Origin of the sequence: Clostridium sp. (genome assembly GCF_050717515.1) — a bacterium.
Lineage (GTDB): Bacteria > Bacillota > Clostridia > Clostridiales > Clostridiaceae > Clostridium_AD.
The window spans coordinates 1-115,343 of the sequence record NZ_JBOITL010000030.1; the positions used below are offsets into that span (position 1 = coordinate 1).

Consider the following 115,343-nt stretch of genomic DNA (forward strand, 5'->3'; position numbering starts at 1 on the left):
AACCCTTTAAATAGTCTTCTACAGCTGCAATTTTTTGAGCTAGAGTGAAAGGTGATCTGGACATAAAAATCCCTCCAAAGTATTTTGGTTATTTACCATGTCTACTTTAAAGGGATCATATCATTTTTTTGGCTTCCTTTAATTCGAATATTAAGACTTTTGGCTACGAAATAAATTAGAACCAATAGCGATACTTATACCCATAAATATAGCAAATACAATATCCCCTATATAATAATGTTTTTCAAAAAATAAGGTATTTGTAACTATTCCCGCTAATAAACACCAAGATGCTAATATAAATATAGCAATTAATTTAAAATATTTATAATTCCTTATAGTACTATTAAGTAGTTTACTGGGGAAATTAATCTTTTCAAATAACCACCCACATCCAAAAATAAATATAAAAAAACTTAAAAATCTAAAAATAAGCCTCATAATCCAGTCCCCCTCTTATTTATAATTGATAATACACACTTATGTAACAAAAATAAATTTCGCTTTGAAGTATTTATAATATTCACTTTTAAAATCTAATATAGTCCCATAATGTCCTTATTTCAGTATATATCATATCGATATAATTATTCAAATATTTTACATAATTATATATAAATTGCTTCCCTTATTTTAAAATCCTTTAATTTCGTATCCGAATGAGATGTATGTGACTGAACTAATAAATATTTGCTTTTTTCAGTATCCTTCTGTGTATTAAATAATTGCAACCATTTAAACCAGTACATGTAATTGGCGAGGTATTTTGTGGAGACACTATGAAATCCATACATCCATTCTTTTAGTTTGCTATGGAAAGCATTTATGTGCTGTATATGGTATATACCTTCCTTATGCTTACCACGTTTAATCTGCTGTAGTTCGACATCTAAATTTTTGGCAAACTTAATATAACTCTTGTGTGAGTCAGTACAGAGGGTTGAATTTTCCTCTATCCTACCTGTAAAGAGTCTTTCTAAATCTGTATGCTTCATTCTACCTTTACAGATTAGTTCGGTTACAATGTTTCCTACCCTATCAATTGCACACAAAACACAAACCTGTTCCTTTGATATACCTCTTTTTCTCTTTTCAATCGTACTACTCCTACTGCCCTTAACTCCACGTCTATGAGGTTCTCGTGGCATTATAAACGTGGTGCTTTTCTTATGATTTCCTTTAAAGGACTCCCTAAAAAACGCCTCGTCAACTTCTATAACGCCACCAACATGACCAATACCCATATACACTCTGATTGCGTCTAAAAACTTATGCCTCCAATAAAAAGATGTAGGCACACTAATCTCGACTATCTCGGCACATTTTCTTATGGAATAACCATTTATCATACATTTAGAATAGAGTATCCATTTTTTAATATCTTTCTTACTGTTATAACGTGGTGAACGTGCAAAATCAGTGAAGGTCTTTCGGCATGACTTACAGATATATCTCTGCTTACCATTGAACTTGCCATTTCTTGATACTTCATTATGTCCGCAACAAGGGCATACCTTTCCCTTGGAAAACCTATTCTCTTTAACTTCATTTGTAACCTCGGTAGCAAATGAACCTAATATAATAACTTCTTCAAGATAGGCTAATATTTCTTCCTGTCCTGTTGTTCCTAACGCCTCTAAATCTTTTTTCACTGACTCTATACTTGGCATAATAAGACCTCCGTAATCCTTTATATAGTCTTATTATACCATATTATTCAATATATATCCATTTTCAACATCTTTCTTAAACATAGCCAAAAGTTTAGTCATTTATTTTGCACTTAATGAGACAAAACTTTTTAAAACGAAACTTATGAAACTATTATGGTATACAGATAATGTGTTTTTTAAAGAAAAGACAATTTCAATAACTGGTATGCAATATGCATGCTTATCTGACTTAAAAGTGTTAGCAGGAATACCAGAATATGTGCAAGCGATTGAAAAATTAAAAGTTGCTATTTCAATAATGTGAAACAATTTCAATATACATTGCAAGGTTATGAGAATAATATTTGTTAAACTATGTTAAGTAATGGTATAATATGGTACTGAAACAAGAAGTCGTTGATTAGTAGTGTTTCGTAAGAAGTTGTAATGTTCAGATTGCAAAAGAAGGAGTATTTAATAGTTGGAGGTTAATAATGAATATTAAAATATGTAATTCACAAGAAGACCAATATGGTAATAGCAAAGAAAATATTTTTTTAGCTTTTGGTGATAATGGAAATTATTTGGGAAGTGCTTTTGTATATCCAACAATAAATTATCATCAAGCACATGAAACACCTTATCTTATTTTTATAGGTTTAATTATTGCTGACAATATAGACAAGTCATTGAGTGCTGAAGTTAGCCAAAATTTATTTGATAAAGTGGTTTTAAGAGCTAAAGAGATTCGGATGTTAAGATTGGATTTAAAAGCTAGAATATATGCAGGCTTTGAATATAATAAAGAGAAACTAGATTTTTATATTAAAAATGGATTTGAGGAAGACTATAGTATTATTATGGAGGCAGATATTTCTGAAAATTTTAAATACATATTTCCACAAAATATTAAAGTAGAGGCTTATAAAGTTGATTCTGAAGATAAATTATCAAAATACAAAGAAATGTATGATGAGATTTTTGTAACACCTTTAAATATAGATGCTCTTATTGAGCAAGGAAGTCAAAAACACTTTTTAAATTTATCTTTTTTAATTGATGGTAGAGTACAGGGGGGATGCACTGTTTTTGAAAAAGATGGATTTGGTTATGTTGAAACAATATATGTTTTACCTGAAAGTCGTGGAACTGGGTTATCCAAGGATATAATGATGTATATATTTGATTATTTCCTATCAAAGGGATTGAAGAAAACAAAGCTTGAGGTGTGGGAATTAAATAAGCCTGCGGTGAAACTCTATGAATTTTTCGGTTATAAGGAAGTGAAAAAGAATTTAATGTTTCCAGGGATAACCCTTTAATAATAGAAAGACTTGATGCCTTAGCTGGTACCACTATACAAAATGTACAGTCGGGTAGTCAGCAGCAATCAAGTCTTATAAAGATTAGGATATCTCTAATCTTTATATTTATGATAAATTATGGTATTATTTATTTGAAATAGTAAAAAAATGTGTAGGTTCATTTTGATTGCAAAGGAGAAAATCAAATGGAAAATAGAATAAGTGATAACAGTTTTATAGATATACCATCATATTCTGAATGGATTAGCATTGAGCAGATTAATAAAGGTTGGTCGAAAGATAAAAAATATTATATAAAGAATAATATTGACGAAAAATTTTTACTTCGCATTTCAGATTTCAATGTTTATGATATCAAGAAAAAAGAATTTGAAAGCATGCAGGAAGTATACAAATTAGGAATAAATATGTCAAAACCAATTGATTTTGGGATATGTAATGAAGGGAAATATACATATTCTCTTCTATCTTGGATAGATGGACAGTCAGCAGATGAAGTAATATTAAATTTTTCTTATAAAGAGCAGTATAAATTAGGAGCTGAAGCAGGAAAGATACTTAGAAAAATGCACAGTATAGTAGCACCTATTGGTCAAGAGGATTGGGAAAAAAGGATGATTAATAAAATAAGTAATCATCAAATAAGATACGAAAAAAGTGGAATTAAAGTTAGAAATGATGAATTTGCTATAAAGTATATCAGTAATAATTTACATTTATTAAAAAATCGCTCTCAAGGATATCAGCATGGCGATTTCCATATAGGTAACCTTATAATTACACCCAATAATACTATAGGTGTAATTGACTTTAATCGTTGGGATTATGGTGACCCAGTTGAAGAATTTTATAAAATGATAATATTTAGTAGAGAACTTAGTATACCATTTGCAAATGGTCAAATTAATGGATATTTTGAAAATAAAATTCCTGAAGATTTCTTTGAAACATTAGCATTATATGTTGCAGATATAATATTATTTTCAATAGTTTGGGTAATTCCATTTGGTAGTGATGATGTAGATGGGATGATAAAGCGTGCTGAAATGGTATTAGATGATTATGATAATTTTAACTCAATTATTCCTAAGTGGTTCGATAATAAAGAGAAATACGATTAAAAAACTTACTATAAAAATACTAGACTGTATGTATATACTTAGGACGTCTTAGTATAATATTGTGCATTAATTAAGATGAGGTGATTTTATGAAAAAATTTTTAAATTATATGTTGAAACCTATGGTTATAGTTTCATGTATACCATGGATAGGGGTTCTAAGTTATTGGTCAAATAATAGAAAAGATTTATTAGCAACAAGTGTGATTTTATATTTTGGGGTAATAATTGGTTCGGCAATAAAATATTTTTGTAAAGATAAATATAATACTTCACAGTAAGATAAATCGATACTAAAACATATAAATAAGGGGCATTTATTATGAAAAACAAACAATTAATATTATTGATATTGTCATTTATTCTATCCGTAGTTTGTATTAGTACATTAATTTTTGGAGTATATACAAAAAATGGTCTACTTATATGGATTTTTAGTTTTTCATCTATTTCATCAATAATCCAGTCTAGATGGATTGGAAAAAGATATAAAATGCTAAATTCATAATATTCACATATTATGTCTTAACATTATCCAATTAGCATTGTTAAAAAGGCTATTCTTCCTCATGCTTAAAATTAATAACTTTAGCACCCATTGGACTTGTTAGTATAGTTATAGTTTCTATACCCCTTGGTGGATTATGTGGTCCAGTAAAGGTTTCCACTTGTACTGTTATTTTATACTCAAATAATTCTGGTGTTTTGCTGATACTTAATATTTTTTGTTGCCAAAATTGTTTAGGGTGACCATAATATTTATCTATTGAATTTGCTATATATGGATATAAAAGAGATAATACACTTCCTGTGTATAGGTCTTGTTGATTAGGAGCATTTATTTGCTTGGAATAAGAAATAGAACCATTATATGAATAAGCATTTTTTGAACTAAAACTTATTATTATTATGAAGAATACTGGAATAAATATTTTTTTCATAAAATCAACTCCTTATATTATAGTTTGTGTAAAAATTATTGATTTATTAATAATTCATACTTTTCATAAAATAAAAATAAAACTATTTATATTTATTTGGGAGGAATAAGAATGCAATGTCCATATTGTAATAAAGAACTGAAAAAAGGGTATATTCAAAGTGCAAGACCGATATTCTGGGGAGAAGAAAAACATAAAGTGTCTTTTAAACCTGAAGGGGATACAGAATTTAGTTTGTCAAAAGGAACAGGATTCTTTACTGGTTGTGTTGGTGAAGCGTATTGCTGTCAGAAATGCAAAAGGATTGTAATAGAATTTAAGTAAAATAAAAGGATAATATGATGCATTACATTTATTAATAAATGATACTATTAAAAATCTAGGGAAGGGGGGCGCATTATGCCAAAAAATGATAATATGCTAGCAATTTTATGGATGCTGAATTCAGGTACAAAAATAACTGCAAAGCAAATATCCGAAAGGTTAGAAATAAACATACGATCAGTTTATCGTTATATGGATGCACTGTGTGTTAGTGGAGTGCCAATAATATCGGAGCCTGGTCATAACGGAGGATATAGCTTGCTTAACAATTTTATCCGAGCACCCCTGTTTTTGATCTTGAAGAGAAAAAATCACTTTTGCATGCTGCTGTTTTTGCAATGGAATCAGGATATCCTTTTATGGAATCACTAAATAGTGCAACATCAAAGTTAAAGATGTTTTCGAATCAAGAACAAGAAAAAGTTCTCAATCGTCATTTAGTTGGATTTGAAGTAGTGAGCCGTATTTGCGATCCAGCTGTCAAACCTATATTAATGGAACTCGAGCAAGCTGTTGCAAATGAATGCTCTATGGAAATTGAATACTGTACAGGTTATGAAGGGCATCCCAAGCATAGGGTTGTTGACCCCTATGGGATGCTTTACTGGAACAATAAATGGTACGCTATTGCATTTTGCCATCTTAGGAATGAAATTCGTAACTTTAGGGTAGATAGAATAATAAATATTATAAGTACTAAAAATACGTTTAAGCGTCCTGAAGCTTTTTCGGCACGTGAGTTTTTTACAGAAAGCTTATTATCGAATATAGAAAGTAAAGTAGGACTTTGCACTTAAGTAATTGAGGGCAAGCCAGAAGCATTGAATGACCTAAGTGCACATTGGTTTTTAGGATATCATCTGATAAAACGAACTGAATGCAGAACGATTTTTTTAATGGATGAATACTCAATCCATACCTATGTTCCTCATATTCTACTTCCATATGGTAAAGCAATAAAGGTGCTTGAACCAAATAGTTTTAAAGCTGCTATGGCATCAATTCTTAAAGATTTGCTGGACTATTATCTCCACTGACTGAATTTGTCAGTAAAGATAATATATAATTGATTAAGATGGAGCTTGAAACCATCCTGTGATAAATAGTACTAATAAAATGAAAGTGGAGGAATAGAAAATGAAAAACAAAGTATATCTTTATGTATTTGATACAATGGCAGACTGGGAAATAGGTTATTTAAGTACTGAAATCAATTCGGGAAGGTACTACAAAAAGGGATTAATGCCTCTAAAAATAGTAACTGTAGGAATTAACAAGAACCCTATTACTACAATGGGAGGTCTAGAAATATTGCCAGAAATTGAACTTAAGGAGTGTAGTATTGAAGAGACAGTTGCTTTGATTTTACCTGGTGGGAATACATGGACAGAAGCAATTCATGCTCCCATTATAAGAATGGCTGAAGAATGTTTAGAGAAAGGTATTGTTGTAGGGGCAATTTGTGGTGCTACACTAGGACTTGCTATGGAAGGAGTATTAAATAAGCGAGCTCATACAAGCAATGACCTGGGATATCTTAAAATGGTCTGTCCAAGCTATGCAGGAGAAAAATATTATAAGCAAGAATGCGCAGTAACTGATAGAAGTTTGATTACTGCCTCTGGAATAGCTCCTCTTGAATTTACTTTGCACATATTGAAAATTCTAGAGGTGTTTTCACCACAAACCTTAGATTCTTGGTACAATCTTTATAAAACTCAAGATGCAAAATATTTCTTTGAGTTGATGAGCTCGATTCAATAAAAGGTGGCTTAAAGTGGGTAAGCTAGCTACTTTAAGCCACCTTTTACCTTAGCGTGTTTTTTGTAGGTGACCCCCCTCCAAGGAATCAAGAGTATCTCATTGTTTATGATTATAATACTCCGATAATCAGCTATGGTGCCGAAGGAAGAATCCATTGATTTTGGAACTGTTTGGAGGAGAAGATGCAATGACCAAAGTTAATAAGCATAATTATTAGTACATATTCTTCTTATTAGACGTCGCAAACAATAAAGCTTTGTGACGTTTTTACTTGTTATAAACTAGGGAAATATGGTGAATTTAAAATAGTAATTAACTACTATATTTTCAGGTGAAACTGGACTAAGAATAGCACGTTATTTTTCAAATTTAGGTGCAAATGTAAATCTGTGAATATTTCGTCCAAACACTTTCCATGCCCCTGCATATAGTGAAATAGTGTATGCAAACTCCTATCAAAATTTTAAACATATAATAATTAATCCACTAAATTAACCTTGTATTTCATGAAATATATTTTCTATAATAGTACTCCTATTCTCGTTTGTCATTGAATAAATTTTAATTCCAGAAATTTTTTTTATTTCATCTACATCGTCATGTTTATTATAAAAAATTGTTCCTATAACACAAGTGGAACTAGTTAGAATATTTTTTATAGCTTGTTTAAATTTCGTTGATAAAAGTTGGATAGGGCCAATTTCATCAATAATAATTATTTTATTTGAACTAGAAGAATTGTTAATAGCCTGTAATGCAAAATCCTCAAAGGCCTCTATATCTATTCCATATCTACCCATTCTAATTTCACTATGTAAATTTACATCCGCTATTCTTTTCCTTCTACCATCTAAACTAACACAATCAAAACCAACCCTATCAAAGTCATCTCTAATTTCCTCTGTATAGAAGCCAGTACAATTGCATTCTCCTATCATTTGAATAATCTTTTTTAATGCTGTTGTTTTTCCAACTCTAGGTTCACCAGAAAGTAATATTATCTTTCCCATTACATTCTCCTTAATTGTTTTATTTAAATTACATTTAGCCTAACTAATAAAAAAAGTCATCATAAAATACTGATTAGTCAACATAAGAATGATGCGACATAAGTAATTATTCTTTATTTTTTAGTTCTAAAAATATAGGTGCTATATTTAGTAAAATAGATATAATTGTAAGAAACCATAATGCCTTTTCCATTGTAGGTATAACATCTAATAAAGCCGACCAATCCTCGCCTTTCACCCACTTGGATACAGCACTGTATTCTGCACAAAGTGTCAATGCTGTAAATGATAATCCAATTGCCATAGCAAGTTTATAGTCTTTTCCTGTTTTATACATATAAAGATTTATAAAAGTTGATACTATAGCAATAACTCCTAATATTATTCACATAATTCTACCTCCATTATTATTTTTTAGTTACACATAATTTTACAATTCCGACCTAACTCTATAGAAATTATAGCATATTATACATATCTTTACATCACCATATTTCTATAATAGGTAAATAATCCCATTTTTTAATACCGTATTATTCAATTTTCAAAGACCATTGTTCGTACCTTCAATTTCAATAGTTACGTCGTCTAATATTCATATGTCATCACAAGAAAACCCATATTAAGTAGATATAGGTTTTCAGAAAAATTGAAAGTAAGTTATGTGTCCCTTGTTAAGTAGAGTAAAGTATAAAATTAATTCCTTCATTAATATTAGCAATAAGGTAACTTCAGTAACTTCTTAACACCTCGGAACAACTTATGTTTGCTAATAGGTCTCGCCTAGTGGCTTACTCGCTGTATATTTCTAGGTCTCCTTTTATAGAACGCTCATAATAATTAGTTAAATAGCTAATTGCCTCTTGTATTTCACCGTTTGCAATCAGATTAAGTAGCTGAGTCATAAAGTCAATTGTTAGTTTTACCCCATATAGTCTTATGTGACGTTCAAATAAGTTTCGGTTAGATGTGCGAAAAGAATTATATATCAAAGGTAAAATTGTATTTCCGCTTAATATGCTCATGTATCTAAAAAACTCGTAAGATATTTCAGAGGCCTCTGTAACTTTAGTTGTTTTTTCAATTGCAAGTATATATCCCCGCAGTTTATCTAAATTTTCCTGGGTTAAATGTGATGACATTTGCCTGATTGCAAAGCTGTCAAATAAAATTTTAAGCTCAATGGAAGAACGCACTTCGGGCCTACGAAGCATACCTTTGTTATAATTCATCATGGAGACTAGAATTCCAACCGAGCCCTTCTGGTTATAATCTGCCACAAATGTACCTATTCTTGGTCGAATTTCTAAAAAACCCTTGGCTACCATTGTTGAAATACCACTATGAACAATGTTGCGGCTGATACCCATAACATCAGCAAGCTCACGTTCAGTTAAAAGTTGTTCTCCTATTTCAAGCTCACCTGATAATATTTTAGATTCTATTTCCTGAATGAATAGATCTTTTAAAGTAGGTGCTTGTAATTTTTTGTATTCCATATATTACACTCCTTTGGTCTCTGGTTAACCACATAAAAATTATTATAAATTCAAATATTTTTAAAATAAAAAATATTCAAAAAATTGTGAAAATGGCATTGCATAAGCCGTTGTAAAATGTTACTATAATTATATAATATTGTTAAAAAGATGTCAATGTTTGGGAGGAAGCAAGGAACATTTCTTTTGAATTTGATCTCATCACCTGGTTCAGGAAAAACAATCACGTTGAAAGTAACCATGGAAAAACCAATAGATTTTATTAGGTTAATAAAAAATAGTACAAGTAAAGGAGTGTATTTAATGGCACAGTTAAGACAAAAAATCGTAAAGCTTGCAAAGGTAGTTGGTGGCATTTCTGGTATTATAAACAAAATTGATGAAAATGCACCAGAGTATTACAGTCTAGCAGCCGTATTAACCGATGAAGAGGCAGATGTAGCCATCGCCGCAGGGCTGCGAAAAGAGCGTACAGCAGAATATCTTGCACAAAAGGTAGGCAAACCGCTGGAAGAAGTGAAGGAAATTGCTGAAACACTTGGCTTCAAAGGTATATTTAGAGTAACCACAAGCCCTGTTGACGGTAAAGACCGTTACTATATGCAAATTTTCGCACCGGGCATTATGGAGATGATGGTAAACAGTAAACAAATTCTTAATGAACATCCAGAAGTTGGAAAGGCATTTGAAGAATATACACGTATACGTATGGCAACAATGTCACCATTAATGCCAGATGCTTATGGGTTAATGCGTGTTGTTCCAGTTGAAAGTTCAATTAAAGATCTTCCAGGCGTAAATGATTACGAAAAACTTAGCTACTACTTAGATAAGTATGATTTATTTTCTGTATCACCTTGTTCATGTCGTTCTTCACGTCGCATAATTGGAGAGGGGTGTGGCCACTTGGAAGAGGATATGTGCGTGCAAATGGGTAAAGGTGCTGAATACTATATACGAACTGGACGTGCTAGAAAAATCACTAGGGAAGAAGCACTAATAATTATAAAACGAGCTGAAGAAAATGGATTAATGCACAATATGCCAAATGTTGAGGAAGCTGGTGAAAGTGCTGCTATATGCAATTGTTGTGCTTGTGCTTGCTTTGGACTGCGCGTTGGTTTACTTTATGGTGCTAGAGATGTTATTCGTTCCAACTTTGTGGCTAAAATTGATGAAACAAAATGTGTTGCTTGTGGTCAATGTGTTGAAATTTGCCCTGGCAATGCTTTGAAATTGGGTCAAAAAATTTCTACTAAGGTGCCAATACCACTACCGGAAAAATATCGCAAATTGAGTAATTCTCTGTGGCACAAATCCGATTGGAATGTGGACTACCGTGAAAACCAGCAGGACGTTATAGCAACAGGTACTGCACCCTGCAAAACAGCGTGTCCTGCACATATAGCAGTTCAGGGTTATCTTCGTTTAGCATCACAAGGCGACTATCAGGGAGCTTTAGCTTTAATAAAAAAAGAAAATCCTTTTCCAGCTGTTTGCGGACGTATCTGCAATCATCGCTGTGAAACGGAATGTACCCGTGGATTAATTGATGAGGCTGTTGCTATTGATGAAGTAAAACGCTTTATTGCAGACCATGATTTGAACAAAGAAACAAGATATATTCCTCCTATGATAAACCAAATTGGCAGGCCATACCAGCAAAAAATTGCTATTATAGGTGCTGGTCCTGCAGGTATGTCATGTGCATTCTACCTTGCAGAAAAAGGTTACAAGCCTACTATATTTGAAAAAGAGCATCGCCTGGGCGGTATGCTTATGAATGGTATTCCATCATTCCGACTTGAAAAAGATGTTGTACAGGCTGAAATAGATATCTTGATGGAAATGGGTGTAGAGTTTAAATGTGGAGTTGAAGTTGGAAAAGATGTTACTATTGCACAGCTGCGAGAACAAGGCTATAGTGGATTTTATGTTGCCATAGGAGCACAAGGTGGACGTAGTATTGGTATTGCTGGTGAAGATGCAAAGGGTGTAGAGTCTGGAATTTCATTTATTTGTGATGTAACCCTTGGCATTGAAAAGAAACTTAAGGGTCGTACTGTTGTAATAGGTGGTGGCAATGTAGCAGTTGACGTTGCACGTACCGCTAGTCGTGTTGGAGCATCAGAAACCTTAATGTTCTGCCTTGAAGATCGTGATCATATGCCGGCTGATGCAGACGAAGTAGCAGAAGCTGTGCATGAGGGTATAAAAGTAAATAACTCATGGGGTCCAAAAGAAATACTTGTAGAAAATGGTGAAATTAAGGGGATCGTTTTTAAAAAGTGCATCTCTGTTTTTGATGATGAGCAGCGTTTTGCGCCAAAATATGAGGAAGATTGTTTAATGACCGTTGAATGTGACCATCTATTATTGTCTGTTGGTCAGAGCATTGTTTTAGGTGATCTCCTTTCTGGTACAAAGGTGGAGTTTAATCGCAATGGAACTGTAAAGGCAGATGCTGTTACATACCAAACAGCTGAGCCGGATATTTTTGTTGGTGGTGATGTTTACACTGGTCCAAAATTTGCTATAGATGCAATCGCAGCAGGTAAAGAAGCAGCTATATCTCTTCATCGCTGGGTGCAGCCTGGACAAACGCTGACCCTTGGTCGTGATCGTAGAAATTATATTTCACTTGATAAATCAAATGTTTCCCTTGAGCAAAATTATGATAATACAAAACGTCAACAGCCAGGCTACAACTCAGCAAAGAAAAAAACGTTTAGTGATACACGAGTAACATTTACTGAGGATCAGGTTAAGAGTGAAACAGCACGTTGTCTTGCTTGCGGTGCAACAAAAGTAGATGAGTATATGTGCGTTGGTTGTGGATTGTGTACAACTAAATGTAAATTTGAGGCTATACGCTTAGAAAAAGTCCGTGATTTGCATGCGGGTGCCTTTGAAACAATGCCAATAAAAGTAGCTGCACACGTGGTAAAGAAAACTGGCAAAATAATTGCAAAACCATTTACAAAAGGTTAATGGTGTAAATATGCATGAACTTGGACTTATGGATGCACTTATTAAAACAGTTGGGAGAATTGTTAAAGAGGAAAATTTAACAAATGTAAGAAAAATTGTATTGGAAGTAGGCGAACTATCGGGTACAGTACCACATTTTATTACTGATTGCTATAAAGCAGTTGTTGCAGATACACAGTATCAGCATACAGAACTTGTGCTTGAAATTGTGCCGGGCATTGCCTTCTGTAACCATTGCCATATAGAATTTAGAATTGATATGGAAGACCTGTGCTGCATTGTATGCCATGGGAAAAATCTTACTCCTATAGAGGGGAAGGATTTAACAATAAAAGAAATTGAAGCCTATTAAAATATTTAATATGCTAGAGAGGAAGGTAAAATATCATGGAACAAAATGCAAAAATTATTGCAGTTACAGGTAAAGGAGGTGTTGGTAAAACATCACTGTCGGCCGTTATTGTAAAACACCTGACAGAGTCTTTCCCAGATAAACGTATTCTGGCCATTGATGCTGACCCAGCAGTGGGCCTGGCAACTGCACTAGGCATTGAAGTTAAGTCAACCGTTGATGACATACGCAAAGAATTTATTAATAATGTTGAAACGGGTAATACAAATGAAGCAGTAGAAATGCTGGGTAATGCACGTTATAAGATTTTTGACACATTAATAGAACAGCCTGGTTTTTCATTTTTAGCAATAGGCAGACCAGAGTCCGCAGGCTGTTATTGCAAGGTAAACAGCTATTTAAAGGAAGTTATCAAAATATTGGCAGAAAATTACGACTATATCGTAATTGACGGAGAGGCTGGTATAGAACAAGTAAACCGTCGTGTAATGGAAAAAGTTACTCATTTATTGCTTGTCTCAGATGCAAGCAAAAAAGGTATCCAAGTAATAGAAACCATAAACCGTGTTGCAAAAGAGCTAGTGATGTATGATGCTGTTGGCGCTATTATAAATCGTATACCTGGCTGGGACATAAAACAGCATATAGATATTGGTGATATCCCCGTGCTTGCCTATATAGCATCAGATGAAAAACTGGCTACATGTGACATTAAAGGTGAAAATATTATGCTGTTACCTGATAATTCCTTGATTGTACAAGGTACACGTGAGGCACTTATAAAGCTTAATATATTGAAAGGATAGGTATTGCATTATGAAAGATTTGAAGAATCTGCTATATCTTGAAAACCTACTTCAAGACTCTAACAATGACTTGGTCCGCATAGCAAAAGAAAAGGGTGAAATTGCAATCGGCAATGTCTGTTACCAAATTCCAGAGGTTCTTTTAAATTTACCTGGTTGTTTTAGTGTTAGAATGCGTGCACCAAACACAACTTCCATGGAAATGGGCACATATTATATGACAAGTTTGACTTGCGAATACTGTAGGGCTATGTTAGAACGAGCACTCGAGGGTAGTTATCAGTTTCTTGACTGTATATTTGACCCTGCTTCTTGCTCACAGCTTGCTGACTGTATGGAAAATATAGAAGAATTAGGTCTTGGTAATGGCGAAAAGTTCTTTGTTCAACATGTAGATACTCCAATGAAAGATGATGAAAACGGTATTTCTCATATGACACATATGAGTCGTGTTCGTGTGTTAGATAAGTTACGGGAGGTCTTTGGTATAGACACTTCCGATGATGCTTTGCGAAAATCCGTTAAATTGCATAACGAAGTCTGTGGTCTTATTACAGAAATGGGCCAGTATCGAAAACTTGAAAAACCAACTATCACAGGGTATGAATTTGCAGTGTTTACACTTGCAAGCTACTGTTGTCCAAAGGATCTTATATTGCCGTGCCTTAGAGAAACCGTAGAAGAACTTAAAACACGTGCTTCCGATGAAAAAAATCCCTATCGTGTTCGTGTTGTTGTTGCAGGTTCTGAAATTGACGATCCAACTTTCATCAAACTCATTGAGGATTCAGGTGCATATGTAGCGGCAGACCGTTTTTGTTTTGGCTCATTCCCTGGTCGTCAGCAAATTATTTTAAATGATGAAGAAGATGTTCTGACGCAAATTTGCCGTAAAAACGTGACAGAATGCCAGTGTCCCCGTTATATGAATACATCAAAAATTAATGGCAGAAAAGAATATCTGGATAAATTGGCAGGTGAATATAAGGCAGACGGTATCATTTTCCAGCAGATGAATTTTTGCAATTTCTGGGGCTACGAGCGTGCAGGTGCAACCCATATTATGACTCAGGAATATCATTGGCCAGTACTTAGTGTTGACCGCCCCTATGTGGTTGGTAATTCAGGACAGCTCCGTACCCGTATACAGGCTTTTGTTGAGCGTATAGAACTAAAAAAGCTGCAGGGAGGTAATGATTGATGGGAAAGGAAATTAACAGTGAGGCACTGGGCAAATTCTATAAAGGTGGCAAAACCCGTACTCGCCGTGAGTGGCGTGGACTGAGCGATACTTGGTATGATTATACACGTTGGCTTTTGAATTGGGGGCAAATGATAAAACTTTTGTTAAATCGGCAGTGTTTTAAAGCTTTTTTCCGGTACCGCTATATGCAGAACTATCTTGCAGTTCCTGATTTCTTGGATAGGCATACCGAGGGTTTACGTGGACCACAGTTAAGAGTTGCACATAAAGAATTTGACTTTATAGTGGCGCATATGTGTGAAACAATGAAACTTATTTTTGAAGCTGACCTGCGTATTGGTGGTGATCCAAAAAAAAGTAAAAAGATTGTGATTATTGATGAAAATATGATGAGTCAAGTTATGAATGGATTTCCTAACCTTCATGCTGTTTGTATGCAGGTTCCACCAATTTACACAGCTTCTACAATGCAGCAAAATGGTGTGGTGCATTACATTGATAAAGCTCAAGAATTTGGAATTCCCGGTGATGTTTGCCCAATGCCGGCAGCTGAACTTGGTGTTGCCCTTGAGGACGACTATCCAATCTGTGGTATTTGTGCATTGCAGTGTAATACTACCTGCGATGGTTCGCTTATGGGTAATGGAATAGAAGAACGAAGATATAATTTACCTACATTCCAAATAGCTGTCCCAATACGATATACTGACCCTGCAACAAAAGATTACGGGGCAAATGAAATTAAAAATGCTATAAAGTTTATAGAGAAGCAGACAGGTGAAAAGTTTGACTGGGATTATTATTTTAAAGTAATGAAAACTTTCAATAAAGAAACTGAATATTTTTGTGATTGGTTGGATATCAGCCGTACAAAATATCCACAGGTTATCGGCAACAACGTTGCACTTTATAGAGATGCCTATTATCAGGTAGCAGGCGGTCGAGACGAAGCATTTTTGCAAAATGAAAAAGCGATCTGTGAAATTATGATGAAAGCATACCATGAAAAAACCCCTGTTGTTTCACAAGTTCGTCATAGAGCAATTCTTTGGGGTGTTCAGGCACAGTATTATTCAGCATTCCCACTTTGGCTACAAAACTGCTGGGGCATTGTACCACTAATAGATATGCTAAGTCTTACATCTACTGAGCAATACAGTACTACAGATAAGCAGCAGGCATATTATGACTTGGCAGATCTTTATGCAAAAGAAAATATGCGTAACCGTTCAGAGGGAGGTTATCAGGTTGGAGTTGAAGATTTGTGGCATTTTTGCAGTGAGTTTGATGCCAATGTTGTTATTATGTATGAACATATTGGTTGTAAATCCATGGCAGGCTATCATGGACTATTTGAGCAAGAAGCACAAAAACGAAATCTGCATTTAATTTGGGTTACACATGGTTTGATGGATCCTCGCAAGGCTTCAAGGCAAAATATGCGTACAGAAGTAAATCGCTATATGCGTATAATTTTAAAGGAAGAGCCGCTGGATGCATCTCTTGAAGAATTTGATGATGGTAATGCGTGGTAAAAAGGAGAGGGGAAAATGAAGTATTTTGGTGGTTGCGATGTAGGTTCTACCTACACAAAAGCAGTAATTTTAGATGAATTTGGGAAGATTGTAGCAGATACTACAATCCGCAGTAAAATTAATTCTCAGCAGTCTGCAAAGGTTGCTATGGATGAAGTTTTGACGAATATTGGACTTAAGACTTCTGAGGAGCTTTGTTATTTAATAGGCACAGGATATGGTAGAAATAAAGTTCAGTTTGCAGATGAAAATATCTCGGAAATTTCATGTCATGCAATGGGAGTCCATATTACAGATCCTAATATAAAAGCTATCATTGATATAGGCGGACAGGATGTAAAGGGCATTTCTATTGATAATGATGGTACTGTTATAAACTTTGCAATGAATGACAAATGCGCTGCTGGTACGGGCCGCTTTTATGAGGCTATGGCACGTAGTTTTGAAATGACTTTGCCTGAGTTTTCAAAACTATCACTAACAGCAAAAAATGTAATTCCAATTACGGCACAGTGCACAGTGTTTGCCGAGTCTGAAGTTATTACACTTGTTGGAGAAAATAAACCGATGAACGAAATCGCTGCTGGTATTCAGATGGCTGTGGCAAAACGCTGCTTTGTAATGGCAAAAAAAGCAGGTGCTACTCATAGTATTACACTAACAGGAGGATGTGCAAAAAATGATGGTTTGAAAAAAGCCATTGAGCAAGTACTTCGCTTAAAAGTAATAGAGCTTACTACAGACCCACAGCTTATGGGTGCACTTGGTGCAGCAGAATATGCACGTCAAAAAGGCTTATCTAAATAATAAGGAGGTTGTTTTATGGCTATTTTTTTAAAGACTATAAGCATTATGTCAATCGTATTTTTGGGGCTATTTTTTATGAGTCTGATTGTTTATTTTTTTAATTTAGATATGAAGGCATCATCAAAAATGCAACCGCTTATTAACAAATGGTACGATGGACATAAGCGTAGACCATTGCCATAACACACAGATAATAAAATGAATATATATAATGAACAGATATCAAATGTTTTAAAACTATTGAATTCAGAAACAGGGCAAAGGCTTGAAACAAACGGCAACCTTTGGCAAGATGTAGGCAAGCAAAATCTCGTATTGCGCGCAGAGATGTCTTATGAGCTTGGAGCAGGTACACTGCCAGCTGTTAGTTTTTTAGGAGTAACCTCATCTAAGGCGCTTGTGCCAACTGATAGCGCAATCCTTTGTGGGCAAGATTTGCCCGAAATCAGCACAGATACACCCTATGCCAGAATAACCTTATTACGTATTGATGATGAGCTTCTAGGCACAGGTGAGGCAATATATGATGCAATGCGTCACTTTGCAAATACACGCTATAAAGTAAACCCAAAAGGTTTTATGAGTCGTATTTCTACAAGTAATAATCATGAACCTGCTCGGGTAAGTAAGAGCGCTTTGGAAGAGGGATTGAGCTTTTCTAAGGTGGCTAGGTTGTTTTTAGATGCCTATAAAGCTCACCTAGAGGTAATTGCGGTACAGACCATTTTTGTAACGCTGCCAAATTTTAATTACGGTGAATTGGTGAAGCTGGCACAAAAAAATGATCAAATCACAACTGCGCTTGACCACATTTTGCGTGATGTAAAAATGGATTGTGCAAGCTGCAAGCTACAATCAATATGCAACGAAGTCGAAGGTATGAAGGAACTTCACTTTTTAGCCTAAGGGTAACTGTTACTTGGGATAAACTGGAATTTAGAGTGAGCATCAGTGGCTTCAGTAGAAGCTATTGGTGCTTATTTTGCTGTAGCAAGCTCAGGTATTTTGCATCTTTCTTATATGACGTCGTAACTACTAAAGAGATAATAACTACCAAGTTTATTACATACGTCAGTGTTTCGAATATTGATATATCCCAATATCTCTATCAAAACAACAAAAGCCACATGATGGATATCAATTTCATCTTGTGGCTCATTTTTATTAGATATGTCTGCTGTACCGTATAATCTGATTCATTGAAATGTTCTTATAGAAGCTTAGGATAAAAAATAAAATCTTTGAAAGACAAGGAGTATATGATAAAAAAGCATATATAGTTAGTCGGCTAAAGACGATAAATATTGATAAGTTAGAAATTGATGTTTCTTTATTTTTTAAAAAATAAAATTGGAATATAGTGTAACATAAATGGTAGTGGTTCGTTTATTAAGTGAAAGGGGTGAGACTTTTGTGAAAAATGATGAGTTTGAGATTTTATACAACAGATATAGTACCGAATTATATATTTACGCCATTTCCCTATGTAAAGACCATAATTTATCCCAAGACTTAGTAAGTGAAACATTCTGTAAAGCCTTATTATCTATTGACAGCAGTACGAAATATATTAAATTTTGGATGTTTAGGGTGTGTAAAAATCTATATTTAGACTATTTAAGGAAAAATAAATACTTACAGGATATTGATATAAATTTTAATAAACTATTAGTTGAAGAAAATGCATTAGAAAAAATCATATTAAGTGAAGAACGCAGAAGGATTTATTATGAGGTTTTAAAACTACAGCCTTCTTATAAGGAAATAATCACTTTGTATTACTATTGCGATTTAAGTTTACAGGAAATCTCGTCGATAGTTGGAATTTCCCAAGGTTCTGCGAGAACTTTGCTATTTAGAGCAAGAAAAAAATTGAAAGTATTTTTAGAGGAGGAAATAAAATGAATTTTAAAAGTCAATTGGAAAAATATAAAAACGGAAATGCTTCTGCTGAAGAAATTAAATTAATTAAAGAAGAATTGAACAAATATGAGGCAATTGAGGATTATTTATCTGAAAGCTATGATTTGAGTTTTCAAAATGAAATTTCAAACGAAACTATCAAAAATGAAAATAATTTTGTTAAAAATAGCGTAAATAAGAAATTACGCAAGATGATATTAGCTTCTGTAGCTATTGTGTTTTCAATTTTATTCGCTTTTTCTTATATAGTTCTCCCTATTATAGGCAGTTTTTACTACAACCCATCTAAAAAGGAAGTAGGTAAATTTCATGAAGATTCATATTTTGACTTAAAAGCTTTTACTGAACTGAATTCACCAGGCTATGCAATTGCTTCTGCAAGTTCAGAGAATTTAGGATTTGGAAAATATAATATATACTTTGAACGACTAAATTTATTTAATCGTGAAATAAAGAATGTTAATGTTAATATTGAAAGGAATATTAGAATAGGTAACCTTGAGAATTACTTTGCCAATAGTTTTTTGGAGTTTAAAGACCATACACAACCAAATTCTAATAACAAATTAATTGAAATACAAAATGAAAAAGTTATTAATTATATCAAGGAATTAAACCATGTTTCTTATATTTCTTCCTATATAAAATTGAAGGAGAATTTAAGTTTAAAGGAATTTGATGAATTAAAAAAAAGGTATAATGATAAAGTTAGTTTCAAGTGGGTAGCAGTACGCACTGAAAATGAAGCTAAGTCTCAAAGTTACCTATCAGGCTTCAACCCAGATTATAATAATATACCAATTAGTGAAGATACTGCAAATAAAAATAAGTATCCCTATCTACAATTAGGAGATTACTGGACGGATGGATGGGATAAGGTAAAACCTAATGATTCAATGGTAGTATTATATACTAAACATTTCACTTCACTGCTAAGATATATGATTGATAGAGAAAATGCAGTTAAGGCATTAGACAATAATGAGATTAAAATAGAATATTATAAAAATGCTTTAAATTATGTTGAGAAGAATGGAATAAATATTTATGGACTTTTAATTTGTGGTGAATCAAGAGATTTATTAAAATTTATAGATGAACAAAATATAAAAACTATAGAAATCAAGGGTGTTTTACCTTCAAAATATATAAATTAATAGTTCCTCATTCTTGATTTAAAGTAAGTCGTTTTGTTCCTAAACTGCGCCACAATTGTAGATTAGATTGTATAAATCCAAGAAAAACGATGCATACAACTTTGTGTTTTATATTGAACTAAAAAAGGGGGTATCACTATATTTTAACATGAAAGAGATGGTACAAAAGATATGAAAGTATTTGTAACAAGTAAATGCCCTGGGGTGCTTATTTTTGCATTAATGTAAAAATAAGATATTTATAAATGAAGAAGCTTAGTCCTGCGCTACTAGCTCTGAAAATTGTCATTTTATCAATACTATTAAAATATAGCCTTATTTTTCTAAAATATAGCCTTATTTTTCTAAGGGTAACTGTGACTTGGGATAAACTGGAATTCGGAGTGAGCACCAGTGGCTGTAGTAGAAGCTATTGGTGCTTATTTTGCTGTAAATTCTAGCACTGAAAAATAAATTGAAAATTATCAAATAGCAAGCTCAGGCAAGCCTTCGTAAGCACCCCAGGGGTGTAAATCTTGGAAATTTGGAAATAATCAATAACAAGAAAATAGAGTGAAGATTATGATTATGCCAATCATAAAAAGAAAATGGTATCCTGGTACAAGTGTTTTGTTATGAATAAAAGGGAATGAAATGGGTTATTTTATAGAAAATTAGGAAAAAATGGGTTATAATATAATTGAAGTATAGTGATTTATATGCAATTCTAAAAGTAGATTTATCACGATAAATCATTATGACATTATCAAAGGATGGAATAAATTTGATATCAAAGTATATTTCTCAGTAAAAGAGTTATGTCAAACTTGTAAAGAATCATGAAGTAAAGATTATTTACAATAGAATAAAAGAGGTAGAATAATTATGAGGATTAATACTATAAATTTATTATTTAAAGATGCTTCAAAAAATATTAGCAGAAATGCTACTATTAGCGTGGCCTCCATTGCTACAATAATGTCAACGTTATTTATTTTAGGACTATTTGTGCTGTTCATGTTGAATCTTAAAATAGTAATGATTGGTGTTTATTCTCAATTTAATGGGTTACAAGGTATAGATAAAATTAATAGTGGTCAAAACATTCCGAAGGAATTTTTGGTGAGAATTAAAATAATTCAATGGTTAGAAGTGATTATTTTCCCTATACTTATAGCCGTAATATTTTTTTTAATTAAATTTGCAATGAAACTTGCTATATATCCAAGACTTAAGGAAATTAGTATAATGCAATATCTTGGTGCAACAGATTGGTTTATTAGATTGCCATTTATTTTTGAGGGAATGATAATCGGATTTTTAGGAGCAGTATCCGGAGTAATAGCACTCTATTTATTATATGTTTTTGTATTTAGACAAATAACTTCTTATCCTGCAACAATGTTAATTAATTTTATAAATCCTTATTTTATATTCACAACTTTATCATGGAGTTTTATACTTATTGGCATAATTCTAACTACTATAGCAAGTTTTTTGGTTATAAAAAAGTTCTTAATAGTTTAAAAAAAGACATCTGGTTGGTAAGTTTCATGCTGTAATTATAATAAAGATATGCAGAGTCCTAACTATCTTTTTACTTTGAATTATTCTTTTCATTTTCTTTTTTCAGCTTTATCTGAATGGGTTACTTGTAATGACATATTCTTATTTTGCGTTACACTGGTAAAAAATGACGAAATACATTAAGGAGGATTATGATGGGCATTTCCGTTGATGAACTTTTTACATTGAGAGAATTAGACGCACAAGCAATATTTGGAGGGGTTAAGCATCCTTGGGAAGTTCTTACAAGAATTAATACTTTCATTTTTGAGTACGCAAAAACTCTGCCAAATGATTTTGAAAGAATAGAGGAATTTATATGGGTTGGCAAAGGCACTACTATTGAAAAAAGTGTTCTGATAAAAGGTCCAGCGATTATCGGTTATAATTGCGAAATCAGGCATTCCGCTTACATTAGAGAAAATGTTATCATTGGTAATGATGTTGTCGTTGGAAACTCAACTGAAATTAAAAATTCAATTCTCTTTAATAAAGTGCAGGTTCCGCATTATAATTATGTTAGTGATTCAATATTAGGGTATAAATCCCATTTGGGGGCAGGTGTAATAACCTCTAATTTAAAGTCCAATGGAACGTTAGTAAAAGTAAAATATGGTACAGAAATTATTGAAACTGGTTTAAGGAAATTTGGTGCAATTTTAGGTGATTCATCGGAAGTAGGATGTAATACAGTTTTAAACCCAGGGACAATATTAGGAAAAGGTAGTATTGTTTATCCATTATGTTCTGTGAGGGGTTATATTCCAGAGAATAGTATTTTGAAAAATAGTGGTGAAATTGTAGAGAGAAAATAAAGTCAAGGAACCAGAATATTGTATTATTTCAGAAGTGAATTTTACTGTACTGGAAAAAGGGTTGATTATTTAGAGTGCCAGAATGCTTAGTCTATTTCGCAATATTCTTATCTTGCAACACAACAGTAAGAAAATGTGACATATGAATGATGTAGGCAACTCAATAAATAGTAATTTGAAGGGATGTTATTATGGGAGAATTATCAAAACTACCTAATATCGGAAAAGAAGTTGAAAGGCAATTGAATATAATAGGCATATTTGCTTATGATGAATTAAAAGATATTGGCACAGAACAGGCGTGGCTGAAAATACAAGAAATTGATGCTTCTGCGTGTATTCATAGATTATTAGCACTGGAAGGTGCAATTCAAGGTGTTAAGAAAATGGACTTACCGCAGGAACGAAAATCAGACCTAAAAGATTTTTATAATTGGCATAAATGTAAATAGTAATTTCTGATGGTGGAATGAGAGAGATTTTATTGAAATTATTGAAGAAAAGATTTTAACTAAAGAATTAAGTATAGATAAAACTGTAGATATAATAATGAATGATATAGTGGAGAGATAAATTCCAATTTAGGGAGATGTTGGGGAATGGAATTATGGGATGCATATAGAGAAGATGGAACACTTGCTGGTTGTACTTTAGTTAGGGGTGAGGTAATCCCTGATGGTTTATTTCATTTGGTAAGTGAAATAATAGTTAGGCATGGAGATGGTATGTTTCTACTTATGCAAAGAGATTTAAAAAAGCCCAATTTTCCAGGTTTGTATGTAGCAAGTGCAGGTGGTAGTGCAGTGGTAGGTGAGAAACCTTATGCTACTGCAATCAGGGAACTCAGAGAAGAAACAGGTGTTGAAGCACCAAAATTAGAGGAGATATACAGATGTATGAGCAAGGATACTATATATTATGGCTATCTATGTAAAACTAATTGTGATAAAGATTCAATTACGCTTCAAGAAGGTGAGACAATATACTATTTGTGGCTGACAAAAGAAGAATTCTTTAAGTTTATTGAATCAGATAAGTATATGCAGAGTCATAAAGAAAGAATGAGTGAATACTTAGATACAATTAGATGAATTAGAAATTCAATTTAAGGTTGAGTAATATAAATGGTAATATTTACAGAGGAGATATTATGATTGAACTATTATTATCATATGCTATTTTGTTATATGTGGGATTGGTGTCTGATGAAGAATATAAAGAATATCTTGATGCACTTTTCTTAAAACATTCGGATAATGATTTGCTATTAGAATTGGAGTTGAGAACTTCCGATATAGAAGGAACAATTAAAATTATTTTCAACTACTGTTTAGAGAATGATGTTGATTATGATACTTTTGGCTGTTTTTTGATTAGTAAATTAGAAGAAATTTATTATCAAGATGATATGGATATACGCTTCTTTGGATCAAAAATGTACTCAATATGGAGAGTGTTGCCATCTGATATTGAGCATAAAGAACCATTTTGGACTTTGTGTTATGCTGATGATCCTTTGTCATGGGGAGATGAACTGCAAACAGAGGAACTTTATCAAAAGATGTTTCAGTATTATAAGGAACGGTAAATTCCAATTTGTAGAGTTGAAGTAATATAATTTTAGATTCAGTTCTGTCGTATCTTTCTTATTTTGCGTCACAACGGTAGTTCAAGGCCAAGTAAGGATTATTTTCTTCAACTAATATGCGAGTTAATTAGCATGCTACGTTATGGGTTTAACTGAATTGTTATCCCCCCCTGAAGTTTTTTATTTGTTAGGGCATGTAACCCCCACTTATAGAAGTGGGGACTTTCCTTCTGAAATGTCGTTAAATAATATAAAAGAATTGAAAACATGTATTGAAAAATAAGGAGCTGTAAGTTCTATTTTGAGGGGGATTTATGATGGAGAATAAGACTGGAAATTATGAATTTAGAAAAGTTTCAAACAATAATGTGGAGGATATGCTTACATGGAAATATGAAGGGATTTATTCATTTTTTGATAATGACTTCTCACAAGGTAAGATAGATTATGTCAAAAGTTTTCCTACAGATAATAATGTGTATGCAATTTATAATGGGAAAAATGTACTTGTGGGCAACTGTGCTCTTTATCTTAATGATAAGGTTACTTTTTCAATTCAAATAAGACCAAATTTAACTAGCCAAGGTATGGGCAAAGAATTTTTAGAAGCATTCTTGTCATTTGCTAAGGTAAAATATAACTTGAAAAGCATAGGGCTTTCTGTTGTTAAATTTAATGAAAGAGCCATAAGACTTTATAAAAGTCTAAATTTTATAGCTGTTAATGAATTTATTGGAAAAACAGTTAATGGTGAAATGGAATTCATAACTATGGAAAAAGAATTGTAGTTATTATCTTAATATGTTTTTGAAAATAAGAAAAAGGGTATGTTGGATTTAAATCAATATAGTAGATTCTAAGAAGATGAACAGCTGCGTAGGTTATTCTTTATAAGAGTAAGCTTTGCCAGGTACCTTTACCTAGAAATAATACTTCTGGTCCACATATGCCATACATCGAAATGCCTAGTATGTCCTGAAGCTTTTTAATTGCGCTTATGGTTAGTGTATCACTACATACACCAAACCCTTCCCTTCATTCATATATATAAGTCAAAGCATCATCTTCGATGATGCAATATTAACGACTTCAGAAGGAAGTTTATACTCCAATTAAGGTTTTTTTCTTTGTTGCAGTATTATTTAGATAAGAGTGTTTTATTTTTTAGGAAGTATACTTATTGTGACGGTTATAGATTTGTAAAAACAGTATTTAATGGTATAATATCCTTAAAAGTTCCATCTCATTGGTAAATTATTGTGCAATTAAAGATTATTTATAAACAACCTAAAAAGGGGAAGATTGTATGAAATGTTTAGCAAATATTGAAGCAAATCAAATTATATTAAGCATAGAGAACATTGAGACAAAAGAATTAAAAAATACAGTATGTGCAGCCTTTTTTAAGGAAATAAACGGTAAATATGTTAAGACATTTTCAAAAGACTATCCAGAGGTAGAATTGATTCAAAAGAATTTTCCAAGAATGGCAGAGACGATGTTTACAGGAAGAAATTCAAATTGGAGGAAATCACTAATATCATTTGCAGATGTATGTAAACAGAAGAATATAGAATGGTATTTATCAGGGAGTTGTTGTGAAGCGGTCAGAGGTATGCCGATAAATCCTCATGATATTGATGTACATATTTTTACTGAACAATTTTATGATGTGCGTGATGTATTCCCTGAGTATATAATGGAACCATTTCAAGATTTGGGAAACTCATGGACAGTGAGATATTTCGGTAGATTATGTGTTGAAGGAATTCAAATGGATGTGGCTGCAGATGAAAAAGCAAATTTAAATAATCATGAATATAGTAGCGTAGACTGGAATGGAATCCAGATATTATTGGAACCTGTTGAATTAAGACTTGAAATTGAAAAAGTACGAAATAGAAAAGATCGAATTGATATGATTTTGGATTACATTAATAGACAAGAAATTGTTAATAAGCAACACACAAAATGAGCATGTACATACATAATAATACGGATGATTCATAGATTGTTCAGTTACCGCAAACCTATGATTAATGAACAATTGATTAGGGTAAATTAAGGATGATTAATTAATGAAATATATAATAACATTTATACTTTTGTTAATAGGTCTTATATTTGGAAAGTTAGTGCTGAAACAGTCAAATAAGAATTATGATTTAAATTTACTCATACTTGCTGTTGTTTTCTTTGTTCTTGGTTCAAAAACAGAAGTGTTTAGAAGCAATGATTTTAATTATAATATTATGCTTTCAAATATAGTACCCCCTTTTATTTTAGGGGTTTTAATAAGAAGGTATATAAACAACCATTTATATAAAAAATATAAAGTTTAGGTTGCTTCGGAATATTCTTATATGTCGTCGTAACTACTAAATGAAATAGCTACCAAGTATTTTTACATGTATGTAAAATAAGCTACTGATTCATATAACTTTAAATATAGATTATATAAAAGATGTAAACTTTAATAATTGGGAAGGTTTGTTTAAACTAATTCCTGATTGTACTAGTAAAGAAAAACTTGTTATTGTGATAGATGAATTTCAATATTTATGTACAATAAACAAAGCATTCCCTAGTATCTTCCAAAGAATATGGGATGAAAATTTAAAGAGTAAAAATGTAATGATAATAATATGTGGATCATACATGAGCATGATGGAGACACTAACCCTTTCATACAACAGTCCTCTATATGGTAGACGAACTGCCCAAATAAAATTAGCTCCACTAACGTTCAAAGAAACCAAAGACTTTTATAATAACATTACTTTAGAGGAACAAGTATTAAGATATAGTATAACTGGTGGAGTGCCTAAATATATAGAGATATTTAAAAATTATGGCCACCTGTTTAAATCAATAGAAAAGAACATTTTAAACGTGGCGAAGTTATTTTATTCAGTTTAAGCTAAAAACTTAAAAAATAATGATATAGTAAAGGACAAATACGATAAAATATTGCTTACCTTAGGTTCATGGCCAATAACTCCTGATTTTGAAAGGAAGCTATGTTAAAGCTTGTATATGATAAAAACACAAGAAGAATACTTGGAGGACAAATAATATCTGAAGAGGACTTGACTCAGCATATGAATACTTTATCTGTGGTAATATAAAACAATATGACCATAGAAGGTTTTGGTTAATTCGTTGTTTTTTTGTATATTTAACCATAAATTATAGCTAACATAAGAGTAAAATGTGTTGAATAAAATTTATCTATATAATAGGGGGTTTGAATAGACATGGATATAAGATACAACGCTCCAGCAGCTATAGAATATATTTCTTTGAGGGTGAAAACTGGAATGGGAACGAAAGATTTATTAAAAACAGAGATTGCATTGAAACACTCATTGTTTATTGTTTGTTTGTGGGATGGTGGTAAGTTAATTGGTTTTGGAAGAATTGTAGGTGATCAAGGTATAACATATGTTGTTTCTGATGTTATGGTAGATCCTGATTATCAACGAAATGGTCTAGGAAAAGTGATTATGAAAGAAGTAGATGCATTTTTAAACAAAAATACAGATGAAAATTCTTATGTGACTTTAATTGCAAACAGACCTGCAGATAGACTATACTCTCAATTTGATTTTGATTATGTAGATCCGAAGTCCTGTGGCATGAAAAGAAAGCAGATTAAAGGGGACACATATTTAGAGGTATATCATTAGTGAAAGTTATATAAAAAACTTTCACTAATGATATAATAATTAAGCCTTTATATATAAAAGGAACTTATATGCAAAATATATTTGAAGGGTATCAAAAATTCTCGGCAAAATCAGGACATTGATACCAAAGTCCTCAGTTGCGGGCATGATGTTGGAGCGGGGAGAGAAATACAAGGTAGTGAGCAGCTGTGATATTATACAATCAATGAGGATTTTAGTTTATTACTTTCTAAAAACAGACTAAAAAAACTATTGAGAAAAAAATTGATATTTAAAATCAAAAAGTAATTGACAATACTCTATGCTTATGTTAAATTAAGTTTATAAACAAGTTCATACGCGAACGAATGAGGTGAGGAAATGCAAGATAAATGTATTATTAGAAAGATTAATGATATTTGTAATATTTCTGATAAATATATTATAAAAAGAATAAATGAAGAAAGATTACCAATTTTGAGGAATCATGTTCCATTATTCTATATTCTTTCAGGAGATGGAACCCCCTTGCTTTTTAACGAAATAGCAAAAATTTGGAAAATTTCTAAATCCTCTTTATCAGATATTATCTTAAAGTATGAGAATCAAGGATTAATTAAAAAGTGTAGTTGTTCTGAAGATAAAAGGAGTGTATACATAAGTTTAACTCCTGAAGCTAATATTATTAAGAAAAAACTATACGAAATTGAAGATGAATTTTTAAGTTTATTACAAAAGAATTTTGATAAAGACCAATGGAATACTTTTGAAAATGACATAGGAAAAGCTTTAAGCAATATTGAAAGAATACTGTAAAAGTTTTTTTCAATACATTATAGTTCGTACACGTACGTAAGAATTTATAATCTATAGCATAAAAGATTTAGTATTAAAATTTTCATAAAAATCAGGAATAAAAAAATATAAAGAGGAGTGAAATTGTATGATAAAAGTTATAGCGAAAAATTTTGCTAAGGGCGATAAAATTGATGAAATTTTAGAACTTGCAAAAGAATTAATAGAAACAACAATAAAAGAAGAGGGTTGTATAAAATATGAAATGTACCAAGATCTAAAAAGTCCAGATCAACTAATCATGGTAGAGGAATGGGAGACAATAGAGAACTTAAACAAGCATATGGCTTCAGAGCATTTTAAAAGGATAGTTCCACAAATGAGTGTTTATATGGATAAGAAACCAGAAATGAATGTTTGTAAAAAAGTAGTTTAAAAAAATAACTTATATATATAAGTTATGTATAAATAAATCTAATATATAATAAGGAGAGTAAAAATATGGATGGTAGGCCTTGTTAGATTTTTCTTTTCACTTAGTGATGAAGTTAAAAAATTAGAACTGCCTAATGGATATAAACCATTTTATGCTGTAGCCATAGGAAATAAAGCCAATGATACTATTTTAGGACCATCAAAGAGAAATAAAGATGTTATAAATTATATCAGATAAAAAAACTGATTTTGACTGCTTTCTAAAAAATACTAAATTATTTATAAGAGGAGGAAAAGAATATGAACTTAATTGAAATTTTAAACACACGTTATTCTGCAAAGGAGTTTGATTCTACAAAGAAAATTTCTGATGAGGATTTCAACAAAATCAAGGCACTTTTAAGACTTAGTGCATCTAGTGTTAATAGTCAACCATGGCACTTTGTAATTGCAAATACAGATGAAGGTAAAAAACAAATTAGTAAAAGCACTCAAGGGTTTTTTAATTTTAATGAAGCTAAAGTATTAGGTGCAGATCAGGTTGTTGTATTTTGTTCAAGAACTGATATGGATGAAGAATATTTACTTCATGTATTAGAAAAAGAGGATGCTGATGGTCGTTTTACTGATAAAGAATTTAAAGATAACCAACATATGGGACGTTCAAAATTTGTAAATATACATCGTGATGATATGAAAGACTTACAACAATGGATGGAAAAACAGGTATATTTAAACATTGGTAATTTTTTATTAGGGGTTGCGGCTCTTGGCATTGATGCTGTACCAATGGAAGGCTTTGATGCGAAAGTTTTAGATGAAGAGTTAGGTTTACGTAAAAAAGGATATACAGCAATTACTATAGTTGGATTAGGTTATCGAAGTGATAATGATTTTAACGCTGAATTACCTAAATCTAGATTAAAAGAGGATGATATTATTACTATGATCTAATAGATAAAAAAGAAGCTTTTTTAAGTCTAATTAATAACCTCCAAAGTTATATAAGTAGTAAATGAGTCAAGTGTCCTCACAAGAAACCCTGGGTAGAAAAAATTTCCACCCAGGGTTTCTTTAATAGTAACTATTTTGAATTTTAATAATAATAGTGTAGAATATAATAAGGTATAAAGAATCTTTTAATGAGGTGATACAGTGAGAGAGGTTGGGGGGATAATTGCTGCTGCCAACAGATATGTAGCTTATCCAATGAAAAAGGTGGGTTCAATTTCTTTAATTCAAAGAATAGTACTTACATATAAAAAAGCTGGTATATGGCCTATTGTGGTAATTACTGGCTTTGAAGATCCAGAAATAAAGTCAGCGCTTGCAAGGGAAGATGCTATTTTTATTATAAACAAGGATTATGAGAATCCTCCACTTATTGATTCCTACAAGATTGGACTTAAATATCTTCTAGGTAAGTGTAAGAGAGTTATATTAACACCTGTAAATGTGCCTATGTTTAATTATGAGACAGTGCTAAAAATGATTGAAATGAAAGATGAAATCGTTATTCCATCATATAATATGCATGGTGGACATCCACTGCTTATTGATAGTGTATATATTCCTGATATTATTAACTATGCTGGTGGGGATGGACTTCGCGGAGCCATTGATTCCTTGGGTGTTTCTATAACTTGGCTCAACGTTAATGATAGAGGAGTTACATGCTCAATTAATGATGAGGAGGAAGTAGAAGCACTTCTGCCGGCTCACAATGATAGTTTGTTTCAGCCTTCTTTAACTATAAATATAAGGAAAGAGAAGATTTTCCTCGATTCTAGATTAAGACTTCTTCTTGAGCTTATAGACGACAATAATTCTGTTAATGGAGCTTGTAAAAGGATGTCTCTATCCTTAAGCAAAGCTTGGGATATGATTAATGAACTTGAAAAAAATCTTGGGTATGAAATAGTTTTAAGAAGGCGAGGGGGCGCAAGAGAAGGGAGAACACGACTTAGTAATGAAGGTAGAGAGTTTATGGAGAATTATGATAAGTTCTATAGTGCGGTAACCAAGTATACTTGGGAGCAATTTAAAAAGTATTTTGAAGACAAAACATCCAATGATATATAATACAATGTATAAAATGTGAATTTTGTACATTGTATTTTTTTCGTTAATATTATACTTACTCTTTCAAATACTTTTTAAGAAGTATTTGAAAATTAGAAAATGATACCATATAATCGAACTAAGTAATGTATGGTAACGATAACATATAATCGGATTAAAAAGCACAGGATAAGGGGGGTATTATGAATAATATAGGAAATTCAGTTGTTAAGAAAGATCATTCAAAAAAAATATTGGGTGTGGCACAATATGTGGCAGATGTTCCTACAGATGGCGTTCTTCACGGTAAGTTTTTGAGATCAACAGTAGCTCATGCTAAAATAAAGAACATTACCTTGCCAGAATTACCAGATGGATACATGATAGTTGACAAGGACGATGTTCTTGGTGAAAATAAGGTTCATATAGTACTGGAGGATATGCCAGTATTTGCTATAGATACTGTGGAATATATTGGAGATCCAATTCTCATGGTGGTGGGGCCGGATGAAAAAATTACAGAGGAAATTGTATCAAAAATAGTAGTTGATTACGAGGAACTTCCCGCTATACTGGATATGACTAAATCAGAAATTGCTTTTTTTGATTACCATCATGGAAAAGGTGATGTGGATGGGTGCTTTGAAAATGCTGACAAGGTGTATGATGAAATTTTGAATACAGGGTATGGTGAACAATTGTATCTAGAAACTAATGGAATGATTGCAGACTATCATGAGGGTAAAATCACCGTTAGAGGGTCAATGCAATGCCCATATTATGTTCAAACAGCTGTGAAACTTGCAACAGGGCTTGAAAAGGACAAGGTTCAGATTCAGGCAGATATTACAGGTGGAGCCTTCGGTGGAAAGGAAGATTATCCATCAATACTTGCATGTCAAGTAGCAGTAGCAAGTATAAAAGCGAAAAAACCAGTAAGGGTTATTTTTGATAGAAGAGAAGATATTACCTCAACTAGTAAGAGACATCCTTCAACTGCAAGATATAGGGCAGCTGTTAAAGATGGAAAGATTACAGCAATGGATATTGATATAATATATGATGCAGGTGCATATTCAACACTTTCAGCAGTAGTACTGCAACGTGGAACAATATGTGCTACTGGAGTTTACAATATTGAAAACCTTAGGGTTCACGGCAAGGCTAACAAAACAAATACGGTTCCTAAGGGAGCTTTCAGAGGATTTGGAGCACCACAGGTATTCTTTGATATGGATCTTTTTATGAGCCACGTAGCAAAAGGTGAAGGAAGAAATAGCTTAGAATTTAAACAAGAACATATTGTAGCGCAAGGAGATGATACATCAACTAATGGAAAATTTCATTTCCACGTTCCGCTCAGCGATATGATTAAAGAAGTGGATATACTTTGTGATTACAAGAATAAAAAAGAACTTTATGACAAGCCACAACCAGGAAGATTTAGACGGGGAATAGGAATACAATTGGCGTTCCATGGTGCAGGCTTCACAGGTTCCGGAGAAAGAGACTTAATAAAAGCAGTATTAAAAGTTAAAAAGCATAAAGATGGCACTGTGGAAATACTTACTTCAAATACGGATATGGGACAAGGGCTACAAACAACTTTTGCAAAAATAGCAGGTAAAGAGTTAGGAATTCCATTTGAGCAAATAATAGTACATAACCCTGATACTGACAAAGTGCCAGACTCTGGCCCAACTGTTGCATCAAGATCACTTATGATAGTTGGAGAGCTTATACGCCGTGCTACAGCTCGGCTGAAAGATGAGTGGAAGGATGGACAGGAGCAGATTATGGAGGAGCACTACAAGCATCCAGAATTTCTTATACCCTTCTCACTTGCTGAATTCCGTGGAGATGCTTATCCCACCTATTCTTGGTCAGTTCAGTCTGTAGAGCTTGAGATTGATATGTTAACAGGTCAGCACAATGTTATAGGGGCATATGGGTCTTTTGATGTAGGAACTCCTATTGACATGAATATAGTAGTAGGACAAATGGAGGGTGGAATGCTTCAGGGCATTGGTTATTCATCAATGGAATTTATGGATCATGATAGCACAGGCCGCATTAGAAATAACAGCCTTAGCGATTATATCATACCAACAGCTATGGATGTGCCAGTTATTAAAGCTCAGATGCATGTTAACAAATATCCCTATGGGCCTTATGGAGCTAAGTGTGCAGGAGAACTTCCAAATGTAGGAACCGCAGCAGCATATATAGAGGCTGTGGAACAGATTTTAGGTAAGAAGGTTCATCACATTCCATTTACAGTAGAAGATACACTAAGAGCAATATCTGCAAAAGAGGATTAGATATAAGTAATGATATATGGAAAACCATGTTAAAATAGAGAGGAAGGTATACTCATGAAATATATTGAGTTCAAACTTAATGGAGAAAATGTTCAATATGAGGGTAGTGCATCAAATAGACTCTTAGATGTACTTAGAGAAACCTATAGACTTACTGGAGTAAAGTGTGGTTGCAAGGAGGGTGAATGTGGAGCTTGCTCTGTTATCATCGATGGGAGACTTGCTAATTCATGTATGATAGCAATGGGAAGTATTCATGGAAGTGATGTTATGACTATAGAAGGCTTTAGTAATACTGAAAGGTTTAAGGTTATTGATAAAGCCTATGGAGATGTTTCAGCAGTGCAATGTGGATTTTGTATACCAGGGATGGTACTTGCAACAGAGTGTATACTTGCAGTGACTCCACATCCAACGGAAGAAGAGATAAGACGTGGAATATCCGGAAATTTATGCCGTTGCACAGGATACAATTCTATAGTTAAAGCTATAGGAATCGCAGCAAAAGAAGGTGAAGGATTATGGTAAAATTAGATAAGGGATACATTCCAGAAACGCTTGAAGAGGCGCTTACAATAATGAGAGATGAAAAGGTTAAGCCTTACAGTGGAGGAACTGACCTTATGCTTGAAGCTGGCGAAGGTGTAAGTTATCTATTTTTGAATAAGGTAGCTGAGCTTAAGATAATAAAATCAGATTCTGATTATATAAGAATAGGTTCACAGTGTACTTTCACTGAAATAGAGGAATCAGAGGTTACACCTAGAATTTTAAAAGATGCAATGTCACAGCTTGCAGGCCCAGCTGTAAGAAATTTCGGAACTATAGGTGGAAATATAGGAAATGGATCTGCAAAGGCTGATTCAGCTTTGGTATTATTTGTTACAGATTCACTAATTAGACTAAAAAGCGCTAGTTCTGAGAGAACAATTTATATTAAAGACTTTTATAAGCAAAGAAAACAGCTTGACCTAAGAGAAGGGGAACTCATAGTTGAAGTTTTAATACCTAAAAAATATCTTGAAAATTACTATTATAAGAAGATAGGTGCTAGAAAGGCACTAGCAATTACTAGAGTAGGATTTGCAGCACTTTTTCAGGAAGAAAATGGAGTGATTACTCACGTAGCAACTGCATTTGGAGCAATAGAACCTATTATAGTTCGACATCCTGAAATTGATGAGATGTTTATAGGAAAGACTATAAGTGAAGCTAAGGGATTAAAGGATAATTACTTGAATTTATACGAAAATGCAATAAACCCAAGTGCTGGGAGAGTTTCAAAAGAATATAGGAAAACTGTATGTATTAATTTATTAAAAGATTTTTTAAATGAAAATGGTATCTAATTAATGTGTAATGTTGTAAAATAAAGAGGACAATTAAATATTATCTTGTATATATTAGAAATATGCTCTAATAGTATCTACCAGGTTGCTGTAAATATCTGACTACAAGAATAATTTGAAGCTACGCTGAATTTAGCTTTAATTATTCTATAGTCATTTAATTTAGCAACCTGTTTTTTTTATAAATTTCACAAAGTGAGCATTTTCTTAAAGTGACCACATTTACGAAATTATATAACCATACAAAAGAAGGGGGACAATAATGAAAGCACTTAAAGGCAACATAATTTTTACTGCGTCTAGTGAAAAGTTCGAAGTCTATGAAAACAGCTATCTTGTAGAGTCTGATGGAACAATTGTAGGAATATTCAAAGAGCTTCCAAGCCACTTAAAGGGGATTGAAGTTGATAATTTTGGTGATTCACTAATAATTCCTGGATTCGTAGATATGCACCTGCATGCTCCACAATTTCAGAATATGGGTCTTGGCCTAGATGAGGAACTGCTGCAATGGCTTGAAAAGTATACGTTTCCTGAAGAAGCGAAATATAGCAATGAGCAGTACGCAAGGAGGCTTTACACAAATCTTGCAAAGGAGTTGTGGAGAAATGGAACCACTCGCGTTTCACTTTTTTCTAGCATTCATAGAAATGGAACTGAAATTCTAATGGATGTCGTAAGTAAGGCGGGTATTGGGGCCTTCGTTGGAAAAGTTAATATGGATAGAAATTCACCGGATTTTTATGTGGAGTCAACTGAGGAGTCACTAGCATCTACTGAAGAATGGATATTGGCTACAAAGGACAAGTACAATCTTGTAAAGCCTATAATAACACCAAGGTTCGTTCCATCATGTTCTGTAAAACTAATGAAGGGTCTTGCAAAGCTTTCTGAAAAATACAATATTAAAGTGCAAAGTCATCTTTCTGAGAATGAAAGTGAGATCCAATGGGTGAGTGAACTCCATCCAGAGTTTGGTTCATATGCAGATGTATATGATGGAATGAAACTTCTGACTGAAAATACGATTATGGCTCATGCAGTACACAATACACCAGAAGAAATAGAGCTACTTGCAAAAAGAAACGTCTTCATAGCACATTGCCCAAATGCTAATTACAACTTGTCATCAGGTATAATGTCAGCAAGGAAATTCCTTGATGCTGGAATTAAGGTTGGACTTGGAACAGATATTGGTGCAGGTAATCAGATAGGTATATATAAGGTAATGAACCTTGCCGTTCAATCTTCCAAGATAAATTGGCTTAATAGCGGAAAGGTTGAAAGGTGTCTTACAATGTCTGAGGCCTTCTATATGGGAACAAAAGGTGGCGGAGAATTCTTTGGCAAGGTGGGGTCTTTTGAGAATGGATACTCACTAGATGCTCTGGTAATAGATGATAAAAACCTTGGTGACCGTGATTTCAGAAGCATTGAGGAGCGCCTCCAAAGGTTCATATACTGCGGAGATGACAGAAACATAACAAAACGTTATGTTGCTGGAAAACTACTTTCTGAACCGGTGGATGTAGGGTAACTGTGACTTGGGATAAATAGTAAATTGATTAGTTTGAATTTAGAGTGAGTGTCAGTGGCTGGAGTAGTGGAAAAAAAGAAACATAGAAAACAGTAAAAGGGATTTCTGAATAAGAGATCCCTTAAAACATATCTAGATTAAAATAGTTAAGTACATATATTGGTACAAAAGACCAATATTATTTATCAATTCACTCATATTGCTAGTTATATATTTGTATAATTTACAGTAATAGTATTTATATAAGAAAGACTACATTGTCTTTATGTATATATAAATTAAGTAGGTGTGCAGGTAGGTAAAGAAGAAGGGTGAGGAGGAATAGTGTTATGTCAGAAGGGAAATGTCCAGTGACAGGAAGAACAAGTAGTGCTGTAGCAGGTGGGGGAACAACTAATGAGTATTGGTGGCCAAAGCAGCTTAAGCTTAATGTTCTTAGTCAAAACTCAGAACTAAGCAATCCTATGTCTAAAGGCTTTAACTATGCGCAGGAATTTAAAAAATTAGATTATTATGAACTAAAGAATGATTTATATAAGTTGATGACAGATTCTAAGAAGTGGTGGCCTGCTGATTATGGTCACTATGGGCCATTCTTTATTCGTATGGCTTGGCATAGTGCTGGAACTTATAGAATCTATGATGGTAGAGGAGGTGGAGGGCAAGGATTGCAACGTTTTCCACCACTTAATAGCTGGCCAGATAATATAAATTTAGATAAAGCACGTCGTTTACTTTGGCCAATTAAAAAGAAATATGGAAATAAAATATCTTGGGCTGACCTTATGATACTTACAGGTAACTGCGCATTAGAATCTATGGGACTCAAGACAATTGGTTTTGGTGGTGGCAGAGTGGATGTTTGGGAACCACAGGAGGATATTTACTGGGGTAGTGAAAAAAAATGGCTTGGAGATGAGCGTAATAAAGATGATAAAGAACTTGAAAATCCTCTTGCTGCTGTACAAATGGGCTTAATTTATGTAAACCCAGAGGGACCTAGTGGAAACCCTGACCCTAAGGCATCAGCTAATGATGTACGGGAAACATTCGCTCGTATGGCAATGAATGATGAGGAAACTGTTGCTCTTGTAGCAGGTGGACATACTTTTGGTAAATGTCATGGTGCTGCATCACCGACCTATGTTGGACCAGAGCCAGAAGCTGCACCTATTGAGCAGCAGGGGCTAGGGTGGCAGAATAGCTATAAAACTGGTAAGGGCCCAGATACCATAAGTAGTGGGCTTGAAGGTGCATGGAAAGCAGAACCTATAAAGTGGACAATGGGTTACTTAAAAACATTATTTAAATATGAGTGGGAATTAGTTAAGAGTCCTGCAGGAGCTTACCAATGGTTAGCTAAAGATGTAGATGAAGAGGATATGGTAGTTGATGCCTATGATCCATTAAAAAAGCATAGACCTATGATGACCACAGCAGATTTATCACTTATTTATGATCCTATTTACAAATCAATAGCAATGAATTATTTAGGAAATCCAGAAAAATTTGCTGAGGATTTTGCCAAAGCTTGGTTTAAATTAACCCATAGAGATATGGGACCAATTTCAAGATACCTGGGACCAGAAGTTCCAACAGAAAGCTTTATTTGGCAAGACCCAGTGCCAAAAGTTAAGTATAAATTGATTAGTAACAAGAATATTTTAGAGCTTAAGATAAAGATTTTAGCTTCAGGCTTGTCAATATCAGAACTTGTTACAATAGCTTGGGAATCTGCATCAACATTTCGTGGTTCAGATAAGCGTGGAGGGGCAAATGGGGCAAGAATACGCCTAAAGCCACAAAGACAATGGCAAATTAATGAGCCGGAAAGGCTTGCCAAGGTTTTAAATACCCTAGAAAGTATTCAAATGAGTTTTAATAGGTCACATTCAAAGGAGAAAAAGGTTTCTTTAGCTGATATTATTGTATTAGGTGGATGTGTTGGTATTGAACAAGCTGCAAAAAATGCAGGGTACAACATTACTGCTTCTTTTACTCCAGGACGAACTGATGCAACCCAAGAGGGAACAGATATAAATTCATTTAGTGTTCTTGAACCAAAGGCAGATGGATTTAGAAACTATATAAAAGATAAATATGCAGTAACATCAGAAGAAATGTTAATTGATAGAGCACAATTATTAACACTAACTATTCCAGAAATGACAGTATTAATTGGTGGTATGCGTGTGTTAAACACTAATTATAAAGGATCAAAGGAGGGGGTGTTTACAAAGAGGGAAGAATGTCTTACAAATGATTTCTTTGTGAATCTTCTTGATATTAATACCCTGTGGAAGGTGTTACCTGAGTGCACAGAAAAATTTATGGGTTTTGATAGAGAAACAGAGATGAGGAAGTGGACAGCAACAAGAGTTGATCTTGTATTTGGATCAAATTCGCAACTTCGCGCAGTTGCTGAGGTATATGCATCTAATGGCAATGAGGAAAAGTTCATAGAAGATTTTGTAGCTGCATGGAATAAGGTAATGAACGCAGACCGTTTTGATGTTGAAAAGGTACCATCAAAAGCCACAACACCTATAAATCACAAAGAATTTCATAAGTAACATTTTAGACTCTAGTGAAATATATTCTAATAGTGTCATTAGGGTACACTTCATTGCGACAGTTTTCATATAATGTTATAATATTCCTAAATAGTTAGGTCGTAACCGTATTTTATTGCGAAATACATTAAGGAGGATTATGATGGGCATTTCCGTTGATGAACTTTTTACATTGAGAGAATTAGACGCACAAGCAATATTTGAAGGGGTTAAGCATCCTTGGGAAGTTCTTACAAGAATTAATGCTTTCATTTTTGAGTACGCAAAAACTTTACCAAATGATTTTGAAAGAATAGAAGAATTTATATGGGTTGGCAAAGGCACTACTATTGAAAAAAGTGTTCTGATAAAAGGTCCAGCGATTATCGGTTATAATTGCGAAATCAGGCATTCTGCTTACATTAGAGAAAATGTTATCATTGGTAATGATGTTGTCGTTGGAAACTCAACTGAAATTAAAAATTCAATCCTCTTTAATAAAGTACAGGTTCCGCATTATAATTATGTTAGTGATTCAATATTAGGGTATAAATCTCATTTGGGGGCAGGTGTAATAACCTCTAATTTAAAATCCAATGGAACGTTAGTAAAAGTAAAATATGGTACTAATATTATTGACACTGGTTTAAGGAAATTTGGTGCAATTTTAGGTGATTCATCGGAAGTAGGATGTAATACAGTTTTAAACCCAGGGACAATATTAGGAAAAGGTAGTATTGTTTATCCATTATGTTCTGTGAGGGGTTATATTCCAGAGAATAGTATTTTGAAAAATAGTGGTGAAATTGTAGAGAGAAAACAAAGTTAAGTAACCAGAATATTTGTCCAGAATTTTGTATTCAAAGTAAGTTTTACAGTATTTTACTTCGACACATTCTTATATTGTTTAACAACTAAGGCCACATGTTGGAATTAATATCTAGCATGTGGCCTATTTTTACATGTTAACTATACTATAAAATATGTAGTATTCATAGTAAACTAAGAATCTTAACTCTTTAATTTTTATACTTTGTTTATTCTAGAACTATACTTAAGAATTATAGTAAACAAGGTACTTGTAGCTAAGACCGGATGAAAATCAAATTGTGCAGAATTATCTTGCCAGAGAGGGTGGCGAATTGCAACATTTCAGAGCGGATACCAGTGCTGAGTATGGAGATTGGTTAGTGGATACCTGCGGGAAATTAGGGATTAAAGTGATTGAATCAAGGCCATGGGATACTGTTGTAGATAGGATTATAGAAAGCATACTGTAGCGTATAATACCAACACATTATGAATATACTCTTTAGTTGGTATTAGTCATAACTTGCGACACAACTGTAGAATATGAAGGTGTAAAGATTTGTACTTAAACATAGATTTAATTAAGTCTGTGTTTTTTTATGAAATTATATAGCATAAACTACTTTACAGCATATAGTAGTTTATGCTATTATGTAATTGGGGGTGAGAAAAATTGGAAATAAATAAAGAGATGATAAAAGGATATATTGAAGGTATAATATTGAGCCTTTTAGTAGGTGAAGATTTATACGGATATGACATTGCCAACAGGATAAGAAATATAAGTAAGGAAACATTTGAGATTAAAGAGGGAACAATGTATGTTGTCTTAAAAAGACTTGAAAATAACGAGCTAATTTCCCCCTATTGGGATGATACTGAAAGTGGTGGAGGAAGGCGCAGATATTACAAAATTACAGCCGAAGGAACAAATTATTTAAACAATAAAAAATCTGAATGGATATTTTTTAAAAATATTATTGATACATTTTACAAGGGGGAATAATTTATGAAACAGATTGATAAGTATGTTAATTCAGTTTACAAACATGTCGGTGGCAATAAAGAAGAAATTGAAGCATTAAAATATGAGATGAAAAATCATTTGGTGCAATTGATAGAAGAGTTAAAATCTGAAGGGAATTCTGAAGATGAAAGTATTTCCATTGCAATTAGTAGATTTGGTGAAGAAAATCAAATTGAAAATGAATTAATTGGTATATTTAAATTTGTAAACAAGAATGCAAAAAAAGCATTAATAATAGCAGGAGTCTTTCTCTTAATAACCATAATATCCCGTTCTGTTTCTATAATCGGCACCGACATTTATTGGAAACAAATTTTGACAAGAAATGATGAAATTTATAAGATAATGAGTTCATATAGAAAAGATAACATAGATTCTATAAATAAAAATATTAGTACAGTATTTAATAAATCTAAAAAAAAGCTTATATATGTAGCACTGGCTAATCCATTAAATGATAATTTTAAGTTGGAAAATATAGAATATATATATCCAAGTGATTTTCAAGGTGAAGTTGTTGAGGATGGTATTGAAGCTACGAGCAAGCAGATTACTACAGAGAAGGGTAGCAAAAATTTAATTATAGGTAGCAATAATGAAAACGTTCCACTTAGGTATCTAAGGAAAATAGGTATGTCATCATTTGTCTGGCTTGGTTGTTGCCTTATATCAATCATTGCTTGGTTTTTAATAAAGTTTGACTTCCGTATTAATTTTAGGCACTGATTAAAGATGTTGCTTCGGAACATTCTTATTAGACGTCACAAACGATAAAAGTTTGTGGCATTTTTACTTATGATGACTTAGGAAAATATATTGATATAAAAATGCTAATATCCTAATCTTTATCTTTATGTTATATTATGGTATTATTAAGCCGGTATCGTAGAATATTGTTCACCCGAAGATTTTATCATAATGGTCATATTATGGAATTTGATTTGCTTACTTGGATTGAGTGCGCTGAGGTGGAGGTGGCATTATCTGCTGAAGAACAATATTGCCTAGGTTATAATGCTGGTAAGTCTAATGGCTTTGTATAATAACATTCTTAAATGGAGGAATGATTTATGGAGTATAACTTAGAATTTTGTAATATATTAGATAGACTTGTGCAGAAATCAAAATACTATAAAATAAATCTACCAAATTGAGAATATGATTGGAGAAAGGATAAAAATTAATGTCATGTTTTTTATTATGTCGTCTGTAATTAAATGCGGTTCTTAAGATTAGGGGGAGAGTATGAAAAGAAAATATATCGATCACAGTAAGTGGGAAAGAATAGAAAAAAACAAGAACATATTATTTAATACGTATCAAGAACGATTTAACGGATATGCTTCAGCTATTTTTATAGAAAAAGTACACGAGAAACTTGTATGTAGTTTTGATAAGCGGCAGGTTTGCGTTTTAGATGATGGATATATATTGATACAACGGTTGCCTATTGAAAAGAACTGGTCTGTAACTACTATATTTGATGAAAACAATAATATTATCGATTGGTATTTTGACATAACAAAGCAAAATGATATTGATATACACAGTCAACCCTTTTATGATGACTTATATCTTGATGTTGTTGTATTTCCTTCAGGTGAAATAATTTTATTAGATGAAGATGAAATTAATAAAGCATTAGAAAATGGAGATATTACACAAATGGACTTTGACCTTGCCTATAATGTAGCAAACCAAATTATAAATGGCATGGCAAAAGATGTTTTATCCTTATCAAATATGAGCTATGATGATTTGGAATTTTTTAATAAACAATTAGGTACAAACTATGACTAATTAGGATATTATGAAATTCTGCTAATTCATAATATCCTTAAAGGGTTCACTATTCATGTCTTTAAGGGCATTAGGACCTTGTAAGAAAGAATGAATTAGTTATAACTATACGAAGGTTGTTTATATAACTGGAAGTTGAGGGTGTTATGATGAAAAAGAAGGAAATAACAAACATTTTTTACAAGTTACGTCACAATTGTATAATTATGCGAACGAAACATTAATTATATTTTATGTATGAAAGGACAGTTATATGGAAAGTAAAACTATACTTAAAGTTAACAAAAAATATTGGAATGCAAATGCTGATAAATGGTTTGGTACTACTGCCATGCCTAAATATGGAGTTCAATTTGTTACAGAAAATGAGTTACATTTATTTGGTGATGTAACAGGAAAAACAATGCTTGAAATTTGTTGTGGAAGTGGACATTCATTAAAATATCATGCAGATAGAAACGCAGGAGAATTATGGGGGCTTGATATTTCACAAAAGCAACTTGATAATGCTGAAAAATTTCTTGCTGAAAGCAATTATTATCCTAAGTTAATATGTTCTCCTATGGAAGAGGAATGTGGTATACCTAAAAATTATTTTGATATTATTTATTCAATATATGGAATAGGTTGGGCTACAGATTTGGGAAAAGTTTTTCATAGGATCGCTTCGTATTTAAAAAAGGATGGTATTTTTATATTTAGTTGGCAACATCCTTTAAATGGTTGTGTAATGGTAAATGATGGACAACTTATTTTTAACAAAAGTTATTTTGATGAAGAATGTCATACACAAATAGTTCATGGTATGGAAATGATGTTTCCTATCAGGAAAATCTCTACATATATAAATGCTATGATAGACGCTGGATTTATTATTGAAAGTATGATAGAACAAACCGATGAAGATACCTTGCAAATGATAGGAGAAATTGATGATAAGTCGAGGAAAGCACAAAAACTTCCGTTATCTTTTGTTTTTAAAGCAAGAAAGGCATAGTGTATTAATTTGTATATCATTTAGTACGTAACATTTTTTTAATGGGATATGTTGTAGAACTTTTAATTAGGCTAATAATGGCTAGTTAGAGGTACTGAAGGTTTAGTTTAATATAATTGAGGAAGTGCCACAATAGTAAACCATTGAGTGGCAAATTAAAGATGTAAAACAGCCCAATAAATAGTTATTTGTAGGGATGATTGGAATGACTTATCGTAGAGTTCCTATTATTTATTTCCCACAAGAGACGAATGGAATCAATATGACAAGAGCATCTGTGTTTGGGGATAGAATAGATTACACCTTGTTTGATTTAAAAAAATATTTTGAGTCTAAAAAGTCTAAAACAAATGTTGATAGTCACAAATGCAGATTAATTAGTACATATAATGGGAACAAAATTAGAAATACATATCCTCTTGATTTATTGAAAGAAACTTTTCCTTATCTAATATTATTTTTTCATTATCAACAGTAACAATCTTGCAAAATGGGTCGCCATTAAGCATAGCTAAACTTGCTTTTGCCTTCCATTCTTCGACAGTTACAGTTTCTCTTTTTACTAAAAATTTAACCAAATCATAACAATCCTTTTGCATGATATAGAGCTTAAAATCAGGACATTCTTTATTGATAAGGTATAAATCTATATCCTTCCATATAGTCTCAATGGCAGCTTGCCTTTCAATTAGGCTTTGCATTGACAAATCACCTGTACTCATTGCCTTAGCAAGTTTTTGTTCCCAATGTTCTGGCTTCCAATTAAGGCTTCTACTCATGTGTATTAGCCATTTTTCATGGGGTATATACTCATTATTGGCTATAAACAAAACTTCAATTAGTGGAACAATTGCCTTGCTAAGGATAAAATGGCCTTGTAATGCATCCCCTCTATGAATCCATATATCTCCTGCAAGTTTATAGTACCACCAAGGGCTAAACATTAATCCTTGTGCTATAAAGGGGCTGGTCTTATTACTCAATTTATCTTCCATAAGCTCTGCTATTTTACCTTTTGGGTCAAATAATATTTTAGAATAGGATAGATCCCATAGTGCTACACTATCCCATAAGCGCTCTTTCTCACTTTCTAAAGCAACAACTTTTATATCATAAAGATATCCACTCAGCTTTACAATTCCAAGGGGTATAGGTGACTTTCCCTTTTGCCACTCGTCATATTGATTTTTATTCAAAAAAATTACTATGTCTATTTCTGAGAGATGATCGGCATATCAATAGTAGTCTTCAATTATTAAAGAAGTATGAAACTTTAAGTAATGTCTTTTTTATTGGGTCCAGTTTTTGTCTTCATAGAATAAATTTTATTAAATAAATCTTGACTAGTAAATATTTGAATTATATACTTAATTTATATAATATGTTTTTATCTTCAATAGAGCATATACTAATCACAATATAACATATGCTAATCATAATATAACATATGCTAATCATAAGATAACATATAAAAGTATGAAATGTTTTGCATTTGATTTAAAAGGGAATCTGGGGATTGGAACACTAAAATTTAAAATTAGGGGGAATTAAGATGTCAGGGACAATTACCGAAAAGATTTTGAAGGAGCATATTGTAGAAGGTATACCTAAAGCTGGTGAAGAAGTAGCTATAAGAATTGATCATACACTAACCCAGGATGCAACTGGGACAATGGCTTACTTACAATTTGAGGCCATTGGGTTAAACCGTGTGAGAAGTGAGCTAAGTGTGAGCTTTGTGGATCATAATACGCTGCAGTCAGACTTTAAAAATGCTGATGATCACCGTTATTTGCAATCGGTGGCAGCTAAATATGGAATTTATTTCTCAAGACCTGGAAATGGTATTTGCCATCAGCTTTTTTTAGAGAGATTTGCACGTCCAGGAAAGACATTAATTGGTTCTGATAGTCATACACCAACTGCAGGTGGAATTGGCTGCTTTGCACTTGGTGCAGGCGGTCTTGACGTTGCTGTTTCAATGGCTGGTGAAACTTTCAAACTAAAATATCCGAGGGTGGTTGGGGTAAAGCTTACTGGAAAGCTTCAAGAATGGGTTTCTGCAAAGGATGTAATTCTTGAGGTGTTACGCCGCATAAATGTTAATGGAGGAGTAGGCAAGGTACTTGAATATTGTGGTGCCGGTGTTAAAAATTTAAGTGTTCCGGATCGTGCTACTATAACAAATATGGGAACAGAAACAGGATGCACTACAAGTATTTTCCCAAGTGATGAAGTTACAAGAAAATTCTTAAAGGCTCAAGGAAGGGAAGAGCAGTGGGTAGAGCTTATACCTGATGAGAACGCTGAGTATGATGAAATTATGGAAATTAACTTAGATGAAGTGGTACCAATGGTAGCTCTTCCTCACAGCCCAGGCAAGGTTACTACAGTGGCTGAAATAGCTGGATTAGAAGTTGATCAAGTAGCTATAGGTTCCTGCACTAATTCATCTTTAAGAGACCTTTTAATTGTAGCAAAAGCTATAGAAGGTAAGAGGATTTCAGAGAAATTGCATATGACCATCAGTGCTGGTTCCAGGCAGGTTGTAGAACACCTTATTGACAGTGGAGACATGAAGCACCTTGTTAAATCTGGTGCTAGAATGCTTGAAAATACTTGTGGACCATGTATTGGAATGGGAAGTGCACCTTGTTCTAAGGGCGTTTCTGTAAGAACTTTTAATAGAAACTTTGAAGGAAGAAGCGGTACAAAAGATGCTTCAGTATACTTGGTAAGTCCTGAAACTGCTGTTGCAACAGCAATTGCAGGAGTACTTACTGATCCAAGAACTCTTGGAAAGTGTCCAAATTTTAAAATGCCAGAGGGATTTTTAATTAATGATAATATGCTTATTAGGCCGTTATCTCTGGAAGATGCTAAGGAGGTTCAGGTTCAGTTTGGTCCCAATATTGCACCACTGCCAGATTTCTTCCCACTTGAAGATGTACTTACTGGAGAAGCACTTATTAAGCTTGAGGACAATATAACTACGGACCATATAATGCCTGCAGGCGCTAAAATACTTCCTCTAAGAAGTAATGTACCTGAAATATCAAAATATGTTTTTGAAGCAGTGGATAGTAATTTCTATAACCGTGCAAAGGAAAAGAAGGGCGGATTTATTATAGCTGGTGACAATTATGGTCAGGGTTCAAGCCGTGAGCATGCTGCACTTGCACCAAAGTATCTAGGGGTTAAAGCAGTTATAGTAAAATCCTTTGCAAGAATTCACCTTGCTAATCTTATTAACTTTGGAATTGTGCCACTTACATTTAAAAACCCAGCAGATTATGAAAAGATTGAAGTGGGTGATGAACTTGCGGTTATTATTGGGGATTTAAAAGGCGCAGTTATTTTAAAGAATATAACTAAGAATATAGACATTGAAGTTACTCATACACTTTCAGAATCTGATGCAGAAATCTTGAAGATTGGCGGAAAATTATCTTGGATTAAGAGCAAAATCAATTATTAAAATTAATAATTTTAGGGGGATAAATTATTATGATAAATAAGATTGAGATGACAGTTCCACTGGTAGAGATGGACGGAGATGAAATGACTCGTATTCTATGGAAAATGATTAAAGATATACTTCTTCTGCCCTATATAAATTTGAAAACTGAGTACTATGACCTTGGAATTAAGGAAAGAGATAATACAGATGACAAGATTACAGAGGATTGTGCAGAGGCAATTAAAAAGTATGGTGTTGGTGTAAAATGTGCAACAATTACTCCTAATGCAGACAGAGTAGTGGAATACGATTTAAAGAAGATGTGGAAAAGTCCTAATGGAACAATAAGATCTATCCTTGATGGTACAGTTTTCCGTGAACCAATTATAGTAAATACAATTAAATCCTATGTGAAGACATGGAAAAAGCCAATAATAATTGCAAGACATGCTTATGGAGATGTTTATAAGAATCTTGAATATAAAGCAGAGGAACCAGGAAAAGCAGAACTTGTATTTACAAATAATGAGGGCACAGAAATTTTTAGACAATGCATTCATGAGTTTAAAGGCAAGGGTGTATTAATGTCAATGCATAACCTTGATAAATCAATTGAAAGCTTTGCTAAATCCTGTTTTAATTATGCATTAGACAAGAAGATTGACCTTTGGTTCTCTTCAAAGGATACAATTTCTAAAATTTACGATGCTAATTTTAGAGAGATATTCAATGATGTATATCATAAAGAATATAATGGAGAGTCATTTGCTCACAAATTTGAGGGAGCTGGACTGACATATTTCTATACTTTAATTGATGATGTAGTTGCTCGTATTATAAAGTCAGAAGGTGGAATGCTTTGGGCATGCAAAAACTATGATGGGGATGTTATGTCTGATTTAGTGGCTTCTGCCTTTGGAAGTCTTGCTATGATGACCTCAGTACTTGTTTCTCCAGAAGGATATTTTGAATATGAGGCTTCCCATGGTACAGTACAGAAGCATTACTATAAGCATCTAAAGGGGGAGAAAACTTCAACAAATCCTATGGCTACAATCTTTGCATGGACCGGCGCACTTAGAAAGCGTGGAGAACTTGATGGCAATTTAGAACTGGTAAATTTCGCAGATAAGCTAGAGTCTGCATGTATTGAGACTATCGACCAAGGAATTATTACAAAGGATTTAGCGGAATTATCAGAAGCTGCTAACAAGAATATCGTTACTTCTGAGGAATGGTTACATTTAACAGCTAAATATCTTGAAGAGCTTCTAACAGTAAAAGATCTTGAGGAGCTCCTTGCGTAGTAGTAAAATTAGGTGAATACGCAGGTAAAAGGAGAAATATATGAGAGTTGCAATCATTGGTTATGGTGGAGTTGGAAGAGCATTTGTACAGCTTATTAATGACAAAAAGGATTATTTGCAAAAGGAAGGTTTCCAAATCCAAGTGAATTATATAATTTGCCGTCATGGCGGCGTATATAATTCAGAAGGAATTGACCTTAAAGATTTTATGGACTTTGGAGAAAATGAGAGAGATATCACAAAATATCCTAAGGGAGGGGGTGCGGGGGTTTCCTTTGGAAAAATGCTTCAAAATAGAGATGTGGATGTTGTTATAGAATTAACACCAACGAATAAAGAAACTGGTGAGCCTGGAATGACCCATATTAGAAGATCCCTTCAATGTGGTATAAATGTAGTTACTGCTAATAAAGGTCCAATTGTCTTGGCATATAAAGAGCTGAAGACCATAGCAGATAAAAATAATGTACAGCTGGGAATTGGTTGTACTACTGGCGGTGCGCTACCCACCATAAATGGAGGGCTCATAGATCTTGCAGGTAGCGATATTCTTTCTATTGAAGGTGTACTAAATGGAACTACAAATTTTATTATTGATGAGATGGAAAGCAGCGGAGTCACTTATATGGAAGCTTTAAAGAAGGCTCAAAGCCTGGGAATTGCGGAAACAAATCCTAGCTTGGACGTAGAAGGATGGGATACTGCAACAAAATTATTAATTCTTACAAATGTATTGATGAATGAGGAAAAATCCTTTGAGGATATATCTGTGGAGGGGGTAACACAAATTACTCCTGAGGAAATTAAAAGCTCTTTGGAAGAGGGGTATAAATACAAGCTAATTGGTAAAGCAGTAAAAGAAAATGGAGAGATACAAATGACTGTTAAGCTTGAAAAATTAGATAGCGCTCATCCCCTTTATGGAGTGAATGGAAAAAACAAAGCTATACGCTATACAACTGATGTTTTGGGAGACTTAACAATTATTGGAGGTGCCTCTGGAGTTATAGCGGCGGGTGCATCACTTTTAAGGGATTTGATTAATATTAACAGGGGATATAGGTTTTAAAGATAGTGCTCTATAGCTAAATAAATGCTATAGAGCACTTGAAATTGTTAATTGGAGGGATAACAATTGATAATTGTTATCTGCTACTAAGCAAAACGGGAGGGGTAGGAAATGAATTTTGTGAATAATGCAATAGCTGGAACCTTGGAATCAAATGACATTAGGATAATGGTTATGGCAAATGAAAATGCTGGGATAGAAATTGAACTGGAAAGTGTTGTTGAAAAGCAATTTGGAAAGCAGATTAGGAAGGTTATTAGTGAAACCTTAGAAAAGATTCAAATAGATAATGTTAAAATAATTGCTACAGATAAAGGAGCCTTAGACTATACAATTAAGGCAAGAGTTGCCTGTGCTGTTTATAGGGCCTGTGACATTTATGAAGACTTTAATTGGGAGGTATTTAGCTAATGGAACCTTTAAGAAGAACTATGATGTTTGTTCCTGGAAATAACCCTGCCATGATAAAGGATGCAGGTATTTATGGAGCGGATTCTTTAATGTTTGACCTTGAGGATGCAGTGGCAGTTTCCGAAAAGGACTCTGCAAGATTTTTAGTTCACAATGCTATAAAGACACTGAATTATGGTAATACAGAAATAGTTGTTAGAATTAATGGACTTGATACTCCCTTTGGAAAAAATGATATTGAAGCTACTGTAAGGGCAGGGGTAGATGTAATAAGGTTACCAAAAACAGAGACAAAAGAAGATATACTAGCTGTGGAAGCTGTTATTGAAGAGGTAGAAAGAAAAATTGGAAGACAAGTAGGAAGCACAAAAATGATGGCAGCTATTGAAGGGGCTATGGGAGTAATAAATGCCTACTCTATTGCTACTGCAAGCAAAAGGCTTATTGCTATTGCGCTGGGTGCAGAAGATTATGTAACAAGCCTTAAAACAAAAAGATATGATGGTGGTATGGAACTCATGGCAGCCAGAAGTCAGATTATTATTGCAGCAAGAGCAGCTGGAATTTATGCACTGGACACTGTTTATTCAGATGTTGATAATGAGGAAGGATTTAAGAGAGAAGTTGAACTTATAAAACAGCTTGGATTTGATGGAAAGTCTGTTATTAATCCAAAACAAATTAAGCCAGTTCATGAAATTTATGCACCAACAGTTCAGGAAATAAGAAAAGCATCAGATATTGTTAGAGCTGCAAGGGCTGCGCAAAAGAAAGGCATTGGAGTTATATCCTTAAATGGAAAGATGATAGATAAACCTATTATAGAGAGAGCAGAGAGGGTGCTACAACTAGCCAAGGCAGTAGGTTTGTACAAGGAGGGCATGGAGAATGAAGAATAGTATAGGAAGAGAGATTCCAGAAAATATTATTAAGCATAGGAAGCTTTATGAAGGAGAGTTTTCCGTGGATTCTACTATAGCAAAGGTGGCGCCTGTGATTAAACCAGTTAATCCAGGTGAAAGCAAGCTTCTTTGCAGTATTGAAGAGGCTATTGTTAAAAGTGGATTAAAGGATGGAATGACTATTTCCTTTCATCATCATTTTAGAGAAGGGGACTATATTTTAAATATGGTAGTTGATACTATTGCAAGGCTTGGAATAAAAAATTTAACATTAGCATCTAGTTCCCTTGGTAGCGTTCATAAGCCTTTAATTAAACATATTAAAGATGGGGTAATAACAAGGATTACTAGCAGTGGGCTCAGAGGAGAACTCGCAGAAGAAATTTCAAAGGGACTTATGGAGGAGCCAGTAATTATCAGATCCCATGGTGGACGTGCAAGAGCAATTGAAGCTGGTGACATTAAGATAGATGTAGCATTTCTCGGAGCACCTTCCGCGGATGAATATGGTAATGCAAGTGGAACAGGAGGAGCTGAGAATTGCGGTTCCTTGGGTTACGCAAAGATAGATGCACAATATGCAGATAAGGTTGTTATCATTACAGATTATTTAGTTGATTTCCCTAATATGCCTGCAAGTATAATGCAATCAAATGTTGATTATGTAGTAAAAATAGATAAAATAGGAGACTCTGCTGGCATAGCTTGCGGTGCTACAAGGTATACCAAAAATCCAAAGGAACTATTAATGGCAGAGTATGCAAGCAGAGTTATAGTAGAATCAGAGTATTTTAGAGAGGGATTTTCTTTTCAAACAGGTACAGGAGGAGCTACACTTGCTGTAAGTAGATTTATAAGGAAAGAAATGATAAATGCAGGCATTAAAGCGGGCTTTGCATTAGGTGGAATAACCAAGCAAATGGTTGAAATGCATGAAGAAGGTTTAATAAAACATATTTTTGATGTACAGGGCTTTGATTTGATTGCAGCTGAGTCAATAGGCAAAAATCCAATGCATCATGAGATAGATGCATCCTTTTATGCAAATCCTCACAATAAGGGATGTGTAGCCAATAAACTAGATGTGGTAGTTTTATCAGCATTAGAAATAGATACAGATTTTAATGTAAATGTAATGACTGGCTCAGATGGCGTATTAAGAGGAGCATCCGGCGGTCACTGTGATACAGCAGCTTGTGCAAAACTCACTATTATAGTTTCACCGCTAATTCGTGGTAGAATACCTTGTATAGTTGATCGTGTTAATACAGTAATTACCCCTGGTGATAGTATTGATGTTCTGGTAACTGAAATAGGTATAGCAATAAATCCTAAAAGAGGGGATTTGATTGAAAGATTTAAGGATGTAAATATTCCAGTATTCACTATTGAGGAGTTAAAGGACAAAATCGAAAGTATTGTAGGAATTCCCGAAAAAATAGAATACGACGAAAAAGTAATTGCAATCGTTGAATACAGGGATGGAAGTATTATTGATGTAGTGAGAAAAGTTAAATAGGGTAACTGTGACTTGGGAAAAACAGTAAATGAAACAGAAGAGAAAAATATCAGTATTAAAGATTTATTGAAAGGCCAGAAATAGTGGGTGACAGTAGAAGGGAAGGAAAGCTTTCCTTTCTTCCTGTCAAAATCCACAGTGAGTTTTTGGCAGGCAATCAGGAAAAGAAATTGAAAATTAAATAATGATTTACCTTTTATAAGCTTACAAATTTTAAGTCTTCTTAATTCAATGAAATTTTATCTCCGACTTTATATTTTAAAACTGACGGAGTTTGTTTGGAACTAGAAACCACGAAAATATTTAGTATTTCTTTAACCTAAAAAACAAGGCAATTAATAGAGCGTAAATTCCAAGAGACGTCAAACCTAAAGCGATAATTCCTATAAGCCAACGGCCATAAGACTGATGTATAAGGGACATAAGAGCGCTGTCAAAACCCTTCGCTTCATTAGAATTAGAGGTATAAGCAGCTATAGCTAAGAAGATGCCAACTGAGACTATGACAAAGCCGCGTGAAATGGTACCAAATCTGCCAAAGCCTTTAACCCATTTTAATTGAAATGTATTCAGTTTGATGAGGTCAAGATGACATCCGAAAAGTGGCATAAATCCCTTGCAAACCTGAAAAATACCTACTGAGATTACGATTATTGCTATCACAACAATTATCCACTGTCCAAAAGGCATATCTAGAATTTTTGCCACATAGTTCTGAGTTTGAGCAGCTTGTTTACCAACATGAGCAGGTTTGGAGCCACCGGTGAGAAGAGAAAAAGTGGGTATCGCCAAAAAAGAGTAAGAAATTGCACCAAATAAATATCCCAACCTGGCTGAAATACCCTTTGTGTCGTTCTCTTTATTAAAAGGGTTTACGACAACTTGTATTAATCCCCATGATGAATAGCATATGAGTCCTATCAAAAAAAGCCATAATAATATCTTACCTTCGGGTTGTTTTCCTATATTCGCGATGGTGCCTTGCTGATCTGTTGTCTTTCCTCCAATTCCAAATGCAAGAAGAAGTGCCAAGATTCCCATGATAAAAAATATCAATCCACGTGTAGCAAAACCAACACGGGCCATAAATTCTGCGGTTGAATTAAAAGTATCATTCTGGGCTATAATATCGCTGGTTTTTTTCATTTTACTAATTTTATTTTTTTTATTTGCCATTAAAGCACACCCTCACTTATTATTTTGGTAGTACATAGGATATATAGCTAGCTATAAAATTTTATATTTAAATTAATAAATTGATGATATAACAATAAAACTTAATGTATTTAATCTGTACAATTAACATAAGAGAGCTTAAACATTCCAGATAATTATACTCCTAATATATATGATATAATGTAATATTTCTATTAGCAAGAGAGAACTTTACATTTCTCCGGTTGGATACAAACGCTTAAAAATTTTTTGATTATTATTAAAAAATTTATAGAATTAAAATTTAATGAAAAAAAACTTCATTAAATTGAATATAGAAATGCCAATTATAAAATTAAACGATATCATTATAACTTATTAGTTTAATGAAATAAAGAAAATGTCGAAAAATGTTGAAAAACCGAGAGTTATATGGTATAATATAGCTATACATTCAGAATCATTGAAAAGTTTAATGAATTTTAATGTATAAATATTTTTAATATCGATATTAGATAAAATAAAATGGAGGTGTAAGATGCCTAATTTAAATAATAAAGTTGAAAATGTAAAAGATAAGGTTGTAGGAAAGATTAAGGAGACTGCAGGTAAAGTCTCAGATAACCAAACGATGGAGATTAAAGGGAAACTTCAATATCAAAAAGGTAATTTAAAGGAAAAAATTGATAAAACCAAAGATAAGATTGTAGACAAATTTAATGATACATTAAATAAAAAATAATAAATATATAGAATTGATTATCAAATAACGAGGAGTGTGATTGTATGCTAGCATTAATTGGTGGAGTTGTTGTAGTAATAATAATACTTAAATTTGTCGGTATTTTTTAGTTAAGAGATTTTTTGGAGAATTAAAAGGAATGATTTCCTATTATAATAATAAATTAATATAAGAAAGGATGTGTTTTAGATAGGTATTCTAAGTTTAATAGGTGCAATTGTAGTAATCTTTTGGGTTTTAGGATTAGCATTTAGTATTGGCGGAGGTTTGATACATATTCTACTAGTAATAGGTGTAATAGTGTTTATAGTAGATATGATTTCAAAAAAAAGAATTTGACCCAATAGGGTAACCGTGACTTGGGAAAAATAGTAAACTGATGAAGCGTAATTTAGAGTGAGCATCAGTAGGTGGACTAGTGTTAAAAGAAACATAGAGAACAGTAAAAAAGATTTCTGAATAAGAGATACCTTAAAACATATCTAGATTAAAATAGAAAAAAATAGGTAGAAGCATAAAAGCTTCTACCTATTTTTTTATTTATCGTTTTTAAATCCTTGAGTCTTAATTGAACCATACACTTTTGGAAAGTAAACAGATTTATATATATTTGAAGTTAGTATGCTCCAATTTCCTTCTTGAGCTTCTCTACCAATTTCTTTTAAATAAGCTGCCATTTCTATGTCATATTTATCAATGGCAGGCTTTAATATTTCAGTATTATATTTTTCATTATGTTTGAAAGTTTCAAAAGGCATTCTTGGTTTTTGCTTTGAAGTATCAGAAGGATAGCCTAATGCAAGACCTACAACAGGGAAAGTGTATTTTGGTAATTCTAATAATTCAATTACTTCATCAGGACTCTGTCTAATTCCTCCAATAGGAACAATTCCTATGCCCAAAGATTCAGCAGCTATAATAGTACCTCCCATAGCGATTCCAGCATCAAAGCTACCAGCAAGAGTTCCTTCCATGCTTTCATGAATTACTTGTGGATTACCTGTTTTTTCACCAGCTAGATTTGTTTTGTAGAAATCCATAACGAAAATTAAAAATACCGAAGAGTCCTCAATCCATTTTTGGTCACCAGCTAAATGAGCCAATTTCTTTTTCTTCTCTTTATCTCTAACTACAATTATAGAAGTTTGTTGACTATTTATAGAAGTTGGCATGGCTTGAGCAGATTTAAGAATTTGGTCTAAAACCTCTTCCGATATATCTTTATCTAAATAAGATCTTATAGACCTATGATCTTGAATTAATTTTATTGTTTCGTTCATTTTATCCATCCCCTTAGTTTAATTTGCTAGTTGTTAGTTACTAGTTTTAATTTTCAATTAATAAAAGTTATCCCTTAATAGGATTATATTCCTAATGATTTTAAAAAGCAATCTTTTCTTAATAGGGTAACTGTGACTTGGTAAAAACAGTAAACTGATTTGAGTATATAGTAAGGTGGTTCAGCTAAAAACGATAGGACGGTGAAGAATAATATGACAGTCATCTATCTTCTTATCTTATATAAGAAGATTTTTTAATTTTAAAATGTTATGAAGTTATAACTAGTTTGAAGTATATTAATGAGCTTAGTAAATAACTAAGTATCCAAGGCAAAAACAGACAATATATTAGAGGGGGTAAAAGATAATGAAGAATAGACATGTATATATTATAAATCAAGTAACCAGTACAAAATACCAGCTTTGTAGGGTATTGAATGAATATGATAGTGATCCTGCGGTACAAGATGATTTAATAAAATTGTTGGTTTCTGAAATCACTGAGAAAGATTTGTTGAAAACACTTGATAAAAAATAAACTAGAGTAACAGTAAATATATAATTGAATGATTGATATAGGGAGACCCATAGGATTAGCAGAGTTTGCATTTCCTACGGGGTTTTTTTTATGCGGGTGATATGGCAGGAACTATGTATAGCACAGAAAATAGTGATGCAATTATATTGAAAGGTACAAGAGCTTTAGCAAAATGTTTTTGCTATGAAATAGACCATTTAGAAGGTATTCTTTTTACTTGATTTAGTTACTGAATATATAAAGTAAGGTTATTGAACTTATGAAATTATGAACTTAATGTAAGTAATTTGTAGTTGAAATTGAGGAACAATATTATTGAAAGACGACATAAAAATACCGTATTATTCAATAATACGGTATTTTTAAGGGATATTCGGTTTTACTAGTTGTGGCGTTTTATAAGAAAAGAAGATAGCATTCAAAAGGGCACCGCCCAGTCTGGACTCGCTACGGCTGGGTGCCCTACAAAATAAAAATTTATTTTACAAACATCCCACCAATGTAAAAATGCTTAGGGATTAAGGATGATTTTCTCTCTTTATTTATGTTTATTGATTTAAGTAATTCTAGAGTATTTAAATTATAAACATATAAGTTATGCATATCTTGACTATATAAATAATTTTTGTATTTTATAGTTTGAACTAAAGGATTTTTCATTTCAAATAATTGCTGATTACCAGTTTTAGGATCAAAAACAGTAATTTTATTTTTATTAGCAGTTAGAGGATTACAATGGGTAATATATAGTTTATTATTGTGCTCAATTATTTGAAAAGGATTTGTCTCCCTAAGCTCTATATTTTGTATTTCATTAGTGATTATATTAAATTTGCTCAATGTTTTTGAGCTATCACTTCCCTTAGTATCTAAATTGTTTGTAAAATAAATGTAATCCCCAATTTTATAAGAATCAAGTTGTTGAGTTCCACATTCTTTTAAAGGAATTTGCTTAATCATTTTTAATTCTTTAGTTTCAAATACGAATAAATATGGGTTATCAATATTATTCTCATTAAGAGTCCCCCATGCATATAAAATATCGTCATAACATTTTAATCCAGAAATTATTACTCCATGTTTTTTCCATTCTTGTAAACTGCCAGTTATAGTATCACACTTGCTTATATAACCATCAAAATTAATAGTGTTAGTTGTATAAACATCATTCTTATTTACAGTAAACATTAAAACGGCTGGCTGATTTATCTTAAAGGTTTTATATTTCCCGGTTTTTAAATCAAATTTAACAATTGTTTTTAAGTCTTTACGATTTCCAATACCAAGTGGAACAGTATAAAAATTATCATCACTTAAGTATGGAACTCTTGTTGAATCACCCATATCTCCAAATTCCAATTTTTTTTCGTATTTAAAATTAAAAGATTTATCGTAGAAAGAAATATAACCTATATTATCATTTTGAGTACTCTGAACAACTCCTATATGAATATCATCTAGGTTTTTATTTGGTATAAAATAGTCGGAGCTATTAATAAAACCTAAATTAATTAACCCCAAAACTGATAATAATAAAATTATTAATATACCAAAAAATATTTTTAAATATTTAACCATCGAGTCACTCCACTTCTCAAGTACACAATAAAATGCACAATAAAAACTAATAATAATTTTTATGTGTACATTTTATTATATATTAATAGATTTTTATAAATTTGAATAATTTAGCTAATAATTCCAGTTATTTTTGTATGTAACAACTGTTTTGTCATTAATTAATAATTCAGTAGGATGAACTGCTTGTTTAACACTTTTATTAAATACAAGCACATCGTACATATCTGTATTTAAATTAATACCATAATTAGTGTTAAACCCAGCCCAAACAACTTGTGAACAATAGTATGAAGTTGTTGTATAAAGGTCAAAGAAATTTTTGTTGTAAGGTTTGCCTAGGTTACATTTATACCAATTAGCAACTACTTCGTCTTGATATACAGTTGAATTTGAAACAGAACCAACAGCACATGTACCCTTCGAGATATTCCAATCATTTTTACCCATGACAACACCAGATTCCACAACTTGGGAAGATGAATATACTATTGCAGCATGCCCAAGAGGGACTACACCATTCCATTTATCACCATATTTCGTTGAAGTCGATTTAGGATCAGTTACAACCTTTTTGTCTGTTAACAATTTATTTATTGTATCGTAGGAAATAGGAGTTGCCTCTGCTTTTTGAATAGCTTCGTTAATTTGTTCCTGTTTAACAGACTAGATCACTAACAGTAGTCGCAAATGCTTGTCCAGTAGCCGTTTAAAAGTAAATAATTGCTTAAAATACAATTTTTAAAAATTATACCTAATTATAACATATACAATCACTTTATGAAATAATTTCCCAAAAGAATATTACAAATTTAGATATAAGTCTTTCTTTTGTGTTATTAAATTAATTCATATTCTTTAACTCTTCTAGGGGTGGCGGCAAGAGGGTCCATGGTAAATGTTATGAAATTAAGGATGTTTATATAGGTAAGTGAAAGATGCTCAAAACAACGCTTATAGTTTATAATTTAAATTACTAAAAGAACCCTTCATATTGATATATTCTGACAATAATAATTACTTTCATTTTCTAAGGTATAAGCCGGTTGGATTTATAAAGATGATAGCTGGTGTAAATCTAATAGATTGCTATTAGTACTTTGAAGACTTTGTTATTGAATTAAGCCTGTGATATAATGGTAAAATAGTACATTTTACCATTGTATGGTGGAATGGGGTTAATGATTAGGTGAAGTAATAGAAATATTTTTTGAAAGAATGAGTGAATAAATTTGATAACTCTCATATTATTTTATATGCATTAATCCTCAGCAATGTCTAAAATAGGGAACAGCTGTTGCAGGGTATAGAAGAGAAAAATTTCTATAAATGAGAGCATGATGCAAGTTTATAAAATTATACTAGGGGGAAAGTATTTATGTATAAAATTCTCGTAATTGAAGATGATTCATAACGGGTGTTGTAAAATTTACAGGATTATTTTTGGGATTGGTATTTATGCTGTCTACTGGAAGTATCATGTATATGAAAATAATGAGTGATGCTATTGGGGATAAGAAAAAATACGAAATTTTAATGAAAATCGGAATGAATGAAAGTGAGCTTTACCACGCAGTTTCAAAACAGGTAGGTTTAAGCTATACGCTTCCTCTTCTTGTGGGCGGTGTGTACGCATTTATGGGTATTGGTGTATTACAAAACTTCCTAAATAAGTATTTTGAAATAAGTTTACTACAACCATTTTTAATTAGCCTGGGGATTTATGTGATCGTATATATAGTTTTTTACATTTTAACAACTAGAAAATTTATTAAATTGGTAACCTCTTAAAAAAAATTTGGCGGGTATTTTTAGCTAGCAAGCTTCAAATTAATAACTGGAAAATATAGTATGAAATATAGGCGGATTATTTTTCTACGCTATTTTTTATAAAATCCTATTAAATCAAGCCACCTTTGCTTCTTACAAATTAGAAGCAAAGGTGGCTTTTTTTAATCTAGGTCTTATACTTAATTCAGCTTAGCCATTAATTTCTTATGTATACATATTTGCATCACTTCCAGCAAATAATGTTCAATATATGTTTTAAATCAGAATTCACTTGTGGGATGATTGTGTTATAGAATTTACTGGAATTAAGCAGAGTTAATACTGCACGAATATGATCACCTAGAGGCTGTATTAGCTGTGCAGAGAGCAATTTATTAATTATAGAGAGGAAGGTATATGATGCAGTATGATTTTCAAACTGTTATTAATAGAACCAATACTGGTTCAGCAAAATGGGAGCAGATGAAGGGATGGAATCCTAATTTATCAGAGAATATAGTTCCTTTTTCAGTTGCAGATATGGAACTTAAAAATGCTCCTGAGATAGTAGAAGGGCTAAAAAAATATATTGATTCTACTACCTTAGGTTACACTATGCCAACGGAAGGTTATTTAGATGCTGTATGTAGCTGGATGAAGAAAAGGCATAACTGGGAAATAAATCCTGAATGGATTGTTGGTTCAGCGGGTGTAGTAAGTGCTTTTTACTTGACAATTAAAGCGTTTTCAAATCCTGGAGATGGGATTATAATTATGACTCCAGTTTATTATCCGTTCTATCATTCAATAGAAAAAAATAATAGGAAGCTAGTTAAAAATCCACTAATAAATGATGGTTCAACTTATGTAATAGATTATGAAGAGTTGGAAAAGAAAACACAGAATCCAAACAATAAGATATTGCTATTTTGTAGCCCTCATAATCCGACTGGAAGGGTATGGAGTAGAGAGGAATTAGAGAAAATAGGAGAAATTTGTTTGAGAAATAATGTTTTAATTATTTCTGACGAAATATATTTTGATCTTATCATGCCAGGTTATAAACATACTGTATTTGCTTCGATTTCAGAGAAACTATCAAATAATATGGTAGTATGCACCGCGCCAAGCAAAACATTTAACTTAGCAGGTATGCAGGCTTCAAATATCATAATTCCCAATAAAGAACTTAGGGATGGGTATCTTAAAGAAGTTGAATCCAACGGATTCTTTTACCTTAGCATTTTAGGCTACAAGGCATGCGAGATAGCATATACGGAGTGTGAAGCTTGGTTAGATGAGCTAATAAAACTAATTTATCATAACCACTTGCAACTTAAAAAATACATTGAAGAAAACATTCCGGTAATAAAGGTATATGACCTTGAAGGAACATACTTACAGTGGATGGACTTCAACGGGCTGGGTTTGAATAAGGAGGAGCTAGAGAAACTAATGCATGAAGAAGCTATGTTATTCTTTGACGAAGGATATTTATTTGGTGAAGAAGGCAATGGTTACGAACGAATGAATATAGCATGTCCAACAAAGGTAATGATGGACGGATTGGTAAGATTAAGAGAAACTTTATCCTTAAATGTATTAAATTTAGACTTATATGAGCCATGAGACGGTGGATACCAGGCACGCAAAGACTTTTTAGAATTAACTGATATAATGAGAAGCTTTAATATGAAATGATTGAACTTAGTCGTAAAAAATGTTATGCTATCAAGGGTAAACTCAAAAGAATGTCTTTACTACATAAAAATCAAGTGTAAAATTGCATTTGAAAAGATAATATATTGAAGAGCTTATTTTTATAGGCTCTTTTTTAGTGATAAAGAGAGGTAATAATATGATAAAAGTTGATAACTTGTCCTACTCATTTCCGCAAAAGAATCTATATAATAACATTTCATTTACAATAGAAGATGGTCAACATTGTGCGTTTATAGGGACAAATGGCAGCGGAAAAAGTACACTGATAGATATAATTATGGATCCAGAAAAATATATGTTCGATGGTAAGCTCGCCATGGACCCAAATTGTAGCATCGGGTATGTAAGTCAATTTTCACAACAGGGCGAAACAAAAGAAACCACAGTTTTCGAATATATAGGGGAAAAATTTATTAAACTACAAAATGAAATAACATCAATCTGCAGCGAAATGGAGACATCCACCGATATTGATTCACTACTAGAAAAGTATCAACAAACTCTAGACGCATTTGATGCAATTAATGGGGATGATTTCGAAAACAACATTAATAAAAACCTAAATCTTGCAAACTTAATCAAGTATAAAGATTTAAAGATATCTGAACTTAGTGGTGGGGAATTCAAGCTTATTCAAGTAATTAAGGAAATGCTAAATAGCCCAGACTTAATGATTATGGATGAACCTGATGTGTTTTTAGACTTTGGAAACCTTAATTCTCTTAAAGATCTAATTAATTCACACAAAGGAACAATGTTAATTATTACTCACAACAGATATATATTAAATCATTGTTTTAACAAAATTCTGCACCTTGAAAACATGGAGCTACAAGAGTTTGATGGAAGATATATTGATTATAACTTCTCATTACTTCAAACTAAAATTGAACTGCAAGAACTAGCTATTACTGATAATGAAGAACTTGAGAGAAACGAGAAGTTAATAAAAAAACTAAGATATCTGGCAACTGAGTATGATCAATCTTCTAAAGGGAAATCTCTAAATGCTAGAGTTAAAATCCAAGAAAGATTAGAAGAGCGTAGAATTAAAACGCCATTTGTAGATATTAAAGAGCCGAATATCAGTTTAGTTGCAGATAATGAAATGGTGGAAACCATTGCTTTAAAAGTTAATGATTACAGTGTTAGCTTTGATGATATGCTTCTAGAAAATGTTAACTTTGAGATTAAAGCTACTGATAAAGTAGCTCTTATCGGTCCAAATGGTACCGGTAAAACCACAATACTTGGAGAAATCTTTAAAAATAATCATGATGCTATTGAGATAAATCAGCAGGTTGAGGTGGCTTATTTATCTCAACTTCAAGGCAAAACACTAAATGAGTCTAATACCATACTTGAAGAGTTCTTCGAAGTTGGTTTTAAAACTTATGAAGAGATTAAATCATATATTTCAAACTATGGGTTTGAAGAAGAAATCATTAATCAAAAGATAGGGTCTTTATCTGGTGGAGAAAAAAATATGCTTCAATTGGCTAAAGTTTCTGCTAGTAAAGCAAACATGTTGCTTCTTGATGAACCAACAAGTCATTTAGACACCTATTCACAAATAGCACTGGAAAAAGCCATAGAAAACTATAAAGGTGCGATTCTAATGATTTCCCATGATTTCTATTCTATAGTAAACTGTATGGATTATGTTTTAATCATTGAAGATAAGACAATTAGAAAAATGAGTATGCGAAAGTTTAGAAAGATGATTTATGCTAGTCATTTTGATAAAGACTATTTAGAAATTGAACAAAAGAAAAAATTAGTTGAAACAAAAATAGCAGTGGCTTTAAAAAATACTGATTTTACGCTTGCAAAAATTTTATCAGAAGAGTTAGAAGAACTGATTAAGTTATTCTAAATCCTGTAAGGTACCTGTGACCTTGAAAAAAATGGAAATACAAGTTGAATACAAATTGTTCAGAAGCTGGGCAAAGATGGAACTGCTGAAGCAATTCGGTAGTTTTTTCGTCGTTAAAACACAATTTTAAACAAATAGAGATGGGGGAGCTTTCACCTAAAAGCTATAAGGACTCTACTGTAGAGCAATAAAGAGCCAAGTTGAAATGCCTTTAAATTTTTATTTTAAAATGAAATTGTGTATGGTAAAATAAATATATAATTTATAAAGTGTTCTTATAGCAATACAATTTAAATGTAAATTAGATCAAGTTTATAAAATTAAAAAAGTTAGGGTATAATTCATAATAGCTATTAAATTTAAGAAAAAGAATTGGAGAAGATAAGAATGAAAGGTAAATGTTATTATTGCAATGAGGAATTAACAGAAAGAACCATTAAAAGGCATGTTAAAGGCTGTAAAAATAGAAAAGAAAAGATAAAAGAAGTAATGGAGAGTTCTAAAAAAAATAAGAGTCAATATGTTTTGTCTATAGTTCCACAGTATGGATCAAAAGAGTATTGTTTGTATATAGCTATAGATATAAATTCAACTTTAGAGAATTTGGATAGTTTTTTAAGAAATATTTGGTTAGAATGTTGTGGACACTTAAGTAGTTTCATTATAGGTGATGTAAATTATGATTCTTCAGTGGAGGTGGATTCTGAATTTTCCTTTAATGACGAAACAATGGATTTCAAATTGAAACAGGTAATTTCTGTAGGTGATAAATTTAGATATGACTATGATTTCGGTTCTACTACTACATTAAAACTTGAAGTTATTGAGGAGTATTTAACAGGGGAAAAACATAGTGAAATAGAAATAATAGCTAGAAATGAAGAAATACAAAATTTTTGTACAAATTGTAATAAAAAGGCAGAGTATTTTGATTATGCAGAAGAAAAGTTTTTTTGCGGAGATTGCATAGATGAAGATACTGATATGGTAGACGTACCTAAATATACCAATTCACCTAGAGATGGAGTTTGTGGATATGAAGGATACAGAGATACGGAAAAACAGTACTTGCCAGGAAATAAATTTAAGTTTGTGAAAGCTAAAACAAAAGGGCAGAAGAATATAGTTCCATTTATACAGGATGATGACTTTGATACATATAATGATGAAGAGGAATTTGATTCCATTTTACATAGCGTAATGAATAATATAGATTTAGAAATTGAAAATAAAGCAAATCAAATGTTTAATAAAATAAAGAGAGGTAAGTTTACACAGGATTTAAGAGAATTATTAGAATGTAATACCAAAACGGAATTATTAAAAACAGCATCTATGCTAAATACTATGAAGGTATCTAAGTTTAATAAAGGGCAATTAGTAGAAAGACTTTTAGATGTATATGAAGAGAAAATAACGCAGGCGCTATATTTAATTGATAGTGAAAGGTTTGAATTTTTAAAAAACATAGCTGATAACCAGGGATATATATCCTTTGAAGATCCTAATTTTACATCAAACCCAGATTATTTTTTAGAATGCGGATTTCTATTTGTAGCTATGAGAGAAGATGGTGTATATTTAATCATGCCAAATGAAACAATAAATGCTATAAAATCCTTAGATAGTGATGAGTATAGAAAAAAACTCGCTAAAAATACAGAAATAGTAAAGCTATTCTGCGGAATGACCTATAACTATGGCGTAGTGCTTATAAATGATTTTATAAGAATGATTAATAATTATGTTGACTATTCTTTAGATGAAACTGATTTTCACGGAATAATTGTAAGTGGTTCATACTATTATGGTGGGTATATATTACAAGGGATTATAGGAAGTAGTATACTGGTGCCACTAGAAGATGTTGTCCATATTATTAATAGAAGAGATAAGATTTCAAGTGATAGTGATTTTTGTATTATAAAAAAGGATGAACTACTTGAATCTGCCAATGAAGAATATCTAATTGAAAATAAAATAAGCATGAGATTAAAAAGGTATTTAAAGAATGATTGGGAAATAGAAGATTCACAGATTGAAATGATTATAGTTAATTTATATTCTGATATTCAAGAAAATGAAAAAGAAGAGGTAATAGAAAATATCATAGATGCACTTAGAGAAGCAAGTGGAAATGACCTTCAAAAATTATTAGTAGAAATAAATAGTTTTATAAATAACACTAGACTTTGGAAATTAAAAGGATATACTTTAAACGAATTAAATTCAGAATATAATAATACGTCTACTCCAAAGATAGGAAGAAATGACGCCTGTACATGTGGAAGTGGTAAAAAATATAAAAAGTGTTGTGGATCTAAGGTTATTCAGTTATTTTAGCAAACTGAAATTCCCCATTACTAATATTGCCTCCCCGTGATTCTAATAAATTAGATGCAGGGGAGGCTTTTCTCAATCTAGGTCTTATATTTTACCCGAATTCATGTCCTGGTATCCCATTATTAACATAAGTCTTGCCTTCTAATGGTTTGAATCCGGATATCTCCATGTCTGTTACAGCAGGATGTGCACCATGATAATTGGGAAATGTAAAGTTAAGAGTATAACTATTTCCATAAAAACTAGCTTTCATTCCATCTCCTGTAAAAACTGCTGTATTTGTAAGGAAAATAGCCTTTTTATTTTCTTTTTTTCCATTCACCACATTTACTTCATAAACAGTGAAATCAAAAGAAGTATTAGTTACATTAGAAATTACAACTTCACAATAATTTGTTAACATATGCTCTCCGAAACGTTTATTGTCAAAATAAGTGCCATCATACAATTTAACTTTACTAGTTACTTTAGTTATTTTTTGAGAGACATTATTTTTATCTTTTGCTACTTGTTCATTTGGACTTATTTTAGTAGACTGTATAGAATTTGCATTATTTAAATCTGTTTGTTTTTTTTCATCAACACTATTTTGCTCATTAGTAGCTTTTATAAATTTATTTGATTTTTTATCACTATTACAACCAACTAAAGTGAAAATCAAACTTAAACATAATATCAAAATTAAATTCTTTTTCATAATTTAAATCCCTTTCCCTTTAATTTAAAAATTAATAATTGTAGTAATATTATAACATAATTATACTTTTTATATATAGATTACCTGTAAAAATTTAAATTATTACTAATATTGAAACCCCCTTGCTTCTCATAAATTAGAGACAAGGGGGCTTCCTACAATCTATATCTTATTTTTAATTTAGCTTAACACATTAATTTGTTGTGTTTTAAAGTCTTTAGGGGATTTTGATAAGTATATAATGAGTTATCAGCAAGCGGGGGGGTATTTAGTCATTTATTATACGGATTTTTACAGTTCTTCGGCCCCAATTACGTGCTTCAGCTTCTGTATTAAAGAATACATCGATAATATTACCTTTAATAGCGGAACCAGTATCTGCTGCAATAGCATATCCATAGCCTTCTACATAAAGTTTAGAGCCCATTGGTATAACCCTAGGGTCCACAGCTATAGTGCTGTATCCATTTGGATCTCTGTTTGTTTTAGAACCTGATGATGTAAAACCATCCGATGAATATGCGGTTGATTGTATACTGAAGTAGTTAGTTGAGTTTGATACATCAGTAGGGATAGCATCAGATTTAGACGTTGAACTTTTACTAGAATCTGAGCCTCTAGACAAAGTAATGGTCCTGCTTGCTGCTAGTTTTTTTAGCTTTTCTGCAGCGGCTAATTCTTTTGCCTTTTTGGCGGCAATTAAATTAGTTTCTTTTTTAGTTGCGTTATTAAAAAGCACCTTGTGTTCTTTTATGTCTTTACTTAATTTTGTTAGAATAATTTCATTATTTGATTTTAGCGCTGATAATTTATTATTCTCATTATTTAAAGTGTCTTTATGTTTTATTATAGAATTTCTTTGTTTTTCTATTTTAGCAATGAGATTTTTATCATACTCTGTTATCTTTTTAAATGTATTTACTCTCGATATAAGATCACTAAAACTAGTTGAATCTAGAAGTACCTCAAGATAACTATCTACACCATTCATATACATAGCTCTTGCTCTTTTTTCAAACAAGTCTTCTTGATCGATAGCATTCTTTTCTACAATTTCTAAATTAGTTTGTGTTTTTCTTATATCTTGAGTGATGTCATTCATTTTAGCTTTGTTAATGTCAATTTTATTTAATACCGCATCAATTTCATTGTTTAAATTCTTTACTTTTATCTGTAAAGCTTTTTTGCTGCTTTGAGCTTGTTCTAATTCAGATGTTTCATTAGTGATTGGTGCAGCAAAAATATTGACATTGATAGTTAGTGTTAGAATCATAACAGCAGATATTATTTTTTTATTCATTTATGAACCTCCTTAAAAGGGCTATCAATAATAATTGATTTTTCTATTTTTAATTTTAGGCTATGCTAGACAATAATGAGGATGATATATATAATTGGCTTGTCCATTTAAGACAAATCAATAAACTTCCCACTAATTTTTATAAAATACAATATCTATTAATTGTTAAAATATCGTAAATTTATGATTGTCTTTAAATGACTAGGCTACGAAGGCTTATTATAACACAATCTATGGAAAATGTGTACTATATCACTATTTATCTCCTAAGGGGTCGCCGTCAGCCACCTAAAAAGGGGGGATGCTTAGCGTTCTTGAGAGATGGGTTTGTAATGGATTTGACACTTAAAGAAAAATTTTTCTGTCTTTTTTTAATGACTAATTCAAAAACTAGCCAGTGTGGGATAAATATCATTAATTAAGTTTTGAATTTAATGGTATAATTAGGTAAAGACAATGAGGTATTAAAGTATTGCATCACATTTATAATTTATTGTGCAATTAAGAAAGGTTATTGTATAAAGACAGGAATTTTACTCTAATAAGTGACGAGGTGAATTATTTGAATAAAACTTTAATAATAATTGCTGGTATGCCTGCAACAGGGAAAACCACATTTGCAAACTATTTATCAGATAAAATGCAAGTACCTTTAGTTTGCAAAGATAAGCTTAAAGAAATAATATGGGATAAAGTTCATTATGATACAAATATCCGAACAGAATGTCAAAAATACGGTGGATTAGCCTACGATCTATCTTTCCACTTTTGTGAAATGCTTATGAAAACCAATCAGACATTTATTCTTGAAAGTAATTTTACAAATCCATGTCCTGATATATTAAATTCAAAAGTCAGCAAATATAAATACAGAGTAATTACGGTGTTATTTGACGGAGATGTTGCGGTTATACACAGGCGATTTTTGGCAAGAGATACCACTGAGGAAAGACATCAGGGGCTTGTTTCAATTAATTACTTTAGTGATTTTGAGTTTTTTAAGAAAGTCACTAAATCCTGCAGAGATTTTGACTATGGGGATATACGAATTATTGTAGATTCAACGGATTTTTCAAAGGTTTCATATGATGATATTATAGCAAAAATATTATAGGTACAAGTTATAAAGGTAATAAATACGTTATAATCATCATATCATGAGTCACCACTGTAGAATATTAGGTATTTATTAATCATTTGTTATCTTTATTTTTTAAGTTAAAATCTAAAATATTTGATAACTTGCTTATATCGCCATTAAACACCAAACTTAATAATTTGTTTTCATTTTCAAAAATTAGATAACAAGGTGGTTCATTTTCAGGAATTAAGATATATACTTCACTTACAAGTGCATTAAATGACTTACAGTTCACTTTAACAATTGGGTCTAAAGGAATCTTTACCACATATCCATCGTCAGTAGCGGGGTCATTTTTATATAATCCTTCTAAATTGGTGATCCAACTTGTAATCATATCTTGAATTTGCGGATTTGATTGGACTACTTTCACAACTTTATCTTGTTTCGGGTCAAAAATTTCAACGTATTTAAAACCCTCAGCATTTACACAGGTTGAATGTAAGAGCATAACGAAAAGAGATAAGAAAATTAATAACTTTTTAATCATATTAATCACCTCTTTGTTAAGATTCCCATTATCGGCTGAATTATTATGGATTAATGTTTAATACGTAGAGTTTAGCCTAACCGTCTCATACATAAACAACAATTTTGATACAATAGAAAACCCTTGAGTTCAGGGGTTTTTGTTGTTTTTGGATTGAAATGTAGTGTGGAAATTGAGCTTAAAGTAAATGACAAGGTGTAACTTATTATTTGATGTGAGAATATAATGTGTTAACGGAAGATAAAAAATCAGTTAAAGGAGGAAATTATGAAACACTTAGATGGTAAACTTATTAAATTTATAGAAGAAAATGCTAATAGAGGTAACTATGTTCAAAAAAATATTCAAATTTCAGAAGAGACAGATATTAAATATTTTGCATTTAAACCGAGTGACGATAAGGAAAGTAGTTATATAATATTTGCCGCAAAAGATATAGAAATGCCTAAAGATATAATGATACCTAGTCACAATGCTAATAAACCAGTAATTTCCATAGGTAGAAATGCATTTTGTAATAGTTATGATAGGGTGATAAAGAATACCAATATAGAAAATGTAACTATACCGGAAAATGTAACAAATATCTCAGATGAAGCTTTTAGCAATTGCATAAAGCTTAGAAAGGTTACTATTTATGGAAATAGGGTGCCTACAATAGGTAAAAAGGTATTTATGAATACCTCTGAAGATTTGATTATATATGTTCCTAGAAAAATGGTTGATGAGTATAAAAATAATCCAAACTGGAGTGTGTATAAAGAAAAAATTTCACCAACAGATATTCCTTCGCCAGAAGAAATACCCAGCCAAGATGGTATTGTTAATACTGTAGTTACAGTTATAGCAGAGAGTAAAGAAGTCTCAGTAGCTTACAATTTTTATTTTTTAAATATTAATGATTCTAATGTTAATGATTCTGATGATATAAAAGTGTAATTGTATTTTAAAAATGAGATTATTTAATAAGCACTTTCATTTTTTTTATATGTTTAATTAATATAGTGCAAATGCAATATATTAGAATGAATAAAATAGACAAAGGAGTAGTATATAATGGCTAAAAAAGAAATTCAAACAAATGTTATTATTGCAGAAAAGGAAGAACTTTTTTTTAAAGAAGTAGTATTTGATTTTGATTCTTTACCACCACAAACAGGACTTATGGGACAAAGTCCTAATTTAGCTTCAAGATTATTTATAATACAAAATATAGATGAAAGTATTGAGGTAAAGGCTTATCCTACAAGAGATAGGGCTATTATGTTCAATGCATGGATAATAAAAAATATATCTTATAAAATAGCAGCACAAGGGACTAAAGATCCTAATCCATTTCCATTTCCAATCCCAACTCCTTCTGTTGAGACGGTAGGAATGGGAATGAAAGATACAGCTGGATATCCAACAGTCTACGGACCTATATATCATATGACAAAAGTAATTGATTTTGGTGGATTTATAAAATTGGATTTACCATCAGAAGAAAAATTAAATGATACAGATATTGTAGAGGTGTTAAGTGCTGAAATTGTTGGCACTCATGATGAATTATTAAATCCTGAACCAATATACGAGCCATATTCATCAAAGATAATGGTGCCATTACCACCAGATCCAAATGACCCCCCAGGTACACCTCCAAAATTTATAGAAAGTGTGTTAACTAAATATAAACAATTTGATCCACAACTAACTCAATATGCAAGATTAAGAGAAAAGATGTGTATAAAAATTAGGGTTAGGGTTGTAAGGGGAGAAAATGTTAATATAGATTGTCAAAATTAGGTTGATAAAACAAGAGGCTTAAACTATTAGAGAACTTTTTTAAAAATCATTAGGAGGTTATTAGAAATGGTTCTCTTTTAGTTTTGAGATACTTGAATTCTACTAACTTTTGTCATAAACATAAGGCAAATTGGAGAAGATGAGTAAGGCTGTAAATTGTTTGCTATTTAAGAATAAGATATAGGTATATGAAACCTAAATATTTTTAACATATCTTCTCATTTATATGTTATTTTAATAATATAGACTTAAATTACTATGAGTATTCTTTATAATAATGCACAAAATAATAGCACAAATGAAAATCATTATTATATAAAGAGGAGGTAATTTATATGTCATACAGAACATTAGTACCACAAGCTAGAGAAGGACTAAACAAGTTTAAAATGGAAGCAGCTAGTCAAGTTGGAGTTACTTTAAAAGATGGATACAATGGAGAATTAACTTCTAGGCAAGCAGGTTCAATTGGCGGACAAATGGTTAAAAAAATGGTAGAAACTTACGAAAACAATTTATAATAAAAAGGGAGCAATTAGCTCCCTTTTTATTATAAATTGGTTTACACATATATCTGATACTGATGTTCCATGTCCATTTTTCTAAATAATAAAGTTCGTTTTTTTATTCCACTATGGTTTTGTGTCATTAAAAAAATATCCTCATTACTAATTATCCTCCCCCTAAATTTATATAGCAAGTTCCCTAGTTTTACAAATACGCCCCAGGCCTTTGTGCTGCCAGATTGCAGTAAATTACTAACAGTCCTTTTAATTTTTCAATAAACTTTCAATTTTATTATCATCAATATAATTATCTTTTATTAGATAAGCTCTCTCAATTGTCTGAGACTTCTCAGTATCATCTGTTCCTACTATCCTTATTGTAAATACAAATTTATTAGGATAATTTAAGTATATAAATCGGTTTTTATAGTAAAAAATAATTGAAGAAACTTTTTTGGAAGTATCATGATCTAAAAATTTAATAGGATGTATTTCTTTTATACTAAATTCGTTTAAATAATCTAGTATTTTTTTGCCTTTTTCTTTTGATTCTTGAGTATCATCATACCATTGCTGTGAAACTGAATTAGACCAAAAAACAGAAAGCTGTTCTAGATTTATATCTTTATAATAGTTGCTATCTTTAGTAGAATAAAGGTTTGTTGTTAAAGATTTTGGTATATAAATAGTGTATTTATTTTTAAAAATATAACTATAACTTGCATACCATACAATGATAATCATTACTATAAATAAAATAATTGAAGAAAAAATAATCTTTTTCTTTCTAGTCACTATAATCCCTCCCAGGTATATTTTAATTAGAATATATTATAAATATATTTTAGGTTAAGTTTATTCATATTGTAACATTTGTGTAAAATTAATACAACAAGTCAAGTGATTTGATTATCTTATAACATGAAATATACTTTCATTAGTGGAATATTAATATTTATCTATGTCCTAAAAAAAATTTTAACTGTCCCATTTACACTGACATACTGTTGTCAGCTAATATGCTTTATAATTATCATATCAAATTAAAATAACAGGAAATTTGGGGGAATAATTATGAAATTTAATAACTTTGCTGAATTTGACAGGTATGGTGACAGTCTTGCTGCTGAAGGAAAGAATGATGAGGTTCTTGATTTGTTTTTAAGAGCATCCGAAGTGCTTCCCAGGGAGGAATATGAAAGACAATATTTTGTAATTGCAAGCTACACAGGATTCCTTTATCTTAAAAGTGGTAGAGAAGAGGACTTATACAATGTAGTTAAAAATCTTATTGATAACGGATATGCCTGTGGTAATTGGATAATAAGGGAGCTTTCGAAGAAAGAGGATGAAAGATACGTGGAACTTTTGGAGAAAAATAAGCTTCTATTTATAGAAGCTCAGAGAAATGCAGAGATGAAGTACTCTGTATATCTTCCAAAAGGATATACACCCGATAAAAAGTATCCAGTTTTTTTCGCTCTTCATGGAGATGGAGCGGATGGGGATATATACAATTTGTCTGCTTACTGGACTCCGGAGGCTTTCGTTAAAAATAACTTTATTCTTGTATATGTTCAATCTTCACAGGTTTACTGTCACGGCGGATACCAGTGGAATAATGATATAAATATTGCGAGAAAAGATATTAGAAATTGTCTTAGTAAGGTTTCAGAGAAATACTCTATTGATAAAAATTGCTTAATTGTTGGAGGATTTTCAGGAGGTGCAATGGCATCAGTGGATTTTTCAATGGATGATGTTATACCAGTAAAAGGATTTGTTTCCCTTTGTCCTGGCGATGTGAGCAATTATTTTTCTGTGGAAAAGGCAGAAGCTGCTTCAAACAGAGGTATAAGGGTAGTTATTCTGGAAGGTGAGCTTGAACTTGAACCAAGTGTACAGGACATGCTTAAGGTATTTGATGAAAAGGGAATTAAATATAAATATGAAATAAATAAAGGGGTAGGACATATTTGTCCTGAAAATTTGACGGAAAAACTTGAAAATGCAATAAAATTTATACTTGATAAATAGGTTGTCCCAAAGATCCGCCAGTAATAATTGCAAACTTTCTTAGTTAAACATATCTTTGAAGTTATAGTTCCTTATTCCTTATTCATCAATTGTGTGGTTAAAGTTAAAAATAAATCTAAAGTCTTTAACAGCGTCTGTTTGTGATGTATAATTAGGATATTATACTCTCAGGAGTACTTGTTTTTATAAAAACATAGGATGTTGTGGGAAAGGGGATAGTTTTAATGAGTGAAACCATGAAAGGTAATATAGAGAATTTATCTATAGCAGGGTATGAGTGTACATTATATTTACCACCGGAATACTACATAAATGATGAGAGTTATCCTGTTGTATATATAAATGGTGATGACAATATACAGGAGATAATGAAGGATTTGGAATCCCATTTTGGAGTGGACTGCAGTGCATTTATTGCTATAAGTGTTATGGTGGAAGATTGGAATGAGAGTTTTACGCCCTGGACTGCTCCTCCTTTAACAAAAAAGAGTGAGTCTTTTAAAGGGGATGCAGCAAGCTATCTTAATTTTCTTGCAGATACAATCAAACCTTTTATAGATGAGCATTATAAAACAAGACCGGAGCCTTCAAATACTGCACTTATAGGGTATTCTTTAGGGGGACTTACTGCATTGTATGCCCTTTATACAATTAATGCCTTTGGTAAGATAGGCAGTATGTCTGGTTCTTTGTGGTATGATGGATGGATAGAATTTATGGATTCTCACATGCCAGCGAATGCAAATAGTCGTGTGTATATGTCTCTTGGAAGAGGTGAGGAACGTAGCAGAAATCAGCGCATGGCTAAAGTAGGTAATTGTACACGTAAAGCTGCTCTCATACTAGAGAAGCAGCTTGAGTTCAAAGAAAATCTTATATTGGAATGGAATGATGGTGGACATTTTTCGGAAGTACCCAATAGGTTTAAGAGAGCATTGCTGTGGCTCATGCCATAGGAGAGGTTACATCTACAAACTTATGATACAATCTTTAGGTGCTTTATCATCCCTCAGACCTTTAAATACAGGTTGCCTTAAGGAACCATTTGCTGTTTTCATCATATATTTAACGGTGCATACAAGGTTAGGTTCTATCCATACTGCATTATCATTTCCAGAAGGCAAATCATTAAAAGGTTGTGTGCTTATTTCAGGTGTGGATTTTATTAACTGAAAATCTGCTGTGGATATTCCTAGAGTAACATGACCTTTGTACACCAAAGCTTTACTTGAATATTGACCTAAAACAATGCTGATGACATTGTTATCCTTAAAAATATAACCACACACTACAAAATCATCATCCAGAAGATTCTTAATTTTAATCCAGTCCTTGGTACGTTTATCAAAGTAATACTTACTGTCCTTTTTCTTAGCAACTATGCCTTCTAATTGATTTTGTTTAGCAAGCTTATAAAACTCAACCCCATGTTCCTCAATATATCTAGAAATAGCAAGCCGCTGGTTTTCTTTAATGGTTTTTTCAAGCAGCTTTTTACGTTGCATAAGCGTCAAATCTTTGACCTCGTGATCATCATAGTAAAGAATATCAAATGCGGTAAAGCTAGCCGGTAATTTAGAGGATGAAAGTTGTATTTTAAAAGTATTTGTCATAAGCGACCGCCGCTGTACCTCAAAAAAGTCAGGTTTACCATCCTTAATAACAATCAATTCACCATCTAAAATGCAACGACATTTGACCTGTTTATGTATATCTGACAGCTCTGGAACTTTTACTTGCATCTTAATATTCCGTTTGTTACGCAAATCAGTGAAGTCCTTATCTAGATATGCAAGGCAACGTAAGCCATCCAGCTTTAACTCGTAGATATAATCTTGGCTGTCAAACGCCTCTTGCATCTCACCAATTAGCATAGGTTTAATGTTCTTACTCTCAAAAATATCCATTATGCGCCTTTTGGAGTTCTTTTACGTTTAGGCTTAGGTGTTGGAATTTCTTTAACTTTATTTTGCTCAATACTAGCCTTTAATGCATCCATAAGATTAATGATATTACTTGGAGCTTCAGACTTAGCGGCAACAATATCTTTACCAGCTATTTTCGTTTCTAGTAGTTCACGTAATTTTACTTGGTATTCATCCTTATATTCAGCTGGATTAAAAGGAGTAATCATAGAATTAATTAATGCATTTGCCATGGTAAGTTCAGCCTCGGTTAGATCTGGTTTATTGTAGGATTTAGCAAGGTCTTTAATTTCATTTTCATAGTACATTGTTGATATCAATATTCCATCCTCCCGTGGAATTATAGCAAGTAGGGTTTCTTTTGTACCCATTACAGTTTTTCCAATTGCAATCTTTTGTTCGGACATAAGCGCTGCGCGCAGAAGCTCAAAGGCTTTATCTCCACCGGCTTCAGGGGTAGCTTGATATGTTTTATCATAATAAATTGGAGATATTTGATTGAGTTGTGCAAAGTGCATTATTTGTATAGATTTCTCTTTTTCAGTTTTGATTTTTTCTAAATCGTCGTCTGTTACAACTACATAATGATCTTTATCATATTCATACCCTTTAATAAGCTCCTTGGATGTGATTTCTTCGCCACAATGACTGCAAGTCTTTTTGTATTTTATTCTAGAATTATCATCTTTATGGAGCTGGTTAAAATGAATGTCGTTGTCTTGCGTTGCAGTATACATGGATATTGGTATAGCAACAAGTCCGAAAGAAATAACTGTTTTATGGGCTATAGCCATTTTTAACACCTCACTTTTTAAATAGTATTACCATAATGAGTTCTCTTTATTATATTTGTGAGGAGCTAAAGATTGAAATAATACCATAAGATGTTTAAAAACTGTACTTTATTTGTAACCCATTTTGCTTTGTGCACCCCTATAATTTAGATTATAAATAAAAAAAATCTATATGATATTATGTTATAAGGGGGAATTAGATTGAAGAATATTAAGGGTTTAACACAATTTAAGCAAGGTTCATTAAAGACAAAGGTATTTATAGCTACTACTATTATGGGTATTGCATTGGTATCTGTAGGAGGTATTAGCAATGTAAATTATAAGAGTAGTACAAGTAGTGCGAATCAATATATACAAATATTGGGTAGTACATACGAAACACAGTATGGGGTAACAACAGCCAGTATTTTGAGTGTAAGAAGTGGAGCAGGAACAAACTATTCTATATTAGGAAATATAAAAAGTGGTACCAAAATTACTATAACCGCAAAAACAAATAATTTTTATAAAATAGCTTACGGTAGTAAAACGGGGTACATAAGTACTCAGTATGTAAAAATAACAGCTAAGCCAGTTGTTGTAGTTAAACCGCCAGTGGTAGTTCCCTACGAGACAAAATATGGGGTAACAACAGCAAGTGTTTTGAGTGTAAGAAGTGGAGCAGGAACAAACTATTCTATATTGGGAAGTATAAAAAGGGGGACTGAAATTAGTATAACTGGAAAGATAAATAATTTTTACAAGATAACTTACAATGCTAAAACAGGCTATATAAGTGCACAGTATGTAAAAATAAAATGCTAAAAAAAGCAAATATACTGGGGATTATCAGTTGAATCTTCTTGGTTATCTAAATATATTAATAATGTTGAAAAAGATACTGTCGCATTTTCTTCATAAAATATGAATTAGGGAAACCAAAATGGTTTCCTTTTAATAATGTCATTTTTTAGCATTGCTTACTTCTCCTTATTGACTATTGTTGAACTTTGGGTAGCTTTACGGTAAAGGTTGTACCTTGACTGATTTTACTTTCCACTGCGATTTCTCCCCTGTTAAGCTCTACAATTCGTTTAACGATTGAAAGGCCAAGCCCACTACCTGGTGATGTGTATGATTTATCGCCTTGATAAAATTTATCGAAAATATGCTTCAACGTATTATCATCCATGGAATTACCATCATTGCTTATTTTAAACTGAATATCATCAAGGGTTTCATGGCACGCCATTGTAATATTGCCGTTATCCTTGGAGTTCTTAATTGCATTTTCAATGAGATTTATCCAAAGATGAGAGAGCATCTCTGTATTACCATAAATTTTAGTAGGAGCCAAATTAAGGTTGATTGTTATATTCTTTGTGCTCCATTGGGTTTCAAGAAGTATGATGCAATTTCGAATTTGTTCATCCAGTTCATATTCTGTTTGAGTGGTAATAATTCGTTGGTTTTCAAATTTGGTAAGGATCAGAATATTTGCCGACATATTAGTTAGCCTTTGGGATTCGCTGATAATAATATCAGTGTATTCTTTTCGTTTGACTGTTGAAAGATTATCATTTTGAAGTTGCTTTGCGAATCCTCGAATTGAAACAATTGGGGTCTTGAATTCGTGAGAAAAATTATTAATAAAGTCATTGCGAAATAGTTCTATACTGCTTAGTTCTTCTGTCATATGATTAAAATTTCTAAGTAAATCCGCTATTTCGGATTGAGTGTTGATTTCTTCTACACGAACGCTAAAATCTCCTGTAGATACCACTTTGGTTGCCTTAATCAGTTGATTAAGTGGTTTCAATACTTTTTTACTTACTACAGCAGAAATTGAAGTTCCTATAACTATGCTAACAAACAATGCAATTAACTGAGAAATAATTGGTGCAAGTGCAGGAAAGGAGAAAATGCCAGTTGCATACAAAAATAAAAAGCATACCCATGTCAATAATCCTGCAGATATCATAATACAAAATACAAGAAACACCATTGTAATTTTTAGAGATTTTATTCTGTTCATGATTTTATAACCGCCTTGTACCCAAGTCCGCGAACTGTAACAATTTCAAAATCGGAATTACCTTTAAAGCGGTCACGCAAACGATTTATGTGAACATCTACCGTGCGTTCATCCGTGTCGGAGTTCATATCCCATATTTCATCCATCAAACAACGCCGGGTAAAAATTTTATTTTGATAGGCCAACAATTTGTATAACAGCATGAATTCTTTATTGGGTAATTCCGTAGCATTGCCATTTTGAGAAACAGTAAGTGCATCATAATTCAAAATAGTTTTTTCAACTGTCAATTGATGCTCATTAACGATTTTAGAGCGACGAAGAAGCGCTGTAATTCGCAGAATCATTTCCTCCTCGTCAATGGGCTTAACCATATAATCATCTGTTCCTACAATAAAACCTTCCTTTTTATCAGCAGGTGTTTCTTTTGCTGTTACCATTAATATTGGTAGATTATTGTTACAGCTACGCAAGGTTTCTGTTAATTCATATCCATTCATGCGTGGCATCATAATGTCGAGAATAATCAAATCCACATGATGATTATCCATTTTATCAAGTGCGTCTATGCCGTCACTAGCAAGAATAACTTCATAACCGTTTTGAAGCAACACCTCTTCCATTAGTTTTCTTGTGTTTTTGTCATCTTCTACAACCATGATGTGAAACATTTGAAAGCCCCCTCTTATCCTTATATTATGATAGTTTATCAATTTATTGTAAATAGATTTTTTAAAGTTTAGTTTCAGTTTACATTCGGTTAATATTAGTAAGATATAATATAAACATAATATAGAAGAAAGGAGTCTCAGTCAAATGCTGATTCTTAAAAATATTGTAAAAGAATACACAGCAGGAGTTGCGACAATAAAAGTCTTAAAAGATATTAATATTGATTTCAGAGATAATGAATTGGTATCTATCCTGGGGCCACTAGATTGTGGTAAAGTAACCATGTTGAACATTATTGGAGGACTTGACAGATATACAAGTGGTAATTTATCTATAAATGGAAAATCAACAAATGAATTTTCAGATAGAGATTGGGACGCCTATCGCAATAATTCTGTTGGTCTTGTGCTTCCAAGCTATAACTTGATTCCACATGAGACTGTACTTGCAAATGTTGAACTTTCTATGAAACTTTCTGGCGTATCAAAATTTGAGCGCCCTGCGCGAGCAATTGCAGTTATTCAAAAAGTTGGCCTTTGTGATGAGCTAAATAAAAAGCCAAATCAAATGTCTCGAGGTGAGATGCAGCGTGCCAGCATTGCAAGAGCATTGGTAAACAATCCGGATATTTTGCTTGTAGATGAACCAACAGGTGCACTTGATTCAGAAACAAGTGTAAAAATTATGGAACTTTTAAAAGAAATTTCTAAGGAAAAATTGGTTATCCTGGTTACAAATAATTTGGAGCTTGCAGAAAAGTATTCTACAAGAATTATAAAACTATTCCATGGTAATGTAATTGATGATTCTAATCCCTATCATGTGGTTGTAGAAAAGCCCTCCAAACAGAAAAATGGGAAAAAGGAAAAAGGTGAAAAATCTTCTATGAGTTTATTAACCGCTTTGTCCCTCAGTGTTAACAGTTTGATGACAAAAAAAGAAAAAACCTTCATCACTTCATTTATTGGAAGTATTGGTATCCTGGGAATTGCAATTATACTGGTACTTTCAAGTGGTGCTGAGCCATACATTATAAAAATCAGGTGTAAACTGATTGCATTTGCATTAATTTCACTTGTGGTATCCCTCATTATGATTAGTGCAAGCACATATATTTCTGTTTTTGAGAGAACTAAGGAAATAGGTATACTACGTAGTATTGGTGCATCCAAGAAAGATATTTTTCTTGTTTTTATTGCCCAAACACTTATTGTTGGGCTTGCTTCAGACGTAATAGGCATTACCTTGCTTTTATCAATTTCCATGAATGGGAGTATAAAAAAAATTATAGGTGCTTGTGGTATTTTCAAACAGCCAGTGCTGGGAAGTATGGTGCTTGTTATTAGCAGTATGGTAGTTTACTTTGTGGCGGGACTTATTCCTTCCATAATTGCAGGGAAGAAGGCTGATTTTGTTGCATTGAAAAATAGATAATAAATATAAAAATTACCAACAAACTAGATAATCCGAAATGGAACATTTTTCAATATAAAGGAGATAATATTATGTCTAAAGTAATAGGTATTGATTTAGGTACAACAAATTCTTGTGTGTCTGTAATGGAAGGCGGTGAGGCTGTCATAATTCATAATGCAGAGGGTGGCCGTACAACTCCGTCCATAGTTGCCTTTTCTAAAACAGGTGAACGTTTGATAGGTGAGCCTGCAAAGCATCAGATAGTTACTAACCACGCGCGCACAATAAGCTCCATCAAGCGTGAAATGGGCAGCGACTACAGAGTGAATATTGATGGTAAGAAATATTCACCACAAGAACTTTCTGCAATGATTTTACAAAAACTGAAAACTGATGCAGAAAGTTATCTGGGCGAAATTGTAAATGATGCTGTGATTACCGTACCGGCATACTTCACAGATGCACAAAGACAGGCAACCAAAGATGCAGGTGAAATTGCTGGCTTAAATGTACAACGAATTATTAATGAGCCAACCGCGGCTGCAGTTGCTTATGGTGTAGATAAAGAAACACCACAGAAAGTGATTGTGTATGATTTAGGAGGAGGAACATTTGATGTGTCCATTCTTGACATCGACAATGGAGTTATTGAAGTGCTTGCTACTGCAGGAAATAATCGTCTAGGCGGTGATGATTTTGATAGTTGTGTGGTTGATTATCTTGTGGGCGAATTCAAGAAGGAAAATCATTTTGATCTTACCAAAGATTCCACTGCAATGCAGCGTGTAAAAGAAGCTGCAGAAATAGCAAAAGTTGAATTAAGTGGTGGGATATCAACTGTGGTTAATCTTCCCTTCATTACTTCAATTAAGTCGAGTCCAGTACATATGAATATTACATTGTCAAGGGCAAAATTTGATGAACTTACAGCACATCTGGTGGATGCCACAATGGAGCCTATGCACCAGGCAATGCGTGATTCTGGTCTCAATATCTCAGATATCAGCAAGATTTTACTTGTGGGAGGATCCAGTCGTATTCCTGCGGTACAGGAGGCTGTGAAAAAGTTCATAGGAAAAGACCCCTTTAAAGGTATTAATCCCGATGAATGTGTTGCAATGGGTGCTGCACTTCAGGCTGGGGTACTTGTAGGTGTTGTGAAAGGCTTGTTGCTTTTGGATGTAACACCGCTTTCACTAGGCATCGAAACTATGGGAGGCGTTTTTTCGAAAATTATTGAACGTAACACAACGCTTCCAATAAAAAAGAGCCAAATTTTCACCACAGCCCGCAGTTTTCAAACATCCGTGGAAATTCATGTTTTGCAGGGCGAACGCGAAATGGCGTCTCACAATAAAACATTAGCTAAATTTAAACTAAGCGGTATTCGACGTGCACCAAGAGGCGTTCCACAGATTGAGGTAACATTCAATATTGATTCAAATGGCATTGTCAATGTATCTGCAAAGGACCTGGGAACTGGCAAAGAACAAAATATTAATATTACTGCTTCCTCAAACTTAAGTCCATCGGAAATTGATCAAGCTATTCGTGATGCAAAGCAGTTCGCTGCCGAGGATGCAAAAAATAAAGAAGAGGCCACCATAAAGGATCAGGGGGAACAGTTGATTTATCAGGCCTCGAAAGTTATGAAAAAGCTCCATAAAAATGACAGTGCAGTACTGAAAGAAGCTGTTAAATGCACCCAAAAATCATTAAAGAGCAAAGATAACGCCCAAATGGTCAAGGCTTGCAATGAGTTATCTAAAGTGTTAGAAACCATGCAGCAGAAAGTTCCACATGAGGATAGTTCAGATACTACAATTAATAATGACGAGAATGAAAAGTAACAGTTGCAGGTGAAGAATATAAATAAGGCAGGTGAATAGTATATTTGGCTATGTAGTGGTGAATACAGATAAGTTAACCCTGGAGGAAAAACAACAATATAGATCATGTTATTGCGGTTTATGTAAGACATTAGGAAAGCGACACGGAATAATAAGCCGTTTCACACTTACTTATGATATGACTTTTCTTGTTTTATTTCTTTCTGCACTTTATAAAATTGAGGTGGCAATACAAACTGAGCGATGCATCATTCACCCTTTGAAGCCACATGAATATTGGCAGAATGAAATCACAAATTATGCCGCTGACATGAATGTTATACTGGCCTATTACAATTTTCTTGACGATTGGACAGATGATAAAAATATACTATCACTCAGCGCGTCAAAACTGTTTGAAGGGGAATATAAGCGCATTGCAGCACAATATCCAAATCAGTGTACTGCAATTAGCAAGTGTCTTACTGAACTTTATGAAATCGAAAAATCAGGAGAATTGAATCCAGATATTCCTGCAAATTGCTTTGGGAAACTAATGGGCGAAATTTTCGTTTTAAGGGAAGATGAATATGCGGAAAAGTTACGAGCATTTGGAACATCGCTAGGCAAGTTCATTTATATAATGGATGCTTGCATGGATTTAAAGTCTGATATAAAAAATGAGCGATATAATCCGCTACTTATGTCATCATCTGAAAATTTCCATGATATTTTAAATCTGCTTATGGCTGACTGCAGCGAAAATTATAAACAACTGCCAATTAATAAGGACAAAGAACTGATTGAAAATATACTTTATTCAGGAGTTTGGACAAAGTATGAAGCAGAAAAAAAGAAGCAAAAGGAGGGGCACAAATAATGATATCCGATCCTTACGAAGCACTTGGTGTTTCTTCTACAGATTCCATAGAAGAAATTACTAAAGCTTATCGAAAACTAGCGAAAAAATACCATCCAGACTTGAATCAAGGTGACGCTTCCTCCACAAAAAAAATGAGCGAAATTAACGCTGCTTACCAGCAGATAAAAAGCGGTAAAACTACTTCTAGTAGCAGTGGCGGAAGTTACAGTGACCAAAGTTCCTATGGCAAAACGAACAATTCTTATAGTGAAGATGATCCCTTTGGAGGCTTTAACCCTTTTGAAGGCTTTGGTTCTTTCGGTGGCGGTCAGAGGCAAAGAGCTGAATATTCCCAGTTTGATCCGGTTAACAGCTATTTAAATGCAGGATATTATAATGAAGCACTCAATGTGCTGGAAAGTATCACAAGTAGAAGTGCAGAGTGGTACTATTACAGTGCAATTGCAAATTCTGGTGTGGGTAACAAAATCACATCACTAAATCACGCAAAAACAGCAGTGCAAATGGAACCGAATAATTTTGAATATCAAAGAATATTAAGTCAAATACAAAGTGGCAGTCGTGTGTATCAGCAGCAAAGCCAAAACTTTGGCATGCCCATAATCGGTTTAAACAAACTATGTTTAGGTTTTTGTTTTGCAAAAATGTTCTGTGGTTGCTAAGGACTACCCTATTAACGAGGAGTGATTAAAATGGGAAATTTAAAAAATAAGTTAACACAGTTTATGTATGGCAGATATGGTACAGATCAACTTTATATTGCTTTGATTGGGACATATTTTATTTTAATAGTTGCTAATGCTTTTATCAGTTCTACTATTATCGACGGTTTGATGTATGCTATGTTAATTTGGATTATTTTCAGAACATTATCCCGAAATATTTACAAAAGACGCATGGAAAATGAAAAGTTTATGAAAATTTGGAAGCCTGTTCGCGCAAAAGGTTCTTTGACTATTCGCAGAATTAAAGAAATTAAAACACATCGTTTTCGTAAATGTCCACATTGCAAGAAGGTGCTTCGTTTGCCACGAATGAAGGGAAAACATACAGTTAAATGTCCTTGTTGCAATAAAGAATTTGAACTGCGAATTCTAGGCTAAGTAATTTTATACATCCCTTGGAGAATATGAATTTTGTTTTTTTTGATAAAAGAGCATATTAACTTTCATTTTGGCAGCTAATAACTGTAGTATTGCAATATCAACAAACTCAGGAGCGGCATATTCAAAATTCTGTTCGGCTTGCTTTAATTCCTTAATAGCTTGATTAATTCCAGTATCCATAGTATATATCTCCCTATATTGATTGTTTTGGACTATTTATTTGCTGCTAAATATGTTCAATGGATTTAATTTATACTTTCAGAATTTTATGCTCTTTTAATGGTTTTTTAAGCGTTATTATACTTTCATTGTACAAACAGTTATATTTTATATAATATGTAAGAATTGTAAGCCTTAGACCAATGTATGAAGATGAAAAAAAAATTATTATGAGTATCCATATAGTTAATTTTGTCTTAATAAAAAAATTGTAAAGTTATCTTTAAAATCATTTACAAATAAGTAAATTAAAGTTACAATGTGTAGAAATTAGTTAAAATAGGAGGGGTAAATTTGAAGACGGCTATTGTTTTTCATAGCGTGTGTGGGAATACTTATTTGGTAGCAAAGGCTTTTTATGAAAGTTTTTTAAAAAACGGAAAAGAAGTAGAGATTTATCGCGTATGGGATGAGAATTTAGAAGAATTATCAAAGCAATTTCCAGTAGCAGAGGAATATTTAGAGGAGATAATGAATATACCCATTGCAAAATGGGAGAATATATTAGATAAAGAGCAAATTATTTTAGGATGTCCTACTTATTATGGGAATGTTTCTGCAGAAATGAAAGCGTATATGGATTCTGCATCAGAATTTTGGTCAGAAGGAAAACTAATAGGTAAAAGATTAACCGTATTTACATCCGCAGGTAGCCCAGAAGGCGGAGGACATTTGTGTCTACAAGCCTTGAATACTTTTGGACAGCATATGGGCATGATTTTGCAATCAATTCCACCTAACCTAGTACCTAATGAAAATATCCCTGCATATGGAATGATTCATTATTCAGGAGCGCTAGGAGATCAAAGACCCGGTGAAAAATTATTATCTGCAGTAGATAAGTATGTAGAGAAATATTTGTAAAGAAAAATGCAATTTCTTTTGCAGTTTTGGAGGGGAATGAAAATGAATATCGCAACTTCGCAGATAATGAGAAGTATTGATCACTATTGTATAGATGTTTTAGGGATTCCAGGCATTGTACTAATGGAAAATGCAGCACTAAAGGTAATGAAAAATATACCTGAAAATAATAAAAAATTCGTAGTTGTTTGCTCCAGTGGGAATAACGGTGGAGATGGTTTTACTGTCGCAAGGCATCTTTTGAATAGAGGAAATCATGTGGAGATATTTTCTCTTGGCTCAGAGGAAAATATGAGCGCAGATACCTTGATTAATCTTAATATTATAAGGAATATGGGTGCGAAAATAATAAAAGTAAATAACAATGAGGACCTAGGTATTTTAAGAGAAAGCATAATTCGTTGTGAGATTACTATTGATGCAATTTTTGGAACAGGAATTTCTAGAAAAATTGAAGGTATTTATTCTTTAGCAATTACAATTATGAATGAGAGTAGCAAGTATATTTTATCAATTGATGTCCCATCAGGATTTGAGTGCAATAGTGGAAAAGTCATGGGAAATTGTATTAAAAGTAATAAAACAGTTACCTTTGAACTTTATAAAAAGGGCTTTCTTGGATATGGCACGGAGTCTCTTACTGGAGAAATTGTTATTGAGAGTATTGGTATACCAAGAAGTGTAGTAGAGAAATTTCATGAAAATGAATATATAATGGATGTAGACTTTATTAAAAAGTTAATTGTGAAAAGAAATAAGTATTCACATAAAGGTGATTATGGAAGAACCCTTATTTTGGCAGGATCACTAGGGTTTACAGGTGCTGCGTATGTTTCAACGCAGGCTGCTGTTCGAAGTGGAGCTGGGCTTGTTACACTATGCTGCGATAGCTCAATTCAAAACATACTAAGTGGAAAATTAGTTGAAGCTATGATTGCCTCAACTGATGATGAAAAAAGATTAGATTCCTTAATAACTAAGAGTAATTGTATTGCAATTGGTCCAGGACTAGGAAATAATCAGGGGACCTTAAAGTTACTTAGAAAAATTTTATTAAATTCTAAATGTCCTGTTGTAATTGACGCAGATGCTTTAAATGTGCTTGAGGGAAACCTTGAAATGCTTAAAAATAGGAGTTGTCCTATAGTTCTTACACCTCATATGGGGGAAATGGCAAGAATATCGGGTTTTTCGATAGATGAAATAAATGAAAACAAAATAGATATAGCAAAAGATTTTGCAAAAAAATACGATGTTGTTTTGTTACTTAAAGGATTTAATACAATAATTACAGATGGTAAAACCCTGCAAATTAATCCTACTGGGAGCAGCGCAATGGCATCAGGGGGGATGGGAGATTGCTTAACGGGTATTATAGCTTCTTTTATCTCTCAAGGTTATGACATCTTCAATGCAGCATGTGCTGGGGCATATGTTCACGGTTACTGCGGGGATAAACTGTCAAAGAAAATGTTTTGTGTAAATGCAAATCATATTTTAGAGGCACTTCCTTCTACAATAAAAGAAATTCAAGATTTAGAATAAAAACTAAAAAATCTCAACTTTAAAAGTTTATTTTAAAGTTGAGATTTTTACCGTCTTATTGAATCTTCTTATTGATGTCGCCAATGACATCAAGCATAGTAACCTTTCTTAGAGCGTTTTCCATTGCTTCTTGTGCACTAAACAAAGTGACTTCAATAACAGATTGAATGTTTGCACCTATTGGACAATTTGGATTTGGATTTGGATGAATTTGAAACAAACCACCATCGTCAACTACGTCTACCGCTTTGTATACTTCTAATAAACTTATATCTTCAATATGTTTAGTGAGATAGGAACCGCCAGTTCCACGTTTCATATCAACAAGGCCTGCATTCTTAAGCATTCCAAGTATTCTTCTAATTACCACTGCGTTGGTATTCACACTTCCTGCAATCATATCTGAGGTAGGCAATGGATTTGCGTAAATGGATAGAATAGATAATATATGGACTGCTACTGGGAATCGACTACTTATTTTCATGACCAAAACCCCTTTTTATCTATTTACTGCTTATGAATCCTAATTTTCTACCACATAGACACTTATTCTTCCAATAGAATTTTATCAAGTCCCTTAAAATTGCTATAGCCTTGTGCTATGATTGTTTGTTTATTATCTTTTTCAAGAATAATCGTTGGAAAACTCTGTACTCCTAATTTTTCTCCTTTTTTAAAGCAATCAAAAGTTTCTTCTATTAATTCCTGTGAAAGAAATTTTTTCTCGAAGTCTTCTTTAGAAACACCAAAACTTTCGGCAATTTTACTATAGATAGAAATATCATTCATGTCTTCTCCGTTTACAAAGAAGGCCTCCTGTATTTTTTTTGCAAAATCAAAGGACATGTCTTTATTTAATTTTTGAAAGAGAACCACTGCTTTTGCACCTGGAAAGCTATCAAGAATTCTATCACTGCTTCCTAATACATTTTTATTGAAGCCTTCGCCAAAGTGTATACCAGTTAAGACCTCTACTCTAACATTGCTAGTTTTTATAAATTCACCTAGACGAGTGTCCATGGTTTTAACTTCATCACCTATCCACATACCTCCAGGTATGATTTCAAAGTCATATTTATCTTTGTGATTTTTGTGGATTCTAGTAATAACATCGCTAAAACCATAGCACCATCCACACATTGTATCCATAACGTAATATATTTTATTTTTCATTTTTTTTATACCTCCTAAAATATTAGTATCCAATAGTAAATCTCATTCTGAAGTCGTTAATATTGCAACACCGCAGGTGATGATTTAATCATTAAGTTATATTAATTGATGTAACTGACTTGATTACGACTACCGTTGTACTCATTATAGTTACAACGAGAAATTTTGTCAACAGTTTTTCAAAAAAAATTTAAAACACCCTAGTAGGATAATTTACAAGAAAATTAGAATATAAAGCATAAAAATCAAAAACAGCAATAGTTGTATAGGTATGTGAATATTTGCAATTAATCTTAAAATTTCTTATAATTAAACTAAACAGTAAGGTAACTGTGACTTGGGAAAAATAGTAAACGATATAAAGGTTAAAAATGGAATAAGAGTAGTGTCTGATAATGCGAATATGATTATTACTTTAGATAAAAATTCATCTTACTATGCAGATATGGTAGAGAAGTACTTAGGTATTAGAATTATGGACTACCAGGAGATGGTGCGGCTGGAGGACTTTTTGCATTTTTGAATGCAAAATTATAGCTGGCGGTAATTATGTTTATATGGGTATGTATTAATAAAAACAATTTTATAGTATAAGTCTTAAAGTGATTTGAGGTGAAGTTATGACAAATAAAGAAAAAAAACGCATAAAAAATTCAAGGACATTTTCTGATCTTTTATTGGTAATATTTTTGGGTTTTCTACTAGTTGGAAATATTCTTTGGGTTATTTTAAAATAAATTAATGAATATAAAAAAAATGGTTTATATCTATTAGGGGGGATAGTATGAAAAAAAAACATATATGGTTCATGTATTTTATAAGTATATTTATTTATGCTATGGCAACATATTCAACTATTGAATCTTTTTCCGATATACATTCATTTTTCACTAAGCTCCAATTCTATCAAAAAATGAATATGGGTTACCCAATACAGTATATTCATATATATTTAACTGTTTTTTTTATTATATTTATAACTATTCCGTTAATCCATAAATTTTTCAACTTTTCAAATAAGTATATTAGAATACTGTTTTCCATATTTGGAGCTATTATGCTTGGATATTCAGTGTTTAAATATTATCAATTTGGAGCTTTCCAAACATTATTAACTATCACTTTTGTAATACTAATTATATTTCAGTACATGTTACACCAATATTCTAAGAAATGAGGTATAGTTTTAATATAAGTGATGTTACAACGCCAATTATAGCAAAGGGTTAATCTATCTGGTGTAATTTGATGTAGCTTAGCATTATACCAAAAGCTTATGATTTGTGACATTTAAAAATATGTAACTACAATATTAAAGAATAAGCTCATTTTGAATGAGCTTATTCTAGTTTGAAAAATAAATCAGTTTTTTCACCTATTTTATTGAACCCGATTTTTTGATACATTTCTTTTGCAGTATCATCTTCATCGGTAACCAGATAAACAGTATGGCAATTTTCTTTTATTGCCACATCAATTAGGGTTTTCAGAATGGTTGTTCCGTATCCCTTGCGCTGATATATGGGAATAACTGCAAAATCTTCGATTTTCGCAATACCCTTATACATAAACAAATCGCAAGAGCCGATTATAGTTCCATTATGATAACAAACATAAGAATTGACCCCTTTGTCAGAAACATATACTTTGCCACGTCTGTAACATCTCCTTGTGCAAAAATCTTTTCCAAGCTTTGCCTCATCATGTTGCAAATCACAAAAAAAAATATCATCTACCATTTCTTGATTGTTGACCTTCTTTACTATGCAATCAGATAGAGCATTTAGTCTTGAAAAATGAGAAATATCAAAAGAATAATATCCGTTTGTTGATATTTCAGGCTTGTATTTAAGCATAGACAACAGAGAACTGTTGACAACAGAATTTAAAAGAATATTACAAAAATTATTTTTTTCGGATAACCGTAAGGAAATTTCATCTTCTATAATATGTTTCAACTCAATCTCACTCATTGTTTTTTTTATATATGTATAATTATGATAATACATATCATTCAATTGATTATCACAAAATTTAATTATATTTTCATTTTCACAAAACGCTGAAAAGCATTTTGTGTATTCAAGTTCGCATTCTATAATTTCCCCATCGATTAATATAATATATCCCCCCGTTTTTCCTTAATTATTTTGAAATATCATCTTTTTATTCAATTAATAACCGCACCAAGGATTTACTCCGCTATGTTCTATGTATTTATTGGTTACATTTGAAGTATATTACATATGGCGAAGTTATTCAACATATTTTTACATTTTCATAATCGCATTCCACTAGGGATAATCAAAGATTTAAACTGATACCGGTTAGAACAGATTGGTCAGATGCAACGGATATAACTTCAGTTATATTCTTTCATCAATGGAAACAAGAACATCAGTTAAAGTACCCTTATAAATTGTTTGTAAAATAACCCCAAGGAATGAAATATTGTGATAGTTTAAATATAAAGCAAATAATGGTATAATATTCCTAAGAGTTACGTCAGATTGTTAGAATATTACGAGAGAAGGGGTTTTAGCATGAGTAACATTACTATAGCAGAGGATTTACTTTCACAAGTAAAGTTGCCAAAAGACATTTTGATTAGACAATTTGTTGAAAAAGATTTTCCGGCAGTTCAAAGATTATATGAAAAAGAAGGCTGGATGACCTTTATAGAAAGGGCAGATGAGGGGTTAAAAGCATGGAAAAACTCAACTATTACTCTAGTTGCTGTTGAGAAAGAGTTAGTTGTTGGACTAGTTCGTGCATTGACAGATGGGAAAATCACAACTTATATTGCAGAAATTATAGTTGATAGTAATTATAGAAGAAAAGACATAGGAAAGGCATTGCTTGATGTATGTCATAATTTATATCCTCGTACAAGGTTAGATTTACTTTCAACCGAGGGTGCAGATGAATTTTATGAAAGAAACAAATTTAGGAAGACTACAGGTTTTAGAAAGAGTTATTACTTAAATAACCAAGTACATAATGTTACTATGCTGATATAAAGATTAGGATATCTCTGTTTTTTTGTATTTGTGATAATTTATGGTAATATTAAGATGGAATAGTTAGATATTGTACCGTAAAAGAGATTTACGGGGGGAGAATGTTTTATGAAAAAAAATACTGCCAAGTACTTATATCTTATTTTAGGAATAGTATTTGCAATTACATCGATAATATATTTTAGTAATGATAAAAAATCATTTGGGATTTGTTATATAAGTTAGTTAAAGAAGCACAGAAAAAAATCAGCTAATCCATTAGGGGATTAGCTGATTTTCTTTAGTTGAAGTTTATTCTTCGTCCCAACATTCTACATTTTTTAATCCTTCAATAGAATTCTTTGTGAATACAGGATTCTTTCCTTGTTTTTTCTGAGAGGTATAGTCTTTTAATGCTGCAAAAGCAATTTTACCAAGCTTAAATATAGCGATTAAATTAATTATTGCCATAAGGCCCATGAATAAATCTGCTAAATCCCAAACTATTTGAATCTTTGCTATAGAACCAATAAAAACCATACCTACAACAGCAATTCTATATAGTAAAACATATATTTTATTTGAATTTATAAATTCTATATTTGTTTCACCATAATAGTAATTTCCAACGATTGAACTAAATGCGAATAGGAATATACATATAGCAATAAAGACATTTCCCCAAGCACCAACTTGTGAGCTTAAAGCATTTTGTGTAAGTTGTATTCCGGTTAATCCTTGAGTCTTATAAGCTCCAGATAATAATATTATAAATGCAGTTGCACTACATATTAAAATTGTATCTGTAAATACTCCTAAAGTTTGAATAAGTCCTTGTTTTACTGGGTGGCTTACTTCTGCTGTTGCTGCAGCATTGGGAGCACTTCCCATTCCAGCTTCATTTGAGAAAAGGCCTCTCTTAATTCCCATCATCATTGCAGCACCTATACCACCACCAAAAGCTTGTTCAAAACCAAAAGCATTTTTAAATATAAGTGAGAACACTAAAGGTATAGAAGAAATATTTTTAACAATAACAAACATTGCTACTAATAGGTAAGTAACCGCCATTATAGGCACAATGATTTCTGAAAACTTAGCTATACTTTTAACTCCACCAAAAATTATAATTGCAGTAGATATTGATAAAATTAAACCAGTAATAAGGGTATTAACTCCAAAAGCTTCTTGAAAAGCAAGTGATATAGTGTTTGATTGAACAGAATTAAATACAAGACCAAAACATACAGTAATTAATATAGAAAAAATAATTCCCATCCATCTTTTATTAAGAGCTTTCTCCATATAGTATGCAGGGCCACCTCTATATCCGTCTTTATCTTTAACTTTATAAATTTGCGCTAGAGTGCTTTCAACAAAACTAGAAGCGCCGCCGATTAAAGCAATTACCCACATCCAAAATATTGCACCGGGACCGCCAAGAGCGATAGCAATAGCAACTCCAGCAAGATTTCCAGTTCCAACTCTAGAAGCAGTACTCATACAAAATGCTTGAAATGAAGATACCCCTTTCTTTTTATCAGATTTAGAAACGGACTTTGAAACTCCCTCAGTTAAAAGAGAAATCATTTCTTTTAAATATCTAAATTGAACAAATTTTGTTTTAAAAGAAAAATACAATCCCATAAAAATAAGTAGTGCAATAAGTACATAAGACCATAGAATGTCATTTGTTTTTCCTATAATTGCTTGTAAAAAATTCATTTTTCTATCTCCTCTTCTTTTGTGAATTTAATGTTTTATAAGTATTTATGAATGAATTGTAAAGAATTTTGAAATGCTATTAGTGGTTAAATTCAAAACTATTGTACCATATAAAAATTGAAAAACCTAAAATGAGAATATTGCAAAAATTAAATTATTAAAATTTGTAATAGCTAATGTGGCTTGAAATAAGCCGTGCACAATAAATATTCTTGAAAAAGTTTTGAATAATTTTTTCTTATTATTAAAAATATGAATATACTATTTATAAAAAAATCAAATTAGGTTATTTGCTACAGACATCCCACTAGGGCAGTTGCTACTTGGGAAAAACAGTAAATTATTTAGTTGCAGTTTATAGCCTGGTAAAGTGAATAATTAATTTCAGAGGGGATAATATAAGTAACTATTTTCTAATTAATTTCAAGTAAATAAAAAAGTAATATTTGAATAGATGCAGAATAATATGTATTGAGGCGTAACTACTTTTTAAAATGGCTATTTTGTGTGGAGGATTCTGCAATAAACAGAGTAGATAAAACTATAAATTTAAGGAGGATGTTTTATGTTAGATAATTTTGAAATTTCAGAAGCTATGACAATAAAGTTAGATGACTACCTACCAGAAATGCCTACATTCGTAAAAGGAATAAGAAGGGCTCCCAGTCGAGGATTTCATTTAACAGAAGCTCAGACAGAAATTGCACTTAAGAATGCACTTCGTTATATTCCTGAAAAGTATCATGAACAACTTATACCTGAATTTTTAGAAGAATTGACAAAACTAGGAAGAATATACGGGTACAGATTTCGCCCAGAAGAAAGAATTTATGGTAAACCAATAGATGAGTATAAAGGGAAATGTATAGAAGGTAAGGCTTTTCAGGTAATGATAGAAAATAATCTGGATTTTGAAGTAGCATTATATCCATATGAACTTGTTACATACGGAGAGACGGGAAGCGTATTTCAAAATTGGATGCAGTATCAATTGATAATAAAATACCTTGAAGTAATGACACAGGATCAGACACTTGTACTGGAATCCGGTCATCCACTTGGACTTTTTAAATCAAAACCAGAATCACCAAGGGTAATAATAACTAATGCACTTATGGTAGGCATGTTTGATAATCAGAAGGATTGGGAAATAGCCGAAGAGATGGGTGTTGCAAATTATGGTCAAATGACAGCAGGGGGGTGGATGTATATAGGACCTCAAGGAATTGTACATGGAACATATAACACTCTTTTGAATGCAGGAAGATTAAAATTAGGCATTCCCAATGATGGAGATTTAAGAGGGCAGTTATTTATAAGTTCAGGACTTGGGGGAATGAGTGGTGCTCAAGCAAAAGCAGTTGAAATAGCAAATGGTGTGGGAATAATAGCTGAAGTTGATAAATCAAGAATAGACACAAGAATAGAACAAGGTTGGGTTAAAAAATATTCAGAAAATTTAGATGAAGTGTTTAAAATTGCAAATGAGTATATAGCAAGGAAAGAGCCTATGTCCATAGGATATTGGGGTAATATAGTAGATTTGCTTGAATATGCAGTTGAAAATAACATTAAAGTTGATTTACTAACTGACCAGACTTCATGCCACGCTCCTTATGATGGAGGGTACTGCCCACATGATTTAACTTTTGAGGAAAGAACAAGATTACTTGCGCAAGATAGAAAAACATTTAATCAATTAGTGGATAAAAGCTTAAGAAGACACTTTGAACAAATAAAAACACTTGTTGATAGAGGAACCTATTTCTTTGATTATGGAAACTCTTTTATGAAAGCTGTATATGATGTAGGAGTAAAAGAAATATCCAAGAATAAAACAGATGATAAAGATGGATTTATCTTCCCATCTTATGTAGAAGATATAATGGGACCACAGTTATTTGACTATGGCTATGGACCTTTTAGGTGGGTTTGCTTAAGTGGAAAGAATGAAGATTTACTAAAAACTGATTATGCTGCAATGGAATGTATAGATCCAAACAGAAGATATCAGGATAGGGATAACTATAATTGGATAAGGGATGCAGAAAAAAATAATCTTGTAGTTGGAACTCAGGCAAGGATATTATATCAGGATGCTATAGGAAGAATTAAAATTGCACTGAAATTTAATGATATGGTTAGAAAAGCGGAAATAGGGCCTGTTATGATGGGTCGTGATCATCATGATGTGAGTGGTACAGATTCACCATTCAGAGAGACAGCTAATATTAAAGATGGAAGCAATGTTATGGCAGATATGGCTGTTCAATGTTTTGCTGGTAATGCGGCAAGAGGAATGAGCTTTGTTGCACTTCATAATGGTGGTGGAGTGGGAATAGGAAAATCCATAAATGGTGGATTTGGATTAGTACTTGATGGAAGCTATAGAGTAGATGAGATAATCAAATCTGCACTATCCTGGGATGTCATGAGTGGAATTGCAAGACGTTCATGGGCAAGAAATGAACACTCAATTGAAACTGCTGCAGAATTTAACAAGTCCCATAATGGAACTGACCATATAACAATTCCGTACATTGTAAAAGAAGGGTTAATTAAAGACTCAATAAAAAAAATGGGTTAGTGCAACCTACTTGTATATTATCATATATATGTTATACTAGAGAGAAATATCTGAATATTTTGAAAGTTTTAGGCGAAATTTAGCGTAATGCTTGCGCACTCTTATCCAATGAAAAGTAAATTTGAGACTCTTAACAGTAGATAAAGCAACTATTCACATGATGAAGAGGGGGATTATTATGAATATTCAATTCTATGGAGCAGCAAAAACTGTTACAGGTTCATGTCACATTTTACACATAAATGGAAAGACGGTTTTGCTTGATTGTGGTTTATATCAAGGCAGAGGTGAAAAGAAATTTGGAAATGAGGAATTTGATTTTAATCCTAAAGATGTAGATTATGTTATTTTATCACACGCCCATATAGATCATAGTGGAAGGATACCCCTACTTTATAAGATGGGATTTAAGGGAGATATTTTATCAACAGAAGCAACAAAGGATTTATGCAATATTATGCTTCCAGACAGTGGACACATTCACGAATCTGAGGTTGAGTGGAAAAATAGAAAAAGAAAACGTCAGGGTTTAAAAACTTTAGAACCATTATATACATTTAAATTGGCTCAGATGTCTCTTTCACTTTTTAGAGCATTCCCCTATGATGAGATGATAGAGGTTTTTGATGGTTTAAAAATAAGATTTAGAGATGCAGGACATCTTTTGGGTTCTGCTATTGTTGAATTATATATGACGGAAAAAGAGCAAGAAGAAGTAAAACTTGTATACAGTGGTGATTTGGGTAATTTAAATAAGTCAATTATAAAAGATCCAACCATAATTAATCATACTGATTACTTGATACTAGAAACCACATATGGCGATAGGATTCATCCTGAGATTCGCGAAGATTTAAAGGAGTTATTAAAAATAATTAAGGAAACCTTTGCAAGAGGGGGGAATGTTATTATACCTTCATTTGCTGTGGGTAGGACTCAGGAGATTTTATATGAATTAAATAAATATGTAGAGAATGAAGATTTGAAGGATATTAGTGTTTATATCGATAGTCCACTAGCTATTCAAGCAACAAAGGTATTTGAAAGCCATAATGAGGATTATGATAAAGAAGCTAAAGAACTTGTAATGAAGGGTGAGTATCCATTTAGATTTGATGGTCTGAAATTCTCAGTCTCCTCGAATGATTCAATGGAAATAAATAAAATTCAAAGCAAGGCAATAGTTATTTCTGCAAGTGGTATGTGTGATGCAGGCAGAATAAAACATCATCTTAAACACAATTTATGGAGAAAAGAATCATCAATTGTTTTTGTAGGATATCAAGCAGAAGGAACCTTGGGACGAAATATAGTAGAGGGCGCAAAAATAGTTAAGATATTTGGAGAACCCATTGCTGTTAATGCTCATATTTATAACCTAGAGGGATTATCAGGACACGCGGATAGAAACGGATTATTTAATTGGATAGAAGGCTTTATGGAAAAACCAAAGGAAATTCTTCTTGTTCATGGAGATAAGCAGGCACAGGAGAGCTTTCAACTGTTATTGGATTCTAAGGGTTACAGCTCTAGAATAGTTGAAAGTGGAGAGGAATTCTATATCAACGAAAAATCGGATAATACTTCCAAAACTTATAAAACTAAAAAAACTTATAGATCTGATAACACTGATAAAGCTGATAAAGTTTATAAAGCTGATGAAAATCTAAGAAATAAATTGATAAAAGACATTAAATCAATAAATAATATTGAAAGATTAGATAAAGAAAAATTGCTTGATATTATAAAAGAGATTATTTACAATGAAGAGGAATATAAATAATATTATATATATCGAATAGACAGTTTTAAATAATTGTTTATTCGATATTTTTTTTATGCTGTTTTATTTTGGGCTGCTTCAATTTCTATCTTATCTACAGTATATAATCTGTACATCATTAAAGAAGCAATTAAAGCCAAAATAGATACTAAAATCCATAAATTCCTAATATTAGTGTACTTTACATAAAAGCCTGCCATCATAGGTCCAATCATAAATCCTAGCTTTCTTATTATAGGGAATACCGAATTAAACCTTCCTCTATGAGTAATGGGGGTCTGACTGGCAATATATACGCTTGTATTAGTTGCTACAAGTATTTCACCCACGGTCCATGTAGTAGCTGATATAATAAACAAATAATATGCATCTATAAAAAACATCATTCCAAATCCAACTGCATACAATAATCCTCCAATAGCTATACATAAAGATGCTTTAATATTTTTAGTTGCAGAAGTAATAAATATTGTTAACACACTGCACATTACTGCATTTACTGTCATAAGACTTCCAAATATCGTGGGACCATTATTTTTGAAAATATCACCAATTTGTATTGACAGTCCAAAGGTGAACTGTGAAAATACTATAAAATATATAACTATTATAAATGAAAACATTAACAATGTAGGTCTTTTTAAAAGAGCTTTTACTAAGCTACCCTCTTCTGCACTTTCATTGGTCTTAATTTTTGACTTTTCCACTTCTTCTTTAGTTGGCTTACTTTCAGGTACAAATATTGAGACAAGTGCTATAGACATAAAAGTTGTAATAGCATCCCCTAAAAAGAACCACATTAAATAATTTTTATATAGAAACCCTGCTAAAAGGGGGCCTACTGAAAATCCAATATTCATTGCCATGTAATTCAGAGAAAATGCTGCATTTCTCTGATCTCCCTGCGTCAAATCTGTAGTTATTGTACTGTATACTGGATGGGAAAATCCTCCTACAAAACTTGATACCATTAAAATACTGGTAATAATAATTGGATTAGTTATAAAGGCACAAATTCCATAGCCTATTCCTGCTGCAATTCCAAACACTACAAGTACCTTTTTTCTTCCTATGCTATCTATAAGCTTGCCACCTATCATGGTACCTATCATGCCGAGGCCTGCATTTACTGCAACTATAACTCCAACGAGGCTAACGCTAAGTCCAATTCTATAGGTCAAAAACATTGTTAAAAATGGACCTACGAAATTTCCCATATTATTAACTATAGAAGCGAAAAATATTATATATATACTCATTGGTAGCCCCTTATATGGCTTAAAATAATTACCTATTCTTTTCATTTTTACCCCTGCCCATCTTGTTAAATTATTTATTTGCACTCTGTTTTATAAGCATGCCACGTTGCATGCTCTTCTATTTTAGACTAGAATAAATTCATAGGCCTCTTCCAAAACCTTCTTACTACTTTCATAACTCAGTATTTCTTTTGCCTCCACAAAGCTTGACCACTTATAATCCTTAACCTCTTCTACTTGAATATGTACTGACTGCGTTTCTGCTTTAGCTAAAAAAAATATAACATCTTTCATTATTCCTTCTTTTGGTGAATACTCCACGGTAGATCTAAACCCATCAATTAGATTAACTTGTAATCCCACTTCTTCATAGATTTCTCTTATTGCTGTAGCTTGCTCATTTTCACCTTTTTCAACATGTCCTTTTGGAAATCCCCAATGTCCATCGCTTTTGTGACTAATAGTTAGAAACTCCAAATTATCGTCATTATTTCTGTAAATCACAGCTCCACAGGATTTTTCAAAATTCATAATAACACCTCCACAAAATATCCATATTTTCAAATACTTATCTATTATAAGTTTAAAGAACTTTCATTAAAATATCAATTCATTTATTTTGAAAAAATTTTATGCGCAACATGGGGAAGCGCAACTCACTTTACTTATTAAGTAACGCCTTAAACTTACAATAATCATTCTGGTTTATACCACAGTCACCAATACTAGCACCATATATACCTAATTCTCCATGCCAATCTGTTCCACCAGTAACAACAAGGTTAAAGTAATTTGCCATTTCTTTATACTTCATGATATCGTTAACATCTTGAGTAGGATGATATAATTCAATACCCTTCAAACCTACTTCTACTAACTTTAAGATATGAGAATCATCATTAATTAACTTTGGATGTGCTAGAACTGGTATTCCCTTTGATTCTAGAATAATATCTATAGCTGATTTAGGAGTAAATCCTTCTATATCTTCATATACACCACTATTAATTCCAAAATTAGCTAAATAAAAATCTCTATACTTGCTCCAGTCATTATAAATACCATCAAGCATCATTGCTTCATAGACGTGATTACAATTAATCCACGCATACTCACCAAAATACTTTAGTACTTCATTCCAATTGTAATCAATACTTCCTCTAACAATATTGTTTTCTAAAATAGATTTTGTATTCTCAGTTCTAGCAAGTGATATCTTATTTGAGTAATTAGTCAAATTACTATTATTAATATCTATACCATAACCTAAAATATGAATTCTGGTTCTATTTATTGATGTTGAAATCTCTATGCCGTTTATAACCTCTATTTCATATCCTTTTGATGCTTCTTGAAGTGCTGCAACGCCTTCAATAGTATCATGGTCTACAAGAGATATACATTGTACCTTATTTAATTTCGATAATTTCAAAATTTCTTCTACTGTATTCGTTCCATCCGAAAAACACGAATGAATATGTAAATCAGAATAAATATTAATCCCCTCCAATCATAGCATCTCCGCTAAAAACTTAGTGTAGTATTTAAAAGATGTCTAATATATTAAAACTACTACAGAGTTCCTTAAATTTAGTTCCTACGATAAGAATATTTCGAAATAAAATTATAGCTTATTTATAGAAAAATTATTTTCATATTTCAAAAGTATTCTCAATAACGCCTGGTAATATGCTGTATATAGATTTGCCTATTTTTTCATCAAAATATTTTTTTAGTTCCATGAAGGCTTTCCATTTGGGAACATTATATTCATTTACTCCATGTCGCAGTGCAACATCAATCAGTCTTTTTTCTATCAGTGTAAAGCCATTATGCAATGCTAACGCATCACACAATTGTACTAATTTATCATAATCATTATATTCAACTTTATTAAAATAGTCTTCAACAAACTTATATTCTTCGTCGCTGCATTTTTTATTTACAACTTCTTCAATATCATAAATACTTTTAGTTGGACAAGAATGAGTTATACAAATTTTTGCTAATAAATCATATCCAAGTTTTTTAGAATAGTTATAGCCACCCAACAGATGTCCTATAGTTGTTATTCCGTTTGGTAGACCACCTCTCCTCCCAATATCATGAAGCAAACCTAATACATATGCCACTTCAGAATTTAACTCTTTGCAATTTTCAGCTATTAGCTTAGCTGCCTCAGCAGTGAAAATTGAATGTTGTACCCATTGTCCTGGAAATAAAACCTCTGCTTCCTTTAATAATAGTTTGGCTTCTTCTATGGTTGGCACTCCTTGTTCATAACATTTTTTCATATATGTACATCTCCTTTTAGTTGAATTTGTTACGTAACTATCTATAAATTCCACTTAACTACGCACCATACTTTCTCTTACTAATGGAATATGTTTATTTTCGTAAAATATCCATATTTTCAAATACTTATCTATTATAAGTTTAAAGAACTTTCATTAAAATATCAAATCATTTATATTGAAAAAAATTTATTGATATCCTAATCTAATGTTATAATATTATATATAATTCACTATAAATAGTGAAATCCACCTATAATGTTCATTTAAAGATTATGTATATGTATAAATACGAAGGAGCTTAATTTATGAAAGATACAGTAGTGATATTTGGTAAAGAATTCGAATATGATTTTTTATCTGGTTGGATTAAATATAATAGATTGAAAAATGAAATTAGCCAAGATGCTTTAGCATATGGTATATGTTCTGTAAGCCATTTAAGTTATTTTGAAAATGCTAAAAAGACATTGAGAGGTGAAGTAATAGAGGCACTTTTAAAAAAACTTAATATACATCAAATCGAAGAATTTGGTAATATTGGACTTATACGGCAGCAATTTTATAATATGATGTTTCAAATAGAAAACTTGAATCATGAAGATGCAAAAATAATATATAAAGAGTTACTAAATGTAGAAGATCTAATAAGTACCTCCCCCTATAATATTGAGTATAAAATATATCAACTAATGTATAATACCTTCGTAGAATGTTTGAATTATAATGATTTAAAGCAGGATATAATAGCTTTAGACAAAATTTATTCCTCTTTAAGCCAGGAACTTCAATATTTATATCTATTTATAACTGGAAGAATTATATATAAATATGATAATCATAATAGTGGTATAGAAAGACTCACTAATGCCTATAAACTAAACGAAACTCCTTGGCTTAATTATAATTTAGGATTTTCATACTGTTTTAACAATGAACCATTAAAGGGAACATACTATCTAGAAAAAGCACTAGATAGCTATGAAAAAAACGGAAGGTACATTAATGCACTATGGTGCCATAATTATATAGGAATATGTTATACAGAATTAAAAATATATGAAAAAGCAGAGAAGCATTTTAAAGCAGCCTTAACAGGAGCCACGCATTTCAATATCAATAAAATTTTAGGACATTTATATATTAGTTTGTCTTATTTATATTTTTGCAAAGAAAAGTATGAAGAAAGCATAGTCTGGACTAAAAAGGCTTTAGAAACAGATGGTGATCCTCTTTTATCTGCTTCTAATTATGTAGAGGCATGTATTAAGTTAAAGAGAATTGAGGAATGCACAGAGGTATTTAATAAGTATTTAAGGGAAGAATATGAATGCTCAATTTACTATAATTTACTACACTTTTTCTACTTAAGTATTTTTCACTTTGAAGAAAGCGTGTTTTACGAAGAAGTTACAAAAAAAATACTACCTTACTATGAAAGCATTAATTATTTTAACCTTTGTAAACCTATAAAACTAAAATTAATAGAGCACCTTGAAAAGAAAAGAAAATACAAGGTGGCTAATAAAATCTATAAAGAGCTTGTATAATAAAATAGCTATCACAGATTATATAAATTATATTTTGAATTATTTTAGCGAAGCATTAAGAAAAAATGTTTACGCAATTGGAGGGGAAAACATGGAAGAATCCATATTAAATCAATTTCGACTAACTGTGCAAGAAAAGAGACTTGGAATTTATGGAATAAAGGTTTATCAAAAGGGTAGAGGTGAGGTATCTCATTTTTGGAGGTCTAATGATAAAGTTTGTCTATATTCTGGTTCTAAAACCTTTACATCTATAGCTATTGGAATATGTCAAGATCAAGGCTTGCTTAAGGTAACTGACACAGTATTAAGCTTTTTCTTAGAATATAAGGACGTAGCAACTACCAATTCGGGAAATATTAAAATACGAGATTTGTTACATATGTCTTCGGGGAAAAAAGAGTTTTACTTTGCTGGTGATGAAGAAAGAATGAGGAAAAATGATTGGGCCGAGTTATTTTTCTCTGACCCAATGAAGGGGGAACAAGGTGCAGAATTTTTTTACTCAAATGCCTGTACATATATGCTTTCACGAATAGTTGAAAAAGTATCAGGAGTAACCTTAAGAGATTTTCTTATGCCTTATCTTTTTAATCCTCTGGATATTATTAACCCACAATGGCACAGCTGCCCAGGGGGTCATACATTAGGCGCCACTGAACTTTTCTTGACCAATGAGGAGTTTTCAAAATTAGGTTTAGTTTTATTAAATGGTGGCAAGTATGAGGATAAACAAATAGTGAGTGAGGAATATATTAAGGCTTGTATAACTGACACCATATCAACTTCAAACTGGAACTTTGAGGACAGCGAAAGTAACAAGGGATATGGATACCAATTGTGGTTATGTTCTTATCCAGGAGCTTATCGTGCTGACGGCAAGTATGGTCAATTCTGTATTGTTTTTCCGGACAAGGATGCTGTTATAACTGTAACCTCGCACCAAGAAAATAATGCCAATGATATTTTACGTGCAATATACAAGGATATAATTCCTTATCTTGATTAACAAATTTTTGTATATAATATAACAATTATACACATAAATTAACTTCGCACTTTTTATTTTAGTAGTATTAGAAGCTATAGGATAAGGTATAATAGAAAATAATAGGATGGTGATTTTATGTTAAAAGCAGTTATATTTGATATGGATGGAGTAATTATCGATAGTGAACCTGTACATATGAAACTGGAAAATGAGATTTATAAAAAATTAGGAATAGAGGTTACAGGAGATGAGCATCACTCTTTTGTAGGAGCAACCTCTCATTATATGTGGGAAGCTCTAAAAAATAAATATAAGCTTAATCAAACAATTGAGGAGTTAATTGAATTTGATAGAAGTGAATATTTTAAACACCTTAATTCGGATGAATGCGAGATAAGCCTTATTGGTGGGGTGAAAGATCTAATAGAAGACTTGCATGAGAATGGAATAAAGCTAGCAATTGCATCATCATCACCACTAAATGTAATTGAGGCTATAGTAAAGAAATTTCAAATAGAAGAATACTTTGAGGCTTTTGTTACTGGCGACTATGTAAATAGAAGTAAGCCTGAACCAGATATATTTCTTTTTGCTTCAGAGAAGCTGGGGGTAAACCCTAAAAATTGTGTAGTTATTGAGGATTCTCATAACGGGGTTCTTGCAGCTAGAAAAGCAGGTATGAAGTGTGTAGGAATCAATAGCGATGTTTCGGGAAGCCAAGATATTTCCATGGCGGATTTAGTGATAAACAGTTTTAAAGAAGTAAATTATATAAAGTTAATTCATCCATTTCTTGGGAAATAATTAAAATTATAGCATTTTTACAATTTGTAATGACATACATATATCTTCTTATCTTAGGATAAGGAGATTTTTTCATTTTAAAATAAATTTGGTGGGTGGATATGATAATGGAAGACTTTACCCTTTTTATTTAATTCAGAATGTTATATAATATATGCGAACATATGTTTTGGAGGCGGTAACATGAAAATTGTAGCAAAGCCCATAGAAGTAGTTTCTTGGACCGATACATTGGGGAATATAAATCCTGTAAGATTCAAAATTACTAATGAAGATGAAAGTAATTCTGTTGTAAGAATAGATAAAGTTATTTGCGTAGATAAAGAAAAGCTAGCAGGTAACAATATGCTAGTGTTTAAGTGCCAAAGTGTAATAAACGGAGCTGAGAAGATATATGAGATTAAATATGAGGTAGGCACCTGCAGGTGGATATTATTTAAGATTTGAGACTGAAAAGTCGCACAAAACTTACCTAGGGCTAAAATAGTTACTATTGATACCAGTACAGTTGATGTAGCTTAGTAAAAAGATTCCACTAAGGAGAGTGAACTGCACCCTGTCTACTTGACAGGATGCAGTTCACAGAGCTTGGTGGAATCTTTTTTTTATTTAAATAATTAGATTTGTTTTCTATTATTTTTTCTCAATTATATTAACACTTTTTCTCTTCGTAGGCTGCTCATAAGAGAAATTATACCATTTTTCTAATGCAACTTTATCGTTTAATAACTTAGAAGTTTCAGGAGAATTAGTATCGATAAGTATTGCACTAGAAGTGTTAAATAAAAATACCCCTTCTGCACCAGCTTTGTATACTTCTCTAGCTCTTAATAAATAATGATTTAAAGCCAAAGATGTTTTTTTTGGTATTTCATATCCTGCTTCAAGATATTTTTCTTCTTCTTTTGTTAAATCACTACCACTTACATTAGCACATATTCCTATGTACAGTTTTACCTTTGTTCCTTTGACCATATCAACATAAGGCTTTATATTGAAAAAATCATCAACAGTTATATTAGAAGGTATAAGTATGTCTATAAGTCCCTCCTTAATCCATGTTTTAACGTTGAACCCATATGACAAAGGATTATTATATGGTATTCTAACAGTTATTGTTTTACCTTTTGGAATCTCTTTTCTTAATTTTCTCATAAACTCAGTCATTATAGCAATTTTTTGTTGCTGTGTAGCCTCTTTATTCATTACCACAGGGTATCTACAATAATCTAAAGTTACACCATCTACATTTTTAAAAGATACCGCTTCTTTTAAAACATTAGTTATGTAAGCTCTAGTCTTAGGATATAAATAACTTAATCCATATTCACCTTTCTGTTTACAATCTTGATAGCTATCATATATCTTTCCATTTAAATAACCATATTTATCTTTAGGATAAAAAGTATCCATACGTAAAGATGCATTTACCTTCATGTTTTTTTCTTTTGCTGCCTCCGCTACAATTTCAAGAGGTGATTTTCCACTTTTTAATATATTGAGAACTTGGGTTTTAGCTCTAATATCTCCCTGCCTTAACTGTGAGTTATATTTATCAAAGCCTGCAAAAGCAGTCCCTGCATATTTACTATTATAGTTTAAAAGCCCCGTAGTTCCTAAACACCAGTTTATTGTTCCTACATTTTTTTCTGCCAAAGGGTATACAAATTTTGTTTTTAAGTCCTCTGGATCAGAATATATTCCATCAAAAAAATCTGAATATCCATCATTATCATACATTACTCTTTTACCATTTTCACCTTCATCAGGCGTTTGAACTAATTTAATTTGATCATTTGTTAGTCCAACCAGTCTTATGTAGGCAATTCTTGTATTGCCAATTTCTTTTAAAACTAAATTACAAGTATTAAAATTATCTATTAAAGCAAGTTTCTCATACAAGTACTGGTTACCATATTTTTGAGAAGAAGATGAATCAACGGAGCCATGTACTTGAATATATTCATGATCTGTATCCTTTTTTATTTTAAATCCGTTAGTTCCTGATGCATAACCTACATAAACTTTAAAATATCCATTTAATTTTAGTGGAACTATTAAGGAGTTTAAAGAATCCATTTGCGTTTCGATTAATGTTCCTTCATTTTCGTTATCATACTTTATAGTGCTTACATTCCATCCTGTTGATTTGTTGCTAGCTAATAGTTTATCCATATCTGAAAATGTATAAGTTATTCCTGGTTTTGATTCAACTGCTTCGTATTTATTTGCAACGGGGTTTTTTACAATAAATTTGTATTGAACTTTTTCACTTGAAGTTTCCCCTTGTTGTGGATATATTAATGGTTCAATATCTATGTTATACATAGCACCTTCTTTATATCCATCCTTTGGTGGTTCAATAACAATTGACTTTTTATCCTCACCAATTTTAATTGTCGCATTACGTACTATGCTATCATCATTTACATTCCATATAGTTATATTTTCATAATCAATTGGTTTATCTAAATTAATAGTCCAAACATGATTTTTGTCTACAACTTTCATATCTCTTATTTCAGCAGCTTGTACATTGTGCTTTGTAAAAATAACAAAAAATAATATAAATAATAAGCCTTTTAAAAACTTTTTGTGCATTTAAAATTTCCTCCTATTTTGCAGTATAATAGTATTTTTTCAAAAATATACTGTCACAATATACATTTTACTACAAAATAATGCATATTGAAACATTTTTTGAGATATACCTTAAAAACGTATTTCAAGTCAAAACTCCAAGTAAATCATTCATAAAGCATTCATTTGTAGTCCTAGTTGCATAAAGCAGCTTTCATAAATTTGTAGAATTAATCATATAATGTTTAAAAGGGAAAAAATCATAACTCATGGGAGTAAAGTAAAACCAGAGTTATGAATGTAAAAGAATTGGAGGAATATAATAGGGAATAAGGGGGCTAGTCTATGGATAGATTAGTAATAGGGAGGAGAGCTTAATATTGTTAAGTAGAAAGGATTTAATAAATAATAAAGACCTTGCCTATGATAAAGCCTTAGGTGCTATGGCAGGTCTAGCCATAGGAGATTCTTTTGGAGATGCCTCAAGAAAGCAAGATAATCAATTTAAATATGGTATCACCACAGACTTTAATAAAGAAGCCTCTTGGAGTACTGATGATACTGAATTTGCGTTGCTTACTGCAAAAATATTAATAGAATGCGAAGGAAGTCTATCAAGTGAGGTCGTAGTTAACGGCTGGATGGAAAATGTAGCCTCACAAAAGGATTTTCCAAGAGGTGGAGCTAGCGAAATAGAAGCAGTAAGAAACCTTAAGAGAGGCATCTTGCCACCTTATTCAGGGGAATATAATTCGTATTATAACAGCGATGGAGCAGCTATGAGAATCGCACCTATAGGAATTATATGTGCTGGTGATTCACAAAGAGCAGTAGTATTAGCCAACATAGATGCCTGCGTAAGTCACTTTAGAGAAGGTATATGGGGAGCGCAAGCTGTGGCAGTTGCCGTTTCTGTTGCCATGGTGGATGGAACCATAGATCAAATAATTGAAGCTGCCTTAAAGTCAATTCCAGAGGAGTCATGGCTTTATTATTCCATAAAAAAGGCATTAGAAATTGTAGATAATGCCAAGGGTGAATTTATAGATGCTTGGTTGCCTTTACATGATGAACTTTGGACTAGTTATAAGGCATCGGTTCCAGAAGCAGTAGCAGAGGCCTTTGGAGTTCTTAAGCTTGTAAATAAAGACTTTAGAACTGGTGTGGTAGCTGCTGGTAACTTTGGTAGAGATGCAGACACTATTGGGGCCATTGTAGGAGCAATTTTAGGCGCCAAATACGGAGCTTCACAAATGCCTGAAAGGTGGATAGAAAAAACAAGATACCCTTCTGGAACCTGTCTTGCGTTTACTAATGGGTTAGATATAAAAGAAGTCGCTCAAAAGCTCAGTGACTTGATAAGCTAGTATTTTATGTTTAATAAAAAAAGCAAGGTTGTACGAAATTCAATTACGTGCAACCTTGCTTTTGGTTTTATTTTATAGCATTAAGATATAATTCTGATACATAGTCCCAATTAACTACGTTCCACCACTCGGAAATATAGTCAGGACGTCTGTTTTGGAATTTTAAATAATATGCATGTTCCCAAACATCTAATCCTAAGATAGGTATCAAACCTTCACTAATTGGATTATCTTGGTTTGCAGTTGAAATAATTTCAAGTTCTTTATTTTTATTTATTATAAGCCATGCCCAACCACTTCCGAATCTAGTTGTTGCTGCTTTTGCAAATTCATCCTTAAAGGCTTGGAAGTTTCCAAATTTTTCATCAATAGCTTTGCTTAATTCTGATTTGGGGGTGCCCACTTTAACGGGTGACATAACATTCCAAAACATACTGTGATTAAGGTGACCTCCTCCATTATTTCTAACAGCCATCCGTATATCTGATGGGATCTCTTCTAGATTTTTTAATAACCATTCTAAGCCTTTATCATAAAGTTCAGGATATTTATCTAAAGCTGCATTTAAGTTATTTACATAAGCTTGGTGATGCTTACTGTGATGTATTTCCATTGTTTGTGCATCTATATAAGGTTCAAGTGAACTGTATTCATAAGATAGTTTTGGTAATTCAAATTTCATAATTAATTCCTCCTAATAGTAAAGTTTATTATGATATTATAATAATACAAATGATATAGAATGTCAAGTAATAATTATTATCAATAAGTACTGTATTATAATAAGGTCGACTTAACAACGCTAAGGAATTAAATCATCTCCTGCGGATCTGTATAATTAACGACTTCAGAAGGAGACTTTCCTTCTGAAATGTCGTTAAATGGACAATATTATTGTTTTTATTGTTGCCTCATTTAAATTGTTTACTTGCTGATTTAATTGGTTAATTATATATATTATTAACATAAAATGTATATAAAGGTGATTTATTGTTTATGTAGAATATAATAATTTAGCGATTTATCTTAATACAAATCTAATTTATTAAGAAGATAAATTTTAGAGTCTTCTTTATTTGGATTTGTTTTTTTATATAAAATTGTAACGAAATTTAGTTTCAAGAGTCTTATGTATGAAAGCGAGGTGAAACTGTGATTGATTTTGATGTTATATACTCTCAATATTTTGCTGATGTCTATAAATATGCCCTGTCGCTATGCCGTAATGAAACAATGGCCGAGGAAATAACTCAAGAAACGTTTTTTAAAGCTTTGAAAAGTATAGACAAGTTTAAAGGAGATTGTAAAATACGAGTTTGGTTGTGTCAAATAACAAAAAATACTTATTTTTCACTATGTCAAAAAAATAAACATATTACAGATGAATCTTATGAAGAAAATGAAGATGACTGTATTGAGCAAAAGTTAATAAATAGTGAAACAGTGTGGGAAATACATAAAAAACTTCATTTTTTAGATGAACCATATAAAGAGGTTTTCACCTTAAGAGTGTTTGGTGAATTACCCTTTTTACAGATTGCTGAGCTTTTGGGGAAAACAGAAAGCTGGGCTAGAGTCACGTTTCATCGTGCAAAGATTAAACTAAGGGAGGGATTAAAATGAAAATTTCATGTGAAATAGTTAAAGATTTACTACCACTCTACTACGATGATGTTTGCAGTAACGAAAGCCGTACCACTATCGAGGAACACTTACTAGAGTGTGATACCTGTAAAAAATATCTTGATAGTATGAATAGTGACTTCATTCAAACTAATGGTGAAAAAGCAGCAGAGCAAGCAAAATCTAATATATTAAAAGGAATAAAAAAGAAGCTACTCAGAAAAAATGTTATGATATCATCTATTTCAGTTATATGTGCAATTGCTGTATTATTAGGAGGATTTTCACTTATATTTCACTACCAGGTACCAATTCCCTACGATAATGGAATAGTGAGTGTTAAAATGGGAAATAACGGAATGCTTGACGTCTCATTTAACGGGGATGATTACTATTGCTCATATCAATGGACCACGACAATTGAAAAAGATGGTATAAAACAACATGTGGTATATATTTATTACACTGATACTATATGGACAAAACATTTTTCTAAGCCACAAAAGGATAAAGAATATAAGTATTCAATTAACAATAGTGCGTTGTTTGATCATGATGACGGTAATGGTCTTATAGAATTAAAAAAAGATATATCAGCAGTGTATTATCTCGATTATAAGGATTCAAAAATGTCGAATGAAGAATTACTAAAGATTCAATCTAAAGCAGTTCTTCTTTGGGAAAAGTAGACACATATTATTAATACACTTGGCAGAGCGAAATTAATTTATATAGCGAACACTATTCTTATATTGTGCATAAATCCAAAAGGCAGCAATGCCTTTTTTTCTCTTGCTTAGATTGATAATAAACTTCTTTTCAATAGATGTATAGGATTAGCCTATGTATTGATATTAGTTAGCTTTAGGCTATTTTTAATTCCTGTTGGTGAGAAATAATCAGATTCTTTTACACTCTCATTCATAACAAGGGTAACTCGTAATCTTCATGTCGTGAACAATAGGAATTTCAACTTCGACTAAAATTTCAGTTAAATAATTGTCGTAGCCTTTACCTGTTACTTCATCTAAAAGGAATTCTTCATAAGAATATTTTCCTATAGCTATATTAGAGTTTTTTAAAAATTGCAATATTTTATTATAGGTTTTGTCGATAGAGTTATAGTCTCCTTCGTGATACGCGATGCAATAGAGTCCTTTTGGTTTAGTAAAAGTAAAAGGAATATCATTATTAGAATCTAGCTTTGTATATAAAAAGGAATAATTTTCAGCTACTCCTTTTAATATATTATCCTTACTAATCATTGCTCCAATAGAATGTCCCGCGTTAAGATTATTTAAAGTACAATAATTCATATGCTCTGACACAATTTTAAAATAATCTTTATGGCTTACATTTTCAATTGAATTATTAAGAACTAGATGCTCCTCATCAAAATATTCTAAACTAATCTTAGAATAATCTATTATACACGCATTTTCTGTTATAGAAATTTTTGTTGTCATAAGTTTACGTATTCTTTTTAGATTTTCTATTTCAATATCTATATCCAATACTTTATTTTTAAATAACTCAACTAATGTATTGGGACTCCTATTATCAAGATAAGCTTTAATCTCCTTTAAAGACATATTTGTTTCTTTTAAAATAGTAATGACATTAAAAACATCAAATTGTTGATAGGAATAATATCTATATCCGTTATCATCTCTTATTTCAGGAGAAAAAATGCCAATATCATCGTAATGGAAAAGAGTTTGTTTCTTTACATTACATAACTTTGCAAAATCTCCAGTATTAAAATATTTATTAAATTTTTCATTCATAGCTAATTTCTCCTCTTGACTATACGGTAACTGTATACTTTATGCTTATATTATAATATTATTGCATCGAGGTTTCAAGAGTACTTAAAAAAGGAGTGAATAGAAGGAATGAAACTAATATTAAAATACATAAAAAAATATAAACTGCTTCTAGTGTTGAATGTAATATCAGTTTTTGGCTTTGCATTAGTGGAGCTCGGCATTCCAACAATAATGGCTAGAGTAATTGACAGGGGAATAGCTAATAAGGATATAGCTTATACAAAACATATGGGTATTATAATTGTAGGAATATCTATAGTTGGTGCACTGGGTACAATATTATTAGGATACTGTTCTTCAAAAATCTCTACTAGTATGATTAGAGATATAAGAAAGGATATTTTTAAAAAATCTCAAGAATTTTCACATAGTGAATATAATAAGTTTGGGATATCATCAATGATTACCAGAACAACCAATGATGTTTTTCAATTAGGACAGTTTACAACTACACTCTTAAGAATAGCATTACTTACACCAGTTATGTTTATTGTAAGTTTAGTGATGATTATAAGAACCAGCGTGCAATTGTCTGCAGTATTAGCAATAACAGTACCATTCATAGTGCTTGGGGTAATTATTATAGCTAAGATATCTTATCCAATATCAGAAAAACAACAGAAAAAATTAGATAAATTAAATAGGATTTCAAGAGAAAATTTAACTGGAACAAGGGTAATCAGGGCCTTTGGTAATGATGAACATGAAAAACAAAGATTTGAAGAAATTAATAATGACTATACAAATGTGTCTAAGAAGTTATATAAGCTTATGGCAATTTCTCAGCCATCTTTCTTTTTGTTATTGAATTTAGCTATTTTAGCTATCTTTTGGATTTCTAGTAAAATGATAAATTTAGGAACACTACAGGTTGGACAACTGGTAGCGTTTATAGAATATTTATTCCATGCAATGTTCTCTATTATGCTTTTTTCAATGGTGTTTATAATGTATCCAAAAGCACAAATTTCAGCAGATAGAATTAACGAGATATTAAATGAAGAGCCTATTATTAAAAATCCTAAAGATGGTGTTAAAGATACAGCTATTAAGGGTATTGTAGAGTTTGATAATGTTACTTTTACTTATCCAGATGGAGAGCTTCCAGTTTTAAGAGATATATCCTTTACAGCAGTAAAAGGAGAAAAAGTAGCATTTATAGGAAGTACAGGCTGTGGGAAAAGTACATTAATTAATTTAATCCCAAGATTTTACGATGTTACAAAAGGTAGCATAAAGATAGATGGAGTAGATGTAAGAGATTATGATTTAAAGGCACTACGTGGAAAAATGGGATTTATACCTCAGAAGACATTGCTCTTTACTGGTAGTATAGGCACTAATATTAAATTCGGTAAAAATGATGCAGATAAAAAGCAGGTTGAACATTCTGCTAAGGTAGCTCAGGCTTATGATTTTATTAACAGTAAACCTGAAAAATTCAAAGAATTAGTAAGTGAAGGTGGATCTAATATGTCAGGGGGGCAGAAGCAAAGATTATCTATTGCAAGAGCATTAGTTAGAAAACCTGAAATTTATATTTTTGATGATAGCTTTTCTGCCCTAGATTTTAAAACAGATGCAATGCTTAGAGAAAAGTTAAAGGAGGAAACTAGAGAGTCCGTACTTTTAATAGTTGCACAGAGGATAGGATCTATAATTGATGCTAATAAAATTATAGTATTAAATGAAGGCGAGATAGTAGGAATAGGAACCCATAAAGAATTACTAAAAACCTGCGAAATCTATTATGAAATTGCATCATCTCAACTTACAAATGAGGAGCTGGAACAATGAAAAAGTTAAAGGATACTATAAGAAAAATATCTCCTTTTGTAAAAGTATATAGGAAACTATTTATTGCTGCAATTTTATTTATAGTAGTAGCTGCTATTTTTATGGCTATTGCTCCAAAAATAGAAGGACTAATTACAACTAGTCTTGCCAAAGATGTTATGAATATAGCAAAAGGTGTAAAAGGAGCTTCAGTTAATTTTAATTATATTTTAAGAGTATTAGGAGTATTGGCTTTTATATATGTATTTGGAACATTATCCACATATTTAGCAAGTTTATTATTAACTAATGCTATTCAAAATACTATGAAAGATTTAAGAAACGCTGTTCAAGGTAAAATTAGAAAATTGCCTATAAGTTATTTTGATAAGAATAGCTATGGGGATGTTATGAGTCGTATAACAAATGATATAGATACTATTTCTAATGCACTCCAACAGAGTTTTAGCCGAGTTATTAATTCAATATTGTCACTAACTCTAGCTATTGCGATGATGTTTACAATTAATATAAAACTTGCATTGTTAGCTATACTTATAATACCTATAAGCTATTTAGTGTTAAAATATATAGTTAGTAAATCACAAAATCTATTTTATAAACAGCAAAGCGCTTTGGGGAAAATGAATGGTAAAGTGCAAGAAATATATACTGGCTTTAATGAAATAAAACTATATGGAAAGCAAGAAGATGCTATAAAAGATTTTGAAAATATTAATGAAGAACTTTTTAATACAGGATTTAAGGCGCAATTTATATCAAGTATAATGTCTCCATTAGTTTCATTAGTAAGTTATTTAGGAGTTGCAGCCATTGGAATACTTGGCGCAACATATGCTATAAATGGAATAATGACAGTGGGTAATCTTCAAGCGTCTATTCGTTATATTTGGCAAATAAATCAACCAATTTCTGAGGTGACGCAATTATCTGCTGCAATGCAATCAGCCTTTGCGGCAATTGAACGTGTATTTGAAATATTGGATGAAAAGGAAGAAATTCCAGATAAAGTTGATTTTATAAAATTAGAAAATCCGCTTGGAAATGTTACTTTTGAGCATGTAAAATTTGGATATAATGACAATAAGGTTTTAATTGAGGACTTAAGTGCAGAGATAAAAAGTGGTCAGATGGTTGCTATAGTAGGTCCAACAGGAGCAGGTAAAACAACATTAATAAATTTATTAATGAGATTTTACGATATTCAAGGGGGAGCTATAAAAATAGATGGAGTGGATACTCACGATATGAAACGCGAAGATCTGCGTTCTATATTCGGTATGGTTCTTCAGGATACTTGGCTATATAATGGAACAATTCATGAAAATATTGAGTATGGCAGATTTGGAGCTAGCAAGGAAGAAATTATTGAAGCGGCTAAAATAGCTAACGTACATCATTTTATTAAAACTCTTCCAGATGGGTATAACATGTTTTTAAATGAAGAGGCTTCTAACATATCTCAAGGAGAGAAACAACTTTTGACTATAGCAAGAGCTATAATTTCGAATCCAGCAATACTAATATTAGATGAAGCAACTAGTTCAGTTGATACTAGACTCGAAATATTACTCCAAAAAGCTATGAGGAATATAATGAAAGGAAGAACTAGCTTTGTTATTGCACATAGACTTTCAACTATTCGTAGCGCAGATTTAATATTGGTTATAGATGAAGGCGATATTATAGAACAAGGAACCCATATTGAGTTAATGGAAAAGGGTGGTTTCTATGAAAAACTCTATAATAGTCAATTCAAGAGTCAGGTAGCAAATTAATTTAATTATCCTAATTTTTAAAATTGTTCCTATAAAACTCCATAAAGGCTCTTAGATAAATTTGAATTTATCTAAGAGCCTTTATCTGTTGCACTGAAGCATAAGTAAGTATTGCAATATTAACCAACATTACTATTTATATATTAGTCTTCATATTCACTTTTGATATTCTTGGAACTAAACTTAATACTTTCATCCACAGTGCATTTATCCTCTGCAAATATATTAATACCTTTATTATAGTCTTCTGGAATTTCGATAATAAGAGAATTGTCATATATATTTAACGAAAGGGAGATATTCATAAATTTATTAGCACTACTAATCCTTAATTTACCATGATTTTCACTTATATCATAACTTAATCCCTTACCTTCACTATATGTAACATGAATTTTATGATCATTTGATTTTTTCACTCTAACTTCATTAACTTTATCGTTCACAATAATATTATGGATTGAACTAGCGTCTACCTCATAATTTTTCCTTTCTTTTTTAAAAAACAAACCTATTATTAAAAGAATTACTATAGTGATTACAATTGCTATTACTACTTTTTTATTCACACTTAATTCCTCCTAATAATTCAA

The 115,343-nt window shown here is 32.1% G+C and carries 116 protein-coding genes, 2 pseudogenes and 1 riboswitch; of the genes and pseudogenes, 86 read left to right on the forward strand and 32 right to left on the reverse strand.

What is annotated here, in order from left to right; all coding sequences use genetic code 11:
• Positions 1-150: 150 nt before the first annotated feature.
• Both ACREV6_RS14830 and ACREV6_RS14835 read right to left on the reverse strand, forming a co-directional pair.
• The gene (locus ACREV6_RS14830) at positions 151-441 is read right to left on the reverse strand and encodes a hypothetical protein (protein WP_431578820.1); all 291 of its coding nucleotides are present in this window, start codon (positions 439-441) and stop codon (positions 151-153) included.
• A 167-nt stretch (positions 442-608) separates the two neighbouring features.
• Positions 609-1,670, reverse strand: coding sequence for an IS1595 family transposase (locus ACREV6_RS14835; protein WP_431578821.1), 1,062 nt, complete (start codon positions 1,668-1,670; stop codon positions 609-611).
• Positions 1,671-1,815: 145 nt separating this feature from the next.
• On the opposite strand from ACREV6_RS14835, the gene ACREV6_RS14840 reads away from it, so the two are divergent.
• From ACREV6_RS14840 to ACREV6_RS14860, 5 genes are all read left to right on the forward strand, one after another.
• Complete coding sequence (locus ACREV6_RS14840) at positions 1,816-1,977, forward strand: hypothetical protein (RefSeq protein ID WP_431578822.1); 162 nt, start codon at positions 1,816-1,818, stop codon at positions 1,975-1,977.
• Between the two features lie 169 nt (positions 1,978-2,146).
• Positions 2,147-2,974 (forward strand): GNAT family N-acetyltransferase, encoded by an 828-nt coding sequence (locus ACREV6_RS14845; RefSeq protein WP_431578823.1) that lies wholly within the window; start codon positions 2,147-2,149, stop codon positions 2,972-2,974.
• Between the two features lie 188 nt (positions 2,975-3,162).
• On the forward strand, positions 3,163-4,098 hold the full coding sequence (locus ACREV6_RS14850) for an aminoglycoside phosphotransferase family protein (protein WP_431578824.1): 936 nt from the start codon (positions 3,163-3,165) through the stop codon (positions 4,096-4,098).
• 88 nt (positions 4,099-4,186) lie between these two features.
• A complete protein-coding gene (locus ACREV6_RS14855; protein WP_431578825.1) occupies positions 4,187-4,378 on the forward strand; it encodes a hypothetical protein in 192 nt (63 codons plus the stop codon).
• 41 nt (positions 4,379-4,419) lie between these two features.
• Positions 4,420-4,605: a hypothetical protein gene (locus ACREV6_RS14860; protein ID WP_431578826.1), complete on the forward strand. Its 186-nt coding sequence runs from the start codon at positions 4,420-4,422 to the stop codon at positions 4,603-4,605.
• 49 nt (positions 4,606-4,654) lie between these two features.
• Here ACREV6_RS14860 and ACREV6_RS14865 read toward each other — a convergent pair whose 3' ends face one another.
• The gene (locus ACREV6_RS14865) at positions 4,655-5,038 is read right to left on the reverse strand and encodes a DUF3888 domain-containing protein (RefSeq protein WP_431578827.1); all 384 of its coding nucleotides are present in this window, start codon (positions 5,036-5,038) and stop codon (positions 4,655-4,657) included.
• Positions 5,039-5,149: 111 nt separating this feature from the next.
• Here ACREV6_RS14865 and ACREV6_RS14870 point away from each other — a divergent pair, with 111 nt between their 5' ends.
• The 3 genes and pseudogenes from ACREV6_RS14870 to ACREV6_RS14880 all read left to right on the forward strand — a co-directional run bounded on the left by ACREV6_RS14870 (position 5,150) and on the right by ACREV6_RS14880 (position 7,126).
• Positions 5,150-5,362 carry a PF20097 family protein gene (locus ACREV6_RS14870; protein WP_431578828.1) on the forward strand — a complete coding sequence of 71 codons (213 nt, stop codon included), beginning with the start codon at positions 5,150-5,152 and terminating at the stop codon, positions 5,360-5,362.
• 75 nt (positions 5,363-5,437) lie between these two features.
• Positions 5,438-6,399 (forward strand): annotated as a pseudogene (locus tag ACREV6_RS14875) (helix-turn-helix transcriptional regulator).
• Positions 6,400-6,499: 100 nt separating this feature from the next.
• Positions 6,500-7,126, forward strand: a complete 627-nt coding sequence (locus tag ACREV6_RS14880) for a type 1 glutamine amidotransferase family protein (RefSeq protein ID WP_431578829.1) — start codon at positions 6,500-6,502, stop codon at positions 7,124-7,126.
• A 491-nt stretch (positions 7,127-7,617) separates the two neighbouring features.
• Here the strand turns inward: ACREV6_RS14880 and ACREV6_RS14885 are convergent, their stop codons facing one another.
• The 3 genes from ACREV6_RS14885 to ACREV6_RS14895 all read right to left on the reverse strand — a co-directional run bounded on the left by ACREV6_RS14885 (position 7,618) and on the right by ACREV6_RS14895 (position 9,635).
• Complete coding sequence (locus ACREV6_RS14885) at positions 7,618-8,136, reverse strand: nucleoside-triphosphatase (protein ID WP_431578830.1); 519 nt, start codon at positions 8,134-8,136, stop codon at positions 7,618-7,620.
• Between the two features lie 106 nt (positions 8,137-8,242).
• Positions 8,243-8,473 (reverse strand): hypothetical protein, encoded by a 231-nt coding sequence (locus ACREV6_RS14890; protein ID WP_431578831.1) that lies wholly within the window; start codon positions 8,471-8,473, stop codon positions 8,243-8,245.
• A gap of 454 nt (positions 8,474-8,927) precedes the next feature.
• Positions 8,928-9,635 (reverse strand): FadR/GntR family transcriptional regulator, encoded by a 708-nt coding sequence (locus tag ACREV6_RS14895; protein ID WP_431578832.1) that lies wholly within the window; start codon positions 9,633-9,635, stop codon positions 8,928-8,930.
• A gap of 303 nt (positions 9,636-9,938) precedes the next feature.
• Here ACREV6_RS14895 and ACREV6_RS14900 point away from each other — a divergent pair, with 303 nt between their 5' ends.
• The 36 genes from ACREV6_RS14900 (at position 9,939) to ACREV6_RS15075 (ending at position 43,710) form a co-directional block, all read left to right on the forward strand.
• The gene (locus tag ACREV6_RS14900) at positions 9,939-12,626 is read left to right on the forward strand and encodes an FAD-dependent oxidoreductase (protein WP_431578833.1); all 2,688 of its coding nucleotides are present in this window, start codon (positions 9,939-9,941) and stop codon (positions 12,624-12,626) included.
• Positions 12,601-12,978 carry a hydrogenase maturation nickel metallochaperone HypA/HybF gene (locus ACREV6_RS14905; protein ID WP_431578834.1) on the forward strand — a complete coding sequence of 126 codons (378 nt, stop codon included), beginning with the start codon at positions 12,601-12,603 and terminating at the stop codon, positions 12,976-12,978. Before ACREV6_RS14900 ends, ACREV6_RS14905 begins: the two co-directional genes overlap by 26 nt.
• 35 nt (positions 12,979-13,013) lie before the next feature.
• Entirely contained in the window at positions 13,014-13,784 is a 771-nt protein-coding gene (locus ACREV6_RS14910) for an ATP-binding protein (protein ID WP_431578835.1), read from the forward strand.
• Between the two features lie 10 nt (positions 13,785-13,794).
• A complete protein-coding gene (locus ACREV6_RS14915; protein ID WP_431578836.1) occupies positions 13,795-14,985 on the forward strand; it encodes a 2-hydroxyacyl-CoA dehydratase family protein in 1,191 nt (396 codons plus the stop codon).
• Positions 14,985-16,523 carry a 2-hydroxyacyl-CoA dehydratase family protein gene (locus ACREV6_RS14920; protein WP_431578837.1) on the forward strand — a complete coding sequence of 513 codons (1,539 nt, stop codon included), beginning with the start codon at positions 14,985-14,987 and terminating at the stop codon, positions 16,521-16,523. The genes ACREV6_RS14915 and ACREV6_RS14920 overlap by 1 nt, the downstream gene beginning before the upstream one ends.
• 15 nt (positions 16,524-16,538) lie before the next feature.
• Positions 16,539-17,330 carry an acyl-CoA dehydratase activase gene (locus ACREV6_RS14925; RefSeq protein ID WP_431578838.1) on the forward strand — a complete coding sequence of 264 codons (792 nt, stop codon included), beginning with the start codon at positions 16,539-16,541 and terminating at the stop codon, positions 17,328-17,330.
• A gap of 198 nt (positions 17,331-17,528) precedes the next feature.
• Positions 17,529-18,236 (forward strand): hypothetical protein, encoded by a 708-nt coding sequence (locus ACREV6_RS14930; protein WP_431578839.1) that lies wholly within the window; start codon positions 17,529-17,531, stop codon positions 18,234-18,236.
• Between the two features lie 507 nt (positions 18,237-18,743).
• On the forward strand, positions 18,744-19,235 hold the full coding sequence (locus ACREV6_RS14935) for an RNA polymerase sigma factor (protein WP_431578840.1): 492 nt from the start codon (positions 18,744-18,746) through the stop codon (positions 19,233-19,235).
• Entirely contained in the window at positions 19,232-20,410 is a 1,179-nt protein-coding gene (locus tag ACREV6_RS14940) for an anti sigma factor C-terminal domain-containing protein (RefSeq protein WP_431578841.1), read from the forward strand. The genes ACREV6_RS14935 and ACREV6_RS14940 overlap by 4 nt, the downstream gene beginning before the upstream one ends.
• 864 nt (positions 20,411-21,274) lie before the next feature.
• Positions 21,275-21,916 (forward strand): FtsX-like permease family protein, encoded by a 642-nt coding sequence (locus tag ACREV6_RS14945; protein ID WP_431578842.1) that lies wholly within the window; start codon positions 21,275-21,277, stop codon positions 21,914-21,916.
• A 194-nt stretch (positions 21,917-22,110) separates the two neighbouring features.
• Complete coding sequence (locus ACREV6_RS14950) at positions 22,111-22,770, forward strand: acyltransferase (RefSeq protein WP_431578934.1); 660 nt, start codon at positions 22,111-22,113, stop codon at positions 22,768-22,770.
• 191 nt (positions 22,771-22,961) lie between these two features.
• Positions 22,962-23,222, forward strand: a complete 261-nt coding sequence (locus ACREV6_RS14955) for a TfoX/Sxy family protein (protein WP_431578843.1) — start codon at positions 22,962-22,964, stop codon at positions 23,220-23,222.
• A 147-nt stretch (positions 23,223-23,369) separates the two neighbouring features.
• On the forward strand, positions 23,370-23,861 hold the full coding sequence (locus ACREV6_RS14960) for an NUDIX hydrolase (protein ID WP_431578844.1): 492 nt from the start codon (positions 23,370-23,372) through the stop codon (positions 23,859-23,861).
• 98 nt (positions 23,862-23,959) lie between these two features.
• Complete coding sequence (locus ACREV6_RS14965; RefSeq protein ID WP_431578935.1) at positions 23,960-24,358, forward strand: hypothetical protein; 399 nt, start codon at positions 23,960-23,962, stop codon at positions 24,356-24,358.
• Positions 24,359-24,672: 314 nt separating this feature from the next.
• Positions 24,673-25,146: a GNAT family N-acetyltransferase gene (locus ACREV6_RS14970; RefSeq protein WP_431578845.1), complete on the forward strand. Its 474-nt coding sequence runs from the start codon at positions 24,673-24,675 to the stop codon at positions 25,144-25,146.
• 518 nt (positions 25,147-25,664) lie between these two features.
• A complete protein-coding gene (locus ACREV6_RS14975; RefSeq protein WP_431578846.1) occupies positions 25,665-26,333 on the forward strand; it encodes a nucleotidyltransferase family protein in 669 nt (222 codons plus the stop codon).
• Between the two features lie 103 nt (positions 26,334-26,436).
• Positions 26,437-26,700 carry a hypothetical protein gene (locus ACREV6_RS14980; protein WP_431578847.1) on the forward strand — a complete coding sequence of 88 codons (264 nt, stop codon included), beginning with the start codon at positions 26,437-26,439 and terminating at the stop codon, positions 26,698-26,700.
• A 115-nt stretch (positions 26,701-26,815) separates the two neighbouring features.
• Entirely contained in the window at positions 26,816-27,277 is a 462-nt protein-coding gene (locus ACREV6_RS14985) for an AAA family ATPase (protein ID WP_431578936.1), read from the forward strand.
• A 338-nt stretch (positions 27,278-27,615) separates the two neighbouring features.
• On the forward strand, positions 27,616-28,047 hold the full coding sequence (locus tag ACREV6_RS14990) for a GNAT family N-acetyltransferase (RefSeq protein ID WP_431578848.1): 432 nt from the start codon (positions 27,616-27,618) through the stop codon (positions 28,045-28,047).
• 97 nt (positions 28,048-28,144) lie between these two features.
• Complete coding sequence (locus ACREV6_RS14995) at positions 28,145-28,291, forward strand: Mbeg1-like protein (protein WP_431578937.1); 147 nt, start codon at positions 28,145-28,147, stop codon at positions 28,289-28,291.
• A 116-nt stretch (positions 28,292-28,407) separates the two neighbouring features.
• Complete coding sequence (locus ACREV6_RS15000) at positions 28,408-28,842, forward strand: MarR family transcriptional regulator (RefSeq protein ID WP_431578849.1); 435 nt, start codon at positions 28,408-28,410, stop codon at positions 28,840-28,842.
• A 127-nt stretch (positions 28,843-28,969) separates the two neighbouring features.
• A complete protein-coding gene (locus ACREV6_RS15005) occupies positions 28,970-29,257 on the forward strand; it encodes a putative quinol monooxygenase (RefSeq protein ID WP_431578850.1) in 288 nt (95 codons plus the stop codon).
• 69 nt (positions 29,258-29,326) lie between these two features.
• Positions 29,327-29,494, forward strand: a complete 168-nt coding sequence (locus ACREV6_RS15010) for a hypothetical protein (protein ID WP_431578851.1) — start codon at positions 29,327-29,329, stop codon at positions 29,492-29,494.
• Between the two features lie 62 nt (positions 29,495-29,556).
• Positions 29,557-30,210 (forward strand): oxygen-insensitive NAD(P)H nitroreductase, encoded by a 654-nt coding sequence (gene nfsB, locus ACREV6_RS15015; RefSeq protein ID WP_431578852.1) that lies wholly within the window; start codon positions 29,557-29,559, stop codon positions 30,208-30,210.
• A 201-nt stretch (positions 30,211-30,411) separates the two neighbouring features.
• The gene (locus ACREV6_RS15020; RefSeq protein WP_431578853.1) at positions 30,412-31,338 is read left to right on the forward strand and encodes an NTP transferase domain-containing protein; all 927 of its coding nucleotides are present in this window, start codon (positions 30,412-30,414) and stop codon (positions 31,336-31,338) included.
• Positions 31,339-31,520: 182 nt separating this feature from the next.
• Positions 31,521-33,638 (forward strand): xanthine dehydrogenase family protein molybdopterin-binding subunit, encoded by a 2,118-nt coding sequence (locus ACREV6_RS15025; RefSeq protein ID WP_431578854.1) that lies wholly within the window; start codon positions 31,521-31,523, stop codon positions 33,636-33,638.
• A gap of 54 nt (positions 33,639-33,692) precedes the next feature.
• On the forward strand, positions 33,693-34,166 hold the full coding sequence (locus tag ACREV6_RS15030; RefSeq protein WP_431578855.1) for a (2Fe-2S)-binding protein: 474 nt from the start codon (positions 33,693-33,695) through the stop codon (positions 34,164-34,166).
• On the forward strand, positions 34,160-34,987 hold the full coding sequence (locus ACREV6_RS15035; RefSeq protein WP_431578856.1) for an FAD binding domain-containing protein: 828 nt from the start codon (positions 34,160-34,162) through the stop codon (positions 34,985-34,987). Before ACREV6_RS15030 ends, ACREV6_RS15035 begins: the two co-directional genes overlap by 7 nt.
• Before the next feature lie 25 nt (positions 34,988-35,012).
• Positions 35,013-35,112, forward strand: a riboswitch (purine riboswitch).
• A 137-nt stretch (positions 35,113-35,249) separates the two neighbouring features.
• Positions 35,250-36,524, forward strand: coding sequence for a guanine deaminase (gene guaD, locus ACREV6_RS15040; RefSeq protein WP_431578857.1), 1,275 nt, complete (start codon positions 35,250-35,252; stop codon positions 36,522-36,524).
• Positions 36,525-36,853: 329 nt separating this feature from the next.
• Positions 36,854-39,097, forward strand: a complete 2,244-nt coding sequence (gene katG, locus ACREV6_RS15045; protein WP_431578858.1) for a catalase/peroxidase HPI — start codon at positions 36,854-36,856, stop codon at positions 39,095-39,097.
• Positions 39,098-39,239: 142 nt separating this feature from the next.
• The gene (locus ACREV6_RS15050; protein ID WP_431578938.1) at positions 39,240-39,905 is read left to right on the forward strand and encodes an acyltransferase; all 666 of its coding nucleotides are present in this window, start codon (positions 39,240-39,242) and stop codon (positions 39,903-39,905) included.
• Between the two features lie 280 nt (positions 39,906-40,185).
• Positions 40,186-40,356 carry a hypothetical protein gene (locus ACREV6_RS15055; protein WP_431578859.1) on the forward strand — a complete coding sequence of 57 codons (171 nt, stop codon included), beginning with the start codon at positions 40,186-40,188 and terminating at the stop codon, positions 40,354-40,356.
• Between the two features lie 203 nt (positions 40,357-40,559).
• Positions 40,560-40,892, forward strand: a complete 333-nt coding sequence (locus ACREV6_RS15060; RefSeq protein WP_431578860.1) for a PadR family transcriptional regulator — start codon at positions 40,560-40,562, stop codon at positions 40,890-40,892.
• A 3-nt stretch (positions 40,893-40,895) separates the two neighbouring features.
• Positions 40,896-41,639: a permease prefix domain 1-containing protein gene (locus ACREV6_RS15065; RefSeq protein ID WP_431578861.1), complete on the forward strand. Its 744-nt coding sequence runs from the start codon at positions 40,896-40,898 to the stop codon at positions 41,637-41,639.
• A gap of 519 nt (positions 41,640-42,158) precedes the next feature.
• On the forward strand, positions 42,159-42,713 hold the full coding sequence (locus ACREV6_RS15070) for a ribonuclease FAU-1 family protein (protein WP_431578862.1): 555 nt from the start codon (positions 42,159-42,161) through the stop codon (positions 42,711-42,713).
• A gap of 253 nt (positions 42,714-42,966) precedes the next feature.
• A complete protein-coding gene (locus tag ACREV6_RS15075) occupies positions 42,967-43,710 on the forward strand; it encodes a class I SAM-dependent methyltransferase (protein ID WP_431578863.1) in 744 nt (247 codons plus the stop codon).
• 401 nt (positions 43,711-44,111) lie between these two features.
• Here ACREV6_RS15075 and ACREV6_RS15080 read toward each other — a convergent pair whose 3' ends face one another.
• Positions 44,112-44,906 carry a hypothetical protein gene (locus ACREV6_RS15080; protein ID WP_431578864.1) on the reverse strand — a complete coding sequence of 265 codons (795 nt, stop codon included), beginning with the start codon at positions 44,904-44,906 and terminating at the stop codon, positions 44,112-44,114.
• Between the two features lie 356 nt (positions 44,907-45,262).
• On the opposite strand from ACREV6_RS15080, the gene ACREV6_RS15085 reads away from it, so the two are divergent.
• The 6 genes from ACREV6_RS15085 to citF all read left to right on the forward strand — a co-directional run bounded on the left by ACREV6_RS15085 (position 45,263) and on the right by citF (position 52,378).
• A complete protein-coding gene (locus ACREV6_RS15085; RefSeq protein ID WP_431578865.1) occupies positions 45,263-47,188 on the forward strand; it encodes an aconitate hydratase in 1,926 nt (641 codons plus the stop codon).
• A 32-nt stretch (positions 47,189-47,220) separates the two neighbouring features.
• Positions 47,221-48,477, forward strand: coding sequence for an NADP-dependent isocitrate dehydrogenase (locus tag ACREV6_RS15090; protein ID WP_431578939.1), 1,257 nt, complete (start codon positions 47,221-47,223; stop codon positions 48,475-48,477).
• Positions 48,478-48,517: 40 nt separating this feature from the next.
• Positions 48,518-49,546, forward strand: a complete 1,029-nt coding sequence (locus tag ACREV6_RS15095; RefSeq protein WP_431578866.1) for a homoserine dehydrogenase — start codon at positions 48,518-48,520, stop codon at positions 49,544-49,546.
• A gap of 111 nt (positions 49,547-49,657) precedes the next feature.
• Complete coding sequence (citD, locus tag ACREV6_RS15100; RefSeq protein WP_431578867.1) at positions 49,658-49,957, forward strand: citrate lyase acyl carrier protein; 300 nt, start codon at positions 49,658-49,660, stop codon at positions 49,955-49,957.
• A complete protein-coding gene (gene citE, locus ACREV6_RS15105) occupies positions 49,957-50,856 on the forward strand; it encodes a citrate (pro-3S)-lyase subunit beta (protein ID WP_431578868.1) in 900 nt (299 codons plus the stop codon). The genes citD and citE overlap by 1 nt, the downstream gene beginning before the upstream one ends.
• Complete coding sequence (gene citF / locus ACREV6_RS15110; RefSeq protein WP_431578869.1) at positions 50,846-52,378, forward strand: citrate lyase subunit alpha; 1,533 nt, start codon at positions 50,846-50,848, stop codon at positions 52,376-52,378. Before citE ends, citF begins: the two co-directional genes overlap by 11 nt.
• Before the next feature lie 303 nt (positions 52,379-52,681).
• On the opposite strand, the gene ACREV6_RS15115 is transcribed toward citF, so the two are convergent.
• Entirely contained in the window at positions 52,682-53,554 is an 873-nt protein-coding gene (locus tag ACREV6_RS15115; protein WP_431578870.1) for a DUF1206 domain-containing protein, read from the reverse strand.
• Positions 53,555-54,071: 517 nt separating this feature from the next.
• On the opposite strand from ACREV6_RS15115, the gene ACREV6_RS15120 reads away from it, so the two are divergent.
• Positions 54,072-54,275, forward strand: a complete 204-nt coding sequence (locus ACREV6_RS15120) for a CsbD family protein (RefSeq protein ID WP_431578871.1) — start codon at positions 54,072-54,074, stop codon at positions 54,273-54,275.
• 207 nt (positions 54,276-54,482) lie between these two features.
• Positions 54,483-54,614: a lmo0937 family membrane protein gene (locus ACREV6_RS15125; protein ID WP_431578940.1), complete on the forward strand. Its 132-nt coding sequence runs from the start codon at positions 54,483-54,485 to the stop codon at positions 54,612-54,614.
• A gap of 197 nt (positions 54,615-54,811) precedes the next feature.
• Here the strand turns inward: ACREV6_RS15125 and ACREV6_RS15130 are convergent, their stop codons facing one another.
• Positions 54,812-55,555, reverse strand: coding sequence for an NADPH-dependent oxidoreductase (locus ACREV6_RS15130; protein WP_431578872.1), 744 nt, complete (start codon positions 55,553-55,555; stop codon positions 54,812-54,814).
• 367 nt (positions 55,556-55,922) lie between these two features.
• Between ACREV6_RS15130 and ACREV6_RS15135 the strand changes: the two genes are divergently transcribed.
• On the forward strand, positions 55,923-56,093 hold the full coding sequence (locus ACREV6_RS15135) for a hypothetical protein (RefSeq protein WP_431578873.1): 171 nt from the start codon (positions 55,923-55,925) through the stop codon (positions 56,091-56,093).
• 125 nt (positions 56,094-56,218) lie between these two features.
• A pseudogene (locus tag ACREV6_RS15140) lies at positions 56,219-56,339 on the forward strand (peptide deformylase); the annotation flags it as partial.
• Between the two features lie 231 nt (positions 56,340-56,570).
• On the opposite strand, the gene ACREV6_RS15145 reads toward ACREV6_RS15140, so the two are convergent.
• Positions 56,571-57,671, reverse strand: a complete 1,101-nt coding sequence (locus ACREV6_RS15145) for a YncE family protein (RefSeq protein WP_431578874.1) — start codon at positions 57,669-57,671, stop codon at positions 56,571-56,573.
• Positions 57,672-57,785: 114 nt separating this feature from the next.
• On the reverse strand, positions 57,786-58,139 hold the full coding sequence (locus tag ACREV6_RS15150) for a hypothetical protein (protein ID WP_431578875.1): 354 nt from the start codon (positions 58,137-58,139) through the stop codon (positions 57,786-57,788).
• Between ACREV6_RS15150 and ACREV6_RS15155 the strand changes: the two genes are divergently transcribed.
• The 5 genes from ACREV6_RS15155 to ACREV6_RS15175 all read left to right on the forward strand — a co-directional run bounded on the left by ACREV6_RS15155 (position 58,120) and on the right by ACREV6_RS15175 (position 65,382).
• Positions 58,120-58,278 carry a hypothetical protein gene (locus ACREV6_RS15155; RefSeq protein ID WP_431578876.1) on the forward strand — a complete coding sequence of 53 codons (159 nt, stop codon included), beginning with the start codon at positions 58,120-58,122 and terminating at the stop codon, positions 58,276-58,278. The genes ACREV6_RS15150 and ACREV6_RS15155 overlap by 20 nt on opposite strands.
• Positions 58,279-59,114: 836 nt before the next feature.
• Positions 59,115-59,462 carry a hypothetical protein gene (locus ACREV6_RS15160; protein ID WP_431578877.1) on the forward strand — a complete coding sequence of 116 codons (348 nt, stop codon included), beginning with the start codon at positions 59,115-59,117 and terminating at the stop codon, positions 59,460-59,462.
• A 396-nt stretch (positions 59,463-59,858) separates the two neighbouring features.
• On the forward strand, positions 59,859-61,070 hold the full coding sequence (locus ACREV6_RS15165) for a MalY/PatB family protein (protein WP_431578878.1): 1,212 nt from the start codon (positions 59,859-59,861) through the stop codon (positions 61,068-61,070).
• A gap of 229 nt (positions 61,071-61,299) precedes the next feature.
• Positions 61,300-63,039, forward strand: coding sequence for an ABC-F family ATP-binding cassette domain-containing protein (locus tag ACREV6_RS15170; RefSeq protein ID WP_431578879.1), 1,740 nt, complete (start codon positions 61,300-61,302; stop codon positions 63,037-63,039).
• A gap of 387 nt (positions 63,040-63,426) precedes the next feature.
• Positions 63,427-65,382: a YecA family protein gene (locus tag ACREV6_RS15175; RefSeq protein WP_431578880.1), complete on the forward strand. Its 1,956-nt coding sequence runs from the start codon at positions 63,427-63,429 to the stop codon at positions 65,380-65,382.
• Between the two features lie 91 nt (positions 65,383-65,473).
• Here ACREV6_RS15175 and ACREV6_RS15180 read toward each other — a convergent pair whose 3' ends face one another.
• Together ACREV6_RS15180 and ACREV6_RS15185 are read right to left on the reverse strand one after the other, a co-directional pair.
• Positions 65,474-66,079, reverse strand: a complete 606-nt coding sequence (locus ACREV6_RS15180) for a hypothetical protein (protein WP_431578881.1) — start codon at positions 66,077-66,079, stop codon at positions 65,474-65,476.
• A gap of 268 nt (positions 66,080-66,347) precedes the next feature.
• The gene (locus tag ACREV6_RS15185; RefSeq protein ID WP_431578882.1) at positions 66,348-67,352 is read right to left on the reverse strand and encodes a 3D domain-containing protein; all 1,005 of its coding nucleotides are present in this window, start codon (positions 67,350-67,352) and stop codon (positions 66,348-66,350) included.
• 589 nt (positions 67,353-67,941) lie between these two features.
• On the opposite strand from ACREV6_RS15185, the gene ACREV6_RS15190 reads away from it, so the two are divergent.
• Complete coding sequence (locus ACREV6_RS15190; protein ID WP_431578883.1) at positions 67,942-68,493, forward strand: AAA family ATPase; 552 nt, start codon at positions 67,942-67,944, stop codon at positions 68,491-68,493.
• Between the two features lie 79 nt (positions 68,494-68,572).
• On the opposite strand, the gene ACREV6_RS15195 is transcribed toward ACREV6_RS15190, so the two are convergent.
• On the reverse strand, positions 68,573-69,010 hold the full coding sequence (locus ACREV6_RS15195) for a hypothetical protein (protein WP_431578884.1): 438 nt from the start codon (positions 69,008-69,010) through the stop codon (positions 68,573-68,575).
• A 267-nt stretch (positions 69,011-69,277) separates the two neighbouring features.
• Here ACREV6_RS15195 and ACREV6_RS15200 point away from each other — a divergent pair, with 267 nt between their 5' ends.
• From ACREV6_RS15200 to ACREV6_RS15210, 3 genes are all read left to right on the forward strand, one after another.
• The gene (locus tag ACREV6_RS15200; protein WP_431578885.1) at positions 69,278-69,949 is read left to right on the forward strand and encodes a leucine-rich repeat protein; all 672 of its coding nucleotides are present in this window, start codon (positions 69,278-69,280) and stop codon (positions 69,947-69,949) included.
• A 117-nt stretch (positions 69,950-70,066) separates the two neighbouring features.
• Positions 70,067-70,798, forward strand: coding sequence for a hypothetical protein (locus ACREV6_RS15205; protein WP_431578886.1), 732 nt, complete (start codon positions 70,067-70,069; stop codon positions 70,796-70,798).
• A gap of 335 nt (positions 70,799-71,133) precedes the next feature.
• On the forward strand, positions 71,134-71,319 hold the full coding sequence (locus ACREV6_RS15210; RefSeq protein WP_431578887.1) for an alpha/beta-type small acid-soluble spore protein: 186 nt from the start codon (positions 71,134-71,136) through the stop codon (positions 71,317-71,319).
• 249 nt (positions 71,320-71,568) lie between these two features.
• Here the strand turns inward: ACREV6_RS15210 and ACREV6_RS15215 are convergent, their stop codons facing one another.
• On the reverse strand, positions 71,569-72,099 hold the full coding sequence (locus ACREV6_RS15215; RefSeq protein WP_431578888.1) for a hypothetical protein: 531 nt from the start codon (positions 72,097-72,099) through the stop codon (positions 71,569-71,571).
• 279 nt (positions 72,100-72,378) lie between these two features.
• Here ACREV6_RS15215 and ACREV6_RS15220 point away from each other — a divergent pair, with 279 nt between their 5' ends.
• On the forward strand, positions 72,379-73,341 hold the full coding sequence (locus ACREV6_RS15220) for a hypothetical protein (RefSeq protein WP_431578889.1): 963 nt from the start codon (positions 72,379-72,381) through the stop codon (positions 73,339-73,341).
• Between the two features lie 224 nt (positions 73,342-73,565).
• On the forward strand, positions 73,566-74,297 hold the full coding sequence (locus ACREV6_RS15225) for an alpha/beta hydrolase (protein WP_431578890.1): 732 nt from the start codon (positions 73,566-73,568) through the stop codon (positions 74,295-74,297).
• Between the two features lie 12 nt (positions 74,298-74,309).
• Here the strand turns inward: ACREV6_RS15225 and ACREV6_RS15230 are convergent, their stop codons facing one another.
• Both ACREV6_RS15230 and ku read right to left on the reverse strand, forming a co-directional pair.
• A complete protein-coding gene (locus ACREV6_RS15230; protein ID WP_431578891.1) occupies positions 74,310-75,248 on the reverse strand; it encodes an ATP-dependent DNA ligase in 939 nt (312 codons plus the stop codon).
• A complete protein-coding gene (gene ku / locus ACREV6_RS15235) occupies positions 75,248-76,060 on the reverse strand; it encodes a non-homologous end joining protein Ku (RefSeq protein WP_431578892.1) in 813 nt (270 codons plus the stop codon). Before ku ends, ACREV6_RS15230 begins: the two co-directional genes overlap by 1 nt.
• Positions 76,061-76,261: 201 nt before the next feature.
• Between ku and ACREV6_RS15240 the strand changes: the two genes are divergently transcribed.
• Positions 76,262-76,867 carry an SH3 domain-containing protein gene (locus tag ACREV6_RS15240; RefSeq protein WP_431578893.1) on the forward strand — a complete coding sequence of 202 codons (606 nt, stop codon included), beginning with the start codon at positions 76,262-76,264 and terminating at the stop codon, positions 76,865-76,867.
• A gap of 172 nt (positions 76,868-77,039) precedes the next feature.
• Here ACREV6_RS15240 and ACREV6_RS15245 read toward each other — a convergent pair whose 3' ends face one another.
• Complete coding sequence (locus ACREV6_RS15245) at positions 77,040-78,077, reverse strand: sensor histidine kinase (RefSeq protein WP_431578894.1); 1,038 nt, start codon at positions 78,075-78,077, stop codon at positions 77,040-77,042.
• Entirely contained in the window at positions 78,074-78,748 is a 675-nt protein-coding gene (locus ACREV6_RS15250; RefSeq protein ID WP_431578895.1) for a response regulator transcription factor, read from the reverse strand. Before ACREV6_RS15250 ends, ACREV6_RS15245 begins: the two co-directional genes overlap by 4 nt.
• Before the next feature lie 145 nt (positions 78,749-78,893).
• Here ACREV6_RS15250 and ACREV6_RS15255 point away from each other — a divergent pair, with 145 nt between their 5' ends.
• The 5 genes from ACREV6_RS15255 to ACREV6_RS15275 all read left to right on the forward strand — a co-directional run bounded on the left by ACREV6_RS15255 (position 78,894) and on the right by ACREV6_RS15275 (position 83,980).
• Entirely contained in the window at positions 78,894-80,183 is a 1,290-nt protein-coding gene (locus ACREV6_RS15255; protein WP_431578896.1) for an ABC transporter ATP-binding protein/permease, read from the forward strand.
• Positions 80,184-80,254: 71 nt separating this feature from the next.
• Positions 80,255-82,015, forward strand: a complete 1,761-nt coding sequence (dnaK, locus tag ACREV6_RS15260; protein WP_431578897.1) for a molecular chaperone DnaK — start codon at positions 80,255-80,257, stop codon at positions 82,013-82,015.
• Positions 82,016-82,046: 31 nt separating this feature from the next.
• Positions 82,047-82,874 carry a DUF5685 family protein gene (locus tag ACREV6_RS15265; RefSeq protein ID WP_431578898.1) on the forward strand — a complete coding sequence of 276 codons (828 nt, stop codon included), beginning with the start codon at positions 82,047-82,049 and terminating at the stop codon, positions 82,872-82,874.
• Positions 82,874-83,539 (forward strand): J domain-containing protein, encoded by a 666-nt coding sequence (locus ACREV6_RS15270; protein WP_431578899.1) that lies wholly within the window; start codon positions 82,874-82,876, stop codon positions 83,537-83,539. Before ACREV6_RS15265 ends, ACREV6_RS15270 begins: the two co-directional genes overlap by 1 nt.
• A gap of 30 nt (positions 83,540-83,569) precedes the next feature.
• Positions 83,570-83,980, forward strand: coding sequence for a hypothetical protein (locus ACREV6_RS15275; RefSeq protein WP_431578900.1), 411 nt, complete (start codon positions 83,570-83,572; stop codon positions 83,978-83,980).
• A 6-nt stretch (positions 83,981-83,986) separates the two neighbouring features.
• Here the strand turns inward: ACREV6_RS15275 and ACREV6_RS15280 are convergent, their stop codons facing one another.
• Positions 83,987-84,163: a hypothetical protein gene (locus tag ACREV6_RS15280; protein WP_431578901.1), complete on the reverse strand. Its 177-nt coding sequence runs from the start codon at positions 84,161-84,163 to the stop codon at positions 83,987-83,989.
• A 333-nt stretch (positions 84,164-84,496) separates the two neighbouring features.
• Between ACREV6_RS15280 and ACREV6_RS15285 the strand changes: the two genes are divergently transcribed.
• Both ACREV6_RS15285 and ACREV6_RS15290 read left to right on the forward strand, forming a co-directional pair.
• Positions 84,497-85,066, forward strand: a complete 570-nt coding sequence (locus ACREV6_RS15285) for a flavodoxin family protein (protein ID WP_431578902.1) — start codon at positions 84,497-84,499, stop codon at positions 85,064-85,066.
• 42 nt (positions 85,067-85,108) lie between these two features.
• Positions 85,109-86,611 (forward strand): NAD(P)H-hydrate dehydratase, encoded by a 1,503-nt coding sequence (locus ACREV6_RS15290; protein WP_431578903.1) that lies wholly within the window; start codon positions 85,109-85,111, stop codon positions 86,609-86,611.
• Positions 86,612-86,666: 55 nt separating this feature from the next.
• Here the strand turns inward: ACREV6_RS15290 and ACREV6_RS15295 are convergent, their stop codons facing one another.
• Together ACREV6_RS15295 and ACREV6_RS15300 are read right to left on the reverse strand one after the other, a co-directional pair.
• Complete coding sequence (locus tag ACREV6_RS15295; RefSeq protein WP_431578941.1) at positions 86,667-87,095, reverse strand: Rrf2 family transcriptional regulator; 429 nt, start codon at positions 87,093-87,095, stop codon at positions 86,667-86,669.
• Positions 87,096-87,157: 62 nt separating this feature from the next.
• Positions 87,158-87,784 carry a DsbA family protein gene (locus ACREV6_RS15300; protein WP_431578904.1) on the reverse strand — a complete coding sequence of 209 codons (627 nt, stop codon included), beginning with the start codon at positions 87,782-87,784 and terminating at the stop codon, positions 87,158-87,160.
• 337 nt (positions 87,785-88,121) lie between these two features.
• Between ACREV6_RS15300 and ACREV6_RS15305 the strand changes: the two genes are divergently transcribed.
• Positions 88,122-88,307: a hypothetical protein gene (locus tag ACREV6_RS15305; protein ID WP_431578905.1), complete on the forward strand. Its 186-nt coding sequence runs from the start codon at positions 88,122-88,124 to the stop codon at positions 88,305-88,307.
• An 817-nt stretch (positions 88,308-89,124) separates the two neighbouring features.
• Here the strand turns inward: ACREV6_RS15305 and ACREV6_RS15310 are convergent.
• The gene (locus ACREV6_RS15310) at positions 89,125-89,757 is read right to left on the reverse strand and encodes a GNAT family N-acetyltransferase (protein WP_431578906.1); all 633 of its coding nucleotides are present in this window, start codon (positions 89,755-89,757) and stop codon (positions 89,125-89,127) included.
• A 570-nt stretch (positions 89,758-90,327) separates the two neighbouring features.
• Here ACREV6_RS15310 and ACREV6_RS15315 point away from each other — a divergent pair.
• The gene (locus ACREV6_RS15315) at positions 90,328-90,804 is read left to right on the forward strand and encodes a GNAT family N-acetyltransferase (RefSeq protein WP_431578907.1); all 477 of its coding nucleotides are present in this window, start codon (positions 90,328-90,330) and stop codon (positions 90,802-90,804) included.
• Positions 90,805-91,095: 291 nt separating this feature from the next.
• Here ACREV6_RS15315 and ACREV6_RS15320 read toward each other — a convergent pair whose 3' ends face one another.
• On the reverse strand, positions 91,096-92,508 hold the full coding sequence (locus ACREV6_RS15320) for an alanine/glycine:cation symporter family protein (protein ID WP_431578908.1): 1,413 nt from the start codon (positions 92,506-92,508) through the stop codon (positions 91,096-91,098).
• A 565-nt stretch (positions 92,509-93,073) separates the two neighbouring features.
• Between ACREV6_RS15320 and hutU the strand changes: the two genes are divergently transcribed.
• Together hutU and ACREV6_RS15330 are read left to right on the forward strand one after the other, a co-directional pair.
• Complete coding sequence (gene hutU, locus ACREV6_RS15325; RefSeq protein ID WP_431578909.1) at positions 93,074-95,095, forward strand: urocanate hydratase; 2,022 nt, start codon at positions 93,074-93,076, stop codon at positions 95,093-95,095.
• Between the two features lie 178 nt (positions 95,096-95,273).
• Positions 95,274-96,878, forward strand: coding sequence for an MBL fold metallo-hydrolase RNA specificity domain-containing protein (locus ACREV6_RS15330; RefSeq protein ID WP_431578910.1), 1,605 nt, complete (start codon positions 95,274-95,276; stop codon positions 96,876-96,878).
• 53 nt (positions 96,879-96,931) lie between these two features.
• Here the strand turns inward: ACREV6_RS15330 and ACREV6_RS15335 are convergent, their stop codons facing one another.
• From ACREV6_RS15335 to ACREV6_RS15350, 4 genes are all read right to left on the reverse strand, one after another.
• A complete protein-coding gene (locus ACREV6_RS15335) occupies positions 96,932-98,182 on the reverse strand; it encodes an MFS transporter (RefSeq protein WP_431578911.1) in 1,251 nt (416 codons plus the stop codon).
• 78 nt (positions 98,183-98,260) lie between these two features.
• Positions 98,261-98,668: a bis(5'-nucleosyl)-tetraphosphatase gene (locus ACREV6_RS15340; RefSeq protein WP_431578912.1), complete on the reverse strand. Its 408-nt coding sequence runs from the start codon at positions 98,666-98,668 to the stop codon at positions 98,261-98,263.
• A gap of 130 nt (positions 98,669-98,798) precedes the next feature.
• Positions 98,799-99,647: a PHP domain-containing protein gene (locus ACREV6_RS15345; protein ID WP_431578913.1), complete on the reverse strand. Its 849-nt coding sequence runs from the start codon at positions 99,645-99,647 to the stop codon at positions 98,799-98,801.
• Positions 99,648-99,789: 142 nt separating this feature from the next.
• The gene (locus ACREV6_RS15350; protein ID WP_431578914.1) at positions 99,790-100,431 is read right to left on the reverse strand and encodes an HD domain-containing protein; all 642 of its coding nucleotides are present in this window, start codon (positions 100,429-100,431) and stop codon (positions 99,790-99,792) included.
• A gap of 308 nt (positions 100,432-100,739) precedes the next feature.
• Between ACREV6_RS15350 and ACREV6_RS15355 the strand changes: the two genes are divergently transcribed.
• From ACREV6_RS15355 to ACREV6_RS15370, 4 genes are all read left to right on the forward strand, one after another.
• Positions 100,740-101,981 carry a tetratricopeptide repeat protein gene (locus ACREV6_RS15355; protein WP_431578915.1) on the forward strand — a complete coding sequence of 414 codons (1,242 nt, stop codon included), beginning with the start codon at positions 100,740-100,742 and terminating at the stop codon, positions 101,979-101,981.
• 91 nt (positions 101,982-102,072) lie between these two features.
• Positions 102,073-102,990, forward strand: coding sequence for a serine hydrolase domain-containing protein (locus tag ACREV6_RS15360; protein ID WP_431578916.1), 918 nt, complete (start codon positions 102,073-102,075; stop codon positions 102,988-102,990).
• 117 nt (positions 102,991-103,107) lie between these two features.
• Positions 103,108-103,776: an HAD family hydrolase gene (locus ACREV6_RS15365; protein WP_431578917.1), complete on the forward strand. Its 669-nt coding sequence runs from the start codon at positions 103,108-103,110 to the stop codon at positions 103,774-103,776.
• 183 nt (positions 103,777-103,959) lie between these two features.
• The gene (locus ACREV6_RS15370) at positions 103,960-104,223 is read left to right on the forward strand and encodes a hypothetical protein (RefSeq protein ID WP_431578918.1); all 264 of its coding nucleotides are present in this window, start codon (positions 103,960-103,962) and stop codon (positions 104,221-104,223) included.
• Positions 104,224-104,409: 186 nt separating this feature from the next.
• Here ACREV6_RS15370 and ACREV6_RS15375 read toward each other — a convergent pair whose 3' ends face one another.
• Complete coding sequence (locus tag ACREV6_RS15375; RefSeq protein WP_431578919.1) at positions 104,410-106,377, reverse strand: glycoside hydrolase family protein; 1,968 nt, start codon at positions 106,375-106,377, stop codon at positions 104,410-104,412.
• 359 nt (positions 106,378-106,736) lie between these two features.
• Between ACREV6_RS15375 and ACREV6_RS15380 the strand changes: the two genes are divergently transcribed.
• Complete coding sequence (locus tag ACREV6_RS15380; protein WP_431578920.1) at positions 106,737-107,723, forward strand: ADP-ribosylglycohydrolase family protein; 987 nt, start codon at positions 106,737-106,739, stop codon at positions 107,721-107,723.
• 67 nt (positions 107,724-107,790) lie between these two features.
• Here ACREV6_RS15380 and ACREV6_RS15385 read toward each other — a convergent pair whose 3' ends face one another.
• Positions 107,791-108,405, reverse strand: coding sequence for a superoxide dismutase (locus ACREV6_RS15385; protein ID WP_431578921.1), 615 nt, complete (start codon positions 108,403-108,405; stop codon positions 107,791-107,793).
• Positions 108,406-108,875: 470 nt separating this feature from the next.
• Between ACREV6_RS15385 and ACREV6_RS15390 the strand changes: the two genes are divergently transcribed.
• Together ACREV6_RS15390 and ACREV6_RS15395 are read left to right on the forward strand one after the other, a co-directional pair.
• Complete coding sequence (locus ACREV6_RS15390) at positions 108,876-109,346, forward strand: RNA polymerase sigma factor (RefSeq protein WP_431578922.1); 471 nt, start codon at positions 108,876-108,878, stop codon at positions 109,344-109,346.
• Positions 109,343-110,035: a zf-HC2 domain-containing protein gene (locus ACREV6_RS15395; RefSeq protein WP_431578923.1), complete on the forward strand. Its 693-nt coding sequence runs from the start codon at positions 109,343-109,345 to the stop codon at positions 110,033-110,035. The genes ACREV6_RS15390 and ACREV6_RS15395 overlap by 4 nt, the downstream gene beginning before the upstream one ends.
• Positions 110,036-110,263: 228 nt before the next feature.
• On the opposite strand, the gene ACREV6_RS15400 is transcribed toward ACREV6_RS15395, so the two are convergent.
• Positions 110,264-111,133 carry a MerR family transcriptional regulator gene (locus ACREV6_RS15400; protein WP_431578924.1) on the reverse strand — a complete coding sequence of 290 codons (870 nt, stop codon included), beginning with the start codon at positions 111,131-111,133 and terminating at the stop codon, positions 110,264-110,266.
• 108 nt (positions 111,134-111,241) lie between these two features.
• Here ACREV6_RS15400 and ACREV6_RS15405 point away from each other — a divergent pair, with 108 nt between their 5' ends.
• Positions 111,242-112,972: an ABC transporter ATP-binding protein gene (locus tag ACREV6_RS15405; protein ID WP_431578925.1), complete on the forward strand. Its 1,731-nt coding sequence runs from the start codon at positions 111,242-111,244 to the stop codon at positions 112,970-112,972.
• Entirely contained in the window at positions 112,969-114,750 is a 1,782-nt protein-coding gene (locus ACREV6_RS15410) for an ABC transporter ATP-binding protein (RefSeq protein WP_431578926.1), read from the forward strand. The genes ACREV6_RS15405 and ACREV6_RS15410 overlap by 4 nt, the downstream gene beginning before the upstream one ends.
• 143 nt (positions 114,751-114,893) lie before the next feature.
• Here the strand turns inward: ACREV6_RS15410 and ACREV6_RS15415 are convergent, their stop codons facing one another.
• A complete protein-coding gene (locus ACREV6_RS15415) occupies positions 114,894-115,319 on the reverse strand; it encodes a DUF4097 family beta strand repeat-containing protein (protein ID WP_431578927.1) in 426 nt (141 codons plus the stop codon).
• Between the last annotated feature and the right edge of the window lie 24 nt (positions 115,320-115,343).

Bases quoted from the DNA above. Each gene is read 5' to 3' on its own strand.
- ACREV6_RS14850 (WP_431578824.1), top strand. From the start codon at position 3,163: ATGGAAAATAGAATAAGTGATAACAGTTTTATAGATATACCATCATAT.
- ACREV6_RS14835 (WP_431578821.1), bottom strand. From the start codon at position 1,670: ATGCCAAGTATAGAGTCAGTGAAAAAAGATTTAGAGGCGTTAGGAACA.
- ACREV6_RS15350 (WP_431578914.1), bottom strand. From the start codon at position 100,431: ATGAAAAAATGTTATGAACAAGGAGTGCCAACCATAGAAGAAGCCAAA.
- ACREV6_RS15035 (WP_431578856.1), top strand. From the start codon at position 34,160: ATGGTAAAATTAGATAAGGGATACATTCCAGAAACGCTTGAAGAGGCG.
- ACREV6_RS15115 (WP_431578870.1), bottom strand. From the start codon at position 53,554: ATGGCAAATAAAAAAAATAAAATTAGTAAAATGAAAAAAACCAGCGAT.
- ACREV6_RS15225 (WP_431578890.1), top strand. From the start codon at position 73,566: ATGAGTGAAACCATGAAAGGTAATATAGAGAATTTATCTATAGCAGGG.
- ACREV6_RS15050 (WP_431578938.1), top strand. From the start codon at position 39,240: ATGGGCATTTCCGTTGATGAACTTTTTACATTGAGAGAATTAGACGCA.
- ACREV6_RS15270 (WP_431578899.1), top strand. From the start codon at position 82,874: ATGATATCCGATCCTTACGAAGCACTTGGTGTTTCTTCTACAGATTCC.
- dnaK (WP_431578897.1), top strand. From the start codon at position 80,255: ATGTCTAAAGTAATAGGTATTGATTTAGGTACAACAAATTCTTGTGTG.
- ACREV6_RS15255 (WP_431578896.1), top strand. From the start codon at position 78,894: ATGCTGATTCTTAAAAATATTGTAAAAGAATACACAGCAGGAGTTGCG.
- ACREV6_RS14865 (WP_431578827.1), bottom strand. From the start codon at position 5,038: ATGAAAAAAATATTTATTCCAGTATTCTTCATAATAATAATAAGTTTT.
- ACREV6_RS15220 (WP_431578889.1), top strand. From the start codon at position 72,379: ATGAAATTTAATAACTTTGCTGAATTTGACAGGTATGGTGACAGTCTT.
- ACREV6_RS15195 (WP_431578884.1), bottom strand. From the start codon at position 69,010: ATGATTAAAAAGTTATTAATTTTCTTATCTCTTTTCGTTATGCTCTTA.
- ACREV6_RS14960 (WP_431578844.1), top strand. From the start codon at position 23,370: ATGGAATTATGGGATGCATATAGAGAAGATGGAACACTTGCTGGTTGT.
- ACREV6_RS15405 (WP_431578925.1), top strand. From the start codon at position 111,242: ATGAAACTAATATTAAAATACATAAAAAAATATAAACTGCTTCTAGTG.
- ACREV6_RS15180 (WP_431578881.1), bottom strand. From the start codon at position 66,079: ATGAAAAAGAATTTAATTTTGATATTATGTTTAAGTTTGATTTTCACT.
- ACREV6_RS14880 (WP_431578829.1), top strand. From the start codon at position 6,500: ATGAAAAACAAAGTATATCTTTATGTATTTGATACAATGGCAGACTGG.
- guaD (WP_431578857.1), top strand. From the start codon at position 35,250: ATGAAAGCACTTAAAGGCAACATAATTTTTACTGCGTCTAGTGAAAAG.
- ACREV6_RS14840 (WP_431578822.1), top strand. From the start codon at position 1,816: ATGAAACTATTATGGTATACAGATAATGTGTTTTTTAAAGAAAAGACA.
- ACREV6_RS15280 (WP_431578901.1), bottom strand. From the start codon at position 84,163: ATGGATACTGGAATTAATCAAGCTATTAAGGAATTAAAGCAAGCCGAA.
- ACREV6_RS15375 (WP_431578919.1), bottom strand. From the start codon at position 106,377: ATGCACAAAAAGTTTTTAAAAGGCTTATTATTTATATTATTTTTTGTT.
- ACREV6_RS14895 (WP_431578832.1), bottom strand. From the start codon at position 9,635: ATGGAATACAAAAAATTACAAGCACCTACTTTAAAAGATCTATTCATT.
- ACREV6_RS15410 (WP_431578926.1), top strand. From the start codon at position 112,969: ATGAAAAAGTTAAAGGATACTATAAGAAAAATATCTCCTTTTGTAAAA.
- ACREV6_RS15300 (WP_431578904.1), bottom strand. From the start codon at position 87,784: ATGAAAAATAAAATATATTACGTTATGGATACAATGTGTGGATGGTGC.
- ACREV6_RS14955 (WP_431578843.1), top strand. From the start codon at position 22,962: ATGGGAGAATTATCAAAACTACCTAATATCGGAAAAGAAGTTGAAAGG.
- ACREV6_RS15200 (WP_431578885.1), top strand. From the start codon at position 69,278: ATGAAACACTTAGATGGTAAACTTATTAAATTTATAGAAGAAAATGCT.
- ACREV6_RS15075 (WP_431578863.1), top strand. From the start codon at position 42,967: ATGGAAAGTAAAACTATACTTAAAGTTAACAAAAAATATTGGAATGCA.
- ACREV6_RS15370 (WP_431578918.1), top strand. From the start codon at position 103,960: ATGAAAATTGTAGCAAAGCCCATAGAAGTAGTTTCTTGGACCGATACA.
- ACREV6_RS14855 (WP_431578825.1), top strand. From the start codon at position 4,187: ATGAAAAAATTTTTAAATTATATGTTGAAACCTATGGTTATAGTTTCA.
- ACREV6_RS14845 (WP_431578823.1), top strand. From the start codon at position 2,147: ATGAATATTAAAATATGTAATTCACAAGAAGACCAATATGGTAATAGC.
- ACREV6_RS15010 (WP_431578851.1), top strand. From the start codon at position 29,327: ATGGTAGGCCTTGTTAGATTTTTCTTTTCACTTAGTGATGAAGTTAAA.
- ACREV6_RS14915 (WP_431578836.1), top strand. From the start codon at position 13,795: ATGAAAGATTTGAAGAATCTGCTATATCTTGAAAACCTACTTCAAGAC.
- ACREV6_RS14970 (WP_431578845.1), top strand. From the start codon at position 24,673: ATGATGGAGAATAAGACTGGAAATTATGAATTTAGAAAAGTTTCAAAC.
- ACREV6_RS15400 (WP_431578924.1), bottom strand. From the start codon at position 111,133: ATGAATGAAAAATTTAATAAATATTTTAATACTGGAGATTTTGCAAAG.
- ACREV6_RS15335 (WP_431578911.1), bottom strand. From the start codon at position 98,182: ATGAAAAGAATAGGTAATTATTTTAAGCCATATAAGGGGCTACCAATG.
- ACREV6_RS15360 (WP_431578916.1), top strand. From the start codon at position 102,073: ATGGAAGAATCCATATTAAATCAATTTCGACTAACTGTGCAAGAAAAG.
- ACREV6_RS14930 (WP_431578839.1), top strand. From the start codon at position 17,529: ATGAATATATATAATGAACAGATATCAAATGTTTTAAAACTATTGAAT.
- ACREV6_RS15355 (WP_431578915.1), top strand. From the start codon at position 100,740: ATGAAAGATACAGTAGTGATATTTGGTAAAGAATTCGAATATGATTTT.
- ACREV6_RS15085 (WP_431578865.1), top strand. From the start codon at position 45,263: ATGTCAGGGACAATTACCGAAAAGATTTTGAAGGAGCATATTGTAGAA.
- ACREV6_RS14900 (WP_431578833.1), top strand. From the start codon at position 9,939: ATGGCACAGTTAAGACAAAAAATCGTAAAGCTTGCAAAGGTAGTTGGT.
- ACREV6_RS14975 (WP_431578846.1), top strand. From the start codon at position 25,665: ATGAAATGTTTAGCAAATATTGAAGCAAATCAAATTATATTAAGCATA.
- ACREV6_RS14990 (WP_431578848.1), top strand. From the start codon at position 27,616: ATGGATATAAGATACAACGCTCCAGCAGCTATAGAATATATTTCTTTG.
- ACREV6_RS14950 (WP_431578934.1), top strand. From the start codon at position 22,111: ATGGGCATTTCCGTTGATGAACTTTTTACATTGAGAGAATTAGACGCA.
- ACREV6_RS15070 (WP_431578862.1), top strand. From the start codon at position 42,159: ATGAAAAGAAAATATATCGATCACAGTAAGTGGGAAAGAATAGAAAAA.
- ACREV6_RS14830 (WP_431578820.1), bottom strand. From the start codon at position 441: ATGAGGCTTATTTTTAGATTTTTAAGTTTTTTTATATTTATTTTTGGA.
- ACREV6_RS15145 (WP_431578874.1), bottom strand. From the start codon at position 57,671: ATGGTTAAATATTTAAAAATATTTTTTGGTATATTAATAATTTTATTA.
- ACREV6_RS15205 (WP_431578886.1), top strand. From the start codon at position 70,067: ATGGCTAAAAAAGAAATTCAAACAAATGTTATTATTGCAGAAAAGGAA.
- ACREV6_RS15025 (WP_431578854.1), top strand. From the start codon at position 31,521: ATGAATAATATAGGAAATTCAGTTGTTAAGAAAGATCATTCAAAAAAA.
- ACREV6_RS15005 (WP_431578850.1), top strand. From the start codon at position 28,970: ATGATAAAAGTTATAGCGAAAAATTTTGCTAAGGGCGATAAAATTGAT.
- ACREV6_RS15030 (WP_431578855.1), top strand. From the start codon at position 33,693: ATGAAATATATTGAGTTCAAACTTAATGGAGAAAATGTTCAATATGAG.
- ACREV6_RS15365 (WP_431578917.1), top strand. From the start codon at position 103,108: ATGTTAAAAGCAGTTATATTTGATATGGATGGAGTAATTATCGATAGT.
- ACREV6_RS15155 (WP_431578876.1), top strand. From the start codon at position 58,120: ATGACAACACCAGATTCCACAACTTGGGAAGATGAATATACTATTGCA.
- ACREV6_RS14940 (WP_431578841.1), top strand. From the start codon at position 19,232: ATGAATTTTAAAAGTCAATTGGAAAAATATAAAAACGGAAATGCTTCT.
- ACREV6_RS14925 (WP_431578838.1), top strand. From the start codon at position 16,539: ATGAAGTATTTTGGTGGTTGCGATGTAGGTTCTACCTACACAAAAGCA.
- ACREV6_RS15275 (WP_431578900.1), top strand. From the start codon at position 83,570: ATGGGAAATTTAAAAAATAAGTTAACACAGTTTATGTATGGCAGATAT.
- ACREV6_RS15210 (WP_431578887.1), top strand. From the start codon at position 71,134: ATGTCATACAGAACATTAGTACCACAAGCTAGAGAAGGACTAAACAAG.
- ACREV6_RS14980 (WP_431578847.1), top strand. From the start codon at position 26,437: ATGAAATATATAATAACATTTATACTTTTGTTAATAGGTCTTATATTT.
- ACREV6_RS14910 (WP_431578835.1), top strand. From the start codon at position 13,014: ATGGAACAAAATGCAAAAATTATTGCAGTTACAGGTAAAGGAGGTGTT.
- nfsB (WP_431578852.1), top strand. From the start codon at position 29,557: ATGAACTTAATTGAAATTTTAAACACACGTTATTCTGCAAAGGAGTTT.
- ACREV6_RS15095 (WP_431578866.1), top strand. From the start codon at position 48,518: ATGAGAGTTGCAATCATTGGTTATGGTGGAGTTGGAAGAGCATTTGTA.
- ACREV6_RS15065 (WP_431578861.1), top strand. From the start codon at position 40,896: ATGAAACAGATTGATAAGTATGTTAATTCAGTTTACAAACATGTCGGT.
- ACREV6_RS15385 (WP_431578921.1), bottom strand. From the start codon at position 108,405: ATGAAATTTGAATTACCAAAACTATCTTATGAATACAGTTCACTTGAA.
- ACREV6_RS15135 (WP_431578873.1), top strand. From the start codon at position 55,923: ATGAAGAATAGACATGTATATATTATAAATCAAGTAACCAGTACAAAA.
- citE (WP_431578868.1), top strand. From the start codon at position 49,957: ATGGAACCTTTAAGAAGAACTATGATGTTTGTTCCTGGAAATAACCCT.
- ACREV6_RS15340 (WP_431578912.1), bottom strand. From the start codon at position 98,668: ATGAATTTTGAAAAATCCTGTGGAGCTGTGATTTACAGAAATAATGAC.
- ACREV6_RS15310 (WP_431578906.1), bottom strand. From the start codon at position 89,757: ATGAGTGAGATTGAGTTGAAACATATTATAGAAGATGAAATTTCCTTA.
- ACREV6_RS15315 (WP_431578907.1), top strand. From the start codon at position 90,328: ATGAGTAACATTACTATAGCAGAGGATTTACTTTCACAAGTAAAGTTG.
- ACREV6_RS14885 (WP_431578830.1), bottom strand. From the start codon at position 8,136: ATGGGAAAGATAATATTACTTTCTGGTGAACCTAGAGTTGGAAAAACA.
- ACREV6_RS14920 (WP_431578837.1), top strand. From the start codon at position 14,985: ATGGGAAAGGAAATTAACAGTGAGGCACTGGGCAAATTCTATAAAGGT.
- hutU (WP_431578909.1), top strand. From the start codon at position 93,074: ATGTTAGATAATTTTGAAATTTCAGAAGCTATGACAATAAAGTTAGAT.
- ACREV6_RS15000 (WP_431578849.1), top strand. From the start codon at position 28,408: ATGCAAGATAAATGTATTATTAGAAAGATTAATGATATTTGTAATATT.
- ACREV6_RS15165 (WP_431578878.1), top strand. From the start codon at position 59,859: ATGATGCAGTATGATTTTCAAACTGTTATTAATAGAACCAATACTGGT.
- ACREV6_RS15320 (WP_431578908.1), bottom strand. From the start codon at position 92,508: ATGAATTTTTTACAAGCAATTATAGGAAAAACAAATGACATTCTATGG.
- ACREV6_RS15395 (WP_431578923.1), top strand. From the start codon at position 109,343: ATGAAAATTTCATGTGAAATAGTTAAAGATTTACTACCACTCTACTAC.
- ACREV6_RS15245 (WP_431578894.1), bottom strand. From the start codon at position 78,077: ATGAACAGAATAAAATCTCTAAAAATTACAATGGTGTTTCTTGTATTT.
- ACREV6_RS15130 (WP_431578872.1), bottom strand. From the start codon at position 55,555: ATGAACGAAACAATAAAATTAATTCAAGATCATAGGTCTATAAGATCT.
- katG (WP_431578858.1), top strand. From the start codon at position 36,854: ATGTCAGAAGGGAAATGTCCAGTGACAGGAAGAACAAGTAGTGCTGTA.
- citF (WP_431578869.1), top strand. From the start codon at position 50,846: ATGAAGAATAGTATAGGAAGAGAGATTCCAGAAAATATTATTAAGCAT.
- ACREV6_RS15170 (WP_431578879.1), top strand. From the start codon at position 61,300: ATGATAAAAGTTGATAACTTGTCCTACTCATTTCCGCAAAAGAATCTA.
- ku (WP_431578892.1), bottom strand. From the start codon at position 76,060: ATGGCTATAGCCCATAAAACAGTTATTTCTTTCGGACTTGTTGCTATA.
- ACREV6_RS15185 (WP_431578882.1), bottom strand. From the start codon at position 67,352: ATGATTCTAACACTAACTATCAATGTCAATATTTTTGCTGCACCAATC.
- ACREV6_RS15330 (WP_431578910.1), top strand. From the start codon at position 95,274: ATGAATATTCAATTCTATGGAGCAGCAAAAACTGTTACAGGTTCATGT.
- ACREV6_RS15230 (WP_431578891.1), bottom strand. From the start codon at position 75,248: ATGGATATTTTTGAGAGTAAGAACATTAAACCTATGCTAATTGGTGAG.
- ACREV6_RS15120 (WP_431578871.1), top strand. From the start codon at position 54,072: ATGCCTAATTTAAATAATAAAGTTGAAAATGTAAAAGATAAGGTTGTA.
- ACREV6_RS15250 (WP_431578895.1), bottom strand. From the start codon at position 78,748: ATGTTTCACATCATGGTTGTAGAAGATGACAAAAACACAAGAAAACTA.
- ACREV6_RS14890 (WP_431578831.1), bottom strand. From the start codon at position 8,473: ATGTATAAAACAGGAAAAGACTATAAACTTGCTATGGCAATTGGATTA.
- citD (WP_431578867.1), top strand. From the start codon at position 49,658: ATGAATTTTGTGAATAATGCAATAGCTGGAACCTTGGAATCAAATGAC.
- ACREV6_RS15290 (WP_431578903.1), top strand. From the start codon at position 85,109: ATGAATATCGCAACTTCGCAGATAATGAGAAGTATTGATCACTATTGT.
- ACREV6_RS14870 (WP_431578828.1), top strand. From the start codon at position 5,150: ATGCAATGTCCATATTGTAATAAAGAACTGAAAAAAGGGTATATTCAA.
- ACREV6_RS15175 (WP_431578880.1), top strand. From the start codon at position 63,427: ATGAAAGGTAAATGTTATTATTGCAATGAGGAATTAACAGAAAGAACC.
- ACREV6_RS15295 (WP_431578941.1), bottom strand. From the start codon at position 87,095: ATGAAAATAAGTAGTCGATTCCCAGTAGCAGTCCATATATTATCTATT.
- ACREV6_RS14945 (WP_431578842.1), top strand. From the start codon at position 21,275: ATGAGGATTAATACTATAAATTTATTATTTAAAGATGCTTCAAAAAAT.
- ACREV6_RS14860 (WP_431578826.1), top strand. From the start codon at position 4,420: ATGAAAAACAAACAATTAATATTATTGATATTGTCATTTATTCTATCC.